Raw genomic sequence first — 114,188 nt, 5'->3', positions numbered from 1 at the left:
GGTGAAACGGGTGAGGCGTAGACGGCCAAAAACGGAAACGGTCACGCCGATTGGAATCTCGGCACCGCCTGCCCTGAGCGCATCAGGGCGACGACATTCCGGGCCAACCGGAGTACGCCGTGCAAGTCGGCAGCCCGCGCCAAGCCATCGTGGTTTCTTGGCTGGCGCGGATTCATCTGCCTGCGCTTTCCAGAGAGAGCGCAGACCGATGAACACCATCACCCCTCTTTCGCAGCACCCCTCCCCCTCCAAGCCTCCCCGCCCATACCGCTTGATTGCGCAGTCAGCGTGGTGGCGGCTGGCCGTGAGTGAGACCGGGTGCTGCTCCTTATTCGGAGTTCAACATGCAAGTGACCATGCAAGGCGGGAGGGTTGTTGTTGAGCCCACCCCGACCTCCCGCCGCGTTCCATTGGGCGCTGGCTCCACGCTCTGCGAAACGCTCCCTCTTACCGAAACCCAGCGCCTTCAGGTCATCTACCGGGCTATCAAGCTGGATGGCTACGCCTTCGGGCGCCACGCCACCGAGTACCTGGAGGATGTGTTTAACCACGTCGTTCGGGCAGATGCAGACACCCAGGCGCTCATCGCCCTAGGCGTTGGTGTTAACCGCGACGAGATCCGCCAGCGCATCGAGGCCCGGCTGCTTGAGCTTTCGGAGCGCAGCCAGTGACCGCCCTGCAATCCACCCTTTTCATCTTGTGCGGCCTTGCTGCCGCTTACCCAATGGCCCTGGCCGGTGATCGCGCTATGGCGTTTCTGAGAGAGGCGGTATGACGACGAAACATACGAAGGGTCCGTGGCGTTACGACTACGAGCCAGGCTATTGCGGCGAACTGATCGCGGCTGATGGCAGCGTAGTTTGCGTCTTTACCGAAGAGCCAGGGCTAGACGATGCAAAGGTGCTCGCCGCCGCGCCCGATCTGTTGGAGGCGCTGCAAGAAACGCAGAGTCTCTTGACAGCGATGTTGCATGAGCAACGGCCGCAGAGCGAGGTTGAGGCTCAGATTGCCGAGAATCGCGCCGCAATCGCCAAAGCCACCGGGGGGCAGCCATGACCCCGAGCCGAAAGCAGGTTGAAGCCGCCCGCCCCAAGTTCCTCGAATGGCTCGTAGCTCGCGGTGCCCAGGTGCTTCGCCCGACAAGTGAATGGGAGCTGGTGCGTTTCGACTGCGCATCGGGCGTGGCGATCATCTACAGCAATGCCAAAGGCAGCACTACTTTCACCGGCCAAGCCTTAGCGGCCTGGAGCGCTTACAAAGGCGCGATGGCCTGGGACGCTGGCGTCCGGACAAAGAGGGCCAAGGTCAGCCCGCTGATCCGCACCCTGCTGGAGCGAGACGGCGACCGCTGCTTTTTCTGCCATGAGCACACATCCGACGATGACCGCAGCGCCGAGCATTTGGTACCGGTTGCCCACGGTGGCCCGAACCACATCAGCAATCTGGTACTGGCCCACAAGGCATGCAATGCGCGAGCAGGCCACCTGAGCGCGATGGAGAAAATCCGCATACGCGACCAATCAAGGGAGCAGCCATGACCAAGATCAACGACGGCGGCCCGGCGTTTCCTCGTGACGAACGCTACCTGGGGCACAACCGTGGCGATCTACGCCAGCGCATCGAGCGCAGGCTGATCGACCTGGCTAAGGATGCCGCTTGATCAGAAAAACGCCTTCAGGATCAGCGCCATTACGCCCGCCACCACAACGCCGAGCGTCCATTGCATCAGCTGAAACTTGCCGTTGAACTCTTGGCGCACGCTGTTGATCTCTTGGCGCACGCTGCTGATCTCATGCCGCAACCCGGTCTCCAGCTTCTCCATGTCGTTGCGCAGGCTAAGTTCCAGCTTCTCTAGATCGGAGCGGATGGCCGACTCGTACTGCTGCATTTCCACCCGCACTTCCCGCAGATCGGCCTTCGTCGCCAGCTCCGCGCCCTCGTGCGAATCACGCACAGCAGTCGCCATAGCAGACGCTTGCTCACGGCTAACACCGGCCTTTTCCAAGGTCTCGACAAACTTCAGGGTGTCAAATGTAACAATGCTCATGGTCACTCCTTTGCCCCGATTGTAGCCATCCCAAATGGCGGCGCAATCTAGCTAAATATCTTCCAAAGCATGGCCATGGTAAAGGCAAGATTGAAGCCCACCATCCATTTGAGAATCGCTACATCCGTCTTAGTCGCCAACGTTTCCGCGCTCATCGCCTCGGCCGCTTTGCGAGCTTTGTCCTCCGGCACCCCGGCAGCGCGAAACGCCTCGTAAACCTCGGAAATCATGATTGTCATGGTGCTGGCCCTCTGAATTGATGCATCGCGAGCGATTTTAACCCACTTGACTTCCGGCTGGCACTGCGCTACCTTGCCCGCATCACTGAAACATCAGTGATTCGGGATTGCAGTCCCGGAGTACGGCGGATGAGCCGCCACAGAAGTTTTGTGGCTATTTTTTCGTCCGCAGCATGGCACCTCCCTACGGGCGGGCCGTGTGGGGAGGGGGAAACCCCTCGCCGGTCCGTACCCGGTACTGCAACCCACACGGTCCCCGCCCACCCCGATTGCAGTCGGGAAGCGGGTTATCTACCGCTGTACGGAGAGTCATGCTATGTCTCAATCGCAATGCGCCCTGGCGCTCGACGTTTCTCCCATTGAAGTTCCTTTCCACGGTGCTGTACTGCTCGTTGTAGAACACAACGGTCAGCCCTACGTCCCCATGAAACCTGTTGTTGAAGGCATGGGTATGGCGTGGCAACCACAACACCGGAAGTTGGCTGCCGCAGAGAAACGCTGGGGCATCACCATTTTGATGATCCCTTCAAACGGCGGCAATCAGGAAGCTGTCTGCCTACCACTTCGCAAGCTGCCTGGCTGGCTGATGACCATCAGCCCAAACAAGGTCCGGCCTGAATTGCGCGAGAAAGTCATCACGTACCAGAACGAAGCCGACGATATTCTGTGGGACGCATGGCAGCAAAAAGCAGCCACTCCCAGCACTCCCCGCATCGACGTGCGCGCCCTGCTGCTCTCTGGCCAGTCAGACCTCACCATCGAGCTACCTGAGCACATCCAAGCTGCACTGAATGCGCGCGCGGGCGTCCTCGCTGGCGAGGCATTTGTACTCATCCGTGAGCATCTGCGCCGACGCATCGCGTTCGGCGCCGTCAACGGCCATCACCAACTGCTGCGCGATGATCTCGTGCTCAACCTGATTGCAGACGGCGACCTCGGCGATGCCTTGGCCCATGAGTACATCACGAAAATTCGGAACCTATTCAGTTACTTGAACGGGATCGCCGACGCCGCTTGCCGCTCCCGTGACCAAGCAGGCGAGCACCTCAAGGCACTGCACACCACGCATTGGTAGTGCCGGCTGGCCTTTAACCCACCACTGACTCACCCCTGTCCCCCGCATCCCTTGCGATGCGGGTCGGACTCCCTTTGCCTGGAGAAATCATGCTGCATTACCCCGAGCTAACTGACCAGCAGATTATCGACGCACTGTATGAGCTATTTGCTGGAGAGGCCGACATCGCTTTCGGTCAAGACCGTGAGTGGTGGGCGGATGCCATTATCGACGGAGGCCATGACGCGCTGTGCCGGATCGCATTAACGGCTCTCAGCACAACGCCGGTACCAGAATACGTAACCCAAACACAACGCGAACTGCGCGCCGATCTTATCGGCATCGCACGGCTCCTCATGGGCAAGGCCCACGCCGAGGGCCGGGAGATACATGCATGATCCGCCGCGCCCTCGCCTACCTGCACGCCAAGCGCCTGGACCTCGACCTGGCCGGATACGCCGCCATGGTCGCCGCGCTGGCGATGGCCACTGGGCTGATCGGCCCGACCCTCGACGCCCACCCATCCACCCTCACCGCCTGCGAAGGCTGCGGCAAGACCGCGTATGCGGCTAAGGATTGAGACATGAACGCCATCACCGAAGCCACCCGCCTGATTGATGCCCCGTGCGTGATCGAAGGCCAGCCGATTGAGCAGTACCACGGCGGCCCAGGTATCAGCAAAACGGGCCTTGATCGCATCAATGTCTCGCCGGCCAATTTCTATGACCTGACCCTGAACCCGGTGCGCCCGCCTGAGCCGGAGCGTAAGGGCCAGCTGGAGGGCCAGCTTGCGCACTGCGCAATTCTGGAGCCTGAAGAATTTGCCAAGCGGTACGCAGTCGGCCCGGATGTGACCCGTTCGACTAAGGAATGGAAAGCCTTCGAGGCGGCGCTACCCGCTGGCGTCATCGGCATCAAGCCAGACCAGAGAGAGACGGCAATGCGGCAGGCCGAAGCCGTGCGCCGCCTGCCGGACGTGGCCGAGGCGCTGGCCGCTGGCGTGGCCGAATCATCCGCCTACTGGATCGACCAGGAAACCGGCGTCCTGTGTCGGTGCCGCCCTGACTGGTGCCACCCGGCGGGCGAGTCCGGCGTGATCTTGCTGGACGTGAAAACCTTCAGCGATGCAAGCCCACATGAGTTTTCGCACCAGATCGCCCGAAAGCGGTACCACGTCCAAGACGCCTTTTATACGGACGGCTACGCGGCTGCCAGCGGTAAGACCGTGCTGGCCTTCATCTTTGTTGCCGTCCAGGATGCCTGGCCGTTCGCCGCCAGCGCCGTGATGCTCGATCCGCGAAGCCAGGACCAGGGGCGCCGCGACTATCGCCGCAATCTCAGCACCTATGCCGAATGCCTGACCTCGGGCAACTGGCCCGGTTTCGGCCAGGGTGTCCACCTCGCATCCCTGCCCAACTGGGCATTCAACGACGAATGACAGGACCAACCATGTCGCAAACCACCTCCCTCGCTGACCTCAAGAAAACATCCAAGATGGTCGCCTCGCAGGCCGGCATCGGCCAGGTAAAGGCATTTTTTGATTCCCAAAAGTCCACGCTGGCCGCCGTGCTACCGCGCCACGTCAGCGCCGACCGTATGCTGAAAATCGCACTGGGCGCGCTACGCACCACGCCGAAGCTGATGGGTTGCACGGTCGAATCCTTGATGGGCGCGGTTGTGCAGTGCTCGCAGCTTGGTCTGGAGCCGAACACCCCCCTTGGCCACGCCTACTTGATCCCCTTCGAGAAGCGCCGCAAGCAAGGGAATGATTGGGTGACAGACAAGATCGAGGTTCAGATTGTCCTGGGCTACAAGGGACTGATCGACCTCGCCCGCCGATCCGGCCAGATCGTGAGCATCGCCGCCCATGCCGTACACGAGAACGATCATTTTGAATATGCCTACGGCCTGGATGAAAAGCTGGAGCACAAGCCGGCCATGGGCGAACGCGGCGCCATCATCGCTTTCTATGCAGTCGCCAAGCTGGTCGGTGGCGGCCACGCCTTCGAGGTGATGAGCGAGCAGCAGATCATCGAGATTCGCAACGCCTCGCAAGGCTGGCAGCAGGCCGTACGGGCCAAAAAGACCGACGCTAGCCCCTGGGGTGCGCACTTTGCAGAGATGGGCCGCAAGACCGTGCTGCGCCGCCTCTTTAAATATCTGCCTGTCAGCATTGAGCTGGCCAACGCCGCCGCACTGGACGAGCTGAACGCTCGCGGCGAATCGCAAGCACTGGACAACGTTCTGGAGGGCGAATACATCACGCCCGCACCGGGTGATGACGACGCCGCGCCGGCGGCGATCACCTACGACCCCTCCCCCCTGTTCCAGCAGATCGCAGACGCGGCAAGCCTCGACGCGCTCGACCTGGTTGGCGACAGCCTGCGCGATGCCCCGGATGAGCATTACGACGCACTGCAACGCGCCTACCAGAACCGCCGCGCCGAGCTGACCTCGGCGGACTGATCCCCCAGGGCGGCGCCACAACCAACGGAGGCCATCTACTGGCGCTGCCCTCCCCCTCTTCCCACCTGGAGTCCCGATATGCCTGGATTTGTCGTCTTAGGTGTCCGCCCTGGGCGGATAGATCAACTCATATCAACCCAAGTGAGCGCCCAGGAGCGCCGCCTGAAGCGCCGCACAACCCCCGAGGCCCATGCGCTGCGTATCGAGAAAGCGCGGGCACGCGCGCTTGCTGCCCCCCCAAGTTGAACTAAGCGCCGAATACAGCGCGCCGCAGTTTGCGATTGATTGGGCGCGGCTGGCTGCCCGGCAAGGGTATTCATTTTTGCAAGTTGCCTACAAAGACACCGACCTGCTGACAGGCCGAACCGTTTACCAACTCACCGAACAACAGCCGTAGAGGTCTGCATTATGTGGTTCAAAAACCTAAAGGTTTACCGCCTTTCGGGCGCTTGGTCGTGCCTGGGCGAAACGCTCGAAGCTGCGCTGGCCAAGCATGCCTACCAGCCCGGAAATAACCTCGAAATGCAGCGCCTGGGCTGGGTATCGCCCCGCGATACTGGCCTGTTCGCTCATGTCTTGAATGGGCAAATCCTGCTGGTCTTGCGCTCTGAAAAGAAGCTGCTGCCGTCCACCGTCGTGAATCAAGTGGCCCGCGCCCGCGCTCAGGAAATCGAAGAGCAGGAGGGCTACAAGCCCGGCCGCAAGCAGATGAAAGAAATCAAGGAGCGCGTCACCGAAGAACTGCTACCCCGCGCCCTGTCCGTCTACCGCGATACGCGGGTGTGGATCGACACACAGCACCGCTGGCTGGTGATCGACGCGGCATCCAGCGCCCGCGCAGATGAGGTAATAGGCCTGCTGGTTAAGACCGTTGACCCGCTGCCGCTGGAAAATCTCTACGTCGCGCAGTCGCCCGCCGCAGCCATGACCGGCTGGCTGGCAGAGGACGAAGCCCCGGCCAACTTCACCATTGACCAGGACACCGAGCTGCGCGCCTCGGGCGAAAGCCGCGCCGCCGTGCGCTACGTCAAGCACAGCATCGACACAGACGACGCCCGCAGGCATATCCAGTCAGGCAAGCAATGCACCCGCCTTGCCATGACCTGGGCTGATCGCGTGTCTTTCGTGCTGACCGAATCCCTGGATATCAAGCGCGTGACGCCGCTGGACGTGCTCAAGGAGCGGCCCGACGACCTGGGCGCCAACGCCGACGAGCGTTTTGACTCTGACTTCGCCCTTATGACCGGCGAGCTGGCAAGGCTGCTGGCCGATCTGATCGACGCCCTTGGTGGCGAGAAGGAAAGCACATGACCAATCAAGCTATCCCTCACGGCTGGCGTCTGGTTCCGGCCGAAATGACCCTCGATATGTCCATCGCCTTTGCCGAGGCGTGGTACAGCAAGAGCCGGGCAATCGACGATCACGAAATGCAGGACGCCTACGCTGCCATGCTGGCGGCAGCGCCCAGCCCTGGGGCGGATACTGAAGCCACTGTCCAGTTATCCGGGCATCCTGGGGAGATGGACGAAAGCCTGCGTTTCAGCGCACAGCGCATTCTTGACGCAGCCTTCCATTGGGCCGAACAGCGACAAATCGGACCGGCCCAGGCGAAGAGCGCTTGGGTCGGTCTTGAGCGCCACGTTCTTATGCAGCTCCGCTCTCAACGCTACGACCGCGCCAGCCGCCCCGCCGCCACTGCTGTGAGCGCGGAGCCGGTGGCGAAGAAGGCTCCCCGCTTGGTTGACGATGGATCTGATTCATGGGACGGAGCGCGAAAGCGAACCCCGAAGCCAGCCGCTCCCCCTGCCGCAGACGAGCGCGCCCTTGTGGGCGATGAGCGGGCGGCGATCCAGAACCACGTTGATCTGGTCAAAGCTTACGGTGATCAGCTTTACTGTAAAGCGTCGGCATCAAACCCCACGGACAAACAGTCATGGAGCAAGTCCGCAGAGACGGTGTTATCCAATATTGCCAAGAACTACCGTGCCGCCCTGGCAAGCGCCCCTGTAGCCGGGGAGAATGGCGCCCAATCGACCCAGAACCGGCCGGAAAGCCGCGCCAATACTGGATATACGGGTGGCACCCTAGCCCCTGTAGCCGGGGAGGTGAACGCCGCTTTGGATGAATGGTTAGACAAGACCGACTTCATTCAGGAGCGAATCGCGTCCGGCGATCTGCCAGTGAAGTACCTTGGCTGGCACCGGGCGGACGTAATGCGGGATCTGATCGACGACAGCAAGACGGAACCGCTCAATGCCGCGCCCCAGGCCAGCACTGCCGCAGATGCGCGGGATGCGCTGGCTTGGGGCGTCATCGAAAACGCCAGGGCGGCTATGGACGCAAGCTTTGAGTCCGGTGATGAAAGCTTGGGTGTTTCCGTGCCGTCACATTTAGCTGCTGCGCTGTGTCTGGCGCTTGACGAGCTCGACGCAATTGTCGCCAAGCAGGGCGAAGGAGAGACAGCATGACCCCCAACACCACATGCCCTGGGCTGGCCGATACCGCACTGGCAGCCCCCAACCTCTGGGGCCAGGTATATCTGGGTTGCCGCTGGCTGCGCGGCCTCAGTCACGAGGAGTCCGAAGTGATCGCAAGCGAGGCCGACAAAGCCTTTGAGGGCGATCCCTGCGTGAGCCTGGATGACCTCCATTACACGATCAACGAAATAGCGAGGGCAGACTGATGACCCCCAACATCAAACAGACCGTACTCACGGATGCGGAGATTCTGCAGCTATTCGGCCACGAGCAGCGCGACCCGTATGCGCTGACCAAATTCGCCCGCGCCATCGAATCCGCCGTTCTGGAGAAGCTGCGCCTCCCAACCATTCGAAATTCTCTAATGGTTGGGACCGCACCCACCGGCATCGTCGCGGACGAGCACTGCTGATCATGATCGATGACGCTATCCAGCGAATGCTGGACACCACTTGTAATGCTTGGAGGCCCCTCGCATAAAACAAGGACAAAACAACATGGCTGCCCTTTACCTCTTGGCACTACCCCTCGCAATAATCATCGGCGCAATTGCAGGTGCGGCCCCGCTCCTGCGGGCAAACAAACGACAAAGGCATTGCCGCTGATGCAAGCGGTCAACCATCGAGCAACACACCAATGCCCGCCAGATGCGGGCTTTGTTTTGGAGGCGATATGGCTATTCTTACGCCCGCCGATGTGGCGGTTAGGTTGCGGATCAGCCCCAACACGGCACGGCGCCTAGCCGCACCAGGAGGCCCAATCCCATGCTACCGGGTAGGCCGCCAAATCCGATTTCAATCCTCTGACGTTGAGGAATACGAAAACTCATGTCGATCTACTTCGATAAAAGCCGCCGTCGATATCGCTTTGAGTTCGACCGCATTATCTCCGGCCGGCGCGTCCGGGCTACGAAACTTCTTCCAAAAGCATGGAGTCAAGCTCAGGCAGACGCATTCGACCGGGAGGAAAGCAGCCGCCTCTACGCGATAGCCCAAGGGATCAAGCAGGAGTCCCCGTTGATCGAAGCGGCGGTACAGACCTACCTAGAAAAGAAATCCGAGCTGAAATCGCATGCCACGGCCATGGGGCATCTGGCAGCAGTGTTCGAGTATTACGAGGGCAAACGCTTCAGTGATTTATCCGAAGTTTGCGAAAAAATCACTGAAGCCGGTCTGAAAAGACTGGCGCCCGCGACAGTCAGGCAACGCATCGTATTGCTACGCGCAGCCTGCCGTTTTTACTGGAAAACGAAACGGCTTAACATGCCAGATCCTGGGCAGCATCTGGCCATGCCGGAAGTGCGAAATGAGCGGCATGAGTACCTGACCAGGCGACAGGCCCTGCAGTTGGCCAGGGCTTGCAAACGTCGGCCAGCGCGCGCACTGATCCTGATCGCGTTTTATACTGGCATGCGAAAAGGTGAGATCTGGGCCGCCAGGGTCGAGCCAGGGCGATTCGTCCTCGAAGATACAAAAAACGGCGACAGAAGGGTCGTGCCCATGCTGCCAAAAATTGCCCGATACGCGAGCAGGCACCTACCGCCGAAGATCAGCTATCGGTCTATGATGATCTGGTTCCGGAAGGCGGCCGAGGCCGTGAATAGGCCAGGCCTGCACTTTCACGATTTACGGCACTCAACCGCCAGCGCCATGGTCCAGGCAGGCACGCCGCTCTACACAGTGGGCAAAGTGCTAGGCCACAAGAGCGCACGATCCACGGCACGGTACTCGCACTTGTCCACCGAAAACCTAGCTGACGCCCTGGGCGCAATCTCCCAAAAGCGTATGGGAAAATCCTGACACTGCCCTGGGTTTTGCGGTCGTTTTGGCGTGGATTTAAGGGGGGGCGCCCACTGGGGGAACGCTGTATACCCGTACAGTCACACCGCATTGCAAATCCGTGTACGTCGGTTCGATTCCGGCTTGCGCCTCCAAATTCAACAAGGCCCACAGCAATGTGGGCCTTGTTCGTTTCTGAGCGCCGGCCCCGCCAGGCGCTCGCCGTTTGGGCCGAACAGACCCACCCTGACAGACCCGCCCTGACTCAACAGGCGGCTATCAGCGATACTTACGCCATGGATCAATCCGTTATCGAGGCCTTGCAGCGCTGGCCCAATGTCCCCGCCGTATACGGCTGGCTGTCCCTGGACAAACGCGGCCGCTGGCGGCTGCACCCCAACCAGGGTGAGGCCGAGGCCATTGGCAATCCGCAGATCCTGGCCTTCATAGATCGCAACTATGCATCAGATGAAAACGGCCGCTGGTTTTTTCAGAACGGGCCGCAGCGGGTGTACGTCAGGCTGGAGGGCGCACCCTATGTGCTGCGTCTGGACGACCAGGCCACAGGCCTGATCACGCACAATCATCTGCCGGTACGGCAGGTGCAGACATGGTGGCTGGATGAGTCCGGCCAGCTTTGGGCGGATACGGATCTGGGACCCGCGCTGGTCGATGACCGGGATCTGGCCGCCCTTTTGGATCGGCTGTCCTTGCCCGATGGCCGTCCATTGCTGGATGCAGGGCTGGACCTCCCGCAGACCGTGCAAGGCCCGGGCGGGCAGGCCAGGCTGCGGCAGGCGCAGGCCGGCGAACTGCCCGGCCTGCTCGGTTTTTGCGCCGATTAGGCGCGGCGGCCGCTACGGACCAAGGCGAATTTGCCATCGCCCAACAAGACCAGAACAGCGGCCGACAAGGCGAGGAAAACCGGATATTCCCAGCCGCCGTTGGGACGGCTAAAGCCCCAGCCATTGCCGAAATGCACCGACGAGGCCACCAGCAGTTGGATAAAGGCCAGTGCCGCAACCCAACGCGGCAGAACCCCCAGAATCAGGAAGATGCCGGCGCCGATCTCAAAAAAGGTCACCGGATAGGCTAACCAGCCGGCGAAACCGATTTTGGCAAAAAACTGCGCGGTGCCGGGCAGGGTGAACACGAGCAGCTTGGTCAGACCGTGGGCTAGGTACATCACGCCCAGCATCAGGCGCAGAAGCAAGGCGGCATAGGGCGCAGTGCGGTTGTCGATCATGGGTGACTCCAGAAAAAACTTCACATCGCGAATTGGGCGATGGGCGCATTCTGTCGATTCCAAAAGTCGAAATAAACCGCGAAAATCGCAAATGGTTATTGCCGAAACAGGAATAGTATGGACACCTACAGCGCCATGCAGACCTTCGCCCGGGTCGTAGAACTGGGCTCTTTCGCCGCAGCGGCCGAGCGCGCCGGATTGGCGCGCTCGGTTGTCACGCGGCAAATTGCCTATCTGGAAGAAAAATACGGGGTGCGGCTGCTCAACCGCACCACGCGCAAACTGAATCTGACGGATGCAGGTCGCGCCTTTTATGAACGCATCCGCCCTTTGCTCAGCGAACTGGCCGACATCGACCTCGCTTTGCGGGCCCAGAGCAGCCAGCCCACTGGCCGTTTGCGCATCTCGGCCCCAGTCTCTTTCGGCGTGCTGCATCTGGGCCCGGCGGTCGCCGACTATCTGCAGCGCTACCCGGACGTGGTCATCGATCTCGATCTGAACGACCGTGTGGTCGACCTGGTGCAAGACGGCTACGACGTCGCCGTGCGCATCGGCCCCTTGACCGACTCGTCCCTAGTGGCGAGGCCTCTGGCGCCACAGACGCTGCAGGTATGTGCTGCGCCTTCCTATTTGGCGCGGCACGGCACGCCCGCCCAACCCGAAGCACTGCGCCAACACCAATGCCTGCATTACAGCTATGCCAGCAGCGGCACTGATTGGGTGTTCGAGAAAGACGGGCAAACCACATTGGTGCGCATCACGCCCTCCATGCGGGCCAATAACGGCGACGTGTTGCGCACCGCCGCCCTGGCCGGACATGGCATTATTTTGCAGCCGGACTTCCTGATCGGAGACGATCTGCGCGCAGGACGCCTTGTGCCGGTACTGCCGGATTACCGGCGTCCGGTCATCACCATGATGATGGTCTACCCTCACCGCCGGCTGCTTTCACCCACGGTGCGCTCTTTCGTTGAACACCTCGAAGCGCATTTCGGCCATGCGACGCAAAGTTCTTCTGCTGGCAACGGACGCAACCGGTAGAATCGAGACCATGAGCGCTCCCCTTCACTACTTCCCGGCCCCACGTCGCGCCAATTTCTGCGGCCAGTGCGGCAGCCCCATTCACCATCGCGTGCCCGAGGGTGATAACCGTGAACGTGACGTCTGTGATCACTGCGGGGCCATTCACTATCAGAATCCGCGCATGGTGGTCGGCACCGTCCCCGTCTGGGAGGGTCGCATCCTGCTATGCCGCCGCGCCATCGAGCCGCGTTACAACAGCTGGACGCTGCCGGCTGGCTTTATGGAACTGGGTGAAAGCACCGCTCAGGGTGCGGGCCGCGAAACCCTTGAGGAATCCGGAGCGCAGATTCATCTGGGACAGCTCTACACCATTATTGATGTCCCCCAGATAGAACAGGTGCATCTCTTTTATCTGGCCGAGGTTCTCGGCCCAGAGTTGAACCCTGGCCCTGAAAGCCTGGAAGCCCGCTTTTTCGACGAAGCCGAAATTCCCTGGAGCGACCTGGCCTTTCGCACGGTAGCGACCACGCTGGAGCGCTATTTGCGGGATCGCCGTCAGGGCGTCTTTCCGACCCACCATTACACGCTCGCCTCGCACAGCATATCTTGAGAATCCCCTGGCTTGAGGCCGATACGCCGTTTCCGCCGGCAGAGCAGGCTCTGAAGGAACCGAATGGCCTCCTGGCTGCTGGCGGCGAGCTCAACACGGACCGGCTGCGCGCCGCCTACGCCAAGGGCATCTTCCCCTGGTATTCAGAGGGTGAGCCCTTGCTATGGTGGAGCCCCGACCCCCGTATGGTCCTGGCTTGCGCCGACTTCGCCCCCTCACACTCACTGCGCAAGACACTGCGCCGTCTCGCACGTGCCGAACAGGCTGGCGACACGCGGATACAAGTCCGCGTCGATACCGCCTTCGCCCGCGTGATGGCCGCCTGCGCGGGTAGACGCGATGGGCAGGCGGGCACCTGGATCACACCGGAAGTGCAGGCCGCTTACTGCGCCTGGCATGAGCAAGGGCAAGCGCACAGCATCGAAACCTGGATAGACGATCACTTGGTGGGCGGCCTGTACGGCATCAGTCTGGGGGGTATGTTCTTTGGCGAATCCATGTTCGCCCATGCCACCGACGCCTCGAAAATCGCCCTGGCCTATCTCGTGGCCTTTCTGACCCGTCACGAAGTCGACTGGATAGACTGCCAGCAACAGACGCGGCACTTGGCCAGCCTGGGTGCGCGGCCGCTGCCCCGCGCCCAATTTCTGCAACATGTCGCCAGGGTGCTGGCAAAACCTGCGCCCCCCTGGCGCGTCGGGGTATTACGGCATGCGGGCGACATCGTGGATAGCGCCAATCAGCGTTAATATGGGAGCTCCGCATCGCGCCAGCCCTGCTTTTGCATGAGCCAGCTCAAAGAACTTCCCTTCTCAACGCTGCAGTTCTACGCGACCGCGCCTTACCCTTGCAGCTATCTGCCAGAACGTCAGGCTCGCTCGCAGGTTGCCGCGCCAGGACACCTGATCAACGCCGACACCTATTGCCAACTGGTGCAGCAGGGTTTCCGGCGCAGCGGCCTGTTCACCTACCGCCCCCATTGCGATAACTGTCAGGCCTGTATCCCGGTGCGGGTCGATAGCGTGAATTACACCCCCAACCGCAGCCAGCGACGTGCCTGGAAAGCGCACCAGGGTCTGCGCGCCTTTGTGGCTGAGCTGGCCTGGTCGCCGGAACATTATTCGCTCTACACGCGCTATCAGCAGGGCCGCCATCCGGGCGGCGGCATGGACGATGACAGCCGCAGCCAATACGCGCAGTTTCTGCTGACCTCACGCGTCAATACCCGGCTGGTGGAGTTCCGCCAGCCCGAAGGCCAGTTAGTCATGGTGTCCATCATCGATGTGCTCGACGATGGCCTGTCCTCGGTCTATACCTTTTACGATCCCGAACTGGCTGGCAGCCTGGGCACCTACAGCATTCTGTGGCAGATCGAGCAATGCCGCATGCTGGAACTACCCTGGCTCTATCTCGGCTACTGGATCAAAGACAGCCGCAAAATGGCCTACAAGGCAGGCTTTCTGCCCCAAGAGCGCTATATCGACGGCCAATGGACCGCCCCGGAGTAAAGCCGCCGGCTCGCATACAATTCCGTCTCATGTCTATCCTCTTCAATGCCTACCCCCTGGCCCGCCCGGCGCTCTTCGCCATGGACGCGGAAACCGCCCACGAAGTCACCCTCGCGAGCCTGCAACGCGCCTATGACTGTGGCACCACGCGGCGCTGGCTGCACGATCAACCCCAGTTGCCGACGACACTGATGGGCATGACCTTGCGCAACCCCGTGGGGCTGGCGGCCGGACTGGACAAAAACGGCGCCTTCATTGATGCACTAGGCAATCTGGGCTTTGGTTTTGTCGAGGTCGGCACCGTCACGCCCCGCGCCCAATCCGGCAACCCCAAACCGCGCATGTTCCGCCTGCCCAAGGCCAATGCACTCATCAATCGCCTGGGTTTCAACAACCAGGGGCTGGATGCCTTCCTGGCCAATGTGACACGCAGCCGTTTTCGCAGCCAGGGCGGCATCCTGGGCCTGAATATCGGCAAAAACGCGGACACGCCGATCGAACGCGCCGCCGATGACTACCTGATCGGCCTGGCTGGCGTCTATCCTCATGCGGATTACGTCACGGTCAATATTTCTTCGCCCAACACCAAGAACCTGCGTGCGCTGCAAGGCGGTGACGAGCTCTCGCAATTGCTGGCTGCGCTGCGCGACAAGCGCGCCGAACTGGCGCAGCAACATGCGCGTCAGGTGCCGCTGGTCGTGAAAATCGCGCCCGATCTCAGCCAAGAGCAGATCGACATCATTGCCGACACACTGTTGAGCAATGGCGTGGACGGCGTCATCGCCACCAATACGACCTTGTCGCGTGAGGCCGTGCAGGGCATGCCCCATGCCGCCGAAACCGGCGGTCTGTCGGGCGCACCGGTGCACGAGCTGTCCTTGGCCGTTATCGAACGCCTGCGCCAGCGCGTGGGCTCCGCGCTGGCCATCATTGGCGTGGGCGGCATTCTGTCAGGCCAGCAGGCGCGCGAAAAAATCGCCGCCGGCGCCGATGCCGTGCAGCTTTACACCGGCCTGATTTACCGCGGCCCCGCCCTAGTCGGCGAATGCGTCGGCACGCTCAAGAACACGGCCAGATAAGGGGCTTTTCTTTTCGCAAGCGCCGCTATCGGCGCAACGCGCCACGCGGCATGGAAATACAAAAAAAGGCCACCCGGTGGGTGGCCCTAATTTCCAGCTCTGCTCTGTCACTCAAAGGTACTACAGACACGGTCTGCGCAACAAGCCCATCAAGACAACAACACCCTCAAGATGCGCTAAAGCACAGACCGTAATGGGTCAAAACCCTGATGGATTAAGACCCAAGGTGAACCACCGACATCAAGTGGCGCGGCGCGTGCGACCGGCAGCCTTGGTGGCAACATCAGCGGCATCCGAGGCCGCCTTGAACGTTGCACTCGCGGCGGCGTTCAGGTTGGACTCGGCGACCTCGGCGGCCTGCTTGGCAGCCTTGGTCAGCGATTCATAGGCATTGTTAGCCGTAGCCAGCGAGGACTTCAGCAGAGCAACGGCGCTTTCAGAACCATTCGGGGCGTTCTTGGAGAACTGCTCGACGGCCTCCTGGACATGCTGTTGGCCTTCGGCGATCTGCGCTTCGGCCAGCTTGGCCAGATCGGCCTGCACGGTATTGATGATGTCATACACGTGCTTGCCGTAAGCCAGGGCCTTTTCGGCGCTGAGCTGCACCAAGGCGGAGGTGAAGGAGGCAGCATCCTGGACATCTTTCAACTCAACGGCTTGCTGCGACTTCTGAGCCACTTCGTCCAGCGTCGCCTTGACCACCTTCAGGTTCAAATCAACCAGTTTCTCAAAACCACCGAACACGGCGGTCTGGGCAGCGACCAGGGTTTGCAAGGCGGATTTCTGGCGGGCCAGAACTTGTTGGGGGATGGCGGTCATGCGGATTCTCCTTCACGGTAATTTGGGTAGCGCCAACTTTTATGAAGCTGGGAACCTACTGCCAAACGGGCGCGGTGGCACAGACCGCCCTCCTCGTTTGCTGCAACGCACAATTGATATTTTAGGCAGCCAAAAAACCCTGTCAAGTAATTTTGTGCAATGCAGCACGCGAATAATCCTCAGCGGTGACAGCTTGCTTTCAGGGCGGTCGGGAATTACCCCAGGGTGACGCATACAAGCTGGCTCCCTACACTTTTGAGGCTTGCCTCAAAACAAAACCCTAGACGGCAGGACATGATAAATGCACAAAAAAGCTACACGCAGCGTAATGACCTGCATTGGAGACTACATGACTCGCCTTCCCCGCACGCTTTCAGCCATTATGGCTGCCGGTTCCATCCTTACTGCCGGCGCTGCCCTGGCCGACTATCCGGAGCGCTCCGTCAACATGGTGGTGCCCTTCGCCGCCGGCGGTCCGACCGATAGCGTCGCCCGCTCGCTCGCGGAGGCGATGCGTCCTACCCTGGGCGAAACCATCGTCGTCGAGAACAAGGGCGGCGCCGGCGGCACCATCGGTACGACCCAGGTGGCCCGCGCGCCCGCCGATGGCTATCAAATCTTACTGATGCACGCCGGCTTCTCAACCGCTCCCTCGTTGTACAAGAACCCGGGCTACGATCCCTACAGCAGCTTCGAACCCATCGGTCTGGTGGTGGATGTGCCCATGACTCTGCTCGCCCGCTCCGACTTCCCGGCCAACAATATTCAGGAACTCACTGAGTACATTAAAAAAAACCATGAGAAGATCTCGCTGGCCAACGCGGGGGTCGGCGCGGCCAGCCACCTGTGCGGCGTCATGCTGGCCGATGCGCTTGGCGTGAATCTGCTGACCATCCCGTACAAGGGCACCGCGCCGGCCATGAACGACCTGCTTGGCAAACAGGTGGATCTATTGTGCGACCAGACCACCAACACCACGCAGCAAATCAACGCCGACAAGGTCAAGGCCTATGCCGTGACCAGCCTCAAACGCGTGCCGACCCTGCCCAAACTGCCCACCATGGACGAATCCGGCTTCAAGGGTTTTGAAGTCGGTATCTGGCATGGCATGTGGGTGCCCAAGAACACGCCCCAGGCGGTTCGCGACAAGCTGCAAAAAGCCCTGCAAGCGGGTCTGGCCGACCCCAAGTTCCAAGAGCGCATGGGCCAGCTCGGCGCCACGGTTCTGACGGCGGATGCCAATCCGCAGGCCCTGGACGCCAAGGTCAAGCAACAGGTCCCGCAATGGGAAAAGCTGTTCACCAAGGCGGGGGTCGAAAAGCAATAAGCGCGCTGCGGACAAACCGCGGTCTCGCCTGGCCTCTCCATGGCGGAGAGGCCTTTTTTACACGCCGCAAAAAAACCCATAACTGGCGATACGTTATCCGGACCGCTGTACAGATCTCCGCTTCGATCGCAAGTTCCGATGCGTCTCTCGAACTGATGCGCTTGCGTCAATAGGCAGCGCGGGACTCCCCCGCGCCGGACCATCCCCAGGTGGTTCCGCCCCTTGACACCTACCCCCCAGGCAAGCCCAGGCTGCACTCGACTTGCTCAAGCCAGGGCCTAGCTTGCTCGCCACGATCAAGAGGCCAGCGACTGACAGCCGGACGCCCGCAGACGGGCGTGCAGACTAGAGGGCGTCCGAATGACTCTCGGGCTCAAAGCCCAGGGCTTCGGAAATGGCCGCTGCCGAATCCTTGAGCAGACGGACCCATTCATCCTGCAAGCGTTCGGCCGGCGCAGAAATGGACAGACCCGCTACGAGGCGGCCCGTATCGTCGTACACCCCTGCGGCGATACAGCGCACGCCCAGTTCCAGCTCTTCGTTGTCACGGGCGTAACCATGATCGCGAACAAATGCCAATTCGCGTTCGAGACGCTCAAGGTCGGTCAGGCTGTTGCGAGTGTGGCCCGCCAGCCCGGTACGCAGGGCATAAGCCCGCACCTGCCGAGAGTCCCAGGTGGACAGAAACAGCTTGCCGGTAGAGGTGAGGTGCAAAGGCGCACGACCGCCGATGGCGCGCACCACCTGCATGCCGGAACGCTCACTCCAGGCCCGGTCGATATAGACGATTTCGTCGCCCTGTTGCACAGACAGGTTGATCGTCTGCCCGGTGGAGCGGTGCAGATTGCGCATGACGCCAATGGCCGCCTCACGCACATTCAGCCGTCCCTTGACCAAGGAACCCAGTTCCAAGAGGCGCATGCCAAGTTGATACAGGCCATTGTCCACGCGCTCGACGTAACGGCCGATAACCAGATCGTTGAGGATGCGGTGAGCCGTAGAGGCGTGCAGCCCTGTGGTGGCCGACAGCTCCTTGAGCGTGACGGGTTCGGACTGCGCAGCCAGCGCATCCAGCAGACGCATGGCACGATCGATTACCTGGATAGCGGGCTGACCCGCATCGGAGGACGGCACGACGACAGAAGCGGAAGGCACACGAGACATGATTTTCTTGGCTGCCCGCTACGAAATGCGGCGGCGCAACAAAACTTGACTTATCGTATTGTGAAATTCAAGCCAGGTTTTGGCAACCGATATTTGCAATGCCGCTCATCCGTCCTAGCTCTTGGCCGGCGGCAGGAACTGACCGCCCAGCCTCAAGACTTCGGCGCGCAGATACTCCAGCGCCTCGGCGGCGGCCCCGGGTTCGCCCTTGACGCCCAGCTCGATATGGGCCGGCGCGCCGGCCTCGCCCACGCTGGGCAGGCTGAAGGCTTTCACGGCAGGCCAGCGCGACTCCAGTGTCTGCATCGAGAGCGTGATGCGCGACTCCGGCATATTGAATACCAGGAAGGAGTGCTCGGCATGCTGCACTTTGTGTTGCAATTCGCGATAGCGAGTGTCCAGCGTCCATTCGAGCATGGGCCAAGCCATCACCGGGAAACCAGGCACAAAGCTGTGGTCATGGATGTAAAAGCCCGGAATGCGGTTGTAGGGATTGGGGATGATCTCGCAACCCTCGGGAAACATGCCCATTTGCAAGCGCTGTTGATTCTCGGGCGTACTCATATCCTCAACGCCCTGCCCCTTGGCGGCCAGGTCGCGCGTGCGCTGCACGATGGCCGCTTCGGCCTCTGGGTGCAAGCACAGGCCCAGGCCGAGGGCAGCAGCCGCCGCCTGGCGGGTGTGGTCATCCGGCGTCGCGCCTATGCCGCCGCAGGAGAACACGATGTCGCCGCTGGCGAAGCTGCGGCGGTAGGCTGCAGTCAACATTTCGCGGTCATCGGTCAGAAACTCAGCCCAGGCAAGCTTCATGCCGCGCGCGGCCAGCATCTCGATCACTTTGGAGAAGTGTTTGTCCTGACGCCGTCCGGAGAGGATTTCGTCGCCCACGATGATCAGGCCGATGCGACGGTTAGCGGTATCTGCAGTCATGGATGTTCCAGGAGTGATGTAGCGGTGTTGGGGGAAGCGCGCAGACGCTGCAGCGCATCCAGGCCGTAATGGGCGTAGACCAGCCCCGAAAAGACCGGAAGAATGATCCAGGCCGGCGGCAGCATATTGAGCAGCGCGCAGATGAAACCGATGATCCAGAAACCGGCGTTGTTGCGCGCCAGCAGCCAACGCCGCTCTTCGGGGCTGGCATGCTCGACAATGGCATCCAGACGCAGCATGCGCGAAAAAGCGAAGGCCCACCAGAATACCGACAGCAGAAAGGCCATCGGCGGCACCAGCCAGAACGGCAATGTCAGCACCCAGCCCAGCGCGAACAGCATGCTGACCCAGATGGCATTCCAGACACTGACGGCGGTGGCATGACGGCCCAGGCGTGCCAAGCCGGCGTACTCGCGCCGCCCGACATGGCGCAATACCAGCGGCATGACAAACACGGCAGCTATGGCCAGGCCCAGAATGCCGGACACGGGCAACAGGAGGGCGGCGGCCAAAACGGGCACGAGATACAGTTTGAGCGAGAACAGGCCGACGGCCACGAGCCAGTCATCGAGGCGGTTGACCATATCCCATTGCGAACTCTCCAGGCGCAGCCAGTCGGTCAGGGGCGTCCAAAAGAACCACAACAGCAAAATGGCACCGAGCGCCGCAATCAAAAAGGGCAGCAACACGGCAAACAACATATTCGGGTGCAGTTGCGAGATCAGCGCGCGCTTGAATGCGCGCGTGACATCGGCGCCCACCACGGACAAAGACGGCGGGGAGATTGAGTTCATGGTCAAGGCAAGAAACAAGGCATGGCGGGTATGATAGACAAACACGCTGCGATTTGCCCATATGCCCTTACTTCTGCCCAACTCGCAGGCCCTGCGCGATGCGCTGGCCCAAACCGACCGTTTGCTGGTCGCCTGTTTCTGCGCGGCCTGGTGCGACACCTGCCAGCAGTACCGCATCAAGCTCGAAGCCCTGGCGCGGGCTCGCCCCGAGCTTGTTTTCGTGTGGATAGACATCGAAGACCATCCCGATCTGCTCGGCGATGAAGATGTCGAAAATTTCCCGACGCTGCTGGTCCAGGCCCCAGACCGCATACGGTTTTACGGCACGATGCTGCCGCATATTGGGCATCTCGAGCGCCTGCTCGACAGCCTGAGCACAGACGCCCCCCCTATTCAGACGGGGCTGCCCGATGTGCGGGGCTTGCTAGCCGGCGCCTGAGCCGGCATCAAAGGGGTTTGCGGCTGCCGCCCAGCAAAACGGCCAGTTGGCGCTTGGGCGCGCTGGTGGTGCGCGGCGCTTCAGGCTCAGACGTGGCGGCCGAGCTCGACGGCACATAAGGCTTGTAGAAAAAGTCATCGACGGGCTGGCGCGGCGTGCGGCGAAAGCTCTCACGCCCCTCTCGGCCTTCGCTGCGGCTCTCACGACCTTCCCGGCTGCTGCGACGCTCGCCACCCCGGCCGTGGCTGTGCGCCAGCAACTCAGAGGGGATGTCCAGCTTGCCCCGCGGCACCTGGCGCTTGATCAGCTTTTCGATGTCGAGCAGATAGCGCTCTTCCTCGGGAGTGAACAGGGCAATGGCTTCGCCGCTCGCCCCCGCCCGGCCGGTGCGGCCGATACGGTGCACGTAATCTTCGGCGTTGTACGGCAGGTCGTAGTTGATGACGCAGGGTACGCCCGCCACATCCAGCCCACGGGCCGCGACATCGGTCGCCACCAGCACTTCGAGTTCCCCGGCCTTGAAGGCTTCGAGGGCCTTCATGCGGTCAGCTTGCGACTTGTCGCCATGAATGGACTCGGCCTTGACCCCATCGAGTTCGAGCTGCCGAGCCAGACGGGCAGTGCCGATCTTGGTGTTGGAAAACACGATGACTTGCTTCAGGCCGCGCGACTTGACCAGATGCACGACGGCGGCGCGCTTGGCTTCGCCCGTCATCTGATAGGCAATCTGCGTGACCGTATCGGCCGTGGCATTGCGCGCCGCGACTTCAATCTCGATCGGCTGATTGAGATAGGAACGGCCCAGCTTGCGGATTTCGTTGCTGAACGTTGCCGAGAATAGCAGACCCTGGCGCTGCGGCGGCAGCAGACGGATGATGCGTTCTAGGTCAGGGAGGAAACCCATATCCAGCATGCGGTCGGCTTCGTCGAGCACGAGAATACCGACCTGGCTCAGGTTGACGTTCTTTTGTTCGACGTGATCGAGCAGACGACCCGGCGTGGCGACCAACACCTCGCAACCCTGGCGCAACGCTTCCTTTTGCGGCCCGATATCGACACCGCCGAACACCACGGCGGAACGCAGCGGCGTGTGCAGGCTGTAGCGCTTGACGTTCTCGTAGACCTGGTCGGCAAGCTCTCGGGTCGGGGTGAGGATCAAGGCGCGCACCGGATGGCGGGCAGGCGAGGCACTGCTATTGGCCAAAGGCATCAGCCGATGCAGAATGGGCAGCGTGAACGCTGCCGTTTTGCCGGTGCCGGTTTGGGCGGCACCCATGACGTCGCGTCCTTCCGCGACGACCGGAATCGCCTGCGCCTGAATCGGCGTGGGGCTGGTGTAGCCCGTTTCGGCAATGGACTTGAGCAGTAAAGGATGCAGCCCGAAATCGGCGAAGGTAAGCGCCTCGGCGGAGGGCGCGGCGGAAGAAGTAGAGTCAGTCATCGGGATAGGCACATACCGGGGGGCAGACAAAAAGAACAAAACGGAATACGGCTAGCCCGGATTGCTGTGGATAACTTTATTTTAGCGCAGCCGCGAGACTACGCCTCGGACGAATTCTGACGGAAAGTTGAAACCTGCCTGACAAGGCCTTTTCAGGCCGCCAACCAACGCAGGCCCCAAAGGGCCAACATACCCGAGACGATGACCAAGACAGCGCTGCGAGTACGCAGAAAAACAATAATGCCGAACAGTCCGGCCACCAGCTTGTAATCAAACACCGGCCCCAGGCTTTCTTTCCAGGGCAAAAAATCGGGCACCACAATAGCCGTCAAGGCGGCCACCGGCGCGTAACGCAGCGCGCGCCGCACCGAGTCTGGCAAGGGGAGGTAATCGCCAAACACCATAAAGCCTGCCCGCGTGAGCACGCTGCACAAAGTCAGCAGCAAGATGGCGCTATAGACATAGATTTCGCGTTCGGACATCAGCGCCCCAGCTTCTTCATGCGGCGCTCGGCCCATATTCCGGCCATGATGCCGGCAATGACGGCAGCCGCCAGGCCCAGACGCAAGGGCAGCACCTGCCCCACCCAGGCTACGAGGCCGGCCGCCAGCACCGTGACCACCATCGGGCGGGTGTTGACCAAGGGCACGGTGATGGCCATGAGCGCCAGCACGGCGGCAAAGTCCAGTGACCAGCTCGCAGGCACGACGGCGCCCAGATAGATACCCACGATGGACGATGTCTGCCAGACATACCAGCCAGGCGCGATGGTTCCCAGAAAATACCAAAGCTGCTCACGCGTGCCGCGCACCGGCGCATCGCCGAAACGCGGCATGAACAGCACGAAACCCATATCGGTCGTGAAATAGCCCAGACCAAGACGCTTAGGCCAGCTCAAATGACGGAAAAACGGGTGTAGCCCCGCGCCAAAGATGACGAAGCGCAGGTTGACCACGCAGCCCGCAGCAAAAATCAGCCACAGCGGGGCGCCCGAGGCAATGAGCGGCAAAGAGGTCAGTTGCGCCGACCCGGCATAGAGCAGCAGCGTCATGGCCAGGGCCATGGATTCGGTCAAGCCCGACTTGACCATGGCCACGCCAGTCACCAAGCCCCAGGTGCCGGTCGCAATCAGCGCAGGGGTGATCGCATGCACCCCCTGTCGGAAGGCGTCCAGCCGTTCGCGACGGGCTAGCTCTTCCAGGGCACAGTCGGAAGGTTCAGAAGCCACGGCAAGGACTCTGGCTGCACAGCGACATGGTACTCACGAAAAAAAGAGGGTGATATGACGGTGCGCCCGGCGATAGGGCTAACAGCCGATCCTTCAAAGTAAGACCAAAGAACTATCAGGCGCTCATTGTAACCCTGTCGCTTGATACAATAGTGCACACTGAAAGGAGGAAGCCCGCCGATGGTCATTGCGACGGGCTGCGCATGTCACTCCCACGCCCCGGCCGCCACGTCCTGGCGGCGATGAACCTACCCCTTCATTGATCGTCTTACGTTTTTTTAGGAACGTCCCATGACCGCAGCCGCCCAAGCCGCGCAAGCCGCCATCGAAGTTGGCGCCGAAGACCTCCCGGTGTATTGCCCCGGCCCGAAAGCCCCTCTCTGGAGCATGCACCCGCGCGTCTTCCTTGACGTCGCCCATACCGGCAGTGCCCGCTGCCCCTACTGTGGCACCGAGTACCGGCTCAAGCCCGGCACGGTGATCCACGGCCACTAATCTTTTCTCGCCCCGCGCCGCCATGTTCGCCACCCCCGACGAAGCAGAGCACGCTTTTTACGAAGCCCTGGAGCAGGCCGATGCCGATCGGCTCATGCAGATTTGGGCCGATGACGAAGAAGTCGTATGCATCCATCCCGGAGGCCTGCGCATCGTAGGCCATGCTGCAGTGCATGAATCATGGCAGCAGGTGCTCGCCAATGGACCGCTGCGTCTGCGGCCCCTGCGTCCTGTCGTGGTGCACAGCATGATGTGCGCCGTGCATGTGCTGGTCGAACAGATCACGATTCTCACGCGGGAAGGCACCCAGTTCGCCAACTGTTACGCCACGAACATCTATCACAAGGGCCCGACGGGCTGGCGCATGGTGATGCACCATGCCTCCCAGGCGCCTGCCGAGGCGGGCGTGCTGGACTTGCACGACGTGCCCGACAGGCTGCATTAGTCCTGTCCATACCGGAGTCGACTCTGTGCCTGCCCAGACAACTGATGTTCAAGCCCAGCGCCTGGCGCGAGCGGCTGGCACGCGCGGGGGGGTTTCCCGTACAACTGGCCTTAGCTTAGGTGTGCTGCATTGGCCGCAACACGGATAGACCTCACCCCCTGCCCCGTCCCCGCCTGGCTGCCCGATGGCCATAGCCAGACCCTGTACGCGGCCACGATGGCGCAGTATCACCATATTGCCTTCGTGCGTGAGCGGGTTGACACACCGGATACCGATTTCGTCGATTTCGACTGGACCGGCCCTGGCCTCTTCCCGCACAAAGCAGCCGACGGCAGTCCCGTCACGGGCGACGCGCCAGTCAATGGCAAGACGGCCGCTGCGCGCTGGATGAAGCCCGAAGACTGGAGCGCCCTGCCGCGCGCGGCCGACACGCCGGCGCTGGTGCTGTTTCATGGACTGGAGGGCGGCAGCAACAGCCGTTACGCGCAGTCCATCGCACACCACTTCCGGGCGCGCGGCTGGATCGTGGTGATCGCCCATTTCCGGGGTTGCTCAGGCGTTCCCAACCGTCTGGCGCGAGCCTATTACTCCGGCGACTCCGACGAAGTCGGTTTCATGTTGGATACGGTGCGCTCACGCATTCCGCATGCCCGCTGGCATGCCGTGGGCGTATCGCTGGGCGGCAACGCCCTGCTCAAATATCTGGGCGAACACGCCAACTCCAGCGGCTGGCTGGCCGGGGCCGCAGGCGTATCAGTGCCCTTAGACCTGGTCGCAGGCGGCAAGGCGCTATGTCAGGGGTTTTTCGGCCGCAGAATCTACACGCCCTATTTCCTGCGCACCATGAAGCACAAAGTGCTGGAAAAAGCCAAGCGCTTCCCCGGCGCCATTGATGTCATGCGGATTGCCCACGCCCGCGATCTGCGCGATTTTGATGATGCCTATACCGCGCCCATGCACGGTTTCCGCAATGCGCTGGATTACTGGACGAGAGCATCCAGCAAGCCCTGGCTGGCCAAGATTGGCATTCCAACGCTGGTGCTCAATGCGCGCAATGATCCCTTTCTGCCAGCGAACGCCCTGCCCATACCGGCAGAGTGTGCCGACGCGGTGCTTTTGCACCAACCGGCGGCGGGCGGCCATGCCGGCTTTCCGACCGGGCCCTTCCCCGCACACTTGAACTGGCTGCCGCAACGGCTGGGCCGCTTTTTCGAAACCGGTAAATAAGCCAGCGGCGGGATCAACCCGAGCGGAAGCGCTCTAGGAGCGCCCGCTCATCGGCCAGTTTCTGCTTGACCTCCCGGATCTGCACGTCGATCTGCGACTGCTCGTAAAAATCTTTGGATATTTGACGGGCCTGCTGCAACTGAGACTCTGCCGCCGCGTAAGCGCCGGTCGCCACATAGAAACGCGCCATATCGCGACGCGCCTCGACCGGATGGCCGGCGCGCTCCTGGCTCTGCGCCAGCAACTGGTAGAGCTCTGGCTCATCATTGCCCCATTGCTTGATGCACTCGCGCAAATACGCCTGGGCGTCTGAATTGCGGCCGTTATCCTGCAAGGCCTGAGCATAGGCCAGGCCGAGCGCACGGTTGTCAGGCCATTGCTTGATCGCCGCCTCGGCGAGGGTCAATTGGCGCGAACGGTCTTTGCGGGCGGCGGCGATATCGATCGCCAACCGGGCCATCATGGGAGACCGGCGGCCATCGGCTGAGGCGGCGTCAAGCAGCGCCTGAGCCTGATCCAGCTCATTACGCTGAAAATGATAATAGGCCAGGCCATATTGGGCAGCCGCCCGGCGCACCCCCGACAGGGTGCGAACCTCATCCTGCAACTGCTGCTGCGCCGTGCGCAGACTGGTCGTATCGCGCCCCTGCAACACGCGCATCTTTGCACGAATGAACCAGAAATCATCACTGTCGACAAAACGCGAGGATGGCATCTCACGGATGCGATTCTGCACATCCGACATCCGGTCGATAGACAGCGGATGGGTGCTGGCCCAGGCACCGCCGCCCATGCCTTCGTTTAAGCGCGAGGCATTCATAAGGCGCTCGAACATATGCGCCATGCCTGAGGGGTCGTAGCCGGCGCGGGTGAGCATTTGCAAACCGGTGCGGTCGGCTTCGCGCTCGGCATCACGGGAAAAACCCAGTTGACGGTTGATCGCAGCGGCCTGCCCGAACGCGGCCACCCCCATGGCAAGGTTGGCCCCGCCCCCCGCTAACGCGGCCAGCAAAGCCGCAGCCAGGCTGGCCATCATGACGACACCGCTCTGGCTTTGCTGCGTCATGCCGCGTGCAATGTGACGCTGCACGACGTGGCCGATTTCATGCGCCAGCACCGCCGCCAACTCCGATTCGCTGCCCGAGGACACAATAAGCCCCGTATTGACGCCTATGAAGCCGCCCGGCATGGCGAACGCGTTGATTTCCGGGTCGCGCACACCAAACATTTCGACATCGGGCACGCTGCCCGGCGAAAATGCGGCCAGTTTGCGGCCCATTCTTGTCAGGTATTGAGACAGCTCAGGGTCATTGATATAGGTGGGATCGCGGCGCCCCTGGGCCATGATGGCCTCGCCCAACTGACGCTCCAGCCCGGGGGACAGGTCGGCCGAAGATGCCGCCCCCATAGAAGGCAACCCCATAGGTTGCGCCAATGCGGGCGCCATCGGGAAACCCAGCGCCAAACATAAGACGGCAGACAAGGCGCGGGCCTTGAGCGAGAATAGAGGACGGCGGCAGTTCATGGCTTCTATGATAGCCAGACCTGCCAAAAGTTTTCGCTGCTGCTTTGTTTATTCATAAATTTTATTGGAGCCCGGATGAAACCCGTGCGTAAGGCCGTCTTCCCCGTAGCAGGCATGGGCACCCGTTTCCTGCCAGCCACCAAGGCCATGCCTAAGGAAATGCTGCCCGTCGTGGACAAACCGCTGATCCAATATGCCGTCGAAGAAGCCGTCGCCGCCGGGATCACAGACCTGATTTTCGTCACCGGCCGCAACAAGCGCGCGATCGAAGACCACTTCGACACCGCGCCCGAATTGGAAACCGATCTGGAAAAAAAGGCTAAGTACGAACTACTGGCTCTGGTGCGCGACATTCTGCCTGCTCACGTCCACTGCATCTATATCCGCCAATCGGCCCCGCTAGGCCTGGGCCATGCGGTGCTGACCGCCGCGCCCGTGGTCGGAGATGAACCGTTCGCCGTATTGCTGGCCGATGACTTGATCGACGGCGACACCCCGGCATTGGCGCAACTGATAGCCTGCGCCGCCGAGCAAGACGGTAGCGTGCTGGGCGTGCAGGAGGTACCGCGCAAAGACACCAACAAGTACGGCATCGTGGCATCGAGCCATATCGCCCCGCGCACGGAAAGGGTTTCGCATTTGGTCGAAAAACCCGCACCGGAAGACGCTCCCTCGACCCTGGCCGTCGTGGGCCGTTATGTGCTGGAGCCGCAGATTTTTGATCATCTGCGTAACACCGGCAAGGGCGCTGGCAATGAAATCCAGCTTACGGACGGCATCGCCGCGATGATGCACGAACGCGCTGTCTATGCCTACCGCTACGAAGGTCAGCGCTATGACTGCGGCAGCAAGGCTGGCATGTTCCAGGCCACGGTGGCCTTGGGCCGCAAATACCACGGCCTGATCCCGGAATAAGCCAGCCTCGCCTGACGCGGCCTGCAAGACAGGCGCGTCAGGCTTAGCCTTCGCGCCAGCGCTTATTGCCAACCATAGCGCCGCACCCAGACATTTTTCAGCTTCTGAGTCATGGTGGCGTATCCCAGCAAAATCAGCACCAGGAAAGGGAAATAGGTCCAGGGTAGCGCTTGCATCTCAAAGTAAGTGGCCACGGGCGAGAAAGGCAGCGCGAGACCGACCAGCATGACCACCGCGGTCATGATGAGCAGCGCAGGCGCGGCGCGGCTTTGCACAAAGGGAATATGGCGCGTGCGGATCAGATGAACGACCAGCGCTTGCGACAGCAGCCCCTCAACAAACCAGCCTGACTGGAACAGCGTTTGATGATCCGGGCTATTGGCGCCGAACACGTACCACAGCAGTGCGAACGTCAGGATGTCAAAGACTGAGCTGATAGGCCCGAAAAACATCATGAAACGGCCCAAGTCCGCCGCGTCCCAACGTTGCGGCGAACGCAATTGTTCGCTATCGACATTATCGAAGGGAATGGCCGTCTGCGAAAAATCGTAGAGCAGATTTTGCAATAGCAGCTGGATAGGCAGCATGGGCAAAAACGGCAGGAAGGCGCTGGCCACCAGCACTGAAAATACGTTGCCGAAATTGGAGCTGACGGTCATCTTCAAGTACTTGAGCATATTGCAGAAAATGCGACGGCCTTCGACCACGCCATCTTCCAGAACGGTAAGGCTCTTTTCCAGCAGAATGATATCGGCCGCCTCCTTGGAAATATCCACCGCCGAATCGACGGAAATGCCCACGTCGGCCGCGCGCAAGGCCGGCGCGTCATTGATCCCGTCTCCCATGAAACCCACGGTCGCCCCCTGCGAGCGCAGCGCGCGCACCAGCCGCTCTTTATGGACCGGCGTTAGGCGGGCAAACAAGGTGCCGCGTTGGGCAGCATCCGCCAGCGCCTGGTCGTCCATCGCGTCGAGGTCGGAGCCGAGATACCAGTGCTCGACATCCAGACCGACCTCACGGCAGACTTTACGGGCAACGGCTTCTACATCGCCGGTCAGCACTTTGACGGCAATGCCCGACTTCATGAGTGCGCGCAGCGCGGGCGAGGCCGACTCTTTGGGCGGATCAAGAAAGGCGATATAGCCCACCAAGGTCAGCCCACTTTCATCGCCCACTTTGTAAGGGCCATGATCGGCGGGCAGACGCTTGATTGCGACGGCAATCACACGCAGACCTTCCGCATTCAGTTTGCCGGTGGCTTCACGAACCGCCGCACGTGCGGCCTCATCCAGCCAGGCCTCGCCATCGGCGGTGCTGACCCTGGTGCAGACAGACAGAATCTCTTCCAAAGCCCCTTTGCAGATCAGTTCGTGGCTGTCGCCGCCGTCGCGATCGCTCACCACGACCGACATGCGGCGGCGCGAGAAATCAAAAGGGATCTCGTCTATTTTTTGATAGTTGGCCGCCGGGTTGAGTTGACGGCCGACTTCGGCATGCTCCAGCACCGCGACATCGAGCAGGTTCTTCAAACCCGTCTGGTAGTAGCTATTGAGATAGGCATAGCCCAACACGGCGTCACTGGGCGCACCCTCCACATCAATATGGCGTTCGAGCGCGATACGGTCTTGGGTAAGCGTGCCGGTCTTATCCGTGCACAGCACCGTCATGGCTCCCAGGTTCTGGATCGCGTCAAGACGCTTGACCACCACCTTCTTGCGCGACATGGCGACCGCCCCCTTGGCCAGCGTAGAGGTCACGATCATGGGCAGCATTTCGGGCGTCAGACCGACTGCCACCGCCAGCGCGAACAGTAGGGCCTCCAGCCAATCGTGCTTCGTGAAGCCATTGATGAGGAACACCAGCGGCACCATCACCAGCATGAAACGAATCAATACCCAACTCACGCGATTGATACCGCGCTGAAACTGAGTCGGCGCGCGCGTGGTGGCTGTCACCCTGCCCGCCAATTGCCCGAAGCTGCTCTGCGCGCCCGTGGCCAGCACCAGGGCAAGCGCGGAGCCACTCACCACATTGGTCCCCATGAATACCATGTTTTCCAACGCCAGCGGATCGCGCAGATCAGGCCGAGCTTGAACGAATTTCTCGACGGGCAAGGACTCGCCCGTCAAGGCGGCCTGTGCCACGAACAGGTCTTTCGCCGTCAGGATGCGGCAGTCCGCCGGGATCATATCGCCCGCCGACAAAGCCACGACATCGCCTGGCACCAGGTCCTGCAAGGCTTGCTCTGTACCGCGCGCCGCGCCGGGACGCAGCACCGTGGCCGTGTTCTGCACCATCGCGCGCAGCGCATCGGCAGCCTTGCCGGAGCGGCGCTCCTGCACAAAGCGCAGTATGGTGGCAATGAGCACCATACTGCCAATGATGAGTACGGCAGCCCAACTGCGTTCATCCGGCTGCGCCAGATACACATCAGTCAACCAGGAAAGGGCTGCCAGGGCAGTCAGCAAGAGATTGAAGGGGTTGCGAAAAGACAGCCACAAATGCATGGTCGCGGACAGAGGACGCTCATGGTCCACCCGGTTCGGGCCATGCCGCTCCCGCGCCGCCTCGGCCTGCTCGGCGCTCAGCCCCTGGGGACTGCTGCCCAGTTCGGCATAGAGGGTTTCGACCGGTGCATAAGCCAGATCCAGGGTGCGTCCATCCAGCCGGTGGGCGACATCGGTCGCCGCGCCAGCCTGAGCGCCAAGCTGTTCAAGAATGGGATCACGGCGAAAATAGCGCCCAATAGGGCGCACTTGGGCGGCCGAGAAAAACAAGGCTTTAAGTACGTGCAGCATCGGAGTTCTCCGAAGGCGCAGACAGCCACACGCAATCAATAGGCGTGCGTGGTCTGCCAGGATTGAACCGGAAGAAAAACGGCGATGCGCCGGACAGGCAAGGAGGGGGAGAAAGCCGTAAGGCTCATCCGGAAGGCGTCAGGGCTGACCCCACCGGGCGCGGGAGGATCAGATCTGGCGTCGCGCCTTGCGCGACCAGCGCCATCGAGGCTCGGGGTCGGAGGTAGCGGGCATGAAGAGACGCTCCAGGATGAAGACTAAGGGAGAAATCAGCGGGCGCTGGCCGTGGCGGCGGCACCAAATCGCACCTGACGCACGGAGGGATTGGCGCTCAGGCGCTTGGCCTGGGACATCAGCTCACCGCGAAGTTCCGGCGGGCAATTCACCGTCACGCAAGCGGACGCCAACTCGGCACTTTGCGAGCTGTCTACTTGAAAGTGCGCCACGCTCAGGCCCGCCGCGGAGAAATCCAAGCAGATCTGCTTGCGCACGTCGCCCAGCGCATCACGCGGGCAGACGACGGTGAGACGCGACACGCCCTGACGGCGGGTGACGGAACGATCTACGCCAGCACGGCGCAGGAACAAGTCGAAGAAACGCATAACGACCTCCGTAACAGCAAATCGGAGACGCACTGCGAGCACACACACCGGCAAAACACGGCTCAGGCTGGCACGACAGGCGCAACCGGGCACGCGGCAAAAACGGCGGTTCTGGCGGATATGTTGGGAGACTTGCCCGTAAGCATCAGCGCGATGCTGAAACTGCTCTGGAAACCAGCGGTGCCAGATCAGCGCTTTTAGGCGGGACGCCGCAACCTGCATTGCTTAACAGGCGCGGCAGAGACTTTGTTCTGCGGATTCTGTTAAGCAGCAATGTCGATACAAGATCGACTACTGTCGCCGGAATCGGTGTTCACAGAACAACTCCTGAGATTGAAAACAACATAATTTTACGCGGGTTTATACCCATGGACAAGGTTTTTGACGCAAGTTCGCCCAAAATATGCGCAGGGATATTTCTCTCGGATTCCGCCTGAGGCCTGAGCCTTGCCACTCGCCCCTGCTTCTGAGAGACCGCCACGGAGGCATCTCCCCGGCCGCGCCTGCGCGCACGCTCAAGAGAATGCCCACGCGTGCGTCGGTCCGCAACCTCATGGTTGTTGCCCGCCATGGCGAACATCTTAAGCAGAATTTCGGCGTCGCTTCCGAGCTTGAGCGGCGGTGCAACCCCACCGAAGCCTCCCCGACATGCCGCGCGTCTCCCGAGCACAAACCGAAAAGAATCGAGCAGCGATCGAACACGCCTCATCGCGGCTTATCCGCGAACGCGGCCTGAGTGTGAGCGTGGCCGATCTGATGGGGGCAGTCGGTCTGACGCCGGGCGGGTTTTACGGCCATTTCAAGTCTAAAGATGATCTCAATGCCGTCGCCTGCGACCATGCTTTCACGGAGGCAGCAAGACAGTGGCAGATACGAATGGCCAGCGCCGGCTCCCGTACCACCCTGATCAATGCCTATCTCCACCCGAGGGCGGCGTCTGCCAAGACGCCATGCCCGATGGTGTCCCTGGCTGCCGACGTGGCCCGCGAAGACACAGACAAGCCGGTGCGCCAGCGCTTTCATCAGGGCCTGGAGGAATTGGTGCGCCGCCTGCAAACCACCTACCACGCCGAGCATGCGCGCGACGCAGCGCTGGCGGATGTGGCCACGATGGTCGGCGCCTTGCTGCTTGCCCGCGCAACGCGGGGCAAGCGCATCTCGCGCGAAATCATGGCGGCGTCACGCACCCGCCTGCTCGGAGACAACACACATCCTCAGGGGTAGAAATACCAAGCCAAATAGGCTGCGAACAAGACATAGATGCCGCCCACGGCCGCCAGGGCAGGGACATTCATACGCCCCTGGCGAAAGCGCAGCCACAGCAACAGAATGGCCGCCAACGTCATCAGGCCAGCGGCGATCAGGGGCGCATCCAGCAGCCAGGGGGTCATGAAGATTCCCAAGGCACTGGGTATGGTCGCCTGAATCATCATGGCGCCCGAAATATTGGCCAGCGCAAGACGCTCCTTACCCTGCCGTACCCAAATGAGCGCATTCATGATTTCCGGCAGTTCCGTCGCCACCGGCGCCAGCAAGAGGGCAGCTAAATGCGGAGAGGCGCCCATGGCCACACCAAGAACCTCGATCTGACGGACGAAAACGTGCGAGGCAACGCCAATGACCGCCAGGGCAAGCAGCGTCTGCGTACAGGCCCAGAACAGCGAGGGTTCCGGATCGCGAGGACGCAACTTGAGCGGCTCAAGATCTTCGCAGTCCAGGCTGTCTTCGTCATTGGAAAGTTCGCGCTTGACGTAGAGGCCGTAGGTGCAAAGGAAAAGAATGCCCAGCCAGGGTTTCCAGGCAAAGGCAATCAAACCCAGGCCGAGCTTGACCACGAAGATACCCATGAACCAGGCCTGGTCCCGGGCAAGCCTGGGCTGATCGGCATTGATCGTGGCCAACGCCTTACCCCGATGGACGCGCAGCAAGGCCCAACCGACGACGGCATAGGCCAGCGTCGCGAGCACAAGCGGGCCGCCCATCGCAGCCCCGACGCCGATTTCTTTTTGCTCTGGGGTCTGACCAAACACGACCGCAATAAAGGTCACTGCGCTTTCAGGCAAGGCGGTGCCAAAAGCGGCCAACACGGTGCCCGTCGCCGTCGCGCCCAGACGAAAACGATGCCCGACCCATTCGACGCCATTGACAAAGAATTCACAGGCGAAATAAATGGTGGCGGCTGCCAGCAGAAATAGGAAGATCGAGAGCAACATGATAGACAGCCGGACGAGCAGATCGCTTTGGCGCAACAACGCGGCTCGCCCGGCTGGGGTGAACGCGATGAGGCCAAAGGTCTCGCCTGGCTGCTTGCGGCGACCGCGTTGCGGTGCCGTAAGGCCGTCAGCGCCATGGGGATGAACCACCAAGTTTGTTGACGCTGACTCCCTTGGGGAAACAAAGGATGGCTACTCCCCAATGACAGTGGCCGGATTGTAGCAGCGCCCCAAAAAAAGACCAGTCCCAGCTATCACGCGCCAAGCTACAGTAGGAAAATTCATTATTTGAGCAATCCCATCATGAGCCTGCCCGCCCTAGACCCCTCTGCCTTCATGGCGCGCCGCGGCCGCGTTCTGGATTGGATGCGCGCCCAAGGCGGTGGTATCGCCATCCTCGCCACGGCACCGCAAGCCATGCGCAACCGCGACGCCGACTACCCTTACCGCCACGACAGCGATTTTTACTATCTGACGGGTTTTATCGAGCCCGACGCCTGGCTGGTGCTCATTGCCGGCGCGGATACGCGCGCATTGCTGTTCTGCCGAGAGCGCAATGAGGAACAGGAAATCTGGGAGGGGCGGCGTGTCGGGCCCGAGGCCGCCGCCGAGCAATTCGGCATGGACGACGCCTATCCGGTCAAGGATATCGACGAGCTCCTGCCCGCCTGGCTTCTGGACCGTCCCGCCTTATGGCTATCGCAAACGGCTGGCGCGGCCACCCAGGCCCGCGTGAACACCTGGATGCAGGCCGCCCGCGAGCAGGGCCGCGCGGGTGCAAGGCCCCCGCAGACGGTACATGACCTCAACCCCCTGCTGGCCGATATGCGGCTCGTGAAAGACCCGACCGAAATCGCGGCAATGCGCCGCGCCGCGCGCATTTCGGCAGGCGCCCACGCGCGCGCCATGCGCGCCGTGCGTCCCGGCATGCGCGAATATGAACTCGAAGCCGAATTGCTTTATGAGTTCCGGCGTCATGGCGCGCAGAGCGTGGCCTACAACAGCATCGTGGCATCCGGAGCCAATGCCTGCATCCTGCACTACCAGGCAGGTGACGCCGAACTGCGCGACGGCGAACTGGTGCTCATTGACGCCGGCTGCGAATACGACAGCTATGCCTCTGACATCACGCGCACCTTCCCGGTCAACGGACGTTTCAGCGGACCGCAGCGGGCGCTCTACGACCTGACGGTCGCCGCCCAGGCCGCCGCCGCCAGCGCCACCGCCGCCGGACGCAGTTGGGACGACGGCCACCAGGCAGCGCTGCGCGTCCTGGCTCAGGGCATGCTGGACGAGAAGCTGTTGCGCGGCAGCCTGGACGGGGTGCTGGAATCGGGCGCCTATTCGCGCTTTTACATGCATCGCACCGGGCACTGGCTGGGCCTGGATGTCCATGATGTCGGCGATTACCTGGCGCCTGCGACTGCCCCGGGCGCACCGCGCCCCTGGCGCACGCTCGAAGCCGGCATGATGCTGACGATCGAGCCCGGCATCTATGTCCGCCGAGCCAAAGATGTGCCGGAAAAGTTCTGGGATATCGGCATACGTATCGAGGACGACGCCCTCGTCACGCAAGAAGGCTGCGAGCTGATAAGCCGGGGTGTGCCCGTGAACGCGCGGGAGATCGAAGCGCTGATGCGGGAGTGACAAGCCAGCGGCCTCAAGCACCGGTAAAATGCCAGGCATGAACGAACCGGTCTATGACATCGCAATCCTCGGGGCAGGCCCCGTAGGCCAGACGCTGGCCCTGTTGCTGGCGCAAAACGCCAGGCAACCAGAACGCATTGCGCTGCTGGCGGGCGAACCTGGCCGCGCCGCGCCCGCCTCAGATCCCCGCGTGCTGGCCATGAACTTCGGCAGCCGGGTTCTGCTCGAAAGCCTGGACGCCTGGCCGCGCCAGCACGCCGATATCCGTCATATTCATGTTTCGCAGCGTGGCCGACTTGGCCGCACCGTCATCAATCACCAGGATTTCGACGTACCGCAGCTGGGCAGCGTCGTGCCTTACGCCGGCTTGCACGCCACGCTGTCTGAACAAGTCGCTCGCAGTGGCGTGACGGTGCTGCACGGCCCGCTGGCCAGCATTAGCGCTCAAGGCCCGGAGGGTGTGGAGCTGAACGGCAGGCGCTACCGCATCGCCGTGCAATGCGACGGCTCGGGTGGCAGCGATGTGCGCCGCGACTACAGCCAGCACGCCATCCTCACGAGCGCACGCGCCACCCTGCCGCGCGCCGCCTGGGCCTGGGAGCGCTTCACCCGCGAGGGCCCGATCGCGCTACTGCCTCACCCGCAGCAAAATGGGGGCTATTCGGTAGTCTGGTGCGTCGCGCCGGAGCGCGCCAGCGAGCTGGCTGCCCTGGACGACAGGCAGTTTTCGGCCGCCCTTTCTCAGGCGTTTGGCGACCGTCTCGGACGTTTGCATTGCGAAGCGCCACGCCATATCTTCCCGCTGGCGCTCAAGGCGCGGCGCACACAAGTCCAGGGACGTGTGGCCACCATAGGCAATGCGGCGCAAACCCTGCACCCGGTAGCAGGCCAAGGGCTAAACCTCGGTCTGCGCGACGCCGCGCAACTGGCGCGGGCCCTGCAAGGGTGGCACCCCGCCGATCCTCCCCTGGAGCGGCTGGCCGAGTTTGCCCGCAGCCGCGAGGCGGACCGCTGGATTACCGCCGGACTGACTGACCTCATGCCGCGCGTGTTCTCCACCGGACTCGCCCCGGTCGAGCATGCTTGCGGCCTGACGCTGCTGGCGCTAGACCTCGCCGCCCCCTTGCGAGCACCGCTCTCACGCCACCTTTTGCAGGGTTTTCGCGTCTGAGTTCAAGCCTGCCCTTGGCGCCCAGCTTGACGCCGCCGCCCCTGGATAGGTATCCGCCGAGGGCAGGCAAAATGGGGTCGGACACAAGACGGTTAAAATGTGAGCATGCGCATCGGCCCCTGGTCTCTTTCCAACAATGTTTTCGTCGCCCCCATGGCGGGAGTGACGGACCGTCCTTTCCGTCAGCTATGCAAACGGCTGGGGGCGGGCTATGCCGTGTCCGAGATGGCCGCCAGCAATCCACGCCTATGGGATAGCGTGAAAACCTCGCGCCGGCTGAACCATGACGGCGAGATCGCCCCCATTTCGGTGCAGATCGCAGGCGCCGATCCCGCCATGATGGCGGAAGCCGCCGTGTTCAATGTGAACAAGGGCGCCCGCATCATCGATATCAATATGGGCTGCCCGGTCAAGAAGGTCTGCAATATGGCCTCAGGCTCGGCCCTGCTGCGCCACGAAGATCTGATTGCACGCATTCTGGATGCCGTGGTGGGCGCCTGCGCGCCGCTAGGCGTGCCGGTTACGCTCAAGACACGCACGGGCTGGGACCGAGAAAGCCGCAATGCCCTGCGAGTGGCCCGCATGGCCGAGCAAAGTGGCATCGCCCTGCTCACCCTGCATGGTCGCACCCGCTGCGACCTGTACACAGGTGAGGCGGAATACGACACCCTACGCGCCGTGAAGGCCGAAATCGGCATTCCGGTGGTGGCCAACGGCGACATCGACAGCCCGGAGAAAGCGCGTGACGTCCTGCGCTACACCGGCGCCGATGCCGTCATGATCGGCCGCGCCGCCCAGGGCCGTCCCTGGATATTCCGTGAAATCGACCACTTCCTGCGCACGGGCGAAACGCTGGCGCCGCCCAGTCATGCCGAGATGCGCGACCTGCTGCTCGAACACCTGGACGACCACTACCGTTTCTACGGCGAACATACCGGTGTGCGCACCGCACGCAAACACATAGGCTGGTATATCGACTCGCTGCCGGGAGCAGAGCCTTTTCGCGCCCGCATGAACCTTATTGACAACACCGCCGAACAATTCCGCGCGGTGGCCGAGTGGTTTGATCACTCGCTTATAGGAGACGGCCAGCAAAACACCGCCGCCTCCCCGAACTTGCTGGCGGCATAAGCGCCAGCTCCATCATAAAAATAGCTGTTGTACTCAAATCAAAATGAGCAAAAAAGATGTCCTGGAAGAATGCGTGCGCGCCAGCCTGGTGCGTTATTTCGAAGACCTGGGTGATTCCGAGCCCCACGATATGTGGGACATGGTGATGCGCTGCGTCGAGCGCCCGGTCCTCGAAGTCGCCCTGGAGCGCTCGGGCGGCAACCAATCGCGCGCATCTGAAATGCTGGGCATCACCCGTAATACGCTGCGCAAGAAGCTGCTCGCGCACAATATTCAGCCCTAGCCTCTCTGCTGACAGATCACCCTTTCTCTGCGTCCCTGCCCGGACGCCTCTGACTCACACACCATCATGAAAATCGAAACCGCCCTGCTTTCGGTGTCCGACAAGACCGGCATCGTGGAATTCGCCCGTGCCCTGGCTGCACGTGGCGTGCGCCTGCTGTCCACAGGAGGCACTGCCCGCCTGCTGGCCGACGCCGGCCTGACCGTCACCGAAGTCGCCCAGCACACCGGTTCGCCTGAAATCCTCGATGGCCGTGTCAAGACGCTGCATCCGAAGATTCACGGCGGCCTGCTCGCCCGGCGCGACAGCCAGGAGCACATGGACACGATCGCCGCCTCGGGCATCGACCGGATCGACATGCTGGTGGTCAACCTCTACCCCTTCCGCGAAACCGTGGCCAAGCCGGATTGCACTTTCGCCGATGCCGTCGAGAACATCGACATCGGCGGCCCCGCCATGCTGCGCGCCGCCGCGAAGAACCACGGTACGCAAGCCGGTGGCGTGACGGTCGTGATCGACCCGGCCGACTACAGCCGGGTGCTGACGGAAATCGATCAGACTGGCAGTACGTCCTATGCGTTGCGTCTGGAGCTGGCCTCCAAGGTCTATGCCCATACCGCCGCCTACGACGGCGCCATCGCCGCCTACCTGACCAGCCTCGCCGAACCGGCGCCGGAACAGGACGCCGCGCCGGCACGCAATGAATGGCCGCGCACGCTGACCATTCAAGTCAAGCAAGAACAGGCGCTGCGTTACGGTGAGAACCCCCACCAGACCGCCGCTTTCTACGTCGATGCGCAGCGTCCGGCCGGCCTGCTAGGCAATTACCGTCAGTTGCAAGGCAAAGAACTGTCGTACAACAACATTGCCGACGCCGATGCCGCCTGGGAATGCGTACGCAGCTTTGACACCCCGGCCTGCGTAATCGTCAAACACGCCAATCCCTGCGGCGTGGCCGTGGCGGGCAGCAATCTCGAGGCCTATCAGAAGGCGTTCAAGACCGACCCCACGTCGGCTTTCGGTGGCATCATCGCTTTCAACCGCCCCGTCGATGCAGCCACGGCTGAAGCCGTGAGCGGCCAGTTCCTGGAAGTGCTGCTGGCCCCTGCCTACGATGGCGCAGCTCTGGCGATTCTGGCGGCCAAAAAGAATGTGCGTGTACTGGAAGTGCCGGCCGGCGCGGGCCAGAACGCCTTTGACGTCAAGCGCGTCGGCGGCGGCTGGCTGGTGCAATCGCCCGACGCCTTCCAGGTGCCGCGCGAAGCGCTCAAGGTCGTCACCAAACGCCAGCCGACCGAAGCCGAGCTGAACGATCTCGCCTTTGCCTGGAAGGTCGCCAAATACGTCAAGTCCAATGCCATCGTGTTTGTCGGCGGCGGTATGACGCTGGGCGTGGGCGCAGGCCAGATGAGCCGCATCGATTCCGCGCGCATCGCTTCGATCAAGGCGGAAAACGCTGGTCTGACCCTCAAGGGTTCTGCCGTGGCTTCCGACGCCTTCTTCCCCTTCCGCGATGGCTTGGATGTGGTAGTGGCCGCAGGCGCGACCTGCGTGATTCAGCCGGGCGGCAGCGTACGCGATGACGAGGTCATTGCGGCGGCAGACGAGCATGGCATCGCCATGGTCCTGACCGGCACGCGTCACTTCCGTCACTGATGCGCATCCTCGGCATCGATCCCGGCCTGCGCCGCACCGGTTTCGGCGTGGTCGATGCCGAAGGCTCGCGCCTGCGCTACATCGCCAGCGGCACCATCGTCGTGCCGCCCGACCTGGCGCTGGCGCAACGCCTGAAGGTCATCCTCGACAATCTGCGCGAGGTGGCACGCGAGACGCGGCCCGACGTGGCCGCGCTCGAAATCGTGTTTCTGAACGCCAATCCCTCATCCACGCTGCTGCTGGGCCACGCCCGGGGCGCAGCCCTGTGCGCGTTGGCGGAAAGCGGGCTCGACGTGCACGAATACACCGCGCTGCAAATCAAGAAATCAACGGTCGGCACGGGCCGCGCCGCCAAAGAACAGGTGCAGATGATGGTGCAACACCTGCTGTCGCTCAATGGCACCCCTGCCCCCGATTCGGCGGATGCGCTGGCCTGCGCCATCTGCCATGCCCATACCGGCCCGCTGCAAGAACGGTTGTCCCCCTTGGCGGCGACATCGCGCTCAGGCAAAAGCCGGATACGCAAGGGACGCCTGCTCGGTTGAACGTATAGAATCCCGCCATCGCCCGCCGGCCTGGCGGGACGCAATGTCTTTTCATTCCCACAGACTCTTGGCGAGACTTCCCCATGATAGGCCGCATCACCGGAACCCTGATCGAAAAAACCCCTCCCGTGGTCTGCGTGGACGTCAATGGCATCGGCTATGAAATCGATGTGCCCATGAGCACGCTGTACGCGCTGCCCGACACCGGCGCGCGCGTCACGCTGTTCACGCATCTGGTGGTGCGCGAAGATGCGCATCTGCTGTATGGCTTTGGCACGGCCAGCGAACGCGCCGCCTTCCGTGAACTGGTCAAGGTCAGCGGCATCGGCGCGCGCACCGCGCTTGCGGTGCTTTCCGGCATGTCGGTGGCGGAACTTGCTCAGGCCATCACGCTGCAAGAAAGTGGCCGTTTGACCCGGGTACCCGGCATCGGCAAGAAAACGGCCGAACGCCTGTTGCTGGAGATGCGCGGCAAACTGGGCGCGGACATCGGCGCCACCCCCCATGCCGTGCCGGACAGTCAGAGCGATATTCTCAATGCCCTGCTGGCCCTGGGTTACTCCGAAAAAGAGTCGCTGGCCGCCCTCAAGACGCTGCCGGAGGGCCTCGGCGTTTCGGACGGCATACGCCAGGCCCTCAAGGCCCTGGCGCGCTAGGTCTTATTGATCGATCTTCACACCCTGGTACTCATACCGGACGGAAGACCGCGTCGTCTTTACCGTGCGCGCCAGCGGCAAGCCCAGATCTGACACCCAGGCGTACTTCACTTCACGCAGGGTCACACCGTTCTGATTACTGTCGGTGCAAACCATTTCGATGGCCTTGCCCGGCAGCTCGGCCAGCACCTCACGGGCTTCATAAGCCTTGCCGGTCACACAGATACGGCTCCAGGGTGTGTGCCCATATCGAAGGGATCTTTCGTGCCCTCACGCGCCTCGAATCGGTACTCCGTATTCTCGACGACCTGCGCCAGACTGCTCCAGGACTTAGGCGCACGCGCAAAGCTCGGCGGGTAGGCAAAGCTGCGCGCCGGATCGGCGTTCTGGCTGGCCAGCGAAGCCAGACCGTGATATTGGAGATCAAATATCTGGCTAGCGGTCAGGCCATTGAGCGAGGTGCGGCGGATCAGACGCAGCGTACCGTCATTCTGATCATTGATATAAGCGGTCTCCTGCCCCACCTTTAACTCGGGCTTGTCCTCGCTCCAGCCCACAGCCTTGAATGCGATGCGCTTGAAAGGGAAAGGTTCCGACCCCGCAGGTTTGATCATGGCTTGCGTGCTCGCAGGCAGGGCGGCACGGGTAAAGGTGGCGGCCGAATAGGCCTCGGGGTCCGACACCATCGGCTGGACTTTCATATTGCCCATACAGCCAGTCAACGCCATAGCGCAGGCGAACGCAGCCAGGGCCAGCTTGTTAGGAAACACCAAGCACCTCTGAAGGAAATCAAAAGGGGTCGCTCAGGACAAGAACTGTCTGAGATCGAAACAGCGCCACGCCCGTGATACCGGGCGGGTCAAAAGGTAAGCATGTGCAATATTACTGCCAAACCTGAAACCTGCCCACGAAAGAAAAGAACACTTCCGAAGCTGACCCGCAGCTCAAGCGCTCTGGACCCGTTGGCAGAGACCTTGCGGGGCCGGGCTAGAGTCTAGACGGCGGGCATGCGAGAATGCTGGACAAACAACCAGTTTTCGCACTCCGCCATGGCTATCCAGTCCGACTCGCTTTCTTCGCGCCCTGACGCGCCCCGCCTGGTGGCCCCCGCGCCCGCCTCCCCCAACGAAGAGTCCATCGAACGCGCGCTTCGACCCAAAGCGTTGCAGGAGTACGTCGGTCAACAACGTGCCCGCGAACAACTGGAGATCTTCATCGCGGCGGCGCGCAAGCGCAGCGAAGCCCTGGACCATGTATTGCTGTTCGGCCCGCCCGGCCTGGGAAAAACCACGCTGGCGCACATCATCGCCCATGAAATGGGTGTGCAAATGCGGCAAACCTCCGGCCCCGTCCTGGAGCGCCCGGGCGATCTGGCCGCGCTGCTGACCAATCTCGAACGCAACGACGTGCTCTTTATCGACGAAATCCATCGGCTCTCGCCGGTCGTCGAAGAAATTCTCTACCCCGCGCTGGAAGATTTTCAGATCGATATCCTGATCGGCGAAGGACCCGCAGCGCGCAGCGTCAAGCTGGACCTGCAACCCTTCACGCTCGTCGGCGCGACGACCCGTGCCGGCATGCTGACCAATCCGCTGCGCGACCGCTTCGGCATCGTGTCCCGGCTGGAGTTCTACAACACCGACGATCTGGCCCATATCGTGACGCGCAGCGCCGGTCTGCTTAACGCCGACATCACGCCAGAAGGCGCGCGCGAAGTGGCCCGCCGTGCGCGCGGCACACCGCGTATCGCCAACCGCCTGCTGCGGCGTGTGCGCGATTACGCCGAGGTCAAGGCCGGAGGGCGGATCGACACCGAAGCGGCCAATCAGGCCCTGGCCATGCTTGAGGTTGACCCTCAAGGCCTGGACTTGATGGACCGCAAACTGCTGGAGGCCATCGTGCATAAATTCGATGGCGGCCCGGTCGGTGTAGATAGCCTGGCGGCCGCCATCGGCGAAGAACGCGACACCATCGAAGATGTGATCGAGCCCTATCTCATCCAACACGGCTATCTGCAACGCACGCCACGCGGGCGCATGGCCACCCAGACGACCTGGCGTCATCTGGGCCTGCAGCCGCCTTCGGGCAGCCAGCCCTCCAGCGGCGATCTGTTCGGGGCCTGAGGACTGCCGCTGCGTTCAGTGCGGACGCGTCACGCAGCGCAGGATTTCTTCGCCATAGGCTTCGAGCTTGCGCGCCCCGACGCCGCTGATATGGCCCAGTTCCGCTTCCGTTTCAGGCAAGACCAGGGCAATTTCGCGCAATGTCGCATCATGAAAAATGACATAGGCCGGCACGCCATGATTGCGCGCCACCTCTGCCCGCCAGGCGCGCAAGGCTTCAAACACCGGCAGGCGATCCGATGGCAGGTCAATGACCGGGGCCTTGGTCCGGGTGCTGCTGCGCGTGCGCGGCTTTTTCTCGGATTCACGGCGCAGCATCAATTGCACTTCGCCGCGCAGCACGGCGCGGCTGGCCTCGGTCAGGGCCAGGGTGCCATACCCCTCGTGGTCCACCATCAAGAGGCCTTTGGCCAGCAACTGGCGCAATACGCCGCGCCAGGCGGTTTCCGATAGATCAGCCCCGATGCCGAACACCGTCAGCGACTCGTGATCATGTTGACGGGTACGGTCACTGCTCTTGCCGCGCAGGATGTCGATAATGTGGCCTGCGCCATAACGCTGGCCGCGCTCCTTGCCTAGCCGGTAAACCGCTGACAGCACTTTCTGTGCTGCCACCGTGCCGTCCCAGGCCTCGGGCGGCTCCAGACAGACATCGCAATTGCCACAAGCCGTGATGGTCTGGCCGAAATAGGCCAACAGACGCACCCGCCGGCATTCCACGGTTTCGCATAGACCCAACATGGCGTCGAGCTGCTGCCCCAGGCGGCGGCGATAGCTTTCGTCACCAGGCGACTCGTCTATCATGCGCCGCTGCTGCACCACATCCTGCAAGCCGTAGGCCAGCCAGCCCGTCGCCGGCAAGCCATCCCGGCCCGCCCGGCCGGTTTCCTGGTAATAACCCTCGACCGATTTGGGCAGGTCGATATGCGCGACAAAACGCACATCGGGTTTATCGATCCCCATACCGAATGCGATGGTCGCAACCATCACCACCCCATCCTCGCGCAAAAAGCGCGACTGGTTGCTTGCCCGCAGCTGCGCGCTCAGGCCGGCGTGATAGGGCAAGGCATTGATGCCCTGATTGCAAAGAAACTCGGCGGTTTCTTCCACCCTGGCGCGTGACAGGCAATAGACCACGCCAGAATCGCCCTCATGTTCCGTGCGGATCAAGTCCAGCAACTGGCGTCGCACATCATTCTTTTCGACAATGCGGTAACGGATGTTGGGACGATCGAAACTGGCAACGAAGTGGCGCGCCTGATCCAACGCCAGACGTTCGGCGATTTCAATGCGCGTAGCGGCGGTCGCCGTGGCAGTCAAGGCGATGCGCGGCACATCGGGCCAGCGCTCATGCAGCATCGACAAGCCCAGATACTCGGGACGGAAATCATGCCCCCATTGCGAAACGCAATGGGCTTCATCAATCGCAAACAGCGCAATCCGGCCGCGCTCGAGCAATTGCAGGCAGCGGTCGGTCAACAAACGCTCCGGCGCCACATAAAGCAGATCCAGCTCGCCCGCGACAAAGGCCCGCTCCACCTCGCGCACCTGCTGCCATTCCTGAGTCGAGTTCAGAAAGGCGGCACGCACCCCCAGTTCCGTCAGCGCATCCACCTGGTCCTGCATCAGAGCAATGAGGGGGGACACCACGATGCCCGTGCCCTCGCGCACCAGCGCCGGCACCTGATAACAGAGCGATTTGCCACCGCCGGTTGGCATCAGCACCAGCGCATCACCGCCGCCGATCACATGATCGACGATGGCCTGCTGGTCACCACGAAAAGATTCGTATCCGAAGACGCGCTGCAACACGCCAAGCGCGCGGGAGTCAGACATGAGAAACCGGGGATTGAGTCGAGAAGGCTTGAATCATGGACCGGGATTTTACGACTCATCGGCCAAAGCGTCGCTGCCCCGCTCAAAACCCCAGCCAATGACCGCGCATAAAGGTTTCCACCGGCATGGACAGCCGGGCGCGCCACGCATACTCGCCGGACTGTAAATCGCGGTCTGCGCCCAGGGCGAAACGGGCCGCCGCCGCCAGCTCCATGCTGTGTTCCAGACCGACCCGCCGGTCCGCCGCATCGCCATGCCCAAGCACATCAGAGGAATAGGTACCGCTCAACGTGCCCATGCCGTAGAGCGGCACTCCGGCCGAGAACGTGCTGCGCATCTGCCGGGTGGCGCTTACGCCGCTGGCATAGCGAGCCAAGTCGCCAAAGCCCGCGCCTATGTCTTCGCCGCGCACGCCGAGCCTGACTGAGTCGGCCATAGTGACGTTGTAGCCAAAACGGTAACGCCAGGCATTGACCGAGTCGAAACTGCTTTGCGTAACCCCCGCCTCGAATGTGCCGATACTGCCCGCGTCATAGCGCGTGCCCATGCCACGCGTGGTCAGCCTGGGCGCGGACTGCATTTGCCCCTCCAGGGTGAGCTCAGGACTCAAACCATAACGCACCGAACTGCTGCCCACCGAGGCGCCATAATCGACCGCGCCCTGGGTGGCCGACGGGTCCATCAGATTGAGGCGGCCTATCGAGGACGAGTAGCCGATCTTGCCCGCATCGATATTGCTGTTGCTGTCGAAACGGTCGGTGACCTGAATGCCGCCCACCGCCACACCACTGCCCCACACCGGCGAATTGGCCGTGACATTACCCACTCCGACCGTAGGGCCTTCTGAGGGGTTGTACAACCAATTGCGATCGCCGTAGCTAAGCGCAGGCCGGACGTGCACGGCGGAGAACCAGCGCGCCTGCGGTCTTGCCACGCCCATGGTCAACAAGGGCCGGGTGGCGGCCAACTCCTGGTGTTCGGGCTCCAGCTGATAGACCGGACTGGCCAGGGGCAGGCCATAATCGGGAAAGGCCCATTGACAATCGCCGGGTGCGGCCTGCCCCTCGATGGACGCCAGCCCGGCTGGCACAGGCGGCCCCATCCAGTTGGCGCAGGGGTCGGGCTCGGGTGAGAGCGCATACCCTTCAATCGGCGCGGGTAAAGCGACGACCTCAGGCATGGCAGGTGCCAGCACACCGATGCCATAGCGCGCCGCCTCCTGCGTGGCGCGGGCAGCCTCTGGCGCCGCAACCCGAGTGGCGGATTTATTGGGGACGGGATGTCCCTCGCCTGGCGTGGCGCAAGCACCCAGGGCGATATTGCCCATCAGCGCGGCAGCCAACATGGCGCGCGATACCCGTTTTCGCTCGCGATCGCGGATCAACATAACCCGAATCAGTGTAAAAATTTCCGAGCGAGACATCTGTAAACGAACTTTAGAAAATGGCACTGGCCACTGCGGTATTGCCCGCTATTTTAGGGCGGGCCCAGTCTAGTCTTATTTCAGATCGTTTCTTTCCTCTTGTCTTAATTACCTCTGGCCGGGCACTATCTCATCATGGATAGCCCTCACACCAAATTGCTGGTCGTCGACGACGATCCCGCATTGCGGCAACTGCTGGCCGACTACCTCAATCGGCATGGCTATGACACCTTGCTCGCCCCCGACGCCAGCGACCTGGCATCGCGCATCACCCGCTATGCGCCCGACCTGCTGGTTCTTGACCGCATGCTGCCCGGAGGCGATGGCGCCGACGCCTGCCGCCGCCTGCGCGAGCAGGGCGAAGACATTCCCGTCATTCTGTTGACCGCCCGGGACGAGGCCGTTGACCGCATCATCGGTCTGGAAGCCGGGGCCGACGACTATCTGGGCAAGCCTTTCGACCCTCGCGAGCTACTGGCCCGTATCGAAGCGGTGCTACGCCGTAAGCGCGGCCCTTCGGCACTGATCAAAGACCACCCTGTCAGCTTCGGACCCTTTGTCTTCGACCCCGCCACCCGCCAATTGCTGCGTGACGGCATCGTCGTCAAGCTCACCGGCGGAGAGATCAATCTGCTGGAAGCGCTGGTACGCAATGCCGGCAAGCCGCTATCGCGCGAACGCCTGCTGGCGCTCGCGCGCGATGATGATGCCGGTGAACGCAATGACCGGGCCATCGACATCGCGGTGCTGCGGCTGCGCCGAGCCATCGAAGCCGATCCCAAGCAGCCGCGCTGGATACAGACCGTCTGGGGCATCGGCTACCGCTTCGCCCCCTGAGACCATGAAATTCAGGCTGTCTTTCCTCATGCCGCGCTCATTGCGAACGCGGCTCATCCTGCTGGTGCTGGGCGCGGTGCTGCTGGCGCAAGCCGCGACCCTGGCAACGGTGTCCTACTACCGCCACCGCTTCATCGAAGATGTGGCGATCGGCTACATCTCCACCACCATCCGCACGCTGCGTGCCGCCCTGGCCCAGGTGCCCAGCGAAGATCGCGCCGAATTCGTACGGACCGCCTCTCAGAATCAATGGCGCTGGTGGGCGCGCGGGCTGCCCGCCGAGGCGAGGCTACAGCGCCTGAACCGCCCCCCCGACACTTTGCAGGACGGCGGGCGCGCGCGCCCTGACGAAGCGCGGCACCAGCGGCCCGGCGCAGGCGGCGCATTCCACCGTCCGCAAAGCGGTCCGCTCCGGCATGACATGACCGGTGGAGAAATGCGCCGCGACCTGCGGAATCTGGTGCAAGAGCTGAATCATCGCCTCAATGACGGCACACGGGTTGCGCTATCGCATGGCCCGCACCCTGAAATTTTCATTTCGCTGGCGCCCAATACCGCCAGCGAAGACGTGCCTGGCCTGCGCGAATGGCTGGTCATCCCTCTTGACCGGCTGGACCCGCCCGTGGCCACGCCGCTCATCGCCGTCTGGCTGGGCGGCCTCGGACTGGTATTGCTGTTAGCCGCCGGATTTTCCTGGCATATCACCCGTCCGCTCACCCGGCTGGCCGACGCCGCAGACCGCTTGGCCGCAGGCCACCCCCAACGTGTCGAGCCCGCAGGGCCTCACGAAACCCGCGTACTGGGCGAACGCTTCAACGCCATGCTTGATGCCTTGGCCGAATCCGAATCGGTGCGCCGCACGCTGCTCTCCGGCTTACCCCATGACCTGAAGGGCCCCCTGTCGCGCATGTGGTTGCGTATCGAGCTGGCCAGCGACCCGACAATCAAAGAAGGATTGCGCCAGGATCTGCAAGACATGCAACACATGGTGGATCAATTCATCGGTTTTGTGCGTGGCACGGACCCGGCCGCCTACCGCTATGCGCCGCTTCATCTGGGTGAATGGATACGCGAGCGCGTGACGAGCTGGCAAGGCGCGGGAACCGCCATTTCGCTCTCTGTCGCGGAAGACGACGAGGACCCCTGCATCCAGGGCGATGCGGTGGCCTTGGGCCGCTTGCTCGACAATCTGATCGGCAATGCCTTGCATCATGGCGCGCCGCCTATCGAGGTGCGCCTGCGCGCCGACGCGCGCGAGGCCATTATCGAAGTGGCCGATCATGGGCCCGGTATCGCGCCGGAGCGGCGCAGCGAGGCGCTGCGGCCGTTCGCCCGGCTTGATGGCGCCCGCACGCGCACCGGCAATGTCGGGCTCGGGTTGGCGCTGGCCGACGCGATCGCCCGCGCCCATGGCGGGTCACTGCAATTGGATACGGATGCGAGTGGCGGGCTGTTGGCAAGAATACGGCTGCCGCGCGCCTGATCGCCAGGCAATCAGGGCAGCGGCAAGGCCGCCGGCCGCCGATCTTTGCCAAAGACCGAACGGTAGGCCAGGATGTTGAACACCAGCACGACCGGCCCCCCGATAACCACGCCTGCCAGCACCAGACGGCTAGATCCCAGCGCACCGCTGCCATCCCAGATAGTCATGTCGTCAAGAATGAGATAGGGAAAGAAGCTGTAGGCCAGGCCGGCCAGCATCAACAAATAAAGCAATACGCACAGCACGAAAGGCAACCAGGCCAGGCGGTCGGCCTTGCCCGGCAAACGAGCCAGCAGCATTTCGGCCGCGACAAAGCCCAGCAGCATCGCCACCCAAACGCCAGCCGCGGCTCCCAGGTGAGCAGCGTTGCTCCATTTATAGAAAATACCGGCATTGGCCAGACCCAGCGTGACGGCAATCGCCACCATGCCTGCGGCCGTCCAGCGAATGCCATGCCGCGCCCAGGAAGCCGCGCGACGCTGCAATTCACCATCAACGCGCATTGCCAGCCAGCAGGCACCCAACAGCGCATAAGCGGCCACAGCGCACAGCCCCACGAACAGCGAGAACCAGCCATAACCCGCATCACTCTGGTAATCCGTGGCGATGCGGCCGAGCACCATACCCTGACCGATCGCAGCCAGCAACGATCCCGCCCAAAACCCGAAGATCCAGCGCGGCTTAACCTCGGTACTGGCGCGGATGCGGAACTCAAAGGACACACTGCGCAGCACAATGCCCAGCACCATGAGCGTCAGCGGCCCGTAGAGCTTGCCCATGATGGCTCCCCAGGCAAAAGGGAAGGCCGATCCGAACAAACCTATCCCCAACAGCGGCCAGAATTCGTTGGCGTCGCGCCAGGGACTGAGCAGGCTCATCATGCGCCCACGCTCTTCGGCGGGCGCAACCTGCAACAGAATGCCGACCCCGATGTCAAAGCCGTCGAGCACGATACCGGCGGCTATCAGAAGCAGCATCAAGCCCATGAACACCATGGGCATCCAGAACAGAGGGTCGTCCGGGCTCAGGCCTAGCGAGGCGGCCAAGGTCGCAATCATCGCGAGCCTCCGATTTTGCGCACGGGCACAACCCCGTAGCGGGCGGCATGAAACAACATCCCGGCAAAAGCCGTCAGCAACAAGGCATAAAGCGCGCCGTAACCCGCCAAGCTCCACCACAGGGTCGAGACCGGGATACTGCTCAATACCTCGGACTGCGTGATCGTGCGGTTAACCATAAAGGGTTGCAAGCCGACTTGAGCCACCCAGATGCCCAGCACAACCGACAAGCCCCCCGAAAACATCATGCCGGTGAGGCCGCGCAAGCACCAGCGCGGCATCGCCGCCGGATCAAAACCACGACGGAAACTCAGGCAGAACGACAGCACGGCGGCGAGCAGCATCAAAGCCCCCAGGAGCCAGAGCGCGCGCAGGGAAAAAAACACAAAGGCCACGGGCGGGCGCATACCCGAATACTTGTCCAAGCCGATATAGCCCGTCTGCGCATCCTGAGCCAACCATCGGCCGCCGCCGTTCACGGTCCAGGCAGCGAGATTGCGTTGCTGCTCGCTGTCCGGTATGCCGGCGATCACGATGGCAGGTGTCGCGCCGCTGTGCCAGTAACCCGCCAGCGCTGCGGCCTTGGCCGGCTGCAGACGCGCCACGACCTCCCCCATGCCCCAGCCCGCCGGCATCTGTAACAGCGAAGCCGCCAACGCCAGAACCAGCGCAGTCTTGTAGGCGTAGCGCTCGCCGTCGTCAAGAGGCCGACGCAAGGCCTGCAAAGCCGTCACGCCCAACATCAGGAAAGCCGCCGAGAGAAAAGCGCCCAGCACCGTCAGGCTCATACGCCAGCCAAACGAGGGGTTGAAAATGACACTGACCCAATCGTAGACCTGATAACGACCGTCAATCATGGCCGCGCCATCGGGGGTTTGCAGCCAGGATTGCAGCGCCACGGCCCAGCCCACGGCAACAAGCTGACCGATGGCGACCATCAGGACCGCCAGGGTGTGCGCCAGATCGGAAACACGCCGCTGGCCGAACAGCATCACCCCGAGGAAGCAGGATTTAAGAATGAAAACCGACAACACGCCGAAGCCCAGCAAAGGGCCGGCAACGTTGCCAATCTTGTCCATCAGGCCGGACCATAAACTGCCCAACTGAACCAGGACCGGCATGAGGCTGGTCAGGGCCAGGACGAAGGACAGCGCAAAAATGCGCACCCAGAAACGATAAGCGGCAGTCCAAGCTGTATGGCCATGGCGCGCACGCAGTTTGAAAAACAGCAGAATCCAGGCCAATGCCATGGACAATGCCAGGAACAAGGCCAGAAAGCTCAAGCTCGCCGTAAACTGGGTCCGCGCCAGTTGGAGAGAAGTGATATTCATGATGGACGGTAGTTTAGAGCCTGTTCTCTACGCATAGGAGGCGGCTTTGCAACGGTCATCTTCTCCGAACGTGGCAAAATGCTTGTTTTGTGGCCAGATTTCTTCCCGGAATGACCCAGACCACCGCGCCTCACGCAGCCAGTAATTACCTGCGCAACATCATCGAAGACGACTTGGCAGCCAACCGCTTCCAAGGCAAGCGTTGGGCCGGCAAACCCGGCCCGGCCTCTATGCAGGCGTCGGGCCTCCCCGATCCCGCCCGTATCCGCACGCGTTTTCCGCCCGAACCCAATGGCTATCTGCACATCGGGCACGCCAAAAGCATATGCGTCAATTTCGGCATCGCCAAAGAGTTCGGCGGCGTTTGCCATCTGCGCTTTGACGATACCAATCCTGAAAAAGAAGATCAGGAATACGTCGACGCCATTATCGAGGCGGTGCGCTGGCTGGGGTTCGACTGGAACACCGACGGCAACAACAACCTGTATTTCGCCAGCGACTACTTCGAATTCATGTATGAGTTCGCCGAAGCGCTGATCGAAGCCGGCCACGCCTTCGTTGACGAACAAAGCGCCGACGACATCCGTGCCCAGCGCGGCACCCTGACCGAGCCTGGCAGAAATTCGCCCTTCCGCGACCGGCCGGCGGCCGAGTCGCTGACGCGCCTGCGCGAAATGCGCGATGGCAAACATCCCGACGGCAGCCTCGTGTTGCGCGCCCGGATCGATATGGCATCGCCCAATATCAATTTGCGCGATCCGGTCATGTACCGGGTACGCCACGCCGCGCATCACCGCACCGGTGACAAGTGGTGCATCTACCCGATGTATAGCTGGGCGCATCCGGTCGAAGACGCGCTCGAAGGCATCACGCACAGCATTTGCACGCTGGAATTCGAAGATCAGCGGCCTTTCTATGACTGGATACTGGCCCGCCTGGCCGATCTGGGCAAACTGGCCCGTCCGCTGCCGCGCCAATATGAATTCTCGCGCCTGAACATGAGCTACATCGTCACCAGCAAGCGCAAGCTGCTGCAACTGGTGCGTGAAGGCTATGTCGATGGCTGGGACGATCCCCGCATGCCCACGCTGTTCGGCCTGCGCCGGCGCGGCTACACCGCCTCCGCCATCCGCCTGTTCTGCGACCGCACGGCTGTCTCGAAATCAGATTCGCGCATCGACTACAGCCTGTTGGAGCAGGCCGTGCGCGACGACCTCGACCCGGGCACGACGCGCTCCGTCGCAGTGCTGGACCCGCTCAAGCTGGTGATCACCAACTACCCCAAAGACCAGACCGAGGTTTGCAAGGCGCCCCGCAATCCGCATGACCCCGAAGCCGGCCAGCGAGAGTTTCCCTTCTCGCGCGAACTCTGGATCGAACGCGACGACTTCCGCGAAGAAGCGCCCAAGAAGTACTTCCGTCTCTTCCCGGGTAATCTGGTGCGCCTGAAGTACGGCTATGTGGTGCGCTGCACCGGCTTCACCAAGGACGAAGCCGGCAACATCACCGAAGTTCAGGCGGAATACCTGCCCGACACCAAGAGCGGCACGCCCGGCGCCGACAGCGTCAAGGTCAAGGGCAACATCACCTGGGTCAGCGCCGCGCATGCCGTGCCTGCCGAGGTCCGCCTCTACGACCGCCTGTTCGCCGATCCGCACCCGGATGGCGGCGACAAGGACTTCCTGGCCTGCCTCAACCCGAATTCCATCCAGACCGTACAAGCCTGGCTGGAACCCGGCACGCGGGCCGAGCCGGGCGCGACCTGGCAGTTCGAGCGTTTGGGCTATTTCACGGTAGACAGCAAGGACTCCAGCCCCGAAGCGCCAGTCCTGAACCGCATCGTCACGCTGAAAGACTCCTGGGCTGCTTAACGCCGCTTTTGTCCCCCGCGCAACGCCCCCGTCAAGGGGGCGTTGCCGTATCTGCAACACAGGCCCCGGAACCGCGCTTTTCAGCAGCGACCTAACGCGGTCCGGCGGGTTATCATGCCCTTCAACCCTGACTGGTCCGCGCTGCGTCCCGGACTGATCGCCTGACACTGCAATGACTACCGAACCCCTCGCCCTGGATTTCAAGAGCGCCACGCTCTATGCCATTCGCGTGGTGCTGCACAGCGCCGACCCCGATCAACTGGCAGAGGCCCTGGGCCGACGCATGGCCGACGCCGGCAGCTTCTTCGAGAACGAGGCGGTCGTGATCGACGCCAGCCGTGTCTCTGCTCCCATAGACTGGCCTGCGCTGGTCAAAGCGCTTGGCGCTCACAAACTGCCCGTCATCGGCGTGGTCGCGGAAAACGGCAACCTGGAGCGCGCGCGGGCTGCGGGTCTCATCCCCGTGGAGCTCTCGGCCCCTCGCACGCAGCAAAGCGTCGACCCGGCGCCGCCCAACCATGTCTCGACGCCGGTACCCGCTGCCCCTGAGGCCAGCCGCGCCGCCCAGGAACAATTACGCTCAGCCATGAAGGGCGATGCCCAGGCCGTGCCCACCCGCGCCGCGCGCGACACCACCGAGGCCGCCAGCCACACGCCAGCGGCGCCGCAATCATCGACCGCGCTGGTCATCACCAAACCCCTGCGCTCAGGGCAGCGCGTTTACGCGCGCCACACCGACCTAGTGGTGATCGGCATGGTGAGCCAGGGCGCCGAAGTCATTGCCGACGGCAATATCCACGTCTACGGCCCCCTGCGCGGCAAAGCCATGGCCGGTGCGCGGGGCGACACCTCGGCCAGGATTTTCACCACCCACCTCGACGCCGAACTCCTGGCCGTGGCCGGTGTTTACCGCGTGGTGGAAGACCGGCTGGACCGCAACTTGCATAATCAGCCGGCACTCGTCAGACTCAATGGCGACACGCTGCATATCGAGGCGCTCAAGAGCTGATACCGGCGCGGTTGCCAAACAGATGTAAGAAGCCTTTAAAGGGCTTTTTGCTTTACGATAACGCGATTTACACGAACATAAAGGGTTTGATCGTCATGACACGTATCGTTGTGGTGACTTCCGGCAAAGGCGGGGTGGGCAAGACCACCACCAGCGCGAGCTTTTCCGCGGGCCTCGCCATGCGTGGCTTCAAGACCGCGGTCATCGACTTCGACGTCGGCCTGCGCAATCTCGACCTCATCATGGGTTGCGAACGCCGCGTCGTGTATGACTTCGTTAACGTGATTCAAGGCGAGGCCAGCCTCAAACAGGCCCTCATCAAAGACAAGCAGCTCGACAACCTCTTCATCCTGCCAGCCTCGCAGACACGCGACAAAGACGCACTGACGCAGGAAGGCGTAGGCAAAGTCATCGAAGACCTGAAAGAAATGGGCTTTGATTACATCGTCTGCGATTCGCCCGCCGGCATTGAAACCGGAGCGCTGCTGGCTGCCTACTACGCTGACGACGCCCTTGTGGTCACCAATCCCGAAGTCTCGTCGGTGCGCGACTCCGACCGCATTTTGGGCATTTTGGCCGCCAAGTCGCAGCGCGCCGTGCAAGGCGCCGAACCGGTCAAAGAGTATCTGCTCCTGACCCGCTACAACCCCAAGCGCGTCATCGACGGCGAAATGCTGTCGCTGGGCGATATTGAAGACATTCTGCGCATCAAGATGATCGGCGTCGTGCCCGAATCCGAGGCGGTGCTGCAAGCGTCCAACCAAGGCTTGCCTGCCATTCACCTCAAAGATACCGATGTCTCGGAGGCCTACAAGGATGTGGTGGCGCGCTACCTGGGAGAAGAGCGCTCGCTGCGCTTTACCGAGTACGAAAAGCCCGGCTTCCTGAAACGCCTGTTCGGAGGTAAGTAACCGATGTCATTCCTGTCGTTTCTGCTCGGCCAGAAGAAATCCTCGGCCAGCGTCGCCAAAGAACGGCTTCAAATCATCCTGGCGCATGAGCGTTCCGGACGAGGTGATTCCCCCGACTATCTGCCGCAATTGCAGCAGGAGCTGGTCGCCGTGATTTCCAAGTACGTCAAGATCAATCCCGACGACATCAAGGTCCACCTCGAGCGCCAGGACACCCTGGAAGTGCTCGAAGTCAAGATCGAGATGCCGCAGAGCGAGACACAGGCATCGGTCTAAGCCCATGCCGGCCTGAAATGCAAAACGCCCTGCGCAAGCAGGGCGTTTTGCATTTCAGCGGATTTACTTTCCGACCTGGTCACCGATCACGCCGCCGATGGCAGCGCCACCCACCGTTCCCAGAATGCCGCCGCCACTGATGACGGCGCCAGCCACGCCGCCAAGCGCCGCGCCGCCCACCGTGCTTTTCTGGCGATGGCTCATGCCATCCCAGGACGAGCAGCCCGCCAGGGCCGCCACCAGCAAGGCCGCCGAAGCGGCTTTAGAAATACGATCGATGTTCATGATGATCCTCCTATGTTGTCGCGCCGGGCAACGCGCGCCAGCAGCCTTGCCATGCACGCGTCCCTAATTGGACCCATGCCAGCAGCATCGCAAATCAGAGGAGGTGATGCTGTAAGGTTTGCCCAAATTTTGTGTCCTTGGGTTGAGAAATCCACAAAATCAGGGCCGTATGTTGCGCCACCTGCGGTTTATTTGACCAAACGTAACACTTCACGGAAACGCGGATGCTCGCAGGTTTCCATCCACTCGAAAATCGCCATTTCGCTGGTCGCGATTTCGGCGCCGGCGGCGCGCGCGCGCCGCAAGGCGGCATGATGGTCTGAAGGCTTGCGCGAACCCGCCGCATCGGCCACCAAGACCGCATGCCAACCCTGGGCCTGCAGGTCCAGCACCGTTTGCAACACACAAATATGCGCCTCACAGCCCGCCACCAGCACCGTCTTGCGCCCTGGGGGCAACCAGGCCTCAAAGCCGGGTTCGCGCATGGCCGAGAAATGCATCTTCTGGAAAACCGATTGCACTTGCTCTCGTATCGGCGCCACAGTGCTGCCCAGCATACGGCTATGGTGTTCCGTGGCCACCACCGGCACGTCCAGCAAACGCGCCGCGCGCGCCAGCCTGTCGGCCGTGGCAAGCACCTGTTCGCCCTTGTCGATCACCGGCATCAGCCGTTCCTGGAGGTCGATGATAAGCAGAATGGATTGGTCGGCGCGCATGGCAAGCCTCCTGAAAAAAGCGGCCCTAAGGCCGCCCGTGGTTTATTTCAATGCCTTGTAGCGCAGGCGCTTGGGCTTAGCGCCCTCCTCGCCCAGACGGCGCTTCTTGTCGGCTTCGTATTCCTGATAGTTGCCGTCGAAGAACACGACTTGAGATTCGCCTTCAAAGGCCAGGATATGCGTGGCGATACGGTCCAGGAACCAGCGATCGTGGCTGATGACCATCACGCTGCCCGGAAACTCCAGCAAGGCATCTTCCAGTGCGCGCAGGGTTTCGACGTCCAGATCGTTGGACGGTTCGTCCAGCAGCAGCACGTTGCCGCCAGCGATCAGCGTTTTAGCCAGATGCAGACGGCCGCGCTCACCACCGGAAAGCTGACCCACGATCTTGTTCTGATCGGAACCCTTGAAATTGAAACGGCCCAGGTAGGCGCGTGACGACATTTCAAACTTGCCGACGGTCAGGAGGTCTGCGCCGTCGGAGATGGCGTCAAAGACCGTCTTGGCCGATTCCAGCGAGTCACGCGACTGATCCACATAGGCCAGCTTGACGGTCTGGCCCAGCTTGACCTCGCCCGAATCCGGCTGCTCGCGGCCGGCGATCATGCGAAACAGCGTGGACTTACCCGCCCCGTTGGGCCCGATGATGCCGACGATGGCGCCAGGCGGCATCTTGAAGCTCAGGTCATCGATCAACAGACGGTCGCCATAGGCCTTGCTGACGTTGTTGAACTCGATCGCCTCGTTGCCCAGACGATCGCCCACGGGAATGAAGATTTCCTGGGTTTCGTTGCGTTTCTGATATTCGTAGGACGACAGTTCTTCGAAGCGGGCGATACGCGCCTTGGCCTTGGCCTGACGGCCCTTAGGATTCTGGCGTACCCACTCCAGCTCTTTCTTGATGGTCTTCTGACGCGCCGACTCGTTAGCTTCTTCCTGCTTGAGCCGCGCTTCCTTCTGTTCCAGCCAGGAGCTGTAATTGCCCTTCCAGGGAATACCATGACCACGGTCGAGTTCAAGAATCCACTCGGCGGCGTTATCCAGAAAGTAGCGATCGTGGGTCACGGCAACCACGGTGCCCGGGAACTTGTGCAGGAACTGCTCCAGCCACTCGACGCTCTCGGCATCCAAGTGGTTGGTCGGTTCGTCTAGCAACAGCATGTCGGGTTTGGAAAGCAGCAGACGGCACAGCGCCACGCGGCGCTTTTCACCACCAGACAGATTACCGACCGTAGCATCCCAGGGCGGCAGCCGCAGCGCGTCGGCAGCGATTTCCATCTGGTGTGCGATATCGTCGGCGCCGCTGGAGGCGGCGGCGGCAATAACGGCCTCAAGTTCGGCCTGTTCGGCAGCCAGGGCGTCGAAGTCGGCATCCGGCTCGGCATAGGCCGCGTACACCTCATCGAGGCGCTTTTTGGCATTGAACACCGCGCCCAGGCCCTCTTCCACCGACTCGCGCACCGTATGATCGGGGTTGAGCTGCGGCTCTTGAGGCAGATAGCCGATGTTCAGGCCGGGCATCGGGATGGCTTCGCCCTCGATGTCCTTATCGACTCCGGCCATGATTTTGAGCAGCGTCGACTTGCCCGAGCCATTCAGGCCCAGCACGCCGATCTTGGCACCGGGGAAAAAAGACAGGGAAATGTCGCGCAGGATCTGCCGCTTGGGCGGCACGATCTTGCCGACGCGATTCATGGTGAAGACGTATTGGGCCATGGGCTCGTGTCAAGGAATGATGCGGATGAACCCTGGATTGTAGGCCGTAACGCGGCCCAGGAGGAGGCAGGCCCGCCACCGCCGCCTGCGAATGACGCCGTCAGGCGCGATCAAACAGATTCAGCCCCAATGTGCGGGCGACATCGGCCACCATCAATTGTCCGCGCACGCTGTTGCCGGCGGGATCCAAGGGCGGCGAAAAAGCGGCCAAACCCATAACGCCCGGCACGACGGCCATAATGCCGCCGCCCACACCGCTCTTGCCGGGCAAGCCCACCGTATAGGCCCAATCACCGGAACGCTCGTACAAGCCCTCCATCATCATCTCGGCGAGCACGCTCGGCACATGCTCCGGCTTGAGCACCTGCTTACCTGTCAACGGGTTGCGGCCCTTGGCCGCGAGGGTCGCGGCCATCGTCGCGAGATGCCTAGCCGTGAACAGCGTGGAACATTGCCGCGTATAGACCTCGCATGCTTCCATCGGATCGGAATACATGGTCGAGGCGGAATACAACAGCCAGGCAATGGCGCGATTATGGAAATTGGTGGTCTGCTCTGACTGATTGACCTCATCAGACAGCGCAATGTCGGCGCCAGCCAGCGCAGATTGCATGGTGAGGATCTTCTTCCAGCGCTCCTCGGCGTTCGCCGCCTTCAGAAAACTGACCGTCGCGATCGCCCCGGCATTAACCAGCGGCGACAAGGGCTTGCCATCATGCAAGGCCAAAGCCATGACAGAGTTAAAAGGCAAACCCGTAGGATCAGCCCCGATCTTCTCACGCACCGCATCAGGGCCATGGTCTTCCAAGGCCTGCACCAAAGAGCAGACCTTGGAGATCGACTCGATGGCGAAGGCGTAGTCCGCATCACCGGCGACGACCTGATCGCCGTCTACGGTGACAGCGGCAACACCCGCCAAATGGGACGGCACTTTGGCCAGATAGGGGATATAGCTGGCATTGGCGCCGCCAGGTGCTTGCGCATGGCGAGCATGAGCGTCATTGACCGCGGCTGACAATCTAGAGACATCAATTTTCATGATTCGCTTTCCAGAAAGGGCATTATGGATTGACGTGCCTGAATCTCACTGTTTGGTTTTCTCCCAGGTAAAAGGTGCAAAATCGCTATCCGGACTGCGCCAGTCATCTTTCTTCAAGGCATAGATGATGAAAGGGCAGATCACGCAAATAACCGCCAGCACAACCAGGATGCCGACATAGGTGGCCGGGCTGCCAACCGAAATCTGGTCGGGCGGGATGAAGCTAAATATCAGCGCCAGCAGGGCGGCAATAAAGCCCACGCCACCTAGCACCCACATGCCGGCGTTACCGCCTGGAATACGATAGGGACGCGGTTGATTCGGTTGGCTGTACCGCAGGTAGATACCCGACGAGAACATCAACAGATACATGATCAGATAGAGAATGACCGCGAGCTGGCTCAATATCTGGTAGGCCGCCTGCACAGACGGCAAGACCACGAACAGCACAGCCAACAACGTCACCACGCAAGCCTGGACCAGCAAGATATGCGTGGCCATGCCGTTCTTGTTCTGGTGTTGCCACCAGCGCGGCAAATACCCGGCCTTGGCAACGGAAAGCAGGCCGGTGGATGGCCCGGCAACCCAAGTCACCACGCCGGCCAGCACACCAATCGCCAGCGCGATGGCCACGATCGGCCCGAGCCATGGCATGCCCGCCCAGCGGAACATCTCGTCATAGGCCATGAGCAGGCCCTGCGTCAGGCTGATGTCGGCTTGCGGCACGACGAAAGCAATCGCCAATGTGCCGAGCACGAAAATCAGCACCGTGCCGAGCGCCGCCAACATGATGGCGATCGGATAGTTGCGCGACGGATTGTCGATCTCCTGCACATGGATGGCGTTCATTTCCATGCCGGCATAGAACAGGAATATGCTGGCCGCCAGCACGATGTTGCTGAAGTGGCTGAAATTAGGCACCAGGGTTCCCCACTCCAGCGGAATCTGCGGCACGCCGCCCATGAACAGGTAAGCGAAACCCAGCACGATGAGAATGATGGCGGGAATGATGGTGCCGATAATGCCGCCCCATTTCGCCACCCGCGCAAAAGTGCTGACGCCCTTGAAGGCAATGAAAGTCGCCAGCCAGTAAATCGCCAGCACGATCACGAGCACGAACCCCTTGTTGGCGGACAAGGCTTCGTCCCAACGTTGATCCGGTCCCACAAAGGCGAGCGACACCGCCGCGAACGTCAATGCCGTGGGAAACCACACCGTGACCTCGATCCACAGCATGAACATGGAGAGAAAGGCCATGCGCGGCCCGAAGGCTTCTCCTACCCAGCGAAAGACACCCCCCTTCTGTGGCCAGCCGGTCGCCAGTTCCGCCGCCACCAGCGATACCGGCACCAGAAAGGCTACGGCAGCGAATATGTAATAAAAAATTGAACTCAGACCATATTCGGCTTCGGCCGGCAAACCGCGCAAGCTGACCACGGCCACGATATTCATGATCGCCAGCGTACCGATTGTTAGCTTTTTCGCGGTGTTTTTCCCGCTACTTGCTGCAGACGTCGACATTGTTATTCCTTCATAAACACGGCCGAAAAAGAAAGCCTCAGCACACGAAATGACGCGGCATTGCTTTTTCAGCCTCCGATTAAAAAAAGAAACACCACGTATTAATCGCTCATTAAGGCTACGCCCAAGGCAACAACGTGAACATCAAGCAAACACAGCGCCGCTCGTAGTTAATTTCCGATAAATACAGGGCTAGTCGGCCTTATAAAAACAGCATCTCAAAAACATATAAGCGCCCGTCCGACTTACGTGTTCGGCACTAATTTCTGTTTGAGAAGTGTGATTCCATGTTTTTTGGAAAAACCACTAAAACCTGCAGGTTTTGGTGGCTCCGCATAGCACGGACCGCACTCCTGAAGCAGGTTTGCCGTCAACAGAAAACACAAAGGAAACCAAATGAAGAAAATCATTATTTCGTTGAGCATCGCTGCGGCCACGCTTTCGTTCAGCGGCACAGCGCTGGCCGATGCCAAAAAGCCTATGCCGCTCTGGCAGTGCAGCGACTACCTTCAACTTAATGAGTCCTATCGTCCTGTCGCGCTGGGCTTTGCCGAAGCCGTCAACCGCAAAGGCAAACCCGAGGATGACGTCGTGGATATCGAGGGCATCGCCCAAATCACGCCCACGCTAGTGACCTATTGCCAGGAAAATCCCAAAGTCGCGCTAACGGACGCCCTGGCGCAAACCAAAGCCAACGCCGCCAACACCACGTCCAAAACTCCTCCCGCTTCCTCTACGACGGCGAAGTAAGTGTCCCCCCCAGGCGGCCTGCGAGCCGTCTGGGTTTGATCATTTCGCGTTGAGGAATAAGGAATAGCTAATGCCATTGCACGCAAAGCACTCTCTGCGCACCGCCCTGCTGGATGATGTCTTCGCTTCCGACGACCTCGCGGCGCCGCTGCCCAGACACCGCTTCCCGGTCACACAACAAACCGCACAACACGCTTACCAGGCCGTTCATGACGAGCTGATGCTAGACGGCAATTCACGCCAGAATCTGGCCACGTTTTGTCAGACATGGCTGGATGCCGAAACGCACAGACTCATGGATGAGTCGATCGACAAAAACATGATCGACAAAGATGAATATCCGCAGACGGCGGAGCTGGAAGCGCGTTGTGTACATATGCTGGCCGACCTCTGGAACGCGCCCGAGGCTGAAAATCCCACCGGCTGCTCCACCATCGGCTCATCGGAAGCCGCAATGCTGGGCGGACTGGCCATGAAGTGGGCCTGGCGCGGCAGGCGCAAAGCCGCCGGGAAACCCAGTGATCAGCCCAATCTCATTTGCGGCCCGGTGCAGATCTGCTGGCATAAATTCGCACGCTATTTCGATGTCGAACTGCGCGAAATACCCATGGAGCACGGTCGGCTCATCATGAGCCCCGAAGAAGTGCTCAAGCGCGCTGATGAAAACACAATAGGCGTCGTGCCCACTCTGGGTGTCACCTACACCTGCCAATACGAGCCGGTCACTGCGGTGCACCAGGCCCTTGATCGCCTGCAACAAGAAACAGGCCTTGATATTCCGATGCATATCGATGGCGCAAGCGGGGCATTTCTCGCCCCTTTCTGCGCGCCCGACCTGGTGTGGGATTTCCGCTTGCCGCGCGTAGTGTCGATCAATGCATCAGGACATAAATTCGGGCTCGCCCCGCTGGGCGTAGGCTGGGTCATATGGCGCGACGCCAAGCACCTGCCCGAAGACCTGATCTTCAATGTGAACTACCTGGGCGGCAACATGCCGACCTTCGCGTTGAACTTCTCGCGTCCGGGCGGCCAGATCGTGGCCCAGTACTACAACTTTCTGCGTCTGGGCCGCGAGGGCTATCAAAGCATCCAGAACGCCTGCTACGACACTGCGCAGTATCTCGCCCGCGAAATTGCCGCGCTCGGCCCTTTCGAAATTTTGGTGGATGGCAATCCGGCCCATGGCATTCCCGGCTTATGCTGGAAAATCAAAGATGGCCAGAAAGACCCGGGCTTCACGCTCTATGACATGGCAGACCGTCTGCGCACACGCGGCTGGCAGGTCCCCGCCTACTCTCTGCCCGCCAACCGCCAAGACCTTGTCATCCAGCGCATCCTGGTGCGGCACGGTGTCAGCCGTGATCTGGCCAGCCTGCTGATTGATGACTTCAAGCGTGCGATGGCATATTTCCGCACACACACCATCACGACCAGCACGGCCGACAAGCCGGCCAATGCCTTCCACCATTAAAGGCCCGCGGCTCAGGCTGCCGCGCGGGGTCGAAATTGGGCAATACTGACGCCGGCTAGGGCTAACAACCCCCCGACAACATGGTAGCTATGCGGATGTTCGCCGAGCGTGAGCGCCGCAATAATCACGGTACACACCGGCATGAGATTCAAAAAGATACTGGCCCGGTTGGGTCCTAGATAGCGCACGCCCTGCATCCACAGATAGGGAGCAAACAAGGACGGGAAAATACCCGCGTACAGCACCAGAGGCAGGTTTTGCAGATTGAGCGGCGATGGAGAGGACCACAGAAAAAAGGGTAAGTGATACAGCAAAGCAAAGGCCGCCTGCATGAACAGCGATTGCCAGACGCCGATCGGTAGGCGCCATTTGCGCAGCAACACGCCATATAGGGCATAAGAGAGCGCCGCCAGCGCCATCAGGCCGTCGCCCAGGCTGCCGCCCACCTCCAGCAGACGCGCCGGATCACCCTCGCCAATCAGAATGCTCAAACCAAACAGGGCCAGCAGCGCGCCCAGCACCGCCATCAGCGTTGGCCGCTCGCGCAGCAACAGAGCGCCTACCGCAATCGTCATCAGGGGTACGGTCGAAGCGATGATGCCCATATTGGTGGCTGTCGTCGTCGCGGCAGCGACATAGGAAAAGCCTTGAAACACTGCCATACCCAAAGCGCCCAGCACCGCCAATTGCCACAGATGACGGCGTATCTGCGACCATTCGCGCCGCAAACCGGGAGCGACAAAAGGCGCCAATAAAGCCAGCGCGATCACCCAACGATAAAAACCAATGACCGCCGGTGAAATCACCCCGGCGGCCATTTTGGTCACCACCATATTGATAGACCAAATGAGTACGGCCAATACCGGGAAGGCCATGTAACGGGGTGAAACGGGGGACATGATGACGCCTGACAAGGGAGAAACCGGGGAATAGTATCGTGCCGCTCCCCTTGCCACCGGATCTCCCCTGCCATCGCTGCGGGAAAGCGCGACAATAGAGGCCTTGCCATCTTTTGCAGGTTTCGACATGCCCGCCTCCACCACTGCACCCGCCGCACTGAGCCGTTTCAGCGAGACTGAACTCGACATGCTAGCCAAGACCGCCGACGCGCTGAGCGCCTATCTGGGCCAGCCCGTGCTGGCCGAGGTCGCCCAGAGCGAGGAAGGCATGGAGTGGGTGGCCTTCGGCGTTGCGCTGGACGACGATGCCGAAGAAGGCGATAAGCGCCCGCATGTGCAAATGGGCGGCCAGGGTGCGCGCATCCTGGGCGGCCGGGGTGGGCTGCCCGACACCGCCAGCCAGGCCTACGATTGCCTATACCTCTGGGCCATCCAGCTTTCGCTGGTCGAGGGCGAGCGCTTCATCAAGCTCGATCAGGACGGTGAAGAATGCGCCTGGTCTGACACCCTATCCGATGTGCTGCCTTTTGACCTCAACGAAACCGCCGACGACATCAGCGATGATGACGATGAGGAAGATGAGGACCACCACGACCATCACCACCATCGCCACTGAACACCGACTCAGTCCAGGCGGCCTTCCTCGACTGCATGGCAGGCGACCATCACACCCTCGCCGGCCGGCAAAGACAGCGGCGACTCGCGCTTGCACCGCTCGTTGGCGTGCGGGCAGCGAGGATGGAAAGTACATCCCGAAGGCGGGTTGAGCGGATTGGGAACCTCGCCGGCCACGGCGGTGCGTGATTTGCCCGTACCATTGAGGTCCGGAATCGCCTCCAGCAACATGCGGGTGTATGGATGGCGCGGGCGGTGGAACAAGGCATCGCGCCCCGCCACCTCGACGATACGGCCCAGATACATGACACCGACCCGATCGGCGACATGGTGGACCACCGCCAGATTGTGCGAGATGAAAAGATAGGTCAGGCCCAGCTCTCGCTGGAGGTCTTTCATCAGATTGAGCACCTGGGCCTGCACCGATACATCCAGCGCCGAGGTCGGCTCATCGCACACCAGAAACTCCGGCCGCACCGCCAATGCGCGGGCTATGGAAATACGCTGCCGCTGCCCGCCCGAGAACTGATGCGGATAGCGATTCTGGTCGGCCGGATCCAGACCCACCTGAGCCAGCAGTTCCGACACGCGCTGCGTACGTTCGGCGGCAGTCATGGAGGTGTGTGTCAGCATGGGCTCGGCAATGATGCGGCCCACGCGCCAACGCGGATTCAGGCTAGCATAGGGATCCTGGAAAATCATTTGCAAACGGCTGCGCAAGGCCTTGCCGCCGCGCTCCTCCATGCGCGAGAGCGGCTGGCCATCGAAACGAATGTCACCCCGGGTTAGGCCATAAAGCCCGACCAGCATACGCGCCACGGTTGATTTTCCGCAGCCGGACTCGCCGACCAGCGCCAAGGTTTCACCGCGCGCGATCTCGAACGACACACCATCGACGGCGCGCAGCATGACACGCGGTTTGCGCGACAGGACACGCTCCAGCCAGGGCTGCGACACATCGAACCAGCGCGCCGCATCGTTTACTTTCACCAGCGCGTCGCTCATGCCGCCACCTCTTCATTCAACAACCAACAGGCTGCACGCGATGTGCCTGCCGACATCAACTCAGGACGATCTCGAGTACAACGCTCCAGTTTGCGTTCGCAACGCGGATTGAAGGCGCAACCGGCCGGAATGGCATTCAGCCGCGGCATGCTGCCGTCAATCTGCACCAGACGTTGGTTGCTGCCATCCAGCGTGGGGATGGACCCCATCAAACCCACTGTGTAGGGATGGCTGGGCCGATGAATGACATCGGCGACAGGGCCGATCTCGGCCAGGCGACCGGCGTACATCACGGCCACCCGGTCGGCGGTCTCCGCAATCACGCCCATATCGTGCGTGATGAGCATGACCGCCGCCCCCTGCTCACGGCAGAGCTTTTTCAGCAGCTCGATGATCTGCGCCTGGATCGACACATCCAGCGCCGTGGTCGGCTCATCGGCCACGACCAGCTTGGGTTCAGCCGCCAGGGCCAGCGCGATCACGACACGCTGGCGCATGCCGCCCGAAAACTGATGCGGGTAGTGGTCGATACGCTCACGGGCCGCAGGTATGCCCGTGGCCGCCAACAGCTCGATGGCGCGCTCACGCGCCTGGCGAGGCGTCATCGGCAGATGGGTCAGAATGGTTTCGACTAATTGACGGCCAACGGTATACAGCGGGTTGAGCGAGGTCAGCGGATCTTGAAAGACCGCACCGATCTCGCGCCCGCGCACCCGCCGCATCTGCTCTTCAGGCAGATTGTCGATACGGCGGCCTTCGAGCAGGATCTCGCCGCCGCTGATGCGTCCGGGCGGCTCCAGCAGGCCGATGATGGCCGCACCCGTCAGGGACTTACCAGCGCCTGACTCCCCCACCACGCCCAGTACTTCACCGGGAGAGATGGAAAATGAAACATCATCCAGCGCCTTCAGAACGCCACGCCGCGTCGGAAACTCCACCGACAGATTGTTCACTTGCAACAATGCGCTCATGGTTACCTCAATTCAGCCGCGGGTTGAGCGCATCACGCAGCCAGTCGCCCACCAGATTGACTGACAGCACCAACAGCACCAGCGCGGCGCCGGGGAAGATGGTGATCCACCATTCACCCGAAAACAGGAAGTCATTGCCGATACGGATCAGCGTGCCCAGTGACGGCGCCGTAGGCGGCACGCCCACGCCGAGAAAGGACAAGGTGGCCTCGGTAATAATGGCCGTGGCCAGATGCACAGTCGCCAGCACCAGCACCGGACCGGTTACGTTGGGCAGCACATGACGGAACATGATGACAGGCGAGGATACGCCGATCACCCGCGCAGCCTGCACATATTCGCGGTTTTTCTCGACCAGGGTCGAACCGCGCACCGTGCGGGCATACTGCGGCCAACCGGCCAGAGCAATGGCCCCGACCAGCACCGGGAAGGCGATGATCTCGTGCAGATCGCGAGGCACGGCCGCACGGGCCACGCCGTCGATCAGCAGCGCGATCAGGATGGCAGGAAAAGACAGCTGCACATCGGCCACGCGCATGATGAGCGCATCGACCCGTCCGCCGACATAGCCCGAAATCAGGCCGAGCACGATGCCGATCAGCATGGACAGCGCAACGGAAGCCAGACCGATCAGCAAGGACACCCGGGTGCCATAGAGAATCGCGGAGTACAGATCACGACCCTGGCTGTCGGTTCCCAACAGGTATTTAGCCTGCCCGTGTTCGCTCCAGGCCGGCGGCTGCAAGGCATCCAGCAGTTCGACCGTGGTGAGGTCAAAGGGATTGTGCGGAGCAACCCAGCCGGCGCCCAGCGAACCCACCAGCATGAGCGCCAGAATGATGCTGGCGACGATGGCGACAGGCGTGTGACGCCAGGACCAGCATAGATCGCTGTCCCACCAGCGTTTGAGTGTGGCTTGCATTAGTGTCCCCCTCCTTGGCGCGTCAATCCGGAACGCAGGCGCGGATCCACCACGAAATACAAAAGATCAACCACCAGATTGATCACTACGAAAATCAGGGCGATCAGACAGAGATAGGCCGCCATGACAGGCACATCGGCATACTGCACGGCCTGAATGAACAGCAGACCCATGCCCGGCCACTGGAACACGGTTTCGGTCACGATGGCAAAAGCGATGATGCCGCCCAGTTGCAAGCCGGTGATGGTGATAACCGGGACCATGGTGTTTTTGAGCGCATGGCCGAAATGAATGGCGCGGCGCTTGAGGCCTCGGGCCTTGGCGAACTTGATGTAATCCGTACGCAGCACCTCCAGCATCTCGGAACGCACCAGACGCAACACCAGGGTCATCTGGAACAGGGACAGCGTGATCGAGGGCAGGATAAGATGTTTCCAGCCGCTGGCTGTCAGGAAACCCGTGGTCCACCAGCCCAGGCTGACCGTCTCTCCCCGTCCATAACTGGGCAGCCAGCCCAGTTGCACCGAAAACACCAGAATCAGCAGGATGCCGATCAGGAAGGTGGGCAGCGATACGCCAAGCAAAGAACCCGCCAAAACCATCTGGGCGACAAAACCCTTGCGGCGCAGGGCGGTATACACCCCCAAGGGCAGGCCGATCAGCAAGGCGAGCAAAGCCGCAACGAAAGAAAGCTCCAGCGTTGCAGGCAAGCGGCTTTTTATCAGACTGGAAACGGGCTCGTTCTGGCGCAGGGAAATACCGAAATCACCCTGCAACGCATTGCCGACGAAGCGGACAAACTGCACGGGAGGCGGGTCGTCGAGACCCAATTTTTGCCGCAGCTCGGTGCGCTCGGCATCAGTGGCATCCTGCCCCAGCATGATGGTGACAGGGTCGCCCACGTACTGAAACAGCACAAAGGCCAGCAGTGCGACAGTGGCCATCACCGCCACGGCCTGCAACAGCCGTCGGATAATAAATGCAAACATGGCAGCTCACTACAGAGCACGGCGGCCCATGGGCGAGCCGCCGCGCGTAAATCAAGAACCGGAAGATCAGTTGATCTTGACCCAGTCAGCTACCAAGCGGTTGTCTGCGCGGTGAACCGCGTCGACATTCTTGCGCATGGCCCAGGGGATGACCTGGTCATGCAGCGGAATATGGCCGAAATCCTTGGCGTGGATTTCCAGCGCCTTGTGAATATCGGCGTCGCGCTTGGCGACATCGGTTTCGGTCTTGATGCGGTCGATGATGGTATCGACTTCCTTGTTGCTGTAGTCGCCCAGGTTGTACATGCCATCAGCCCCCTCACCCTTGGTGCGGATGAGGTTTTGTAGGGTGTACATGGCATCAAAGGTCGGCACGCCCCAGCCGAACAGATAGACGCTGGTGTCGCGGTTCTGGACCTTGGGGAAATAGGTGGCGCGCGGCATGGCGTTCAGCGAGGCCTTGACGCCGACCTTGGCCCACATGCCGACCACCGCCTGGCAGATCGCCTCGTCGTTGATATAGCGGTTATTCGGGCAGTCCAGGGTGAAATTGAGCGTGCCGTCGTAGCCGGCTTCCTTCAGGAGGGCGCGGGCCTTCTCGGGATCATAGGGCACGCGCTTATGCAGGTCTTCGGTCCAGCCATGCACCTGAGGCGCGATCATGGTGCCCGTCGGGGCCGACAGACCACGCATCACGGCGCGCTTGATGGCATCGACATCGATGGCGCGATAAAGCGCTTCGCGCACACGGGCATCCTGCATGGGATTCTTGCCCTTGATGCTGGAGTACAGCAGCTCGGGACGCTTCTGGTCGTAGCCGATGTAAATCGTGCGGTACTCGTTGCCTTCGACCACCTTGGCCTGCTGACGCAGACGGTCCAGATCCTGGGCCGCCGGATCGAGCACGAAATCCAGCTCGCCGGAGAGCAGCGCAGCCGTGCGGGTGGCATTCTGTTTGATCGGGGTGAAGACGATGTCGGTGACGTTGCCGACCTTGTCTTTCTTGTTCCACCAGTCGGGGTTTTCTTCGAAGGTGGTGCGAACGTCAACTTCGCGCGACTTCAACTTGTAAGGGCCGGTGCCATTGGTATTGCGCGCGGCAAAGGTTTCTTCCTTGGCGGCGTAATCCTGTGGCTTGACGACGTTGTTCTTTTCCGCCCAGGCCTTGTTCATGATGAACACGTTGGGCAATTGCCGCAGCAACACCGGATTGGGCGCGGTGGTTTCGATCTCGATGGTGTGATCGTCGATCTTGCGCGCTTCCTTGATGCCGGTGGTGTAAGCCTTGTAGTTCGACGTGGGGGCCATCGCGCGGTGGATGGAGAACACGGCGTCATCGGCAGTAAACGGCGCACCGTCGTGGAATTTCACGCCCTGGCGCAGCTTGAAGCGGTACAGCGTGGGCGAAACCTGTTCCCATTCGGTCGCCAGGCGCGGCACCACCTTGAAATCCTTGTCGTAATCCACCAATGGCTCATAGACGTAGCTATTGGCGGCGATAGTCATGCCCTCGTTTTGGGAGTGCGGATCGAACGTGAGGATGTCTCCCTGTGCCGCCCAGCGAAAGGTTTTGGCTTGCGAGGCGGTGGGCAGTGCGATTGCGGCGGCGATAGCCAACGCGACCAGAGTGCGGCGCATAGTTGCTCCTGACTGTAATCTGAATAACCGGCGGGATATTGCCGCAGCGCAGAACCGCGCGTCAATTGAGGGTTTTTGCCGATGACTGACAAGTATCTGACAAATTGTCAGTTTCCTCGACTATATACATATTCATTTGTAAGGGGGTTGAGGACATTCCCTCAGATGAATTTGATATTTGATGCTTGAAATAAATAAAGCTCTGGGATAAGCGATAAGCTGGCCTGCAGCGTTCGCGCCTAAGACCTTATGCGGCAACCCGGCGCCGATCCCGCAGATGAAGCAAATAGCCCGGCAGCCACATGCAAAGCGCCAGCAGACGACCGGCAGGATGGGTGAGACGGTATCGCGCGAGGATCGCCTCTCGACCCGAACGCTGCAATAACAAGCGAAACCGGGTGTAGCGGGCCGCCGCCATGAACATGTCACGAGGCCGAAAACGCAACTCGGCCGCATGGTGTTGCAGCATATCCCAGGCCAGAAGATACAGACCCTCGGCGTTGCTGCCCAGCGACAGGCCCTCGCTGCTCAGACTGCTAGGAGACTCGTGATAGCGCCGAACCACTTGATTGATGAAACGGCTGCGATAGCCCGCCCGGGCGATGGCCCACCAGACCAGACTTTCCGGCACAAAGCCGGCGATATCCTCGGGAAAGGGAAAGCGCCGCAGCACATCGGTGCGCATGCAGCCGAACTTCTCGCCGCCGACCCGCTCGCGAAAATACATGTCGACAGCCGAGCTATCGAAGATGTCTGCGGGAAAACGATCGCCAACAATGCTGCCGTCGGGGCGCGCGCACAGCCCGGTGATGGCGACAAAGCCTGCGCGCTGCGCCTCGGGAATATCACGCCAGGCCCGATCAAATACCGACAGCGCGCTGGGCGTCAGCTCGTCATCGCTGTCCAACGCCACGATGAACTCGCCCCGGGCCTCACGCACGCCAAGGTTGAAGGCCGTTTTCTTGTGCTGGTTTTCCTGCCAGAGGTAGCGGATCGGAAATGCTGCGTCGGCCTGCCATTGCATGACGATCTGACGCGTAGCGTCGGTTGAGCCGTCGTCGACGATCAGCCATTCGAAATCACGCCAGGTTTGCGCCTGAAGCGAGCGATAGACGCGGGGCAGGGTCTCAGACCGATTATAGGTCGAGGTGAGTACCGTAAATCGGAAAGGGGCTGGATGATTCATGCGTATTGGCTACTTGGTTCGCTGACTATGCCGCACTCCGCCTGCAAGACAGGACGTCCTGTAAGGTATCGGAGAGAAATACCCCCGCCCGGAAATTCCATTTAGAGGCCGACTATATCACCCGGCGCCAAACTCCCGCTGAGTCCGAGCACGGTACACTTTGCCCGCGCCAGTCCGCCCATTCATCCCCCGGCTGCACATCATGGAACCGAACCCCGTCCAGCTCAACGACATCGCCCTGTTTGTCGAAGTCGCCAAGCGCAAAAGTTTCAGCCTGGCGGCCAAGGCTTTGCACATGCCGACATCGACCCTTTCGCGGCGCATCAGCCAGCTCGAACGCGCCATCGGCCTGCGCCTGATCAACCGCAATACGCGGCGGCTAGAGCTCACCGATGCCGGCTCTATTTATCTGCGCCGCTGCCAGGGCCTCATCGACGAGGCGCGGCTGGCACAAGAGCAGTTGCGCTCTCTCTCGAGCAAACCCAAGGGCCGGTTGAGCATTTCCATGCCTTACAGCCTGGCCATCTGGCTCTTGCCCAACTCGCTGCGCGCCTTCATGGACGCCTACCCGGATCTGGAATGCGAGTTCGATCTCAATCTGAAATCGATAGCAGACTCCCACGGCGACCCCTTCGACATCATGTTGCGCTTTGGCTGTGACAGCCAGGAACTCACCGATGACAACTCGCCGCTGGTGGACGAGATCATCCGCCTGGAGGGTTATCTCTACGCCTCCTGCGAGTATCTGGAACGATATGGCATGCCCAAGACGCCGGCCGATCTGAGCCAGCATCAATGTCTGCGCACCGCCATCGATGAGGCGCACTCCTCCTGGACCCTGACCCAGGGCACGCAGACCGAGCGCATCCCCGTCAGCGGCCACCTGGCGGGTAACAACATCAGCGTCATGGGTTCATTGTCGGGTCTAGGCATGGGTATCGCCCGACTGCCTTACTGCCAGGCGCTAGATGCCGTCATCGAACAGCATGCGCTCAAACGGGTGCTGCCAGACTGGCAGGTGAATCCGATCTCCATCTTCGGCCATTTTCCGCAGCAAATCCTGCCGGCCAAGACGCGCGCCTTCATGGACTATATCCGACCGCTGCTAGGGCCTGCCGGCAGCGCGCCGTCGCGCTAATGGCTTCGGCCCAAGACCCTCTTGTAGCGGCTCTGGCCGATGCCCTACCCATACCGCCAAACGTAAAAAAAGCTCCCAGAGGGAGCTTTTTCCAACTGCTCTGAATGACAGAACGGTTGCGCGGCTTACACGCGCTTGATCTTTTCCAGCATCTTGAAAATGCCCTTGGGAGCATTGACGAAAAGACGCTTGAACGACTTGCCCAGGCAACGGCGTTCCAGGGTGTTACGACGCACGCGCTTGCGTTCGGCCATGATGAAAATCTCCAGTAAAAAAAGGGTTGATAACATCAAGGGCTTCAGACTCAGGAGATTCAAGACGCTAAAAGCCGGTTAAGCCCCAGCCCCCACGTAACCGCCCTGCCACCACAACCCTTGTGTGGTTTGCCATGCCTGATCGTGCCGCTTTCTTTTAAACGAAAGCCAAAAACGGCAGGCAATGAAAATCTAGGTAACTTGGCATTCTAGCCGTAAACCCACCCCTTAGACAAACCTGCGCCAACCAGATTGTCCCCGTTTTCGCATGCAGCACGGTCATGAACTCGGCGAACGCCGCCGTTCCCGCAAGCACCGTCATATCTGCTCGCAGGCGAAGCCAGCCATCCCCGCCGCAGGCCTGGGCATTTGCGATGACGTCATAAATTTGGTGTACTGTTTATCTATACAGCACGCCATAATGCCCGCAATATAGGCATTGCGTTCACACTGTAGGCGACTATTCCCTCTTGCCCGCCTTGCCTTTACCCCGGAATTGCCCTCCCACACCGGCTACGATTACGCCTCATGAGCTCCCATATCCGCATCGTTGGCGCCCGCCAGAACAATCTCAAGAATCTCGACCTCACCATCAACACCGGCGAACTGGTCGTTGTGACCGGCGTGTCCGGTTCGGGTAAGAGCTCGCTGGCGTTTGACACGCTTTATGCTGAAGGCCAGCGCCGCTATGTCGAGACCTTCTCGCCCTATGCGCGCCAGTTCCTGGATCGCATGGACAAACCCCAGGTTGACCGCATCGAGGGCATTCTGCCGGCCATCGCCATCGACCAGACCAACCCGGTGCGCAGCTCACGCAGTACGGTTGGCACGATGACCGAGCTGAATGACCATCTCAAACTGCTGTTCGCGCGCGGCTCGCATCTCTATTGCCGCGGTTGCGGCAAACGCGTGTGGCGCGACAGCCCGGAATCGGTGTTTCATTCGCTGGCTGAGCGCTCCGCCGCCGCGGGCGATCCGCGCCTGGTGATTACCTTCCCCATCTCCGTGCCGGCCAATTTCAGCGAGGAAGAGGTCAAGGGGTTTCTGGAAGGCCAGGGATATACGCGGGTACACCGCGAAGACAGCGCCATGCCGGTCAAGGCCAAGGCCAAGAGCAAGGCAGCCGACGGCGCGCGGCGCAGGCTGCATGTGGTGCAGGATCGCCTGCGTTTCAGCAATGCCGAACGCGAGCGCGTGATGGAAGCGCTGGACACGGCGTTACGCATGGGCGCGGGCCATCTGGCGGTGTATGTCCTGGACGACGAAGGCGGCGATGCCGCCGTGTGGAAATACAGCGACCGCCTGCATTGCGCCGATTGCGATATCGAGTACAGCGATGTGCAACCCAGCAGCTTCTCTTTCAATTCGCCCCTGGGCGCATGCGAAGCCTGCCGCGGTTTTGGCCGCGTGATCGGCATCGACCTCGGACTGGTCATCCCGGACGAGAACAAGACACTCAAGGAAGGCGCCATCAAACCCTGGCAGACCCCCTCCTTCAAGGAGTGTCAGGATGACATGATGAAGTACGCCGCCCGCGCCGGCATTCCGATCTCGGTGCCCTGGAAGGCCATGAGCCAGGCGCAGCGCGACTGGGTGCTCAACGGCACGCCTGACTGGAAAGGCCCCGAGTCCGCCTGGCAGAACCAGTGGTACGGCGTGCACCGATTTTTTGCCTGGCTGGAAAGCCGGGCCTACAAAATGCACGTGCGCGTGCTGCTCTCCAAATACCGCAGCTACACCTCCTGCCCGACTTGCCACGGCGCCCGCCTGAAACCCGACTCCCTGCTATGGCGTCTGGGCAGCAAGGCCGAAGCCGACGCCGTGCTGCCGCCGGGCGATGAGCGCTATCAGCGCTTCATGCCGGCGGGCGCGAGCTGGACACGTGAACAGCTCGACAGCCTGGACGGTTTGTCCATCCATGATGTGATGCTGCTGCCTATCGAACGGGTGCGCCGCTTCTTCGACGACATCACCTTCCAGGGCGCGATGGATGCCGCCTCGGATCTGCTGTTGACCGAGGCCCGCGCGCGCCTGAGATTCCTGTGCGATGTCGGGCTGGGTTATCTCACGTTGGACCGCCAGAGCCGTACCCTCTCGGGGGGAGAAGTCCAGCGCATCAATCTCACGACCGCCCTGGGCACGTCGCTCGTCAATACACTATTTGTCTTGGACGAGCCCTCAATCGGCCTGCACCCGCGGGATATGCATCGCGTAGTCGAGGTCATGCATCGCCTGCGCAATGCGGGCAACACACTCGTTGTTGTCGAACATGATCCGCAAGTCATGGTGGCGGCAGACCGTGTGATCGATATCGGCCCCGGACCGGGCGAGCGCGGCGGCAATATCGTTTTCGACGGCACACCGGAACAACTGCGTGCCGCGCCGACGCTGACAGGCGATTATCTGGGCGGACGGCGTCATGTCGAAGCGCCGCGCCCCATGCCGGTGGCCGCCAATACGCCGCGCCTGCTGCTCGAAGGCGTGCGCGCGCACAATCTGAAAAACGTCTCGATCGAACTGCCGCTGGGCCGTCTGGTCTGCGTGACTGGCGTGTCCGGTTCCGGCAAATCGACGCTGGTGCAGGATGTGCTTTACCCTGCCCTGCTCAAGCAGCAGGGCAAGCCTTCGGAGGCGCCTGGCGCGTTCGACCGCCTGCTCGGCGCCGAACAGATTGCCGACGTCGTCATGGTCGATCAAACCCCGATCGGCAAAACTGCCCGCTCCAACCCGGCCAGCTATGTGGGCGCCTTCGATGCGATCCGCAAACTGTTCGCGCAGGCGCCGCTTTCCAAAGAGCGCGGCTACACCGCCGGCACCTTCAGTTTCAACAGCGGCGACGGCCGCTGCCCGACCTGCGGCGGCACGGGTTTTGAACACGTCGAGATGCAATTCCTGTCCGACGTCTATCTGCGTTGCCCGGATTGCGATGGCAAGCGTTTCCGGCCGGAGGTGCTGGAAGTCCGTGTCGAACATCTGGGCAACAGCGCCTCGATCGATGAAGTGCTGGAAATGACGGTCAGCGAGGCGCTGGAGTTTTTCCGTGGTCTGCGCGATGTGCAGACCGGGCTCGCACCGCTGGGCGACGTCGGCCTGGAATACGTTCGCCTGGGCCAGCCTGTGCCCACCCTGTCTGGCGGCGAAGCGCAGCGCCTGAAGCTCGCGGGCCACCTGGCCGAAGCCGCGCGCAGCGGCATCTCGACCGCCAAGGTCGCCAAAAAGGGCAGCCTGTTTTTGTTTGATGAACCGACCACGGGCCTGCATTTCGATGATGTGGCGCGTTTGATGCGCGCCTTCCGCAAGCTGCTGGCGGCCGGTCATACGCTGCTGGTCATCGAACACAATCTGGATGTGATCCGCGCCGCAGACTGGCTGATCGATCTGGGACCGGACGGCGGCGATGCGGGCGGTGAACTGGTCGGTGTCGGCACGCCCCAAGATCTGATGGACAACCCGCGTTCGCATACCGGCCAGGCGCTACGCGAATATGAGGCCAGCATCTTGCCGGTCCATGCCCTACCCACGCTGGCGGAGCCGGTTACGAGCTACGAAAGCGGCACGCCGCTGCAATCGCTCATGCGTCAACGCCGCCAACAGGCCCAGACCATCGAGATCCGCAATGCCCGCGAACACAACCTGAAGAACGTCAGCGTGGAAATCCCTCGCGATACCTTCACGGTGATCACTGGCGTGTCAGGCTCGGGGAAATCCACCCTGGCCTTCGATATCCTGTTCAACGAAGGCCAGCGCCGCTACCTGGAATCGCTCAATGCCTATGCCCGCGCCATCGTGCAGCCGGCGGGCAAGCCGGACGTGGACGCCATTTTCGGTATTCCGCCCACAGTGGCCATCGAGCAGCGCACCAGCCGGGGCGGGCGCAAATCCACCGTCGCCACCATGACGGAAATTCATCACTTCCTGCGCCTGCTCTACGTCAAGCTGGGTACGCAATATTGCCCCGACTGTCAGGTGCCGGTCGAGCCGCAAAACACCGATCAAATCGTCGCGCGCCTGATGCGTGAGCACCGCGGGCGTCATCTGGGTCTGTTGGCGCCGCTGGTGACCGCACGCAAAGGGTATTACACCGATCTGGCGAAATGGGCCGGCGGCAAGGGCTATACGCATTTGCGGGTGGATGGCGAGTTCATACCCGTCAGCCCCTGGCCGCGCCTGGACCGCTATAAAGAACACACGATTGAATTGCCGGTGGCCGATCTGGTGATCGACCCGGCCAATGAGGCTGAACTGCGCAATGCCGTCAAGAGCGCGCTAGAGCATGGCCAGGGTGCGATGAGCATTCTGTGGGATCTGACGCCGGGCGCCGAAGGCGACACACCCATGCGCCGCGAGGCCGGTCTGAACCATCGGCCGCAACAGCAGCATTTCTCGGTCAAACGGGCCTGCCCCTCTTGCGGCATCAGCTTCCCCGAACCCGATCCGCGCCTGTTCTCCTATAACTCCAAACATGGTTGGTGCACGGGCTGCTTCGGCACCGGTGTGCAATTGCAGGGCTTTGACGCAGAACAAAGCGGCGAGGAAAGCGCCTGGAATGCGGCCTATGAAGGTGAAACCCATGTTTGCAGCATCTGTGACGGCCAGCGCCTGAACCGCGTGGCGCTGGCGGTGCGCTGGCGCGAACGATCCATTGCCAACCTTGCTTCCATGCCGGTTGCGCAGGCCCACAGTTTCTTCACGGGGCTGGTCATGCGCGGGCGCGAAGCAGAAATCGCGCGCGACATCCTGGCCGAAATCCGCGGCCGCCTGGACTTCATGCAAGAGGTCGGCCTGAACTATCTGGCGCTAGACCGCGCCGCCCCCACCTTATCGGGCGGCGAGGCGCAGCGTATCCGCCTGGCGGCCCAACTGGGTTCGAACCTGCAAGGCGTGTGCTATGTGCTGGACGAGCCGACCATCGGCCTGCACCCGCGTGACAACCGCATTCTGCTCGATGCGTTGGCGCGGCTAGAAGGCAATGGCAACACCCTGGTCGTCGTCGAACACGACGAAGACACGATACGCCGCGCCTCGCACATCATCGATATCGGACCCGGCGCCGGCATCCGGGGCGGTCGCGTCGTCGCCCAAGGGAATGCCCAGGCCCTGATCGATGCGCCCGAATCCCTGACCGGCCGCTATCTGGCCCAGCCCCTGGCGCATCCCTTGCAGGGGCGCCGTCCGATCGATCCCGACACGCCCATGCTGCACATCAAGGCTGCGCATCTGCACAATCTGGGCAACGTCAATGCCAGCATCCCGGTGGGCCGCCTGACGGTAGTCACCGGGGTGTCGGGTTCGGGCAAGTCCACGCTGGCGCGCGAGGTGCTGCTGGATAACCTAAGCCGTGTCGTATCGGCCCACAAGGCTGAGCAATGGGTGGGCTGCGCCCGCATCGAGGGCTGGGAAGCCATCGACCGCGTGCTGGAGGTAGATCAGACCCCCATCGGCAAAACCCCGCGCTCCTGCCCCGCCACCTATGTGGGTTTCTGGGACGATGTGCGCAAACAGTTTGCCGATACCCGCGAGGCCCGCATGCGCGGCTGGGGCGCCGCTCGCTTCTCCTTCAATACCGGCGACGGCCGCTGCCCGATCTGCGAAGGCCAGGGGATGCGCACCATCGAAATGAGCTTCCTGCCGGATGTCAAAGTGCCTTGCGACGCCTGCAATGGCGCGCGCTTCAATGCCGATACGCTCAGCGTGCAAATGCGCGACAAGAACGCGGGCGAGGTGTTGTCGCTGGAGGTCGATGATGCGCTGTCCTATTTTGCCGCCCACCCCAAGATCCACCGCCCCCTGCAACTGATGCAGGACGTGGGCCTGGGCTATCTGACGCTGGGCCAGCCCTCGCCCACGCTGTCAGGCGGCGAAGCGCAGCGTATCAAGCTCGTGACTGAACTGGCCAAGGCTCGTCTGACAGATGGGGTCATCAAGACCGGGCGCGCCTCGCGCATCCCGCACACGCTCTACGTGCTGGACGAACCCACGGTGGGTCTGTCGATGGCCGACGTCGAAAAGCTCATCCATGTGCTGCATCGTCTGGTAGAAGCCGGCAACACCGTTGTCGTGATCGAGCATAATCTCGATGTGATCGCCGAAGCCGATTGGCTGCTAGACCTCGGTCCGGAAGGCGGTACAGGCGGCGGCCAATTGGTGGCCGAGGGCTCTCCGGAACATGTCATGAGCCTGCGCGACCGCTCTCATACGGGGCGGGTGCTTGCCGAGTTCCTCCAACAATAGCGAACATGGATTGCTGGTTTGAAGACCGTCTGGCCGGACGGTCGCGCCGCCTGTCAGGACAACTCGCGCGCATCCAGGCGAGGCAGCCGCAAGATCTGCCCCAGGCCTGGGCGGCCATCGAAGCCGCTCGCCGCGCTGGCCACTGGGTCGCCCTGCTGCTGGACTACGAGCTAGGCGAATGGCTGCTGCCCGAAGCCCTGGGCGCCCCCCCCGACGGCATCAACCCGGCGCCGCGCACCGACCTCCCACCGCGCCTGACCGCACTCGTCTTTGAACACTGCGATCTGGGCGCCCCCTGGCCTGCCGGGCCGCAGGACGCCCGCGCCCGCGTGGTCAGCGTCACCCCCCGCCAGACCCAGACGGACTATGCCGACCGCATCGAACGCATCCGCGCCGGTATCGCTGCCGGTGAGTTCTATCAGGTCAATTACACCCAACCACTCGATGTGCGGATCGAAGGCGATCCTGCGGCGCTCTATCGCGCCATCGCCCAGCGCCATCCGGTAGCGCATGGCGCGTTTATACGCGACGGCCAACGCACGATTCTGTCTTTCTCGCCGGAGCTGTTTGTCGCCCGCCAGGGCGAGCGCCTCATCACCCGGCCGATGAAGGGCACGGCGCCGCGCGCCACAGACCCGCAGGAAGACGAGCGCCTGGGTCGCGAGCTGCTGAGCAGCGCCAAGAACCGCGCCGAAAACCTCATGATCGTGGACCTGCTGCGCAACGACCTGGGCCGCCTGGCGCTGACGGGCACAGTCAAGGTCGACGCCCTGTTTTCTCTGGAGCGCTACCCTTCGGTCTGGACCATGACCTCGACCGTCAGCGCACAGGCGCCCAAGGCCAGCCTGCCCGAAGTCATGCAGGCCCTATTCCCCTGCGGTTCAATTACCGGCGCACCCAAAATCGCCGCCATGCGGCGCATCAGGCAGCTTGAGATCGCACCGCGCGGACTGTACTGCGGTAGCATCGGCTGGCTTGCGCCCGACGGCGACTTCTCCCTCAACGTGGCCATTCGCACGTTGGTGCTGAACGAATATGGGCAAGGCATCTACAACACCGGCGGCGGGATTGTCCATGACTCCGATCCCGCGCTAGAGTGGCAGGAATGCCAATGGAAGGCCCGTATTCTGGGCCAGCCCTCCTCCACCTAGGATCGTCATGGCCCCCGAGCTGATCGAAACCATACTCGTCACCGCCCAACGCGAAACGCCTTTGCTAGGCCGGCATCTGACCCGGCTGGCGGCCTCGGCGCTGGCGCTGGGCTACCGCTGCGACGAAGCAGCCATCGAAACCACGATCATGTCCACCGTGCAAGCCTTGCCCGGCATGCAGCCGCAGCGCTTGCGACTGCTGCTGGACCGCAGTGGCCAATGCAGCATCCAGACGGCAGTCCTGCCGCCGCTGCCTATGGTGCAGGAAATTCTGCTGGCGCCAGAAACACTGAATTCCAAGGAGCCGCTGCTGCGCTACAAATCCACTTACCGCCCGTGGTATGCCAAGGCCAGCGACTGGCTGCCCGGTCACCCGCAGATTTTCGACATGATTTTTCTCAACGAGAAGGGTCAGCTCTGCGAAGGCAGCCGCAGCAATATCTATCTGCAATTGGATGGCCAGTGGTACACCCCGCCCGTGGAGTGCGGCCTGCTGGCCGGCGTGCAGCGCGCCGCCCTGCTGGAAGCGGGCGAGGTCCGCGAGCAAGTGCTCGAAGTCAGGGATTTGCGAGATGCCCAGGCCATCCGCCTGTCAAACGCGCTGCGCGGCTGGATCGACGTCACGCTGCACGATTACTGAACCCCGCTCAAGGCGTGGCCAGAATCGCCTGCACCGCCTCATTGGCCGCCGCCATACCCATGGCGGCAGTCACCATCACCACCGAGCCATAACCGGCACAAGACAGGCCCTGCGGCGCAGCGCCGTCTTTCCAGGCTGCCGGCAAGATGGCCGGCTGATCAAACCACAAGGCGCGCACCCCCATGCGCGGCACCCGCTTGAGCGCCCTGCCATGCGCGTCGCTGGCGCGAGGATAGCCGTGTTCGCGGCGCAGCTTGTTGCGCAGCTTAGACAGCAGCGCATCATTCACGGCCTGCGACAAATCCCCGGCACGCAGGCAAAGCGGGTCCGTCTTGCCGCCCGCGCCGCCGCACAACAGCATGGGCAGGCTGCGGCTGCGGGCGTGCAGAATCATGGCGATCTTGGCGGCAGCCTGATCGGTGCAGTCGATCAGCATGGCGTAATCGCCCGCCAACACGCTGGTCAGGTTATCCGGCTCAACAAAGTCTTCGATACATGTCAGACGGCAATCTGGGTTGATACCGGCGATGCGCTCGGCCATGGCGGCCACCTTGGCCTGCCCCAGTGTGGACGTCAGCGCATGAATCTGCCGATTGACGTTGGACTCGGCGATGTTGTCCAGATCGATGAGCGTCAGCGCGCCCACACCGCAACGCGCCAGCGCCTCCGCCGTCCAGGAACCCACACCGCCCAATCCGGCTACCGCCACATGCGCAGCGCGCAACCGCGCCGGCGCATCGGGACCATAAAGCCGGGACAAACCGCCGAAACGGCGTTCGGTATCGATAGAGCAGGAAGCGGGCAGATTCATAGGCATTATTGTCCCACGGCGGCATCCCCGCCCAAGGCCTGATACACATCGACCTGGTTGCGCAACTGCTGCAAGCGATTGTCATCAACGGCGATCTCGGCATTACGGCGCTTTTCCTGAGCATCCAGCCAAACGCGCAGCGCCACGGCTCCGGCGCGGTAGCGGACTTCGTAAAGCCGTTCGGCATCGCGCGATGCCTCGAGGGCGGCCTCCAGCAAACGAGCGCGGCGAGCCAGTTGCGCACGCGCTGACAGCGTGTTTTCGACATCGGCCATGGCCTGATATAGCGCCTGACGGAACTGCGCCACCAGGATTTCGTAATCCGCTTCGGCGATGCGAAGGTTCAGCCGCATCTGATTCCAGTTGAGAAAGGGCAGGCTCAACCCCGACCCCAGCGCGGCCACCGGATTGGCAAGGAGATTCCCCAGGGAATTGCTGGCCGAACCCAAGGCGCCCGTCAGGCTGAGGGAGGGATAATAGCTGGCGCGGGTCGCATCACTCGTCGCCACCGCTGCGCGAAGACGGGCCTCGGCAGCGCGCAGATCGGGGCGCCGCCCCAACAAACCGGCGGGCAAGCCCGCATCGACGCCGGGTAACATCCCCTGCGGCAGGCGCTGCGGATCGGCGGCGACACGGTCGGGCGGCCCATCGAACAGAATGGTCAGCCCATTGACCGCCTCGACCTTCTGCTGCTGCAGTTCGGTGTAGGCGGCCTCCTGGCTGGCCAGATTTTCTTTCGCCTCGGCGATTTCCAGACCGGAAGCGCCTCCTGCCTCGTATTGCGTCTGCACCAGCTCCAGCGTACGCCGTGCATAGGCGATACTCTCGCGGCTGCTGGCCATCCGCTGATTAAGAAAAGCGGTTTGCCAATACAGCTTGGCCGTCGTACCGATCAGGCTCAGAGCAGCGCTCTGCCTATCCTGTTCGGTGGCGGCGGCCTGCCAATCGGCCGCATCGCGGGCGCTCGACAAGCGCCCCCAGAGATCCAGTTCCCAACTCGCCGCCAGCTCGACGTTGGTGCTACGGGTGGTGGCGCGCTCGCCATTGAGGGCACGGTTGCGGTTAAACGAGCCGGTCCCACTCAGCGTCGGATGCAGGTCAGCCTGCGCGAGGCCGGCCTGTAACTGTGCGCGCCGCACCTTGAGCGCCGCCACCGCCAGATCATTGTTGCGAGCCAAAGCGGCCTCGACCAGGGTGTCCAGCACCGGGTCCTGGAAATTGCGCCACCACATGCCGCCAGAAGCCGCTGTTGCTTGCGGCGCGTATTGCCATTCGGCAGGCGGATGGTAAGGCGTGCGCATCAGGCCGCAAGCCGCCAAGAGCAGGGGCGCGCCGAGCATAAGGATAGACTTCATTCTCGTGCCAGCGATTCAACGGGGTCCAGGCGCGCCGCGCTGCGTGCCGGGAGAAAACCAAAGGCCACGCCGATCAGCGTGGAGCAGACAAAAGCCAACACCATAGAACCACTGGAATACAGCATCTGGAAGGCGCCTCGCGTCGCCTGAGACACCAGGACGCCGATAGACAGCGACAGCAGGATTCCCAGCACCCCGCCGATCAGGCAGACCGCACCGCCTCGATCAGAAACTGCTGCATGATATCGCTGCGGCGTGCGCCCACCGCCATACGCACCCCGATCTCGCGGGTACGCTCGGTCACGGACACCAGCATGATGTTCATCACGCCAACCCCCCCCCCACCACCAACGAAATCACGGCAATCATGGACACCAGCAGCGTCAAAGTGGCCGTCGTGCGCTCGACCGTCTGGCGAATGGTGTCGGTGTTGAACACAAAGAAATCCTGGGCGCCGTGCCGTTGCAGCATCAGCTTGGTAATGGCGGCTTCGGCCGCCTTGAGCGGCGTGTTGTCATTGACACGCACTGTGATGCTGCGCAAATGCTGCTGGCCGAGAATACGGCTGAGCGCCGTGGTGTAGGGTATCCAGACATGCAGCGCATCGGCGTTGCCGAACAGCGTTTCCTGCGGCCGGGTAACACCGATCACACGGGCAGGTACTGCACCGATGAAAATCACCTGCCCGATGGGATCGGTATGGTTACCGAACAGCGCCTTGCGCGTGTTGTTGTCGATCACCACGTCCTGGCCGCGCCGCGCGACGGCAGCCGCATCAAAGAACTGGCCTTGCGCGATGCGCACACCGCGCACCCGCGGGTATTGTTCGCCAACGCCTTGCACCGTTCCATTGACCGACACATTGCGGTAGCGCAGCGTGGCCGATGTCGTCACCTCAGACGACACGCTATCGGCATAGGGCTGCCGCGCCAGCGCCTCGACGTCAGCGGCCACCAGCGTGCGTATCGAGGCGGCCTTCTCGTCGCCGAAGTGCTTGCCTGGCAGCACATCGACCGTATTGGTTCCCATGGCGCTGATGTCGTCGAGAATCATCTGCCGCGAACCAGCTCCTAGCGCCACGACTGACACCACGGCGGCGATGCCGATGATAATACCCAGCATGGTCAGGCAGGTGCGCAAACGATGCGCGTTCATGGCCAGCAAAGCCATGCGCAATGCTTCGCTCCCCCGATCCAGCCAGGCGCGCAGCGGCTGCGGCGCGGGCTTGGGAGCTTCCGGCCCCTCATCGCCGGCCAGGGCGTCAAGCGGCGGCGCATCGGGACGGGCCTGATCCGAGACGATGCGGCCATCGCTGATCTCGATGATGCGCCGCGCGTGGCGCGCCACACTCATGTCGTGGGTCACGAGCACAATCGTATGCCCGGCCGCGTTCAGCTCCTTGAGAATGCGCAACACTTCCTGGCCGGTCTGGGTATCCAGGGCGCCGGTTGGCTCATCGGCCAGAATGATGCGCCCGCCGTTCATGAGAGCACGCGCAATGCTCACACGCTGCTGCTGACCGCCCGACAACTGCCCAGGGCGATAGTCCAGCCGCTCGCTCAGGCCCAGACGCCGCAAGAGCGCGGCGGCCCGCTCATGGCGCGGCCCGCTCGCCATCCCGGCATACACCGCGGGCATCTCGACGTTGGCCTGCGCGCTCAAATCCGCAAGCAGGTGATAGCGCTGGAAAATGAAGCCGAAATGCTCGCGCCGCAGCTCGGCCAACTCGTCAGGGTCCATCCGGGCGGTCTCACGGCCATCGACGCGGTAGACCCCTCTGGAAGGCCGATCCAGGCAGCCCAGATATTCATCAAGGTGGATTTGCCCGAGCCGGAGGCGCCCACGATGGCGACCATCTCGCCCGCCTGGATGCTCAGGTTAACCTCGCGCAACACGGCGACCACCTGATCGCCCGCCGCGAACTCGCGCCAGACGTCCCGCAGTTCGATCAGCGGCTCGCTCACCTGCCCGCCACTTCGGCAGAAACCACCTGCTCGCCTTCTTGGAGACCGTCCAACACTTCGGCCATCACGTTGTTGTTCATACCGATGCGCACCTGCCGCTCTTCAGTTTTACCCTCTGGCCCCAACACCACACGCACGGTGTAACGGCCATCATCGCCGCGCTTACCCAGCGCGGAAGACGGTATCTGCAAAACCTGGCTGGCCTCGCCCAGCACCAGAAAAACCTGGGCGGTCATGGCGATGCGCAACACCTCATCGGGGTTGGGCACATCGAACAGTCCGTTGTAATACACCGCCGCCGAAGTCGAACCTGACGTGCTGCTCCCCGTCAGGGCGGCCGTGCTCTCATCACGCTGGATGGAATCCGGCGCCGGCTCAATGGCGCGCAACACACCGTAATAACGCTTGTCCGGCTCGCCAAGAATGGTGAAATACACCTTCTGACCCGGACGTACACGCGTCACGTCGGCCTCGGAAATCTGCGCCTTGACGGTCATCGTGCCAACCTGAGCGACCTTGATGATGGTGGGCGCGCTCTGGATGGAATTGACCGTCTGGCCTTCTTTGGTCACCACGGCGACTACCTTGCCGTCCATCGGCGAGACAATGCGTGTATAGCCCAGATTGACACGTGCTTTATCGACCTCGATCTCGGCCTGCGCGATCTGCGCCTGCAAGGCCACAATATCCGAGCGAGTCACGTTCAACGTCGCCTCGGCATTCTCAAACGACTCCCGCGAGCTGGCATCAGCCGCCAACATCTTGCGCTGTCTCGCAAAGGCAAGCTCAGCCTGTTTGAGCGTGGCCTGCTTGGCGCGTAACTCGGCGCGGCGCGCATCCAGCACCGCCTGCGCATTGCGCAGATCATTTTGCTGCGTCATGTCGTCGATCTCGCCGATCAACTCTCCCTGCTTGACCTCATCGCCCAGCTTGACCTTCAATGACTTCAACTGACCCGAAACCTGAGCGCCGACACTGACCTGCCGCACGGCTTCCAGCGTGCCGCTGGCCAATACGCTGTCCTCCATGTCGGCACGCTTGACGACCGCTGTCGCGTAAGCGGGTGCAGGCAAGCTGGGGAAAAACAGCCATTTGATCAACAAGGCGGCAATCAACAGACCGAGGGCGATCCAGACATAAGGCTTGATGCGGCCGACTTTTGCTTTCATCGACATCCTTGGGACCAGACTCCTGAAAATAAGAAGAATTTTTATCTTCGAGCAGCCCGCATTCTACGTTCCGGGCCGGCAAACAGGAAACCAGGCGCCGCCCGCTGGCATCTTATCCCAGGCGAAATGACAGCCACACTTTCGGCAAACGTCCCTCAAGCCGTGGGGGGACCCGCCTCGTCAAGCGCGTGGCAATGCGCCCGCAGATGGTCGACAAAATCCTGATAGAGCGCCGGCAGCGGATCTCGGCTGCGCGTCAGGATGCCGATAGGTACGCGCAAGGGAGGGTCCAGCGGACGCGCCATCATGCCAGGCCGCAACATGGCGCGTGCCGTGATGGCGTCCACAATGGCCTGGCCGCAGCCCGCTTCGGCCAGGGCGCAAGCCACATAGTGCGTCTGCACCTGAATGGCTACCGAGGGCGCCAAGCCCTGCGCATCCAGGGCCGCCTGCAACAGGGTGCCAGAGGCGTCACGCGCATCGAGCACGATCAGAGTATCCTGGGCCAGATCGGCCAGGCGTGCCGGGCCTTCGCCCGCCTGACGGCTCAGGTGCACCAGCGAGGTATAACCCAGTTCGCTGCGCGACAGACCGGGATGTTCCGTGGTGTCAAAGGTAACGGCCAGATCCAGCTCACGGGTCAGCAGTCCCTGCACCAGCTCGGCGCTGTGATAGGTATGGATGTTGAAGGTCAGGCCAGGATGCGCGTCCCGGCAGGCGCGCACGGCCGCAGGCAGCAGACCCAGACCCAGCGCGGGCGCGCAACCCAAACGCAAATGGCCATTCGGGCTCTCACGCAACGAGGCGGCCAAACGGCGCACGCTGTTCAGGTCCTGATTCAGCCGCGCGATCTCCGGCGTGAGGATATCGGCCTCACGCGTGGCAATCAGCCTGCCCTTTACCCGCTCAAATAGCTTGAAACCCAGTTGCGCCTCGGCATGGGCCAGCAGCTTGCTGGCCGCGGGCTGCGAAATATGCAGCGCGGCCGCCGCCTCGGTCAGAGATCCGGTGCGACGAATGGCTTCGAATATTTCGATGTGACGCAGGCGCATGGTGGTACAAGGTAAAAAACACTGATTTTACGGTGGGCACAAAGCAGCAACCTTAATATGACGCCCTTGTGTTTTTAGGGAAACAAACGGGGGAGCCGCGATGCCACGATATTTTGCCAATAAGTCTGCTTGCCTGCTGTTGGGCCTGACCCTAGCCTTTGCCAACCCCTCATGGGCTGCGGACATCAATCCCGAAGCCAGCAGCGGCCTCCAAACCAAGCAGTTGGTCAAGGCGAAGCGCTACATGATCGCCACCGCCAATCCGCTAGCCAGCCAGGCAGGCGAGGCCATACTGGCGCGGGGCGGCAGCGCCGTCGATGCCGTCATTGCCGCTCAATGGGTGCTCAACCTGACCGAACCCCAATCGTCCGGCATCGGCGGCGGCGCCTTCATGCTGCATTACGACCAGGCCTCGCACGAGTTGGTCACCTATGACAGCCGTGAAACCGCACCCGCCGCAGCGCGCGCCGACCGCTTTTTGCGTGATGGTAAGCCCATCCCTTTCAGCGAGGCGGTCAACAACGGGCGCGCCGTCGCCACACCGGGCCTGCTGCGCGGCCTGTTCATGGCCCATGCCGACCACGGGCGGCTGCCCTGGGCCGACCTGTTCACCCCGGCCATCGAGCTGGCTGAAGAAAGTTTCGCAGTATCGCCGCGCCTGCATACCCTGATCGCTAGCGAGCGCGAACAACTCGCCGCCCAGCCCGCGGCAGCCCGCTACTTTCTCGACCCCAAGGGCCAACCCTGGCCCGTGGGTCACCGGCTGCGCAATCCTGAGTTCGCACAACTGTTGCGCCGCATTGCAGCCGAAGGCCCCGACGCCTTCTATCAAGGCCAGGTGGCGCACGACATTGTCGCTGCGGTACGCGACCACGCGCAGCCCGGCGACCTCAGCGAAGCCGATCTCGCCAACTACCGCGCCTTGCGGCGCGAGCCCATTTGCGGCCGCTATCGTGGCTACCGCCTTTGCGGTGCTCCCCCGCCCAGCAGCGGCCCACTGGCGGTATTGCAGATATTGGGGCAGTTGCAGCCCTTTACGCTGCATGGGGCAGAGTCCCTGGAAACGGTGCATCTTTTTGCTGAAAGCGGCAAACTGGCCTTTGCCGACCGCGACTTCTACGTTGCCGATCCGCAATTCGTGAACGTGCCTGTTACCGCCCTGCTGCGGCCCGACTATCTGCGCGAACGCTCGGCGCTCATTCAGCCCGAGCACGCCATGAAACTCGCCCTGCCTGGCGATCCGGCCAAATTGCTGGCGCAGCGCGCCGCCGACGACGCCTTCGAGGTGCCCTCGACCAGCCATCTGGTCGCCGTCGATAATGAAGGCAACGTTGTGTCCATGACCACAACCATCGAGTCAGCTTTCGGCAGCAAGATCTTCGTTCATGGCTTTCTGCTCAATAACGAAATGACGGACTTCTCATCCTCATGGCGCGACACCGACGGCCGCCTGGTGGCCAACCGTATCGAGCCAGGCAAAAGGCCGCGCAGCTCAATGTCGCCCATGATTGTGTTCAACTCGGGCAAGCCCTGGCTGGCCTTGGGATCACCGGGTGGCAGCGCCATCATCAACTATGTCGCCAAAACCCTGGTCGGCGTAATCGATGGCGGCCTGGATATCCAGGCCGCCATCGACCTGCCCAACATGGGCAGCCGCAACAAGGGCACCGAGCTTGAAAAAGGCACCGCCTTGCAAACCCTTGCGCCAGGTCTGCGAGCCATGGGCCATGACATCAAATTCGTCGATTTCCCAAGTGGCGTGCAGGGTATCGCCATCACGCCCGAAGGCCTCGAAGGCGGGGCCGATCCACGCCGCGAAGGCGTGGTGCTGGGCCGTTGATCTAGCGCCGCATCAAAACTGCGCTTGCAGCGTGAGAAACACGCCGGCATTGTCCTGACGGCCAGCATTGGTGGACAAGACTTTCGGGAAATACATCTGAAAGCTGTTCTGCCCCATCGAGAGGTTCAAACCGATGCTGGCCGACGAGACATACAAGCTGTCCGAACGGGCATAGTCCAGGCCCACAAAAGGCGAAATCACACCGACGCCAACCCAGCCACGATGCAATCCAGAGTACAAATTGTCATATGACAAGGTACTCGATATATTGAAACCCCGCTCACCTGCCATGGTCGAAAACGAAAATGGCACACGTGTCCGCGTCGAGGCATTGGGATAGAACAACTCAGACGAAGGCAGGTCATTGCTGCCGATGCGGCTCTGGGCATTGCCGCTTATCCGGTATCTAAAATTCGGGGCGAGACTCTCGCTTACTCGGTCACCGTATTCGAGATGCGCACGCGCAATGCTGAAAGGGTCGCCTCTGCTAAGCGACCGCAACACCGACACCGATGCGTTAGCAACGCGGACACCAGATCGGTATTGCGCTTGCAGGAAGGCTTCGGCGGCCCTATAGCTATAAGTCTGCGCCAGAATAGGCGTGGAGTTGATGTCGAAATTCGAGTTATTTCTGTACAAGCGAACACCGCTTGTACCCAGCGCATCCGCGATGGGCCACAAAAAATTATATTTCAAAGATAGACCATAATTTTCCGTCCGCCGCTGGGCGGCTAATGACGAATTGGCCAGACTTAGGGAGTTCTTGTCTGTGGAGTGCGCGTAGTCCAGCCCGAATGAAAATCTACCGATAGGCACACTGAAAAACCCACTGAACGACTCGAATTTTCGTGCATCTACAGACGCCATGTTGCCGGTGTACGACAAGCCAAGTGTCTCGTTCAAATTGATGAGGTCACTGGCCAGCAGGCTCGCCGTACCGGTGTAGCCATACAGATCTTTCTTAGAATAGTTATTGATATTCAGATAGGTAGTTAATTTTGAACGGCGCTGCTCTTTAAAAGACACATAAACTACGCCATCAACATTTGCCACATCTACCGTATAGGAAGACTCGCCCTTCTGGTTCAATTGATACAGAGCCAGCTTCAGGCGATCATAGCTAAGAAAATCTCCCGGCCTGATATTGATGATATTTTTCAGTTGTAGGCCGTGATCAAGAAATTTCACCTCCAACGGCTGCAAAACGATCAAGGGCCTACCCCCATCCCTGTCAGGCGCTACAACAATCTTGAAGAATACGTAGCCCCGGTCAATGATGCGCTGAGCAATAGATTTGATTAGTAGATCCGGCGGCATATCGCTGTTACGCGCAATAAACCGCACCCCCAGCATCTCCTGGCTTTTTTCATCAAAAAGAGGGGGCTTCCAAACTCCCTGGTACTGATTGTCCACGCTGTAAAGCAGCGCCGGATCGATGTCCTGTATTGTTCCCAGACGCTTTCCCTCGAAAACAGACTGAGCCAACTCTCTCGCCTGCTGTGTACGTTCGATGCTGCGCTCCACCGACTCATTGATCACACGGCCGATGTCGCCGACACCGCCCTCAGCAAAGCCGGGCAAGGAAACGACCGAACCGATAAAACTCAAAAAAAGTCGAGATTTCTTATTAAACATTTTCTTCCTTAATGGAATGTAAATCACCAAGAACAAATATCGCTAATGAGCCAGCATGAAGTGCTCTGGCATATGGCTAACTTGCCACCAAGCAGGAAAAATAATCCGCTATCTAAGCACTGGGAGCAGACTGGTTTTCTTGGTGTTTACATACAACCGGACATCACATCGAGATTGAGTCAGTTCGGTGTTTTCCATTAAAGAGGTCTCATCGAAGCCCTGCGTACTTCCAAAACAAGAGCGGGCGCGAGTATCCTGCCGAATCATTACAGGATTGATCGTATCGAACGCGGCTTCTTCATTATCTGAAATGACCGGCAATTTCTCGCTGGCCGGCAATTCGCCGGGAATCGTCGGAAACACAAAGTTCGATGCGCTGACCTTGACCTCCTGTTGAGGCGTTGTCGGAGGCACGATGGTCCCGGAGGGCTGCGGCGTAATCACGGCCGCTGGCGCTACCGGAGATACATTTCGGGTTCCGCTCAGATCCGGGTCGACGATCAAATCCGTCGGCAACACTACTACCGGTGCGGATGCCGATACGGCGGACACTGAGGGTGTAGGAGCGGATAAGGCGACTGTACGCAGCCCACCTGTTCTGGAAGTCACTGTCGTCGTATCGGTTGGCGTCAGGCCGGCATAATTGGCTACACGCCCTTCATATTGGTTATTGCCACCGGGATTGACGCAAGCGACATCGCTATAGCATTTGTATTCATCCGTGAAAAACTGAATCTGATCACGAGAGGTTGCCTCAAACGCATTGGTGTTTTTGCTGGCATAACCCGTGATGTTGGCGTTGCCTGCCACATCCAACGTGGCGGCGTAACTATTGAAGCTTGCATTGCTTGCCCGCCCTCTGGCGTCAAAATTACCGCCTACCCTGATAGGCGCATCCTGGTAGGTGCCGGGTGTGACCGTTACCGTGGTTGTCTGCACCGTCGCACCGTCACGGCCAAGTCTTCCAAATACAGGAATAAATCCTCCCGAGCCGTACCAGACCAGGGTCGCGCCTTCTGCGACATTAAATCCATCGCGGCAGGAGCCAATCCCATTGGCGGCGCAGGGGACGCCGAACCTTCCGCTGGGCGCGTAAATCGTCGAATTGCTGTTGTCGGTCTGGGTGCTGAATGTCGCCGCCGAGTCGAATTTATCGACCCGCGCGCTAAAGTCCCGGCCTACCGTAACGCTGCCCTGTCCGGCATAGTTCTTAAAGCTGACGAAGGCGGGGTCGCTGGCGCTCTGGCGTCCCAGTTGCAGATTTCGGCCCACCTGGATGGCGCCCTTGTTGTCGATGTTGCGGCCATAGAGCGCCAGATCCTGCACGGCGTCTATCTGGCCCGAATTGCTGAAGCTGCCATTCGTGCCGGCCGAGGCCGCCACGGTCAGTTCACCCAAGCCGCCCAGCACCGCTCCCGCCTGATTGACGAAGTTGGTGTATTCAAGCGTTGCATTGGTCCCGACAAGCAGGTTTTGATTCGTCCAGTTTTCGAACTGCAAGCGGCCGGAATCGACGGCAAGCTGTCCCGCATTGGTGATCGTGCCGTTGCCTTGCCCTGTCGTGGCTTTCAGCGCCATCACGCCGCTGGCCGAATTATTCAGCGTATTTATTGAGCTGACTTCGGCATTGTTCTTGGCTTGAATCGTTCCGCTATTGTCCAGGGTCTGGATTTGTTTTAGTACGAGGGCGTCGGCGCTCACGTTTCCTGATTGGGTAAGCTGGGCGATATCCGTGAACTGTCCAGATCCCATCGCCAGCTTGGACAGCGCATCGATATTCAACTGCCCCACTGCGCTGGCTTGCATGTCTGCCGCCGACACATCGGTTTGCGTTATGTTCAGCGTATCCGTCGTTCCCAGCGCCAAGGTGTCGATGCCCTGAATTCTGCTCTTGCTCAAGGCGATGAGGCCTGTGCCGTCCCGACTGCCGCGCAAAGCCACATCATTACCCGACAGTTCGACGTCGTCATAAGCCTGCTGGCGTGCCTTGACTGTCAGCGTCGGCGCATTCAACAAGGTTTTGCGGCTAGCCTCGACCGTATCGGCGGTGATGGACAGGGAGTTCGCCGTTTGAATACGGGCATTGTCCAGCGTGGTCTTGCCCGAAGTGTTGATCCGCAAATCGTTTGCGTTGAGAGCGAGATTGGTCAATTGCGCGGTGGTGCTGTCCACCGCCAGCGAGGCGGCGCGCACCTGGCCGGTCAGTGTCACGTCGTTATCGAAAGCAAAACTTGCCGTGCCGCTTTCTATCCATAGATTCCCCTGAGAGGAGAACTGCCCGCCTGCAAGCACGGCACCATTTTTTACGTTGATATTGCCCGAGTTTTCGATACTGGCAACGCTGTTGGCATTCATCGTCTGAGCGACCAGACGCCCCTGATTGAGAAAGGATGACAGGCTGCCCAGCGTCATAGCGGTGCTTGCCTCTACCTGAGCACCCGCCAAATTATTGAAGCGATTGGTATTGCTGATATCAAGTGTTCCGGTCTTGATTTTTCCGGCGTTAATAACATCCCCGCTGTTGGCGACAGACAGTGTAGTGGCGGTCATATCGCCGGCATTGCGAAATACGCCGCTAGTCCCCGCCAGGGCGAAGGTGTCGGTGCTCCAGCGGCCCGAGTTTTCCACGTCAGCGACATTCGTCAATTCGACGCCGGTGGTCTTGATGTTGCCGGTGTTGCTGAGGGTTCCCGTCACATCGGACAGGCGAAGGTTGCGCGCGACTATGCCCCCCTCGTTCTGAAATGACGCAGCCCGATCGAGCACCAGATCCTGGCTCAGGGCGATGTCTCCACTATTGCTGAATTGCCGAATATTGTTCATCTCCAGCTTGTCGGCGATCAACTGTGTGCCGCCGGTCAGCGATACATCTGCGTTAGGACGGGCGGTGACGACAAGATTGTCGGATTCGAGCGTGCCCCGATTCAGGGCGAGCGTATCGAAATCGGAGATATCAAAACCGGTATAGGCCAGACGCCCGCCATTGATCGCAATCTGATTGGCGCTGATTTCGCCTTTCGCGCCACGCGCATCGACGCTGGAGAGGGTCGCATTCTGAGCAAGCAGGCTCATATCTCCACGAACGGTAACCGAGTCCATGGAGAGGGAGTCCGTCGTAGCAACCATGCCGTTCTTCGTGTCGAAGGAGGAGGCGGCCAATTGCGTATCCAGGGCCTTGATGTCGATATCGCTGGCCACGGAAAACATACCGTAAGTCTGAAGATTGTTTGCGACGATATTCAGTTCACGCGAGTCGGTGCTGGTCTTTTTGATCGACAGATCATCCGCAGCGAAGGCCATGGTCCCATTGGCGATCCAGCGCCCCGATGTCACATCGATGGCGCCGCTCTCGGCGCTCAGGAATATATTTCCCGTGCCGGTCAAAGAAAGATTGGTGACGTCCAACTTCCGGGCATTGGTGTATATCGTGATGTCGCCATCGGCCAAAACATTCGGCACCCCCACATAGTCGCCCAGTGCCGCGTCGAAGGCCCCTCCCAGGCTGCGGGTGGTGCGATCCTCGATGCCATACACCCCGCGCACGATATTGAAGGCGACGTCTTTGCCATAAATGGGTGAAAGCAGCTTTATCTGCTCGGCAACCAGGTTGACATTGCTGTCAGGGGCGCTAAGGCCCGCCCCGGTTATGTTGATAAAGCTCTGGCCGCTGTTGGTGTCCAACTCATAGGTGCCGCTGGCATTGCGCGAGAGGGTGCCGGCGCCAAGCGTCAGATTGTTGGTGTTGATGAACCCACAGCTATTACAAATGACGCCATTTTTGCCGACCATGACCAGATCTGCCGCCTGCCCGGCGATTTCGACCAGACCGTTCAGCTTGGTTGGAGCATTGCCAATATTATCGAGAATAATAAGATTGGCGCTTGTTCCGCCGAGGGCCTCATTGCGTTTTACCCCGCCGATCAATTTTGTGTCTGTATTTTTTGTCGCGTTGTTCAAAACAACGCCCAGGGCTTCAAAGCTGGAAAACTGATTATACGAGGCCTTGTTGGCGTCGGGGCGATTAATATTGATCAGGGTTGCCGAGCCCACTGGCGCCACCCCTGCCCCGTTAATCGAAACGACTTGCCCGTAGGCCAAAGGACTTGCACATAACCATAAAAACAGAATAGAGCTGCGCGAACTCAGGCAAGAGTAGTTTGTCATGATGGCAAATCTCAGAATTTATTCGGAGGTGACGAATAAATATCTATACCAACAAAATACAGACAAAAAACCGCAAAAACAAAGACTAAGACTACCTACCCAATCGCCACCCCCACTTACTACAAATCAATTTAATAAATTGAAATTGATATCAATAATTTCTGGCTTGTACCTAAATTACGAAAGCCTGGATGACCCACGCAGCCCCTGCGACCTCGCTCATACTCCCTAGCCTCAATCACCTAGGTTCTTCCACACGATACGAGCAACCATAAAAAAACCGCCTGTGGGGCGGTCGGCAAGCTGGCGATCACGCGTATCAGCGAAATACCACCGTCTTGTTACGGTTAAGCAAAATGCGGTGCTCGACATGACTGCGCACAGCACGCGACAAGACCAGCGATTCGACATCGCTACCCACCTGGGTCAGCGCTTGTGCGGTCATGCTGTGATCAACACGCTCGATATCCTGCTCGATAATCGGACCCTCATCGAGATCCGATGTGACGTAATGGGCAGTCGCACCGATCAGCTTCACCCCACGCGCATGGGCTTGATGGTAAGGACGTGCCCCCTTGAAGCTGGGCAAGAAACTGTGATGGATATTGATGGCGCGGCCGCTCAGTGCGCGGCACAGATCAGCCGACAATATCTGCATATAGCGCGCCAACACCACCAGATCGATACGCTCGCGCTCCACGATGTCCAGCACCTGCTTTTCCTGCTCGGCCTTGGTGTCGGCCGTGACGGGCAGATGATGGAAAGGAATGCCATAAGATGCGGCCAGACCAGCGTAATCGTTGTGATTGGAGATAATGGCTGCCACTTCGGCAGGCAATTGGCCGCTACTCACCCGGAACAACAGATCATTCAGGCAATGGCCCTGCTTGCTGACCATGATAAGCAAGCGGGCTTTACGGCGCGCATCGTGGATTTGCCAATCCATGCCGTCATTGCCCGCCAATGCGCCGAAGCGCTCGCGCAGCGACGCTGCGCTGACGGAAGCCGGCAAATCAAAATGCACGCGCAGGAAGAAGCGGCCGGTTTCCTCGTCACCGAATTGCTGCGAGTCGAGGATATTGCAACCCAAGTCAAACAACAATCCGCTGACGCGATAAACGATGCCGGTGCGGTCAGGGCAAGACAGGGTCAGGATGTAATCGTTGTGCTGCATATACGTGTGGACGCGAAAACAGTATCAGTCAGGAGCCCAGTCGGGCCAGGGTTTCTTCGGCCAGCGCGAGGCTGGAGGTCAGGCCGGGCGATTCAATGCCGTACAAGCCCACAAAGCCGGGTATCCCGTGATCAGCAGGACCGGAAATCATGAAGTCGGCGGCGGGCGCATTCGGGCCGGAGATTTTAGGCCGAATGCCTGTATAACCGGGCGCCAGCGCCAGATCCGGCAATTGCGGCCAATAACGGCGCACCGCCTCGTAGAACACATCGGCGCGTTCGGGACGCAAGGTGTAGTCTTCCTGCTCTATCCACTCGGTATCCGGACCGAACTTGGCCTGCCCGCCCATGTCCAGCGTCAAATGCACACCCAAGCCGGCATGTTGCGGCACAGGATAAATCAGGCGTCTGAAAGGCGCGCGGCCCATCAGCGTGAAATAACTGCCTTTACACAGATACTCGGCAGGAATGCTCGATACCGGCAAGCCTTCGATCTGGCGCGACAGCGTGGGCGCATGCAGGCCCGCGCTGTTAATCAGCACATTGCAACGCAAGGTCATGGGTTCGGCGCCGCCGAAATCCACATCGAAGCCGCCTTGCGGCACCACGCGCGCGGCCAGCATGGGTGTATGGAATACGCATTGCGCGCCCGCATTCTCGGCCTCGCCCTGATAGGCCAGCATGAGTGCGTGACTATCGACGATGCCCGTCGACGGCGACAACAAAGCGGCGGTACACCGCAAAGCGGGCTCCAGGGCCTGGGCCTGCGCCGCCGTGAGCGCTTGCAGATCATCCACCCCATTGGCCGCCGCGCGGGCCGCGATACCTTCCAGGCCTGCCGCCTCGTCGGTTGAGGTGGCGACGATAAGCTTGCCAAGGCGGCTATGCGCGATACCACGCTCGCTACAGTATTCGTACAGCAGATGCTTGCCGCGCACGCATAGCCTCGCCTTCAGGCTCCCGGCCGGGTAATAAATGCCGGCGTGGATGACTTCGGAGTTGCGCGAACTGGTGCCAGTGCCGATGGCCTCGGTGGCTTCAGCGACCAGAACCTCTCGGCCTGACAGCGCCAATGCGCGAGCGATGGCCAGGCCAACAACGCCGGCGCCAATGACGATGCAATCGATATCCGTGCTCATGATTTCAGGTTTGACGGGCTGGGGTCAGGTCGAAACCACCCGCATGAAAGACCAGCGGGTCTTCCGCGCTATGGCTGCAAGCCAGGACTTCACCAACCATGATGATATGGTCGCCTTCTTCGTATTGGCTGCGATTGTGGCATTCGAACCAGGCGGCGCTGCGGTCATTGAGACGCGGCGTGCCAAAGGGCGCGTAGACCTCGGGCAGGCCCGTGAAGCGTTCATGGGTCAAGCCGGTGGCGAAATGACGCGCCAGCGCGATCTGCTCTGCGGACAGCACATTGACGACATAGCGTTCGCATCGTTGAAAGGCCTCAAGTGAAGAGGACCTCTTACTGAGACTCCAGAGCACCAAAGGCGGCTCCAGCGAGACAGAATTGAACGAACTGACGGTCAGGCCAATGCGTTCGCCCGACAGGCCAAAGGTGCTGAGCACGGTCACACCCGTTGCAAAGCGGCCCAAAGCCTGACGGAAAAATGCAGCATCAAATTCAGCTAATGTAGACATGCGGAATCAGGGCGAGAGGCGGTCCATCACCCAACCTTGTTTGCCGTCTGGGCGATAGCGCAGACGGTCATGCAGGCGCGAGGGCCGGCCTTGCCAGAATTCGAAATAGGTCGGAACCAAACGGTACCCTCCCCAGTGCGGCGGACGCGGCGGCGTATCACCGAAACGGGCCTTGAAATCACGCTCACGGGCTTCGAGCGCCTCGCGGGTAATGGGCTGGCTTTGCTCTGACGCCCAGGCACCAATGCGCGAACCGACCGGCCGGCTGTGGAAATAGGCATCCGACTCGTTGGCGGACACCCGCTCAACCACGCCCTCGATGCGCACCTGGCGCTCCAGCGCTTGCCAGAAAAACAGTAATGCGGCGCGCGGGTTGGCGAGCAAGTCTTCACCCTTGCGCGAGGTGTAATTGGTAAAAAACGTAAAACCACGGGCGTCAAACGCCTTGATCAGAACGATACGTGCCGACGGTTGCCCCGAAGCATCGACCGTTGCCAAAGTCATAGCATTGGGCTCAGGCACTTGAGCTGCCTGAGCCTCATCAAACCACAATGCAAATTGATCTATCGGCGTTGCGGCGGCCTGCTGCTCCAGCAGGACGCCTCTTTCATAGCTTTGACGCAGATCGGAAACGGACATGGCGGTAGGCTCTCTCAAGTAGAGTGAATACCGCCAGTGTACCGCCTCGCGTCTTGAACTTGAATTGCCCAAGCCGAGTGGCGAAAGCGCATCAGGACTGCGTTTGGCGCAATAACAGCGAGGTCCGTTTTAGAACTGAGCTTGCAGCGTCAGGAAAACGCCGCTGGAACCTCGACCGCTTGCACTGGTCGACAACACCTTGGGGATATATAGCTGCAAGTTGTTCTGGCCCATTGCGATATTCAGCCCGACACTGGCCGTCGATGCATATCCCACATTTGTCCGACCGTAATCCAGGCCAACAAATGGCGAGATAGCGCCGATCGCAACCCAACCACGGTGAATTCCTGAATAAACCGTGTCGTACGACAGAGTGCTTGACACGTTAAAGCCCCGCTCACCGGCGAGGGGCTCAAAATCAAAAGGCAGGCGCACACGGGTTGGGGAACCGGCGTAGAACAACTCGGAGGAAGGCAAGGATGCCCCTCCCACCCGATTCTGAGTATTGACGCTCACACGATAACGGAATTGATGAGGCAAGCGATCGCCAACTTCGGCATGCGTGCGCAGGATGGTGAACGCATCACCGTTCGAATAACTAAACGAACGGGTCAGCGACGCCTGGCCGCTGGCATACAACGATGAACGACGATAAGAGACGTTCCCCGAAAACTCCGCAGCGCGATATGAGTACGTCTGTGCGGCGATATCAGTATCGTAAATTCTGAACCGGGAGTTGTTGCGGTAAAGCAAGGCCCCGACGCTGCCCAGCGTGTTGCCATCTGGGAATATGAAATTTGATTTCACTCCTACACCGTAGTTTTCGGTTTTTCTTGTCGCCTTCAAGGTGGATTGCAGCAAATCGAGCTGATTACGGTCGAAAGACTGGCCATACACAAACGACAGATCGTATCCCAGCACAGGGACAGATAGGAATCCGTTATAGGCCGAAAAACTCCTCTGATCGACAGTCGCCATGTTACCGGTATAGCTCAGGCCCAGGCTCTCATTCAGATTCAGCAAATCGCTGGCCAAGAGAGACGCGGTACCCGTGTAGCCGTACATATCGCGCTTGTCGTAATTATTTATATTTAAAATAGTGGTGACCGCCGAACGCCGCTGCTCGGTAAACGAGAGGTATATCACATCATCGATATTTGCTATGTCAGCTTTATAGCTTGACTCCCCCTTATTATTGAGCTGAAACAAAGCAATCTGCAATTGACTTAATTTAAAGAAACTTCCTGGCTTTATCTGAATAATATTTTTCAATTGCAGACCGTTATCGATCAGCTTAACCTCAAGAGGAACAACCTCAAGCTGCGGCCCATCGTTATCCACAACACTGATGCGGAAAAAAATATAGCCATCCTGAATCAAGCGATTGGCTATCGTTTTCAATAGGTCATCCCGGCTCAAATTTCCCTGCTTTTTCAGCCAACTTGAACCGAGCATGTCTACGGCAACGGGTCCGTACTTGGGCGTCTTCCAGGGCCCCTTATAGGTATTCACAACGCCGTACAAGGCTTGCGGATCAATACTGGATATCGTCTCAACATTAACGCTGTTGTAGGCCTGCTCTGCCCGCTCTGTGGCCTGTTGGGTTCGGTTCACACTGCGTTCGGCTGCGTCCTGAATGACACGATTAATCTCATTCCCTATACTTTGAGTCTGGCCTGGGGTGGAAATAAACAGAGAAATCAAGATAGCAAGGCGGGCTTTCAAAATAAACCCCTTCATCATTTTGGCAAGTCCAATCCCGAAAAACACCGCTCGCGGACTGGGCGAATAACACATTAAAAGCCCCATGCAATCAGCATGCAAATTGACACCCAATTCTAATCACGGCATTTACAAACTTGTAACCCAGGGTTTTCTACCATTACTTTCTCGTCAAGCCAATGGTATAAATTAATTATTGATCGACAATTTGCGAATAAATTTAACTTTTAATAATTATTAATTGCAAATTAAAATTGGTTCCTGATTCTTATCCTCCCGAATAGAGACTAATCTGACGGGAAACATTAGCGCCTGCGAGATAGCGACAGATACGGGCCAGAGACCACCGACGGTTCAAGTAGCGCCATCGCTCCCCTACCTATCCGTAGTCATCACAAACACGGCAGCCGCAGAGCATGGCCTGAACGAGCAGGAATTTTTGATACCCGCCATGCCTGGCGTATCGCCTTATCCGCAAAGGCGTCAGTCAGTGTAGTTGTCGATGAAGTTCTTTTTTGATGAGACTCAGCGCCATGAAACACCCTATCCTGCCCTTTCCACGCGCCCGTTTGTCGATCGCAGCCATCTTTCCCGTTTTACTGTTCGGAAATACGCTTGCGCATGCTCAAGTCGTGCCCACCAATGGCAGCGCCGTCTCGAATGTCGGCTCGGCAACCCTGATCAATATTAATCGCCCCGACGCCAACAAGGCCTCGTATAATCAGTTTTCCAGCTTTGAAGCCCTGGGCGTTGTTTTGAACAACGCGACAAAAAATACAGACACAAAATTGATCGGCGGGGTAAAACGCAATGAGGCCCTCGGCGGAACAAGCGCCAATCTTATTATTCTCGATAATATTGGCAATGCTCCAACCAAGCTGAACGGTCTGGTCGAAATCGCCGGGCAGGCGGCAGATCTGGTCATGGTCGGCAAAAATGGCGTCATTTGTAATAGCTGTGGGTTCATCAACACCAACAATCTGACGCTTGGCGCCGGCACCCTCTCGCGCAATGCCAGCGGCACCTATGAGTTGGACACCAACAGCGGCCAGAGCTTTATCAACATAACCGGGGCGGGCCTTAGCGCCCCTGACAGCAATGTCAACCTGGTTGCCGAGCAGATAAAGCTGCTTTCACCCATTTATGGCAAAGACGTCGCCTTCAATATCGTGCGCGGGGTGTATGGCATCGAGGATCGCACCACCCGCAGCCTGGGAGGGGCCTTCGACGCGGCACTGGGCGACTATGTGGGGGTGCCGAATGTTTTGGCCGATGGCGACATCACGATATACACCAATGCCCGGAAGTTGGACGTCACCAATCTTTCTTTGACCGGCACGGGAAATATATTCCTGAGCGCCGAGAGCGGCGCCATCGATGTGACATCGGGGCGCTGGATCGCCAATGGGACCATGGCCTTCGCTGCGGATGATCTGTCGATCAAAAAGACCAGCACCGACTCGCGTGAACTGAATATCGTCGCAAACAATCTTCAGACTTACGGTATGTTTTCCGTGGCCAGCGATATCGACATCAAGGCCCTGGATACGCAATTGGCCGCCTCCTCCTTCGACACGAAGAACGGCATGGTTGCTACGACGGACTCCCTCTCCATGGACTCGGTTACCGTTCGTGGAGATATGAGCCTGCTTGCTCAGAATGCGACCCTCTCCAGCGTCGATGCGCGTGGCGCGAAAGGCGAAATCAGCGCCAATCAGATTGCGATCAATGGCGGGCGTCTGGCCTATACCGGTTTTGATATCTCCGATTTCGATACGCTCGCCCTGAATCGGGGCACGCTCGAATCCGACAATCTTGTCGTCACCGCCCGTCCTAACGCAGATGTATCGCTGACCGGCGGCACACAGTTGATCGCCGACAAGCTGGAGATGAACAATATTCGGCAATTCAGCAATAGTGGAGACATCGCCCTGAGCCAGGATCTGGTGCTCGATCGGGCTGCGTCATTTCAGAACGAGGGGGGCATAGTCGCGCGCAACCTTCGCCTGTCCGATGTGACGGGAACCCTCAGCAACACCGGCAACATCAAGACCACCGGCGTCGAATTGACGAATGTCGCTGACGTGGAAAACTCGGGCCGCTGGAGCACCGACACCTTCGCCCTGGCGGGGACTAGCGGCGTATTTCGCAATGCCGGCGATATGACCGCCACTACACTGTCTGTCGCCAACAGCGGGGATGTTATTAACGCCGGAAAAATCAAGACCGGAACACTTGATATCAGCAATACCAATCGCTTCAATAATTTGGCGGGTGCTCAGGTAGAGGCAAGCACCGCTATGACGCTGGGCAGCCTGTCATCCTTTCTCAATCAGGGGCGTCTGGTCGCTCAGACGATGAATGCCAACAGCGTTGCCAGTATCGAAAACTCGGGCAATATCAACGTAAAAAATGGTGCCGTGCTTGCAGGCGGGCAGTTCTCCTCTCAGGGGAATCTATGGATAGAAAGCGGCACGGCAAGTTTTGCTTTCGATAACGACGTGACACTGACCGGCCAGGTGCGCGCCGCCTCGCTGGCGGTGGACAGCACCACCGCGCAATTGACCAATCTCGCTCTCAACGCAAACGATTTGCGGATCAACACTTCGGGCAAGACCACGCTGGACAATGCCCGTATTCAAACGGCGAACTCCCTGTCCATCACCGCCGATACGGTCGAGGCTAGCCGCAAAACCTTGTTGAATGCGCCGACGCTGACAGTCAAGGCACGCCAGCAGGCTTATGACGACGTCGAACTGTCGGGTAATGATGTGGCTTTGCGCGGCAGTCGGGACGGCACAGGCCTCATCGCCTTGAGCAAGAGCAGAATTCAGGGCATCGACACCTTGGCGCTGGGAACGACGGATACGCTGAACATAACGCAAACCGATGTGTCGGCGGCAGACATGCAAGCCAGCGCAGTGGGGCAGTTGAATATCGATGCGCTGTCCAAGCTGGCGATGGGATCTGGACAGTTCACGGATATCGCCCAGCTTACCCAATCAGGAAACGTGAGCGCCGACGCCCTCGTACTAAAACAAATCCAGACCCTGGACAATAGCGGAACGATTCAAGCCAAGAACAATGCCGAAGTCAGCTCAATAAATACGCTGAATAATTCGGCCAGCGGCGTGATGGCGCTGAAAGCCACGACAGGGCAAGGCAACGGCACGATCACCAATGCGGGACAGCTTGCCGTCGATTCCGGCCGCTTGCAGTTCGAAAACTGGACGAATCAAAACCTGCTTGTCGGGACCAATGCAACGCTTGAATACACCAACTTCGTCAATCAGGCGGGAGCGGTGCTGGGCGGCTTGGGTGAACTGACCGTGGCGGCCTCGGCCGGCACGAATGGCAGCTTCAGCAATTCGGGCCAGATAGACGCCGTGCAGGATCTGGCGCTCTATGGCCGCAACATCGACAACAAGGGCGCCATCCAGGTGGGCCGAAATCTGCAACTGGGACGCCAGAGCGCCAGCGACCCCGCCTTCGTCAGCTTTAAGAACTATGCCGGACAGGGCAGCGTTACGGTAGGCCGGGACTTTAGCGCGCGGGTCGATAAATTCGACTCGGCGGCGACATTCAGCACCCAGACCGACAACAGCAATTCGACGATTTACGCGCCCAGCGGAAGGTTCGGCGTCCCCTGCGCCGCCAATGGGATTGGCTCCTGCCGCGATGGATTTAATGTCGCAGAAGGCGCGACCCTGGTCTGGTACGGCTCGGGAGGATTTATTCCTGTATTTGGAAGACTTGGCCGTGACGGTGCGACGGTGCAGACAACCACGGTAACGGTCACACCCGGCACCTACCAGGATGCGCCTATCAGGGTAGGCGGTAATTTTGACGCCAGAGGGCGGGCAAGCAATGCAAGCTTCAATAGTTACGCCGCCACGTTGGATGTGGCAGGCAACGCCAACATCACGGGTTATGCCAGCAAAAACACCAATGCGTTTGAGGCAACCTCTCGTGATCAGATTCAGTTTTTCACGGATGAATACAAATGCTATAGCGATGTCGCTTGCGTCAATCCCGGTGGCAATAACCAATATGAAGGGCGTGTAGCCAATTATGCCGGCCTGACGCCAACCGATACGACGACAGTGACTTCCAGAACAGGTGGGCTGCGTACAGTCGCCTTATCCGCTCCTACACCCTCAGTGTCCGCCGTATCGGCATCCGCACCGGTAGTAGTGTTGCCGACGGATTTGATCGTCGACCCGGATCTGAGCGGAACCCGAAATGTATCTCCGGTAGCGCCAGCGGCCGTGATTACGCCGCAGCCCTCCGGGACCATCGTGCCTCCGACAACGCCTCAACAGGAGGTCAAGGTCAGCGCATCGAACTTTGTGTTTCCGACGATTCCCGGCGAATTGCCGGCCAGCGAGAAATTGCCGGTCATTTCAGACACCCAGGAACGCGCTTTTGATTTCATCAACCCGGCCCGGCTGCGCGACGATCGCCTGAATCGCTCGTGCTATAGCACGCCGCAGGGTGAGGACAGCACCTCGCTGAATACCAATAGCGATGCCGTCGATTCCCGTTGCATCATTACCGTGCATACGCCCAAAAAGCCGACTTGATGGTGGGTCCCGGTTACTCGGGACCGCTCATCAAACGGCGGGCCAGCACATCGAGCCGCGCATCGCGGATGCCTGCCTCACGCAGTGCCCGGGCGGTTTCGACGACATAATCCGTGCAGGGGCCGTAACGGCCCGCAGCGCGCCGAATGATGGCCACGACCTCATCTTCGGGCAGCGTGCTGACATACCCTGGGTTGTCGCGATTCATGACAAACACCAGCGCCTGAACCACGCCCTGCTCGGTTTCACAACCGAGCCAGCGCGGCAGGTAGGCGCCGGTGGACATTTCGCGGTCCCAGAGCGCGGGAAAATAGTCGGGCACCTGCGCGCCGGCCAGGCGGTAAACAACGCCACGGCAGGAGCCGCCGCGATCCAGGCCGAACACCAGACCGGGGCACTCGGGTGTACCGCGATTGACCCGGGACCAGAGGCAAAGCGCCCGATGATGGCCGCGCAGCGTGGCCAGACGGCGCTCTTCGAAAGCGAAATCGGGCCGCCAGATGAGCGATCCATAGCCATACACCCAAAGATCCTGGCCCTCGCGCCAATGAGACAGGGCCTGTTGCAGCGACGCTTGGCGTTCTTCGGGCGTCCAAAGGCGAAAAGACCTGGAGGCGCCCGACACAGGGGGCTGCGCAACAGGCGGGGTAGACGGCGTAGTCACGACGATTCCGAGTCTTGCGGAGGATTGCGGTTGAACCAGCCCCCGACCATCAGCGCCAGGGAGTAAGCCCAGAACAAGGGCGCTACGCCAATAACCCCGCCCAAGGCGCCGAAAGCCAGCGGCAGCGTGACCTGCGAAGCATTGATCAGCGCCATGCGTACGCCCACCGCTTCAGCGGCCCGCCCATGGGGTGAATACTGGTGCAGCAATGACAGCATACTCGGTTGGCAGCATCCCAGAGCGAGCCCGAGAATGAAGGACAGCGCGACCAGGACGCCCACATCCGTGAAAAACGGATAAAACATGAAGTCGATCGCCGCCGTCGCCATGGCCACGCGCACCAGTGTCCAGGCCCGCACACGATTCTGGATAAAGGGCAATAACAAGCGGATCACGAAAGTTGCCGCCGCAAAGGCGGCAAGTATCAAGCCGATCGTGGTGGCCGACAAACCGATCGCTACGCCGAAAATCGGCACGACGAAAAGATGCGTGTCCCAGGCACCCGACAAAATGGTGTTGACCATCAAAATGCGACGCAAGGGCGGCACCGCCAATAATTCGGTGACGCGCCGCTTCTCGGCCGCGCGCGCACTGCTGGCACCGGCCAGGGCGCGGTCAGCGGCACGCAAACGCTGGCGCAATAGATAAAGACCGGCCGCCGATAACAGGGGCCCCAGGGTCAACAGACCGAAGGCCAGCCGGTTGCCCAGGTGATCGATGGCCAGCCCGGCAATCAGCGGACCGGAAAACCCCGATCCGGCCAGGGCGAGCGACATCCAGGAAAAGTTGCGCAAACGCTGCTCTGGCTCGGCATGACCCAGTAAATCCTGAGTGGCGACCTGATGCAGCATGAAGCCGATACCGATGGAACAGGAGGCCACCAGCAGCGCAATCTGGGTTTGAGACAGAAAGGGCAGCAGGGTGCCGACGGTGACCAATGAGGTGCCCAGCGCCAAGGGCCGGAAGATGCCGACCTTGTCCACCCAGCGCCCGGCATGAACCGAAAACAGCATGGGCAGAACGGCGAACACCGCCACCAGTGTGCCGACTTTGAAGGTCGACAGACCCAGTTGCAGCGCCGTCAGCGAAACCGTAATACGTCCGCCGGTCAGCGCCACATGGTTCATCATCGCCAGCAAACACAGCCAAGCAGCCCCTCTGAAAACAGGGTTGGAATAATTGTGCGAGGGGGTCTGGGATGGCTTAGACACGGCGTAATTGCCATGATTCTGTGCCCATCTTCTTTGATTGTCGAGGTAAGAAGTCTTACCCAAAGGTAGATGAAAAACACTGGCTTGGCGCCAAAATCGGTGCCGTATGCGACGAGTCGGCACGGGTTCGGGGCGAGTTAAGCGCAGATCAAAACAACGCGCGAACCATTCCGGCATGGGGAATATTCGGCCGGGATGAACAGATTGTGTCTTATGCGCAACGCCGGGAGATCGTGACGCCGGCGGGCCGGCGCCACAGCTGCCCGGCAAGGGCCGGATAGCTCGATGGGAATTACTTCGCGCGCTCGAAGGTCAGCGTGGTGACATAGCGGACTTTCTTGTAGTCCTTGCCATCATGCTTGCCGGCCTGATCGACGGTGTGCCCCGCTTCGAGCACATATTGGCCAGGCCAGGGCGTGTCGATGGTGATCTGGCCGGCTTCATCGGTGCGGTATTGCTTCATCCACTTGGGCGGGCCGAACACGGTGACCTCGGTCTTGGCCAAAGGCTTGCCGTCAAAATTCAGCACGAAGGTGTTACCCCCGGCAGCCGTCGGCGACAGTTCAAACGGCAAGAGATTCTTGACATCTTGGCGGCCCAGGCGGGCCCCATATTCGAGCAGCGTTTCCTTGAACAGCACGGTTTGACCCAGGCGGGTTTCACCGCTGGCCTCGAACTCGACATAGTCGGTGCCGCGAGCGGCCGGCTTGGCGGCCTTGCCGTTGAGCCGGGTAGACCCATTGATGACCTGGCCGAGCAGGCCATCGGTCTTTTCACGCAAATCATCTGCCCATTCGCCAAAGTAAGCGCGAACCTTGGTGTCGCCAGCAGGCTCGATCCACAAAAAATGCGCCGAGGCCATGCTGGTCCAGCCCAGCAGGGCAAGCGCGGCGACGGATTTGATGATGCGCATGATGTTTCCTTATCGTGAAATGTTGCGGCGCGTCCCCGACGGCGCGCCGTGCGATGGGACAGACCAGCTAGCCCGGCTCCCATGCTAATGAAAATTATAATCATTATTAATTAATATTTTTGCTACCTTGACGAACAACCATAGGACTATGGGAGTGATTGGAACAAACAAATAGACGCCTCCCCCACCCGGACGGAGGATGAGCTCTCGTTGCTGCAGGTATTTCACCGCGCCGATTCCGAAGGAGAGAATAATGTCGAGCTTTATCGAAGGCCTGATTAGCGCTGAATTGCTGCTGCTAGGCGTGCCCACCGCCGAAGCCCCTGTGTCCGGCGCACTGCCCGAAGCCGAGGTCAGTTTCGATGTGGCCGAATACCGTAGCGCGGCGGGCTAAGCCGCCGCGGGGCCCCTCACCCCTGCCTGATGCAGTCTGATCGAATCCTAGCGCTCGGACTGCCCATGCCCTACCACGCTAAGGCCTTACTCATGCGCGGGGCGCTCATGCTTGCAGGGCTCTTAGGGCAATATCCCTCATCGCCACGCCAGCGCTGGCCTGGCTGCAGCAACGCCATCTGGGCGACAAGCTCGCGCCACGAGAAGCCAAAGCCCAGCCTCCACCGACACGGAGCGGATCAAACGCATGGATCAGGAGCGGACCGATAGCTGTGTCAACCGCAAATGACAGCGCGGCTGCCCACGTATCAAACGCGATGAAATGCCGGCAACAGTCTTTGCCGAAGCAGCGATCAAATCCCTGCGGCGCGGCGGCTTGCCTAACCCTGCCCAAATCCGTTGCCCGGCAGGTCGGGAAAGCCATGCGCCAGACCTTGCGCCTGAGCAAACTCCGCCCCTGAACGAGGCGGGGGCTGCCTGCTACACCTTGGCCAGCGCCTGATCGAGGTCAGCGATCAGGTCGTCGATGTGTTCGATGCCGATGGACAGGCGCACGGTTTCTTCGCGCACGCCGGCGCGCTGGAGTTCTTCGGGGTTGAGCTGTCGGTGGGTGGTCGAGGCCGGGTGGGTGGCCAGCGACTTGGCGTCGCCGATGTTGACCAGACGGGTGAAGAGCTGCAAGGCGTCCTGCAAGCGCGCGCCGGCTTGGCGCCCGCCCTTGACGCCGAAGGTGAACAGGCCCGGCGCTTTGCCCGCCATATATTTCTGCACCAAAGCATGATCGGGGTGATCCGCCAGGCCGGCATAGTTGACCCATTCGACCTTGTCGTGGCCGCGCAGAAAGGTCGCCACCTTGACGGCGTTTTCGACGATGCGGTCCACGCGCAGCGCCAGCGTTTCGATGCCTTGCAGAATCTGGAAGGCGTTAAAAGGCGAGATGGCCGCGCCGGTATTGCGCAGCGGCACCACGCGGGCGCGCCCGATATAGGCGGCCGCGCCAAAGGCCTCGGTGTACACCACGCCGTGATAGCTGACGTCGGGTTGGTTCAGGCGCGCGAAGCGGGTTTTGTGTTCGGCCCAGGGGAATTTGCCCGAGTCGATGATGGCGCCGCCCAGGCTGGTGCCGTGGCCGCCCAGATACTTGGTGAGCGACTGCACGACGATGTCGGCGCCGTGCTCGATGGGGCGCAAGAGATAGGGCGAGGGCACGGTGTTGTCCACGATCAGCGGCAGGCCGTGGCGGTGGGCCAGTTCGGCCAGCGCGGCGATGTCGGTGACGTTGCCCAGCGGATTGCCCACCGACTCGGCGAAGATGGCCTTGGTGCGCTCGTCGATCTGGCGCTCGAACGTGGACAGATCGCGCGGGTCGGCAAAGCGGGTGCTGATGCCGTATTGCGGCAGGGTGTGCGCCAGCAGGTTGTAGGTGCCGCCATACAAGGTGCTGGAGGACACGATGTTGTCACCCGCCTCGGTGATGGTCAGGATGGCATAGGTGACCGCGGCCTGGCCCGAGGCCAGCGCCAGCGCGGCGATGCCGCCCTCCAGGGCCGCCACGCGCTGCTCCAGCACATCCGTGGTGGGGTTCATGATGCGCGTGTAGATATTGCCCGGCACCTTCAGATCGAACAGGTCTGCCCCATGCTGGGTGTCGTCAAACGCATAGGCCACCGTCTGGTAAATCGGCACGGCCACCGCCCGCGTGGTCGGGTCGGGACGGTAGCCTCCATGCACCGCGATGGTTTCGAGGCGCCATTTCTGATGCTCGCTCAAGACTTTCTCCTCATTATGTTTATCGGTCTGCCCCGGATTGTAAGGAGACCATGGAGAAAGCGATAGATCGTCAAGCGGTCGTGCTCGGCCAGAACCTGATGCCGAGCCCATCGCGGAACAGCGCCTGTTCGCAGCGGCAAAACCCATGCAGGCCTTGGCTGGCGCAGCTTGCAAGACAAATCAGGTAGGCCGCACGGCTGGCCCGGCATCAGGGGTCTGCCTGCAGCGGCTAGCCGCCTTAGGCGCTGACGGGTGGCCTGGAGCGATAGGACGAACAGCCCATGTGTTATGCGGCAAGCGCTGCACAGGGTGAGCAAAGCAAGATCGCCCTGCCCGCGTATGTGCTCGGCTCAGCAAACGAAGGGCTTAATCGGCCTGCAAGCCCATCATGTTCAGCAAGGCCTGTGTCATCGGGCTGGCGGGAAGTTCCAACTCGCACAACAGGTCAAAGTGGTTGCAATGGGGGGCCGCGATGTGTTCGCAGGACAGACCGCGCTCACGCCAAGCCGCCTCGAAAGCGGCGGTCTGGTTCTTGAATCCCCGGGTTTCAAGCCCTCCCACTGATAACAACAGAGGGCAGGACTGCTGGGGCAGATTAAACATGGGGCTGTGCCGGGCCGCCTGTTCAGGCGTCAGGCGCAGCCACTGATTGACGCTGATATCGCACAGCGGCCGCAGGTCGAACAGGCCGCTCAGCGCCAACGCGCCCTTGATGATGTTGTCGGGCACGCCATAACGGGCCGGCCAATCGGGCGCCAGCAACATCCCGACCAACTGGCCACCCACCGAGCTGCCGCCAATATAGATACGCTCTGGATCAAGACCATAGGCAGCCGCATTGCGGTAAAGCCAGGCCAGTCCTGAACGCATTTCGCGCACCACCTCTCCCATGGTCGCTTCGGGCATCAGGGTGTATTCCAGCGTTGCCACCGCCGCGCCGGCCGCGTTCAACACGCCAGCCATGATGGGCGCATCCTCTTTGCGCTGCGCACGCCAATAACCACCATGGATGAAAACAAAAAGGGGCGCGGGCGTTGCCGCAGCAGCAGGCGGAAAGAGGTCCAGTCTTTCATCGGCGCCCATGCCGTAGCGCAGATCGATAATGCCGGGCCGGCTGGCACGTATGGCAGCCGCCGATTGCGCATAGCGACGCACACAGGCATCGAAGTCAGGCACGGAAGCGCGGGCGTTGTATTCAACCTCGCGTTCGGCCAGCGAAGCGAAAAAAAGATCGATACCGGCGGAAAGAGTCATGGGCAGCATCCTGGCACTGATAAAGGTCGGGACAGGCCGGCGCCAACCGGCCTGAAACGCCGCAGCGGCGCCGCGCCACGATACTACCCTAGCGGGCCGCTCGCTTAGAAGACAGATTGCGCCATCAAGCGAAACAGCGGCCTGCCGGGCGGCGAGGCGCCTGGACCCGGGCCGCGTCCCGGACGTCAGCGGCCGGGAATTGCCGCTCAAGACCCCAGGAAATCGCGGCCACTGCTTTTATCGGTGTGCGAAGGCCGCGAACTGAAATCGCGTGAACAAGGCAAGTCGCACAATTTTATTGCGGGTTTACCCTAGGGCCGCCGCATAATTTGTACAAAACCCACATCCAACAGCAACTTTTAGTAGCTATATTCGCAATTCCCCCGGGCCAAACAGGTATTCTTCAGGCTCTTGATCGAAAAAGACTGCTGACTTTGCGCGCAACTTCGATCACCCGGCAGAAGCAGCATCCTGCCCGGAACCAATAAATCGCTATTCGAGACAGATCAGAGGGTGGTAACCATCATGCAATTCAATACCCGGAAACTCCTCGTCGCGCTTGCCGCCGCCGGCCTCATCCCGGCCGCTCACGCTGCCGACATCAAGCTCGGTGTGGCCGAAGCCCTTTCGGGTGGCGCCGCCCAATACGGCACGTCGATCCGCAACGGTTTCCAACTGGCAGCCGATGAGATCAACAACGCCGGCGGTATCAATGGCGACAAGCTGGTACTGATCATCGAAGACGAACAAGGCAAGAAAGAAGAAGCCATCAACGTTTTCAAAAAGCTGATCTTCAAAGACAACGTCTTGATGATCTTCGGCCCGACGCTGTCGAACTCGGCTCAGGCCGCCGACCCGATCGCCCAAGCCGCCAAGACGGTGGTGTTCGGCACCTCGAACACCGCTGACGGCATCACCTCGATCGGCAACTATGTGTTCCGCAATTCGGTTACTGAAGCCGACGTGCTGCCCGCGACCATCTCGACCGTCAAAGCCAAGACCGGCCTGAAGAATGTGGCCGTGCTGTATGGCAACGACGACGTCTTCACCAAGAGCGGCTACGACAACTTCAAGAAGGCCCTGGAAGACCAGAAGATTCCGGTCACCGCCACCGAAACCTTCGCCAAGGGCGACGTGGACTTCAAGGCTCAGCTGACCAAGATCAAGGGCAGCAACCCCGATGCGCTGGTGCTGTCGGCCCTGCTGGCCGAAGGCGCCCCCATCATGGTGCAGGCCCGCCAACTGGGCCTGAACGTGCCGGTCATCGGTGGCAATGGCATGAACTCGGTCAAGATTTTCGAGCTGGCCCCTGGCGGCGCGTCGAACAATCTGTGGATCGGCAGCCCCTGGTCGATCGAGAACAAGACGCCGCAAAACACCAAGTTCATCGAAGCCTATAAGGCCAAGTTCGGCAACGCGCCCGACCAGTTCTCGGCGCAATCCTATGACGCCCTGCACATCGTGGCCGAAGCCCTGAAGCACACCAAGCTCAGCGGCAAGATCGCCGAAGATCGCACGGCCCTGCGCAATGCCCTGCCCTCGGTGCAATGGACTGGCGCCACTGGCCCCTTCAAGTTCCGTCAAGCCAACGACCGCGCAGGCAAGCCCGCCGGTTACGACGCCGACCAGGCGCCGATCGTCAGCGTGACCAAGGACGGCAAGTACGTCATTGAAAAGTAAGTGCCTCCCCCTGCGGGGAAGCTGAACGCCTTGCGGGTTACAAATGCCCGCAAGGCGCTTTTGATTTGGGAAGTCCTTCCATGTTGGAACAACAATTCGTCAACGCGCTCTCGCTAGGCAGCGTTTACGCCCTCTTCGCGCTGGGATTCACACTGGTCTTCGGCGTGCTGGGCGTCATCAATCTGGCCCACGGCGCCGTCTTCATGGTGGGCGCGTATGCTGCGCTGACCGTGGTTGAGCAACTGTCCCTGCCGCTGTGGGCAGCGCTGATCGTGGCCTTTTTGGTCGCGGGCCTGACCGGCATGCTCATCGACTATCTGGTGCTCAAACCGCTGCGCAAGCGCAATGCCCCCCACCTGATCCCGATGATCGCCACCATAGGCGTAGGCATCATTCTGAACAATGCCGCGCAAGGCATCTTCGGCGCCAGCAACCTGCGTTTTCCGCACGGCACCGTTCCCGAAGAAGTTATCGAAATCGCCGGCCTGCACCTGACCGTTATCGAGCTGGGCATCATTTTCCTGTCCTTCGCGCTGATGGCCGTGCTGATGTTCGTCATGCGCCGCACCCAATTCGGCCGCGCGCTGCGCGCCATCGCCGAATCGCCCAAGGCCGCCTGGCTGCTGGGCATCAACGTCGAACGCCTGTTCATCACGACCTCTTTCGCGGCCGCCGCGCTGGGCGGCATCGCCGGCGTACTAATCGGCTTGTACTCCAACGCGCTTTTCCCGCTCATGGGCCAACCCATGCTGCACAAGGGCATCGCGGTCATCATCCTGGGCGGTATGGGCGATATTCGCGGCGCCATGCTGGGCGGCCTCTTCCTGGGATTTGCAGAAGTGCTGTCGGTCGCCTATGTCGGCTCGACCATGCGCGATGCGGTGGCATTCGGCCTGCTCTTCCTGATTCTGCTGGTGCGCCCACAGGGTCTGTTCGGCAAAGTGGTTCAACGCAAGGCATAAGTGATGAGCGGATTCGAGAATTTCTGGGCTATCTACGGCAACCTGGTGCTCACGCTGGGCACCAATGCCTTGCTGGCGCTTTCCATCTGGCTGACCCTGGCCTGCGGCATGCTGGCCATGGCCAACGCCGCCTTCATGGGCATTGGCGCCTACGCGGCCGCCCTGCTCACCATGAATTACGACGTGTCCTTCCCGGTTGCGCTGGCCGCCGGCATGGCGGCTCCCGCCGTCGTGGCGGCCCTCATCGGCCTGCCAACACTACGGCTGTCAGGCGTGTATCTGGCCATGGCAACGCTGGGTTTTGGTGAGGTGGTGCGCGTGGTCATCCTGAACACCGACACGATCACCGGCGGCGCGCTGGGCCTGAACGGCATTCCTCAGGTCACGCAATGGTGGCATGTGGTGCTGGCACTGGTCATCGTGCTGTTTATCCTGTGGCGTGTCCGCCGCTCCAAGATCGGCCGCGCTTTTGACGCCATTCGTGGCGACGAAACCGCCGCCGGCCTGATGGGCATTGACGTGCGGGCCAACAAGATGCTGGCTTTCGTGGCTGGCGCGATGATCGCCGGTCTGGCCGGTGCGTTGAACGCCCACCTGACCTTCTTCATCGGCCCCAACGAATATGGTTTCGATCGCGGCGTTGAAATCCTGACCATGGCCATTCTCGGCGGCATCGGCAGCCTGGTTGGCCCGGTACTGGGCAGCACCATCATCACGGTTCTGCCCGAGCTGCTGCGCGGTTTTGCGGATTTCCGCCTGGTCATCAATGGAGTGATCCTGGTGTTGATCGTGTTGTTCCTGCCGCAAGGCATCTGGGACCCGGCGCGCTTCAAGCGCTGGCTGCGTCAAGGAGGCAAGCGCCATGCTTGAGCTGACCTCCGTTTCCAAGAGTTTTGGCGGCCTGCATGTGCTACATGACGTCAATCTTTCCGTTCCCGAAGGCAGTATCTTCGGCCTGATCGGCCCCAACGGCGCCGGCAAGACCACCGTGTTCAACCTGATCACGGGCCTCTTGCCGCCCAGCGGCGGCAGCATCACCTTCAACGGCCAAAGCCTGTTGAAGCGCCCACCGCACATGATCACCCGCATGGGTGTCGCCCGCACTTTCCAGAACATCCGCCTGTTCAAGGAGATGACGCTGCTGGAAAACGTGGTGGTGGGGGCCTATCGCCATATGCACTACGGCCTGCCCGGCCTGCTGTTCAGCCTGCCCGGCTTTCGCGAACACGAGCGCCGCGCTCGCGAGCGCGCGCACGAGCTGCTGAGCTGGATGCGCCTGGACCACAAGGCCAACGATCTGGCCGACAACCTCTC

Annotated in this window: 105 protein-coding genes, 3 pseudogenes and 1 riboswitch (1 of these 109 running past the window's edge); of the genes and pseudogenes, 57 read left to right on the top strand and 51 right to left on the bottom strand. The window is 61.0% G+C overall.

What is annotated here, in order from left to right:
* Positions 1 to 344: 344 nt before the first annotated feature.
* The 4 genes from U0029_RS03480 (at position 345) to U0029_RS03465 (ending at position 1,660) form a co-directional block, all read left to right on the top strand.
* A complete protein-coding gene (locus tag U0029_RS03480; protein ID WP_039052263.1) occupies positions 345 to 671 on the top strand; it encodes a hypothetical protein in 327 nt (108 codons plus the stop codon).
* 100 nt (positions 672 to 771) lie between these two features.
* Positions 772 to 1,056, top strand: a complete 285-nt coding sequence (locus U0029_RS03475; RefSeq protein WP_114852953.1) for a hypothetical protein — start codon at positions 772 to 774, stop codon at positions 1,054 to 1,056.
* Positions 1,053 to 1,538: an HNH endonuclease gene (locus U0029_RS03470; protein WP_114852954.1), complete on the top strand. Its 486-nt coding sequence runs from the start codon at positions 1,053 to 1,055 to the stop codon at positions 1,536 to 1,538. The genes U0029_RS03475 and U0029_RS03470 overlap by 4 nt, the downstream gene beginning before the upstream one ends.
* Positions 1,535 to 1,660: a hypothetical protein gene (locus U0029_RS03465; RefSeq protein WP_012416097.1), complete on the top strand. Its 126-nt coding sequence runs from the start codon at positions 1,535 to 1,537 to the stop codon at positions 1,658 to 1,660. Before U0029_RS03470 ends, U0029_RS03465 begins: the two co-directional genes overlap by 4 nt.
* On the opposite strand, the gene U0029_RS03460 is transcribed toward U0029_RS03465, so the two are convergent.
* Together U0029_RS03460 and U0029_RS03455 are read right to left on the bottom strand one after the other, a co-directional pair.
* On the bottom strand, positions 1,661 to 2,047 hold the full coding sequence (locus U0029_RS03460) for a CCDC90 family protein (protein WP_114852955.1): 387 nt from the start codon (positions 2,045 to 2,047) through the stop codon (positions 1,661 to 1,663).
* A gap of 47 nt (positions 2,048 to 2,094) precedes the next feature.
* A complete protein-coding gene (locus U0029_RS03455; RefSeq protein WP_114852956.1) occupies positions 2,095 to 2,286 on the bottom strand; it encodes an integrase in 192 nt (63 codons plus the stop codon).
* Between the two features lie 316 nt (positions 2,287 to 2,602).
* Between U0029_RS03455 and U0029_RS03450 the strand changes: the two genes are divergently transcribed.
* The 12 genes from U0029_RS03450 to U0029_RS03400 all read left to right on the top strand — a co-directional run bounded on the left by U0029_RS03450 (position 2,603) and on the right by U0029_RS03400 (position 10,906).
* On the top strand, positions 2,603 to 3,361 hold the full coding sequence (locus tag U0029_RS03450; protein ID WP_114852957.1) for a phage antirepressor N-terminal domain-containing protein: 759 nt from the start codon (positions 2,603 to 2,605) through the stop codon (positions 3,359 to 3,361).
* 89 nt (positions 3,362 to 3,450) lie between these two features.
* A complete protein-coding gene (locus U0029_RS03445; RefSeq protein WP_114852958.1) occupies positions 3,451 to 3,738 on the top strand; it encodes a hypothetical protein in 288 nt (95 codons plus the stop codon).
* Positions 3,735 to 3,920 carry a hypothetical protein gene (locus U0029_RS03440; protein ID WP_114852959.1) on the top strand — a complete coding sequence of 62 codons (186 nt, stop codon included), beginning with the start codon at positions 3,735 to 3,737 and terminating at the stop codon, positions 3,918 to 3,920. The genes U0029_RS03445 and U0029_RS03440 overlap by 4 nt, the downstream gene beginning before the upstream one ends.
* A 3-nt stretch (positions 3,921 to 3,923) precedes the next feature.
* Positions 3,924 to 4,778 carry a PD-(D/E)XK nuclease-like domain-containing protein gene (locus U0029_RS03435; RefSeq protein WP_114852960.1) on the top strand — a complete coding sequence of 285 codons (855 nt, stop codon included), beginning with the start codon at positions 3,924 to 3,926 and terminating at the stop codon, positions 4,776 to 4,778.
* An 11-nt stretch (positions 4,779 to 4,789) separates the two neighbouring features.
* Positions 4,790 to 5,806 (top strand): recombination protein RecT, encoded by a 1,017-nt coding sequence (gene recT, locus U0029_RS03430; RefSeq protein ID WP_115600668.1) that lies wholly within the window; start codon positions 4,790 to 4,792, stop codon positions 5,804 to 5,806.
* Positions 5,807 to 6,214: 408 nt separating this feature from the next.
* Positions 6,215 to 7,117: a recombination-associated protein RdgC gene (locus tag U0029_RS03425; protein ID WP_114852965.1), complete on the top strand. Its 903-nt coding sequence runs from the start codon at positions 6,215 to 6,217 to the stop codon at positions 7,115 to 7,117.
* The gene (locus U0029_RS03420; RefSeq protein WP_114852966.1) at positions 7,114 to 8,274 is read left to right on the top strand and encodes a hypothetical protein; all 1,161 of its coding nucleotides are present in this window, start codon (positions 7,114 to 7,116) and stop codon (positions 8,272 to 8,274) included. Before U0029_RS03425 ends, U0029_RS03420 begins: the two co-directional genes overlap by 4 nt.
* The gene (locus U0029_RS03415; RefSeq protein ID WP_114852967.1) at positions 8,271 to 8,489 is read left to right on the top strand and encodes a hypothetical protein; all 219 of its coding nucleotides are present in this window, start codon (positions 8,271 to 8,273) and stop codon (positions 8,487 to 8,489) included. Before U0029_RS03420 ends, U0029_RS03415 begins: the two co-directional genes overlap by 4 nt.
* The gene (locus U0029_RS03410) at positions 8,489 to 8,695 is read left to right on the top strand and encodes a hypothetical protein (RefSeq protein WP_114852968.1); all 207 of its coding nucleotides are present in this window, start codon (positions 8,489 to 8,491) and stop codon (positions 8,693 to 8,695) included. Before U0029_RS03415 ends, U0029_RS03410 begins: the two co-directional genes overlap by 1 nt.
* Before the next feature lie 224 nt (positions 8,696 to 8,919).
* Positions 8,920 to 9,273, top strand: coding sequence for a helix-turn-helix domain-containing protein (locus U0029_RS17250; RefSeq protein ID WP_119537695.1), 354 nt, complete (start codon positions 8,920 to 8,922; stop codon positions 9,271 to 9,273).
* Positions 9,165 to 10,082, top strand: coding sequence for a tyrosine-type recombinase/integrase (locus tag U0029_RS03405; protein ID WP_370510837.1), 918 nt, complete (start codon positions 9,165 to 9,167; stop codon positions 10,080 to 10,082). The genes U0029_RS17250 and U0029_RS03405 overlap by 109 nt, the downstream gene beginning before the upstream one ends.
* 275 nt (positions 10,083 to 10,357) lie before the next feature.
* Positions 10,358 to 10,906, top strand: a complete 549-nt coding sequence (locus U0029_RS03400; protein ID WP_012418389.1) for a DUF2946 family protein — start codon at positions 10,358 to 10,360, stop codon at positions 10,904 to 10,906.
* Here U0029_RS03400 and U0029_RS03395 read toward each other — a convergent pair.
* Positions 10,903 to 11,307 carry a DoxX family protein gene (locus tag U0029_RS03395; RefSeq protein ID WP_012418390.1) on the bottom strand — a complete coding sequence of 135 codons (405 nt, stop codon included), beginning with the start codon at positions 11,305 to 11,307 and terminating at the stop codon, positions 10,903 to 10,905. The genes U0029_RS03400 and U0029_RS03395 overlap by 4 nt on opposite strands.
* A 117-nt stretch (positions 11,308 to 11,424) precedes the next feature.
* Here U0029_RS03395 and U0029_RS03390 point away from each other — a divergent pair, with 117 nt between their 5' ends.
* The 5 genes from U0029_RS03390 to U0029_RS03370 are packed head-to-tail and all read left to right on the top strand — an operon-like array spanning position 11,425 to position 15,527.
* The gene (locus U0029_RS03390; protein ID WP_162790394.1) at positions 11,425 to 12,348 is read left to right on the top strand and encodes a LysR family transcriptional regulator; all 924 of its coding nucleotides are present in this window, start codon (positions 11,425 to 11,427) and stop codon (positions 12,346 to 12,348) included.
* A gap of 10 nt (positions 12,349 to 12,358) precedes the next feature.
* Entirely contained in the window at positions 12,359 to 12,940 is a 582-nt protein-coding gene (locus U0029_RS03385) for an NUDIX hydrolase (protein ID WP_012418392.1), read from the top strand.
* The gene (gene aat / locus U0029_RS03380; RefSeq protein ID WP_012418393.1) at positions 12,937 to 13,689 is read left to right on the top strand and encodes a leucyl/phenylalanyl-tRNA--protein transferase; all 753 of its coding nucleotides are present in this window, start codon (positions 12,937 to 12,939) and stop codon (positions 13,687 to 13,689) included. The genes U0029_RS03385 and aat overlap by 4 nt, the downstream gene beginning before the upstream one ends.
* A gap of 36 nt (positions 13,690 to 13,725) precedes the next feature.
* Positions 13,726 to 14,448: an arginyltransferase gene (locus U0029_RS03375; RefSeq protein WP_012418394.1), complete on the top strand. Its 723-nt coding sequence runs from the start codon at positions 13,726 to 13,728 to the stop codon at positions 14,446 to 14,448.
* Between the two features lie 29 nt (positions 14,449 to 14,477).
* On the top strand, positions 14,478 to 15,527 hold the full coding sequence (locus U0029_RS03370) for a quinone-dependent dihydroorotate dehydrogenase (protein WP_012418395.1): 1,050 nt from the start codon (positions 14,478 to 14,480) through the stop codon (positions 15,525 to 15,527).
* Between the two features lie 240 nt (positions 15,528 to 15,767).
* On the opposite strand, the gene phaP is transcribed toward U0029_RS03370, so the two are convergent.
* On the bottom strand, positions 15,768 to 16,346 hold the full coding sequence (gene phaP, locus U0029_RS03365; protein WP_114852713.1) for a TIGR01841 family phasin: 579 nt from the start codon (positions 16,344 to 16,346) through the stop codon (positions 15,768 to 15,770).
* 349 nt (positions 16,347 to 16,695) lie between these two features.
* Here phaP and U0029_RS03360 point away from each other — a divergent pair, with 349 nt between their 5' ends.
* Complete coding sequence (locus U0029_RS03360; RefSeq protein ID WP_114852712.1) at positions 16,696 to 17,673, top strand: tripartite tricarboxylate transporter substrate binding protein BugD; 978 nt, start codon at positions 16,696 to 16,698, stop codon at positions 17,671 to 17,673.
* A 345-nt stretch (positions 17,674 to 18,018) separates the two neighbouring features.
* On the opposite strand, the gene U0029_RS03355 is transcribed toward U0029_RS03360, so the two are convergent.
* From U0029_RS03355 to U0029_RS03345, 3 genes are all read right to left on the bottom strand, one after another.
* Positions 18,019 to 18,837, bottom strand: coding sequence for an IclR family transcriptional regulator (locus U0029_RS03355; protein WP_114852711.1), 819 nt, complete (start codon positions 18,835 to 18,837; stop codon positions 18,019 to 18,021).
* A 114-nt stretch (positions 18,838 to 18,951) separates the two neighbouring features.
* Positions 18,952 to 19,767 carry a competence/damage-inducible protein A gene (locus U0029_RS03350; RefSeq protein ID WP_114852710.1) on the bottom strand — a complete coding sequence of 272 codons (816 nt, stop codon included), beginning with the start codon at positions 19,765 to 19,767 and terminating at the stop codon, positions 18,952 to 18,954.
* Positions 19,764 to 20,561: an EI24 domain-containing protein gene (locus tag U0029_RS03345; protein WP_236824172.1), complete on the bottom strand. Its 798-nt coding sequence runs from the start codon at positions 20,559 to 20,561 to the stop codon at positions 19,764 to 19,766. The genes U0029_RS03350 and U0029_RS03345 overlap by 4 nt, the downstream gene beginning before the upstream one ends.
* Before the next feature lie 61 nt (positions 20,562 to 20,622).
* Here U0029_RS03345 and U0029_RS03340 point away from each other — a divergent pair, with 61 nt between their 5' ends.
* Positions 20,623 to 21,000: a thioredoxin family protein gene (locus tag U0029_RS03340; protein ID WP_012418401.1), complete on the top strand. Its 378-nt coding sequence runs from the start codon at positions 20,623 to 20,625 to the stop codon at positions 20,998 to 21,000.
* Positions 21,001 to 21,007: 7 nt separating this feature from the next.
* Here U0029_RS03340 and U0029_RS03335 read toward each other — a convergent pair whose 3' ends face one another.
* The 3 genes from U0029_RS03335 to U0029_RS03325 form a co-directional block, all read right to left on the bottom strand.
* Positions 21,008 to 22,441, bottom strand: coding sequence for a DEAD/DEAH box helicase (locus U0029_RS03335; protein WP_114852709.1), 1,434 nt, complete (start codon positions 22,439 to 22,441; stop codon positions 21,008 to 21,010).
* 152 nt (positions 22,442 to 22,593) lie between these two features.
* The gene (locus U0029_RS03330) at positions 22,594 to 22,923 is read right to left on the bottom strand and encodes an AzlD domain-containing protein (protein ID WP_012418403.1); all 330 of its coding nucleotides are present in this window, start codon (positions 22,921 to 22,923) and stop codon (positions 22,594 to 22,596) included.
* Entirely contained in the window at positions 22,923 to 23,669 is a 747-nt protein-coding gene (locus U0029_RS03325) for an AzlC family ABC transporter permease (RefSeq protein WP_114852708.1), read from the bottom strand. Before U0029_RS03325 ends, U0029_RS03330 begins: the two co-directional genes overlap by 1 nt.
* Positions 23,670 to 23,960: 291 nt before the next feature.
* Here U0029_RS03325 and U0029_RS03320 point away from each other — a divergent pair, with 291 nt between their 5' ends.
* From U0029_RS03320 to U0029_RS03310, 3 genes are all read left to right on the top strand, one after another.
* On the top strand, positions 23,961 to 24,164 hold the full coding sequence (locus U0029_RS03320; RefSeq protein ID WP_114852707.1) for a zinc-finger domain-containing protein: 204 nt from the start codon (positions 23,961 to 23,963) through the stop codon (positions 24,162 to 24,164).
* A gap of 22 nt (positions 24,165 to 24,186) precedes the next feature.
* Entirely contained in the window at positions 24,187 to 24,609 is a 423-nt protein-coding gene (locus U0029_RS03315; protein WP_012418406.1) for a YybH family protein, read from the top strand.
* Between the two features lie 129 nt (positions 24,610 to 24,738).
* On the top strand, positions 24,739 to 25,836 hold the full coding sequence (locus U0029_RS03310) for a YheT family hydrolase (protein WP_012418407.1): 1,098 nt from the start codon (positions 24,739 to 24,741) through the stop codon (positions 25,834 to 25,836).
* 13 nt (positions 25,837 to 25,849) lie between these two features.
* Here U0029_RS03310 and U0029_RS03305 read toward each other — a convergent pair whose 3' ends face one another.
* Positions 25,850 to 27,361: a beta-barrel assembly-enhancing protease gene (locus tag U0029_RS03305; protein ID WP_114852715.1), complete on the bottom strand. Its 1,512-nt coding sequence runs from the start codon at positions 27,359 to 27,361 to the stop codon at positions 25,850 to 25,852.
* Between the two features lie 75 nt (positions 27,362 to 27,436).
* Here U0029_RS03305 and galU point away from each other — a divergent pair, with 75 nt between their 5' ends.
* Positions 27,437 to 28,276, top strand: coding sequence for a UTP--glucose-1-phosphate uridylyltransferase GalU (gene galU / locus U0029_RS03300; protein ID WP_114852706.1), 840 nt, complete (start codon positions 27,437 to 27,439; stop codon positions 28,274 to 28,276).
* A gap of 62 nt (positions 28,277 to 28,338) precedes the next feature.
* On the opposite strand, the gene mgtA is transcribed toward galU, so the two are convergent.
* Positions 28,339 to 31,074, bottom strand: a complete 2,736-nt coding sequence (mgtA, locus tag U0029_RS03295; RefSeq protein WP_114852705.1) for a magnesium-translocating P-type ATPase — start codon at positions 31,072 to 31,074, stop codon at positions 28,339 to 28,341.
* Positions 31,075 to 31,343: 269 nt separating this feature from the next.
* Positions 31,344 to 31,676 (bottom strand): hypothetical protein, encoded by a 333-nt coding sequence (locus tag U0029_RS03290; RefSeq protein WP_012418411.1) that lies wholly within the window; start codon positions 31,674 to 31,676, stop codon positions 31,344 to 31,346.
* Between the two features lie 648 nt (positions 31,677 to 32,324).
* On the opposite strand from U0029_RS03290, the gene U0029_RS03285 reads away from it, so the two are divergent.
* Positions 32,325 to 32,900: a TetR/AcrR family transcriptional regulator gene (locus tag U0029_RS03285; protein ID WP_114852704.1), complete on the top strand. Its 576-nt coding sequence runs from the start codon at positions 32,325 to 32,327 to the stop codon at positions 32,898 to 32,900.
* Here U0029_RS03285 and U0029_RS03280 read toward each other — a convergent pair.
* Positions 32,891 to 33,889 (bottom strand): sodium:calcium antiporter, encoded by a 999-nt coding sequence (locus U0029_RS03280; RefSeq protein WP_114852714.1) that lies wholly within the window; start codon positions 33,887 to 33,889, stop codon positions 32,891 to 32,893. The two genes, U0029_RS03285 and U0029_RS03280, sit on opposite strands and share 10 nt — an antisense overlap.
* A gap of 70 nt (positions 33,890 to 33,959) precedes the next feature.
* A riboswitch (yybP-ykoY riboswitch) is annotated at positions 33,960 to 34,102 on the bottom strand.
* Positions 34,103 to 34,192: 90 nt separating this feature from the next.
* Here U0029_RS03280 and U0029_RS03275 point away from each other — a divergent pair.
* The 7 genes from U0029_RS03275 to ruvA all read left to right on the top strand — a co-directional run bounded on the left by U0029_RS03275 (position 34,193) and on the right by ruvA (position 40,978).
* On the top strand, positions 34,193 to 35,536 hold the full coding sequence (locus tag U0029_RS03275; protein ID WP_012418414.1) for an aminopeptidase P N-terminal domain-containing protein: 1,344 nt from the start codon (positions 34,193 to 34,195) through the stop codon (positions 35,534 to 35,536).
* A 28-nt stretch (positions 35,537 to 35,564) separates the two neighbouring features.
* Positions 35,565 to 36,707, top strand: coding sequence for a UbiH/UbiF/VisC/COQ6 family ubiquinone biosynthesis hydroxylase (locus U0029_RS03270; protein ID WP_114852703.1), 1,143 nt, complete (start codon positions 35,565 to 35,567; stop codon positions 36,705 to 36,707).
* Between the two features lie 105 nt (positions 36,708 to 36,812).
* On the top strand, positions 36,813 to 37,838 hold the full coding sequence (gene dusB, locus U0029_RS03265; protein ID WP_012418416.1) for a tRNA dihydrouridine synthase DusB: 1,026 nt from the start codon (positions 36,813 to 36,815) through the stop codon (positions 37,836 to 37,838).
* Between the two features lie 43 nt (positions 37,839 to 37,881).
* Complete coding sequence (locus tag U0029_RS03260; RefSeq protein WP_012418417.1) at positions 37,882 to 38,121, top strand: helix-turn-helix domain-containing protein; 240 nt, start codon at positions 37,882 to 37,884, stop codon at positions 38,119 to 38,121.
* Between the two features lie 66 nt (positions 38,122 to 38,187).
* Positions 38,188 to 39,777, top strand: coding sequence for a bifunctional phosphoribosylaminoimidazolecarboxamide formyltransferase/IMP cyclohydrolase (purH, locus tag U0029_RS03255; protein WP_012418418.1), 1,590 nt, complete (start codon positions 38,188 to 38,190; stop codon positions 39,775 to 39,777).
* Positions 39,777 to 40,322 carry a crossover junction endodeoxyribonuclease RuvC gene (ruvC, locus tag U0029_RS03250; protein WP_012418419.1) on the top strand — a complete coding sequence of 182 codons (546 nt, stop codon included), beginning with the start codon at positions 39,777 to 39,779 and terminating at the stop codon, positions 40,320 to 40,322. The genes purH and ruvC overlap by 1 nt, the downstream gene beginning before the upstream one ends.
* Positions 40,323 to 40,405: 83 nt before the next feature.
* Positions 40,406 to 40,978: a Holliday junction branch migration protein RuvA gene (ruvA, locus tag U0029_RS03245; protein ID WP_114852702.1), complete on the top strand. Its 573-nt coding sequence runs from the start codon at positions 40,406 to 40,408 to the stop codon at positions 40,976 to 40,978.
* Positions 40,979 to 40,981: 3 nt separating this feature from the next.
* On the opposite strand, the gene U0029_RS03240 is transcribed toward ruvA, so the two are convergent.
* Together U0029_RS03240 and U0029_RS03235 are read right to left on the bottom strand one after the other, a co-directional pair.
* Positions 40,982 to 41,197: a hypothetical protein gene (locus U0029_RS03240; protein WP_236824173.1), complete on the bottom strand. Its 216-nt coding sequence runs from the start codon at positions 41,195 to 41,197 to the stop codon at positions 40,982 to 40,984.
* The gene (locus U0029_RS03235; protein ID WP_236824174.1) at positions 41,194 to 41,751 is read right to left on the bottom strand and encodes a hypothetical protein; all 558 of its coding nucleotides are present in this window, start codon (positions 41,749 to 41,751) and stop codon (positions 41,194 to 41,196) included. Before U0029_RS03235 ends, U0029_RS03240 begins: the two co-directional genes overlap by 4 nt.
* Positions 41,752 to 42,027: 276 nt before the next feature.
* Here U0029_RS03235 and ruvB point away from each other — a divergent pair, with 276 nt between their 5' ends.
* Positions 42,028 to 43,101: a Holliday junction branch migration DNA helicase RuvB gene (gene ruvB / locus U0029_RS03230; RefSeq protein ID WP_012418422.1), complete on the top strand. Its 1,074-nt coding sequence runs from the start codon at positions 42,028 to 42,030 to the stop codon at positions 43,099 to 43,101.
* A gap of 15 nt (positions 43,102 to 43,116) precedes the next feature.
* On the opposite strand, the gene recQ is transcribed toward ruvB, so the two are convergent.
* A complete protein-coding gene (recQ, locus tag U0029_RS03225; RefSeq protein ID WP_012418423.1) occupies positions 43,117 to 44,937 on the bottom strand; it encodes a DNA helicase RecQ in 1,821 nt (606 codons plus the stop codon).
* A gap of 82 nt (positions 44,938 to 45,019) precedes the next feature.
* On the bottom strand, positions 45,020 to 46,324 hold the full coding sequence (locus U0029_RS03220; RefSeq protein ID WP_012418424.1) for a hypothetical protein: 1,305 nt from the start codon (positions 46,322 to 46,324) through the stop codon (positions 45,020 to 45,022).
* A 171-nt stretch (positions 46,325 to 46,495) separates the two neighbouring features.
* Here U0029_RS03220 and U0029_RS03215 point away from each other — a divergent pair, with 171 nt between their 5' ends.
* Positions 46,496 to 47,197: a response regulator gene (locus U0029_RS03215; protein ID WP_012418425.1), complete on the top strand. Its 702-nt coding sequence runs from the start codon at positions 46,496 to 46,498 to the stop codon at positions 47,195 to 47,197.
* Positions 47,198 to 47,201: 4 nt separating this feature from the next.
* Positions 47,202 to 48,680 (top strand): sensor histidine kinase RisK, encoded by a 1,479-nt coding sequence (risK, locus tag U0029_RS03210; RefSeq protein WP_012418426.1) that lies wholly within the window; start codon positions 47,202 to 47,204, stop codon positions 48,678 to 48,680.
* Positions 48,681 to 48,691: 11 nt separating this feature from the next.
* Here the strand turns inward: risK and U0029_RS03205 are convergent, their stop codons facing one another.
* Entirely contained in the window at positions 48,692 to 49,738 is a 1,047-nt protein-coding gene (locus U0029_RS03205; RefSeq protein ID WP_114852701.1) for a cytochrome d ubiquinol oxidase subunit II, read from the bottom strand.
* Positions 49,735 to 51,069, bottom strand: a complete 1,335-nt coding sequence (locus U0029_RS03200) for a cytochrome ubiquinol oxidase subunit I (RefSeq protein WP_012418428.1) — start codon at positions 51,067 to 51,069, stop codon at positions 49,735 to 49,737. The genes U0029_RS03205 and U0029_RS03200 overlap by 4 nt, the downstream gene beginning before the upstream one ends.
* A gap of 110 nt (positions 51,070 to 51,179) precedes the next feature.
* On the opposite strand from U0029_RS03200, the gene U0029_RS03195 reads away from it, so the two are divergent.
* The 4 genes from U0029_RS03195 to minE all read left to right on the top strand — a co-directional run bounded on the left by U0029_RS03195 (position 51,180) and on the right by minE (position 55,136).
* A complete protein-coding gene (locus tag U0029_RS03195; RefSeq protein ID WP_012418429.1) occupies positions 51,180 to 52,940 on the top strand; it encodes a glutamine--tRNA ligase/YqeY domain fusion protein in 1,761 nt (586 codons plus the stop codon).
* A gap of 172 nt (positions 52,941 to 53,112) precedes the next feature.
* On the top strand, positions 53,113 to 53,949 hold the full coding sequence (gene minC, locus U0029_RS03190) for a septum site-determining protein MinC (protein ID WP_012418430.1): 837 nt from the start codon (positions 53,113 to 53,115) through the stop codon (positions 53,947 to 53,949).
* 95 nt (positions 53,950 to 54,044) lie between these two features.
* Positions 54,045 to 54,860 carry a septum site-determining protein MinD gene (gene minD / locus U0029_RS03185; protein ID WP_012418431.1) on the top strand — a complete coding sequence of 272 codons (816 nt, stop codon included), beginning with the start codon at positions 54,045 to 54,047 and terminating at the stop codon, positions 54,858 to 54,860.
* A gap of 3 nt (positions 54,861 to 54,863) precedes the next feature.
* Entirely contained in the window at positions 54,864 to 55,136 is a 273-nt protein-coding gene (minE, locus tag U0029_RS03180) for a cell division topological specificity factor MinE (protein WP_012418432.1), read from the top strand.
* A gap of 63 nt (positions 55,137 to 55,199) precedes the next feature.
* Here the strand turns inward: minE and U0029_RS03175 are convergent, their stop codons facing one another.
* From U0029_RS03175 to gadC, 5 genes are all read right to left on the bottom strand, one after another.
* On the bottom strand, positions 55,200 to 55,421 hold the full coding sequence (locus U0029_RS03175) for a glycine zipper 2TM domain-containing protein (RefSeq protein ID WP_012418433.1): 222 nt from the start codon (positions 55,419 to 55,421) through the stop codon (positions 55,200 to 55,202).
* 188 nt (positions 55,422 to 55,609) lie between these two features.
* Positions 55,610 to 56,137: an isochorismatase family protein gene (locus U0029_RS03170; RefSeq protein WP_114852700.1), complete on the bottom strand. Its 528-nt coding sequence runs from the start codon at positions 56,135 to 56,137 to the stop codon at positions 55,610 to 55,612.
* A gap of 42 nt (positions 56,138 to 56,179) precedes the next feature.
* Positions 56,180 to 57,853, bottom strand: coding sequence for an energy-dependent translational throttle protein EttA (gene ettA / locus U0029_RS03165; RefSeq protein ID WP_012418435.1), 1,674 nt, complete (start codon positions 57,851 to 57,853; stop codon positions 56,180 to 56,182).
* A 100-nt stretch (positions 57,854 to 57,953) separates the two neighbouring features.
* The gene (gene glsA, locus U0029_RS03160) at positions 57,954 to 58,892 is read right to left on the bottom strand and encodes a glutaminase A (protein ID WP_114852699.1); all 939 of its coding nucleotides are present in this window, start codon (positions 58,890 to 58,892) and stop codon (positions 57,954 to 57,956) included.
* A gap of 45 nt (positions 58,893 to 58,937) precedes the next feature.
* Positions 58,938 to 60,413, bottom strand: a complete 1,476-nt coding sequence (gadC, locus tag U0029_RS03155) for a putative glutamine/gamma-aminobutyrate antiporter GadC (RefSeq protein WP_114852698.1) — start codon at positions 60,411 to 60,413, stop codon at positions 58,938 to 58,940.
* A 396-nt stretch (positions 60,414 to 60,809) separates the two neighbouring features.
* Between gadC and hdeA the strand changes: the two genes are divergently transcribed.
* Together hdeA and U0029_RS03145 are read left to right on the top strand one after the other, a co-directional pair.
* Positions 60,810 to 61,163 carry an acid-activated periplasmic chaperone HdeA gene (gene hdeA, locus U0029_RS03150; RefSeq protein WP_114852697.1) on the top strand — a complete coding sequence of 118 codons (354 nt, stop codon included), beginning with the start codon at positions 60,810 to 60,812 and terminating at the stop codon, positions 61,161 to 61,163.
* 70 nt (positions 61,164 to 61,233) lie between these two features.
* Positions 61,234 to 62,634, top strand: coding sequence for a glutamate decarboxylase (locus U0029_RS03145; protein WP_012418439.1), 1,401 nt, complete (start codon positions 61,234 to 61,236; stop codon positions 62,632 to 62,634).
* An 11-nt stretch (positions 62,635 to 62,645) separates the two neighbouring features.
* Here U0029_RS03145 and U0029_RS03140 read toward each other — a convergent pair whose 3' ends face one another.
* Positions 62,646 to 63,533, bottom strand: coding sequence for a DMT family transporter (locus U0029_RS03140; RefSeq protein ID WP_241560819.1), 888 nt, complete (start codon positions 63,531 to 63,533; stop codon positions 62,646 to 62,648).
* 127 nt (positions 63,534 to 63,660) lie between these two features.
* Between U0029_RS03140 and U0029_RS03135 the strand changes: the two genes are divergently transcribed.
* Positions 63,661 to 64,149 (top strand): hypothetical protein, encoded by a 489-nt coding sequence (locus tag U0029_RS03135; protein ID WP_012418441.1) that lies wholly within the window; start codon positions 63,661 to 63,663, stop codon positions 64,147 to 64,149.
* Positions 64,150 to 64,157: 8 nt separating this feature from the next.
* Here the strand turns inward: U0029_RS03135 and U0029_RS03130 are convergent, their stop codons facing one another.
* The 6 genes from U0029_RS03130 to U0029_RS03105 all read right to left on the bottom strand — a co-directional run bounded on the left by U0029_RS03130 (position 64,158) and on the right by U0029_RS03105 (position 70,859).
* Complete coding sequence (locus U0029_RS03130; RefSeq protein ID WP_114852695.1) at positions 64,158 to 65,153, bottom strand: ABC transporter ATP-binding protein; 996 nt, start codon at positions 65,151 to 65,153, stop codon at positions 64,158 to 64,160.
* The gene (locus U0029_RS03125) at positions 65,150 to 66,124 is read right to left on the bottom strand and encodes an ABC transporter ATP-binding protein (RefSeq protein WP_012418443.1); all 975 of its coding nucleotides are present in this window, start codon (positions 66,122 to 66,124) and stop codon (positions 65,150 to 65,152) included. The genes U0029_RS03130 and U0029_RS03125 overlap by 4 nt, the downstream gene beginning before the upstream one ends.
* Before the next feature lie 7 nt (positions 66,125 to 66,131).
* Positions 66,132 to 67,046, bottom strand: coding sequence for an ABC transporter permease (locus U0029_RS03120; RefSeq protein ID WP_012418444.1), 915 nt, complete (start codon positions 67,044 to 67,046; stop codon positions 66,132 to 66,134).
* The gene (locus U0029_RS03115; RefSeq protein WP_012418445.1) at positions 67,046 to 68,035 is read right to left on the bottom strand and encodes an ABC transporter permease; all 990 of its coding nucleotides are present in this window, start codon (positions 68,033 to 68,035) and stop codon (positions 67,046 to 67,048) included. Before U0029_RS03115 ends, U0029_RS03120 begins: the two co-directional genes overlap by 1 nt.
* A gap of 66 nt (positions 68,036 to 68,101) precedes the next feature.
* Positions 68,102 to 69,673: an ABC transporter substrate-binding protein gene (locus tag U0029_RS03110; protein ID WP_012418446.1), complete on the bottom strand. Its 1,572-nt coding sequence runs from the start codon at positions 69,671 to 69,673 to the stop codon at positions 68,102 to 68,104.
* A 247-nt stretch (positions 69,674 to 69,920) separates the two neighbouring features.
* On the bottom strand, positions 69,921 to 70,859 hold the full coding sequence (locus U0029_RS03105; protein ID WP_012418447.1) for a glycosyltransferase family 2 protein: 939 nt from the start codon (positions 70,857 to 70,859) through the stop codon (positions 69,921 to 69,923).
* 202 nt (positions 70,860 to 71,061) lie between these two features.
* Between U0029_RS03105 and U0029_RS03100 the strand changes: the two genes are divergently transcribed.
* A complete protein-coding gene (locus U0029_RS03100; protein ID WP_012418448.1) occupies positions 71,062 to 71,997 on the top strand; it encodes a LysR family transcriptional regulator in 936 nt (311 codons plus the stop codon).
* Between the two features lie 125 nt (positions 71,998 to 72,122).
* Here the strand turns inward: U0029_RS03100 and U0029_RS03095 are convergent, their stop codons facing one another.
* Positions 72,123 to 72,251: a hypothetical protein gene (locus tag U0029_RS03095; protein ID WP_256682143.1), complete on the bottom strand. Its 129-nt coding sequence runs from the start codon at positions 72,249 to 72,251 to the stop codon at positions 72,123 to 72,125.
* Between the two features lie 528 nt (positions 72,252 to 72,779).
* Here U0029_RS03095 and uvrA point away from each other — a divergent pair.
* Positions 72,780 to 75,632: pseudogene (gene uvrA / locus U0029_RS17245) on the top strand (excinuclease ABC subunit UvrA); the annotation flags it as partial.
* 309 nt (positions 75,633 to 75,941) lie between these two features.
* On the opposite strand, the pseudogene U0029_RS17240 reads toward uvrA, so the two are convergent.
* Positions 75,942 to 76,397, bottom strand: a pseudogene (locus tag U0029_RS17240) (hypothetical protein); the annotation flags it as partial.
* Between U0029_RS17240 and U0029_RS17235 the strand changes: the two are divergent.
* The 3 genes from U0029_RS17235 to U0029_RS03080 are packed head-to-tail and all read left to right on the top strand — an operon-like array spanning position 76,287 to position 80,273.
* The gene (locus U0029_RS17235; RefSeq protein ID WP_370510836.1) at positions 76,287 to 78,482 is read left to right on the top strand and encodes an excinuclease ABC subunit UvrA; all 2,196 of its coding nucleotides are present in this window, start codon (positions 76,287 to 76,289) and stop codon (positions 78,480 to 78,482) included. The pseudogene U0029_RS17240 and the gene U0029_RS17235 sit on opposite strands and share 111 nt — an antisense overlap.
* Positions 78,483 to 78,487: 5 nt before the next feature.
* On the top strand, positions 78,488 to 79,633 hold the full coding sequence (locus U0029_RS03085; RefSeq protein ID WP_012418451.1) for an aminodeoxychorismate synthase component I: 1,146 nt from the start codon (positions 78,488 to 78,490) through the stop codon (positions 79,631 to 79,633).
* A gap of 7 nt (positions 79,634 to 79,640) precedes the next feature.
* The gene (locus U0029_RS03080; RefSeq protein ID WP_114852693.1) at positions 79,641 to 80,273 is read left to right on the top strand and encodes an aminotransferase class IV family protein; all 633 of its coding nucleotides are present in this window, start codon (positions 79,641 to 79,643) and stop codon (positions 80,271 to 80,273) included.
* 7 nt (positions 80,274 to 80,280) lie between these two features.
* Here U0029_RS03080 and U0029_RS03075 read toward each other — a convergent pair whose 3' ends face one another.
* From U0029_RS03075 to U0029_RS03055, 5 genes and pseudogenes are all read right to left on the bottom strand, one after another.
* A complete protein-coding gene (locus U0029_RS03075) occupies positions 80,281 to 81,090 on the bottom strand; it encodes a tRNA threonylcarbamoyladenosine dehydratase (protein WP_114852692.1) in 810 nt (269 codons plus the stop codon).
* Positions 81,090 to 82,439, bottom strand: coding sequence for an efflux transporter outer membrane subunit (locus tag U0029_RS03070; RefSeq protein ID WP_114852691.1), 1,350 nt, complete (start codon positions 82,437 to 82,439; stop codon positions 81,090 to 81,092). The genes U0029_RS03075 and U0029_RS03070 overlap by 1 nt, the downstream gene beginning before the upstream one ends.
* Positions 82,436 to 84,403: pseudogene (locus U0029_RS03065) on the bottom strand (MacB family efflux pump subunit). The gene U0029_RS03070 and the pseudogene U0029_RS03065 overlap by 4 nt, the downstream one beginning before the upstream one ends.
* Positions 84,400 to 85,572, bottom strand: coding sequence for a macrolide transporter subunit MacA (gene macA / locus U0029_RS03060; RefSeq protein ID WP_114852690.1), 1,173 nt, complete (start codon positions 85,570 to 85,572; stop codon positions 84,400 to 84,402). The pseudogene U0029_RS03065 and the gene macA overlap by 4 nt, the downstream one beginning before the upstream one ends.
* Before the next feature lie 155 nt (positions 85,573 to 85,727).
* The gene (locus U0029_RS03055) at positions 85,728 to 86,624 is read right to left on the bottom strand and encodes a LysR family transcriptional regulator (protein WP_114852689.1); all 897 of its coding nucleotides are present in this window, start codon (positions 86,622 to 86,624) and stop codon (positions 85,728 to 85,730) included.
* Between the two features lie 100 nt (positions 86,625 to 86,724).
* On the opposite strand from U0029_RS03055, the gene ggt reads away from it, so the two are divergent.
* Positions 86,725 to 88,464, top strand: a complete 1,740-nt coding sequence (gene ggt, locus U0029_RS03050) for a gamma-glutamyltransferase (protein WP_114852688.1) — start codon at positions 86,725 to 86,727, stop codon at positions 88,462 to 88,464.
* 12 nt (positions 88,465 to 88,476) lie between these two features.
* On the opposite strand, the gene U0029_RS03045 is transcribed toward ggt, so the two are convergent.
* The 7 genes from U0029_RS03045 to U0029_RS03015 all read right to left on the bottom strand — a co-directional run bounded on the left by U0029_RS03045 (position 88,477) and on the right by U0029_RS03015 (position 99,465).
* A complete protein-coding gene (locus U0029_RS03045; RefSeq protein ID WP_236824246.1) occupies positions 88,477 to 90,126 on the bottom strand; it encodes a ShlB/FhaC/HecB family hemolysin secretion/activation protein in 1,650 nt (549 codons plus the stop codon).
* Positions 90,127 to 90,207: 81 nt separating this feature from the next.
* Positions 90,208 to 94,263, bottom strand: a complete 4,056-nt coding sequence (locus tag U0029_RS03040) for a two-partner secretion domain-containing protein (protein ID WP_115600667.1) — start codon at positions 94,261 to 94,263, stop codon at positions 90,208 to 90,210.
* A 319-nt stretch (positions 94,264 to 94,582) separates the two neighbouring features.
* On the bottom strand, positions 94,583 to 95,437 hold the full coding sequence (purU, locus tag U0029_RS03035; protein ID WP_012418460.1) for a formyltetrahydrofolate deformylase: 855 nt from the start codon (positions 95,435 to 95,437) through the stop codon (positions 94,583 to 94,585).
* A 28-nt stretch (positions 95,438 to 95,465) separates the two neighbouring features.
* On the bottom strand, positions 95,466 to 96,575 hold the full coding sequence (locus tag U0029_RS03030; protein WP_114852946.1) for an NAD(P)/FAD-dependent oxidoreductase: 1,110 nt from the start codon (positions 96,573 to 96,575) through the stop codon (positions 95,466 to 95,468).
* Between the two features lie 4 nt (positions 96,576 to 96,579).
* Positions 96,580 to 97,083: a flavin reductase family protein gene (locus U0029_RS03025; protein WP_114852945.1), complete on the bottom strand. Its 504-nt coding sequence runs from the start codon at positions 97,081 to 97,083 to the stop codon at positions 96,580 to 96,582.
* Positions 97,084 to 97,089: 6 nt separating this feature from the next.
* On the bottom strand, positions 97,090 to 97,722 hold the full coding sequence (pdxH, locus tag U0029_RS03020) for a pyridoxamine 5'-phosphate oxidase (protein ID WP_114852944.1): 633 nt from the start codon (positions 97,720 to 97,722) through the stop codon (positions 97,090 to 97,092).
* A gap of 129 nt (positions 97,723 to 97,851) precedes the next feature.
* A complete protein-coding gene (locus U0029_RS03015; protein WP_114852947.1) occupies positions 97,852 to 99,465 on the bottom strand; it encodes a ShlB/FhaC/HecB family hemolysin secretion/activation protein in 1,614 nt (537 codons plus the stop codon).
* A 512-nt stretch (positions 99,466 to 99,977) separates the two neighbouring features.
* Between U0029_RS03015 and U0029_RS03010 the strand changes: the two genes are divergently transcribed.
* Positions 99,978 to 104,027 (top strand): two-partner secretion domain-containing protein, encoded by a 4,050-nt coding sequence (locus tag U0029_RS03010; protein ID WP_236824177.1) that lies wholly within the window; start codon positions 99,978 to 99,980, stop codon positions 104,025 to 104,027.
* A gap of 13 nt (positions 104,028 to 104,040) precedes the next feature.
* Here the strand turns inward: U0029_RS03010 and U0029_RS03005 are convergent, their stop codons facing one another.
* The 3 genes from U0029_RS03005 to U0029_RS02995 all read right to left on the bottom strand — a co-directional run bounded on the left by U0029_RS03005 (position 104,041) and on the right by U0029_RS02995 (position 106,815).
* The gene (locus U0029_RS03005; RefSeq protein ID WP_114852962.1) at positions 104,041 to 104,652 is read right to left on the bottom strand and encodes a gamma-glutamylcyclotransferase; all 612 of its coding nucleotides are present in this window, start codon (positions 104,650 to 104,652) and stop codon (positions 104,041 to 104,043) included.
* Between the two features lie 35 nt (positions 104,653 to 104,687).
* On the bottom strand, positions 104,688 to 105,821 hold the full coding sequence (locus U0029_RS03000; RefSeq protein WP_114852961.1) for an MFS transporter: 1,134 nt from the start codon (positions 105,819 to 105,821) through the stop codon (positions 104,688 to 104,690).
* Between the two features lie 373 nt (positions 105,822 to 106,194).
* Positions 106,195 to 106,815, bottom strand: coding sequence for a DUF4198 domain-containing protein (locus tag U0029_RS02995; protein ID WP_012418468.1), 621 nt, complete (start codon positions 106,813 to 106,815; stop codon positions 106,195 to 106,197).
* Positions 106,816 to 107,068: 253 nt separating this feature from the next.
* Here U0029_RS02995 and U0029_RS02990 point away from each other — a divergent pair, with 253 nt between their 5' ends.
* Positions 107,069 to 107,209, top strand: coding sequence for a hypothetical protein (locus U0029_RS02990; protein WP_158308704.1), 141 nt, complete (start codon positions 107,069 to 107,071; stop codon positions 107,207 to 107,209).
* Positions 107,210 to 107,688: 479 nt separating this feature from the next.
* Here the strand turns inward: U0029_RS02990 and U0029_RS02985 are convergent, their stop codons facing one another.
* Positions 107,689 to 108,978 (bottom strand): O-acetylhomoserine aminocarboxypropyltransferase/cysteine synthase family protein, encoded by a 1,290-nt coding sequence (locus U0029_RS02985; protein WP_012418470.1) that lies wholly within the window; start codon positions 108,976 to 108,978, stop codon positions 107,689 to 107,691.
* Positions 108,979 to 109,344: 366 nt separating this feature from the next.
* Positions 109,345 to 110,241 (bottom strand): alpha/beta hydrolase, encoded by an 897-nt coding sequence (locus tag U0029_RS02980; RefSeq protein ID WP_114852929.1) that lies wholly within the window; start codon positions 110,239 to 110,241, stop codon positions 109,345 to 109,347.
* A 516-nt stretch (positions 110,242 to 110,757) separates the two neighbouring features.
* On the opposite strand from U0029_RS02980, the gene U0029_RS02975 reads away from it, so the two are divergent.
* The 4 genes from U0029_RS02975 to U0029_RS02960 form a co-directional block, all read left to right on the top strand.
* Positions 110,758 to 111,912 (top strand): ABC transporter substrate-binding protein, encoded by a 1,155-nt coding sequence (locus U0029_RS02975; RefSeq protein ID WP_114852932.1) that lies wholly within the window; start codon positions 110,758 to 110,760, stop codon positions 111,910 to 111,912.
* A gap of 80 nt (positions 111,913 to 111,992) precedes the next feature.
* Entirely contained in the window at positions 111,993 to 112,874 is an 882-nt protein-coding gene (locus U0029_RS02970; protein WP_114852928.1) for a branched-chain amino acid ABC transporter permease, read from the top strand.
* 3 nt (positions 112,875 to 112,877) lie between these two features.
* A complete protein-coding gene (locus U0029_RS02965; protein ID WP_039052258.1) occupies positions 112,878 to 113,744 on the top strand; it encodes a branched-chain amino acid ABC transporter permease in 867 nt (288 codons plus the stop codon).
* Positions 113,737 to 114,188, top strand: partial view of an ABC transporter ATP-binding protein gene (locus U0029_RS02960; protein ID WP_114852927.1) — the 5' portion only. 337 nt of this gene lie beyond the right edge of the window; only the first 452 of its 789 coding nucleotides appear in the window; its start codon is at positions 113,737 to 113,739; the stop codon falls past the right edge of the window. Before U0029_RS02965 ends, U0029_RS02960 begins: the two co-directional genes overlap by 8 nt.

The sequence above is a fragment of the Bordetella avium genome (assembly GCF_034424645.1).
Classification (GTDB): Bacteria; Pseudomonadota; Gammaproteobacteria; order Burkholderiales; family Burkholderiaceae_B; genus Bordetella; species Bordetella avium.
This window is presented reverse-complemented; position numbering and strand designations above follow the sequence as displayed.

Excerpts from the sequence above, each read along its gene's own strand:
- U0029_RS03450 (WP_114852957.1), top strand. The coding sequence starts at position 2,603 with ATGTCTCAATCGCAATGCGCCCTGGCGCTCGACGTTTCTCCCATTGAA.
- ruvC (WP_012418419.1), top strand. The coding sequence starts at position 39,777 with ATGCGCATCCTCGGCATCGATCCCGGCCTGCGCCGCACCGGTTTCGGC.
- U0029_RS03345 (WP_236824172.1), bottom strand. The coding sequence starts at position 20,561 with ATGAACTCAATCTCCCCGCCGTCTTTGTCCGTGGTGGGCGCCGATGTC.
- minD (WP_012418431.1), top strand. The coding sequence starts at position 54,045 with ATGACACGTATCGTTGTGGTGACTTCCGGCAAAGGCGGGGTGGGCAAG.
- gadC (WP_114852698.1), bottom strand. The coding sequence starts at position 60,413 with ATGTCGACGTCTGCAGCAAGTAGCGGGAAAAACACCGCGAAAAAGCTA.
- U0029_RS03470 (WP_114852954.1), top strand. The coding sequence starts at position 1,053 with ATGACCCCGAGCCGAAAGCAGGTTGAAGCCGCCCGCCCCAAGTTCCTC.
- U0029_RS03415 (WP_114852967.1), top strand. The coding sequence starts at position 8,271 with ATGACCCCCAACACCACATGCCCTGGGCTGGCCGATACCGCACTGGCA.
- U0029_RS02990 (WP_158308704.1), top strand. The coding sequence starts at position 107,069 with ATGTCGAGCTTTATCGAAGGCCTGATTAGCGCTGAATTGCTGCTGCTA.
- U0029_RS03355 (WP_114852711.1), bottom strand. The coding sequence starts at position 18,837 with ATGTCTCGTGTGCCTTCCGCTTCTGTCGTCGTGCCGTCCTCCGATGCG.
- U0029_RS03145 (WP_012418439.1), top strand. The coding sequence starts at position 61,234 with ATGCCATTGCACGCAAAGCACTCTCTGCGCACCGCCCTGCTGGATGAT.
- U0029_RS03075 (WP_114852692.1), bottom strand. The coding sequence starts at position 81,090 with ATGCCTATGAATCTGCCCGCTTCCTGCTCTATCGATACCGAACGCCGT.
- U0029_RS03170 (WP_114852700.1), bottom strand. The coding sequence starts at position 56,137 with ATGCGCGCCGACCAATCCATTCTGCTTATCATCGACCTCCAGGAACGG.
- U0029_RS17250 (WP_119537695.1), top strand. The coding sequence starts at position 8,920 with ATGCCCGCCAGATGCGGGCTTTGTTTTGGAGGCGATATGGCTATTCTT.
- U0029_RS03275 (WP_012418414.1), top strand. The coding sequence starts at position 34,193 with ATGAGCCTGCCCGCCCTAGACCCCTCTGCCTTCATGGCGCGCCGCGGC.
- U0029_RS03420 (WP_114852966.1), top strand. The coding sequence starts at position 7,114 with ATGACCAATCAAGCTATCCCTCACGGCTGGCGTCTGGTTCCGGCCGAA.
- ruvA (WP_114852702.1), top strand. The coding sequence starts at position 40,406 with ATGATAGGCCGCATCACCGGAACCCTGATCGAAAAAACCCCTCCCGTG.
- hdeA (WP_114852697.1), top strand. The coding sequence starts at position 60,810 with ATGAAGAAAATCATTATTTCGTTGAGCATCGCTGCGGCCACGCTTTCG.
- U0029_RS03335 (WP_114852709.1), bottom strand. The coding sequence starts at position 22,441 with ATGACTGACTCTACTTCTTCCGCCGCGCCCTCCGCCGAGGCGCTTACC.
- U0029_RS03260 (WP_012418417.1), top strand. The coding sequence starts at position 37,882 with ATGAGCAAAAAAGATGTCCTGGAAGAATGCGTGCGCGCCAGCCTGGTG.
- U0029_RS03135 (WP_012418441.1), top strand. The coding sequence starts at position 63,661 with ATGCCCGCCTCCACCACTGCACCCGCCGCACTGAGCCGTTTCAGCGAG.
- U0029_RS03040 (WP_115600667.1), bottom strand. The coding sequence starts at position 94,263 with ATGACAAACTACTCTTGCCTGAGTTCGCGCAGCTCTATTCTGTTTTTA.
- risK (WP_012418426.1), top strand. The coding sequence starts at position 47,202 with ATGAAATTCAGGCTGTCTTTCCTCATGCCGCGCTCATTGCGAACGCGG.
- U0029_RS03315 (WP_012418406.1), top strand. The coding sequence starts at position 24,187 with ATGTTCGCCACCCCCGACGAAGCAGAGCACGCTTTTTACGAAGCCCTG.
- U0029_RS03435 (WP_114852960.1), top strand. The coding sequence starts at position 3,924 with ATGAACGCCATCACCGAAGCCACCCGCCTGATTGATGCCCCGTGCGTG.
- U0029_RS03375 (WP_012418394.1), top strand. The coding sequence starts at position 13,726 with ATGAGCCAGCTCAAAGAACTTCCCTTCTCAACGCTGCAGTTCTACGCG.
- U0029_RS03100 (WP_012418448.1), top strand. The coding sequence starts at position 71,062 with ATGGAACCGAACCCCGTCCAGCTCAACGACATCGCCCTGTTTGTCGAA.
- mgtA (WP_114852705.1), bottom strand. The coding sequence starts at position 31,074 with ATGCTGCACGTACTTAAAGCCTTGTTTTTCTCGGCCGCCCAAGTGCGC.
- dusB (WP_012418416.1), top strand. The coding sequence starts at position 36,813 with ATGCGCATCGGCCCCTGGTCTCTTTCCAACAATGTTTTCGTCGCCCCC.
- U0029_RS03425 (WP_114852965.1), top strand. The coding sequence starts at position 6,215 with ATGTGGTTCAAAAACCTAAAGGTTTACCGCCTTTCGGGCGCTTGGTCG.
- U0029_RS03390 (WP_162790394.1), top strand. The coding sequence starts at position 11,425 with ATGGACACCTACAGCGCCATGCAGACCTTCGCCCGGGTCGTAGAACTG.
- U0029_RS03455 (WP_114852956.1), bottom strand. The coding sequence starts at position 2,286 with ATGACAATCATGATTTCCGAGGTTTACGAGGCGTTTCGCGCTGCCGGG.
- U0029_RS03360 (WP_114852712.1), top strand. The coding sequence starts at position 16,696 with ATGACTCGCCTTCCCCGCACGCTTTCAGCCATTATGGCTGCCGGTTCC.
- pdxH (WP_114852944.1), bottom strand. The coding sequence starts at position 97,722 with ATGTCCGTTTCCGATCTGCGTCAAAGCTATGAAAGAGGCGTCCTGCTG.
- U0029_RS03140 (WP_241560819.1), bottom strand. The coding sequence starts at position 63,533 with ATGTCCCCCGTTTCACCCCGTTACATGGCCTTCCCGGTATTGGCCGTA.
- U0029_RS03340 (WP_012418401.1), top strand. The coding sequence starts at position 20,623 with ATGCCCTTACTTCTGCCCAACTCGCAGGCCCTGCGCGATGCGCTGGCC.
- U0029_RS03215 (WP_012418425.1), top strand. The coding sequence starts at position 46,496 with ATGGATAGCCCTCACACCAAATTGCTGGTCGTCGACGACGATCCCGCA.
- U0029_RS02970 (WP_114852928.1), top strand. The coding sequence starts at position 111,993 with ATGTTGGAACAACAATTCGTCAACGCGCTCTCGCTAGGCAGCGTTTAC.
- U0029_RS03290 (WP_012418411.1), bottom strand. The coding sequence starts at position 31,676 with ATGCGTTTCTTCGACTTGTTCCTGCGCCGTGCTGGCGTAGATCGTTCC.
- U0029_RS03270 (WP_114852703.1), top strand. The coding sequence starts at position 35,565 with ATGCCAGGCATGAACGAACCGGTCTATGACATCGCAATCCTCGGGGCA.
- ruvB (WP_012418422.1), top strand. The coding sequence starts at position 42,028 with ATGGCTATCCAGTCCGACTCGCTTTCTTCGCGCCCTGACGCGCCCCGC.
- U0029_RS03330 (WP_012418403.1), bottom strand. The coding sequence starts at position 22,923 with ATGTCCGAACGCGAAATCTATGTCTATAGCGCCATCTTGCTGCTGACT.
- U0029_RS03385 (WP_012418392.1), top strand. The coding sequence starts at position 12,359 with ATGAGCGCTCCCCTTCACTACTTCCCGGCCCCACGTCGCGCCAATTTC.
- U0029_RS03000 (WP_114852961.1), bottom strand. The coding sequence starts at position 105,821 with ATGATGAACCATGTGGCGCTGACCGGCGGACGTATTACGGTTTCGCTG.
- U0029_RS03085 (WP_012418451.1), top strand. The coding sequence starts at position 78,488 with ATGGATTGCTGGTTTGAAGACCGTCTGGCCGGACGGTCGCGCCGCCTG.
- U0029_RS03305 (WP_114852715.1), bottom strand. The coding sequence starts at position 27,361 with ATGAACTGCCGCCGTCCTCTATTCTCGCTCAAGGCCCGCGCCTTGTCT.
- ggt (WP_114852688.1), top strand. The coding sequence starts at position 86,725 with ATGCCACGATATTTTGCCAATAAGTCTGCTTGCCTGCTGTTGGGCCTG.
- U0029_RS03480 (WP_039052263.1), top strand. The coding sequence starts at position 345 with ATGCAAGTGACCATGCAAGGCGGGAGGGTTGTTGTTGAGCCCACCCCG.
- minC (WP_012418430.1), top strand. The coding sequence starts at position 53,113 with ATGACTACCGAACCCCTCGCCCTGGATTTCAAGAGCGCCACGCTCTAT.
- U0029_RS03115 (WP_012418445.1), bottom strand. The coding sequence starts at position 68,035 with ATGTTTGCATTTATTATCCGACGGCTGTTGCAGGCCGTGGCGGTGATG.
- U0029_RS03395 (WP_012418390.1), bottom strand. The coding sequence starts at position 11,307 with ATGATCGACAACCGCACTGCGCCCTATGCCGCCTTGCTTCTGCGCCTG.
- U0029_RS03080 (WP_114852693.1), top strand. The coding sequence starts at position 79,641 with ATGGCCCCCGAGCTGATCGAAACCATACTCGTCACCGCCCAACGCGAA.
- U0029_RS03445 (WP_114852958.1), top strand. The coding sequence starts at position 3,451 with ATGCTGCATTACCCCGAGCTAACTGACCAGCAGATTATCGACGCACTG.
- U0029_RS02980 (WP_114852929.1), bottom strand. The coding sequence starts at position 110,241 with ATGCTGCCCATGACTCTTTCCGCCGGTATCGATCTTTTTTTCGCTTCG.
- U0029_RS03220 (WP_012418424.1), bottom strand. The coding sequence starts at position 46,324 with ATGTTGATCCGCGATCGCGAGCGAAAACGGGTATCGCGCGCCATGTTG.
- U0029_RS03175 (WP_012418433.1), bottom strand. The coding sequence starts at position 55,421 with ATGAACATCGATCGTATTTCTAAAGCCGCTTCGGCGGCCTTGCTGGTG.
- phaP (WP_114852713.1), bottom strand. The coding sequence starts at position 16,346 with ATGACCGCCATCCCCCAACAAGTTCTGGCCCGCCAGAAATCCGCCTTG.
- ettA (WP_012418435.1), bottom strand. The coding sequence starts at position 57,853 with ATGGCCCAATACGTCTTCACCATGAATCGCGTCGGCAAGATCGTGCCG.
- recQ (WP_012418423.1), bottom strand. The coding sequence starts at position 44,937 with ATGTCTGACTCCCGCGCGCTTGGCGTGTTGCAGCGCGTCTTCGGATAC.
- U0029_RS03015 (WP_114852947.1), bottom strand. The coding sequence starts at position 99,465 with ATGATGAAGGGGTTTATTTTGAAAGCCCGCCTTGCTATCTTGATTTCT.
- U0029_RS02975 (WP_114852932.1), top strand. The coding sequence starts at position 110,758 with ATGCAATTCAATACCCGGAAACTCCTCGTCGCGCTTGCCGCCGCCGGC.
- U0029_RS03205 (WP_114852701.1), bottom strand. The coding sequence starts at position 49,738 with ATGATTGCGACCTTGGCCGCCTCGCTAGGCCTGAGCCCGGACGACCCT.
- recT (WP_115600668.1), top strand. The coding sequence starts at position 4,790 with ATGTCGCAAACCACCTCCCTCGCTGACCTCAAGAAAACATCCAAGATG.
- galU (WP_114852706.1), top strand. The coding sequence starts at position 27,437 with ATGAAACCCGTGCGTAAGGCCGTCTTCCCCGTAGCAGGCATGGGCACC.
- U0029_RS03120 (WP_012418444.1), bottom strand. The coding sequence starts at position 67,046 with ATGCAAGCCACACTCAAACGCTGGTGGGACAGCGATCTATGCTGGTCC.
- U0029_RS02995 (WP_012418468.1), bottom strand. The coding sequence starts at position 106,815 with ATGCGCATCATCAAATCCGTCGCCGCGCTTGCCCTGCTGGGCTGGACC.
- minE (WP_012418432.1), top strand. The coding sequence starts at position 54,864 with ATGTCATTCCTGTCGTTTCTGCTCGGCCAGAAGAAATCCTCGGCCAGC.
- purU (WP_012418460.1), bottom strand. The coding sequence starts at position 95,437 with ATGCAGCACAACGATTACATCCTGACCCTGTCTTGCCCTGACCGCACC.
- U0029_RS03320 (WP_114852707.1), top strand. The coding sequence starts at position 23,961 with ATGACCGCAGCCGCCCAAGCCGCGCAAGCCGCCATCGAAGTTGGCGCC.
- U0029_RS03460 (WP_114852955.1), bottom strand. The coding sequence starts at position 2,047 with ATGAGCATTGTTACATTTGACACCCTGAAGTTTGTCGAGACCTTGGAA.
- U0029_RS03010 (WP_236824177.1), top strand. The coding sequence starts at position 99,978 with ATGAAACACCCTATCCTGCCCTTTCCACGCGCCCGTTTGTCGATCGCA.
- U0029_RS03465 (WP_012416097.1), top strand. The coding sequence starts at position 1,535 with ATGACCAAGATCAACGACGGCGGCCCGGCGTTTCCTCGTGACGAACGC.
- U0029_RS03410 (WP_114852968.1), top strand. The coding sequence starts at position 8,489 with ATGACCCCCAACATCAAACAGACCGTACTCACGGATGCGGAGATTCTG.
- U0029_RS03095 (WP_256682143.1), bottom strand. The coding sequence starts at position 72,251 with ATGGCCGAACGCAAGCGCGTGCGTCGTAACACCCTGGAACGCCGTTGC.
- U0029_RS03350 (WP_114852710.1), bottom strand. The coding sequence starts at position 19,767 with ATGACTGCAGATACCGCTAACCGTCGCATCGGCCTGATCATCGTGGGC.
- U0029_RS03055 (WP_114852689.1), bottom strand. The coding sequence starts at position 86,624 with ATGCGCCTGCGTCACATCGAAATATTCGAAGCCATTCGTCGCACCGGA.
- U0029_RS03280 (WP_114852714.1), bottom strand. The coding sequence starts at position 33,889 with ATGTTGCTCTCGATCTTCCTATTTCTGCTGGCAGCCGCCACCATTTAT.
- U0029_RS03130 (WP_114852695.1), bottom strand. The coding sequence starts at position 65,153 with ATGAGCGACGCGCTGGTGAAAGTAAACGATGCGGCGCGCTGGTTCGAT.
- U0029_RS03070 (WP_114852691.1), bottom strand. The coding sequence starts at position 82,439 with ATGAAGTCTATCCTTATGCTCGGCGCGCCCCTGCTCTTGGCGGCTTGC.
- U0029_RS03285 (WP_114852704.1), top strand. The coding sequence starts at position 32,325 with ATGCCGCGCGTCTCCCGAGCACAAACCGAAAAGAATCGAGCAGCGATC.
- U0029_RS03370 (WP_012418395.1), top strand. The coding sequence starts at position 14,478 with ATGTCTATCCTCTTCAATGCCTACCCCCTGGCCCGCCCGGCGCTCTTC.
- U0029_RS03105 (WP_012418447.1), bottom strand. The coding sequence starts at position 70,859 with ATGAATCATCCAGCCCCTTTCCGATTTACGGTACTCACCTCGACCTAT.
- glsA (WP_114852699.1), bottom strand. The coding sequence starts at position 58,892 with ATGAAAATTGATGTCTCTAGATTGTCAGCCGCGGTCAATGACGCTCAT.
- U0029_RS03125 (WP_012418443.1), bottom strand. The coding sequence starts at position 66,124 with ATGAGCGCATTGTTGCAAGTGAACAATCTGTCGGTGGAGTTTCCGACG.
- U0029_RS03030 (WP_114852946.1), bottom strand. The coding sequence starts at position 96,575 with ATGAGCACGGATATCGATTGCATCGTCATTGGCGCCGGCGTTGTTGGC.
- U0029_RS03440 (WP_114852959.1), top strand. The coding sequence starts at position 3,735 with ATGATCCGCCGCGCCCTCGCCTACCTGCACGCCAAGCGCCTGGACCTC.
- macA (WP_114852690.1), bottom strand. The coding sequence starts at position 85,572 with ATGAAAGCAAAAGTCGGCCGCATCAAGCCTTATGTCTGGATCGCCCTC.
- U0029_RS03025 (WP_114852945.1), bottom strand. The coding sequence starts at position 97,083 with ATGTCTACATTAGCTGAATTTGATGCTGCATTTTTCCGTCAGGCTTTG.
- purH (WP_012418418.1), top strand. The coding sequence starts at position 38,188 with ATGAAAATCGAAACCGCCCTGCTTTCGGTGTCCGACAAGACCGGCATC.
- U0029_RS03475 (WP_114852953.1), top strand. The coding sequence starts at position 772 with ATGACGACGAAACATACGAAGGGTCCGTGGCGTTACGACTACGAGCCA.
- U0029_RS03200 (WP_012418428.1), bottom strand. The coding sequence starts at position 51,069 with ATGAATATCACTTCTCTCCAACTGGCGCGGACCCAGTTTACGGCGAGC.
- U0029_RS03195 (WP_012418429.1), top strand. The coding sequence starts at position 51,180 with ATGACCCAGACCACCGCGCCTCACGCAGCCAGTAATTACCTGCGCAAC.
- U0029_RS02965 (WP_039052258.1), top strand. The coding sequence starts at position 112,878 with ATGAGCGGATTCGAGAATTTCTGGGCTATCTACGGCAACCTGGTGCTC.
- U0029_RS03110 (WP_012418446.1), bottom strand. The coding sequence starts at position 69,673 with ATGCGCCGCACTCTGGTCGCGTTGGCTATCGCCGCCGCAATCGCACTG.
- U0029_RS03400 (WP_012418389.1), top strand. The coding sequence starts at position 10,358 with ATGGATCAATCCGTTATCGAGGCCTTGCAGCGCTGGCCCAATGTCCCC.